This window comes from Aquimarina sp. MMG016 (assembly GCF_018100805.1).
Taxonomy (GTDB): Bacteria; Bacteroidota; Bacteroidia; order Flavobacteriales; family Flavobacteriaceae; genus Aquimarina.
Genome location: NZ_JAGJEA010000002.1, coordinates 576,715 through 692,057, shown reverse-complemented (window position 1 = coordinate 692,057; position 115,343 = coordinate 576,715). Strand labels below are relative to the sequence as shown.

The window sequence follows — 115,343 nt, the reverse complement described above, 5'->3', positions numbered from 1 at the left end:
TGGATTCGAAATCAAAGTGGTCAAAGTAACAGGGAAATCTAATGTAATTGACGTAAAAATGAGAGAAGACGCTTCAGCATTAGAAGAAGTGATCGTTATAGGATATGGCACAACAACTCGGAGAAGCATGACAGCTTCTGTATCTACCATTTCTACACAGTCTAATCTTCCTAAATCCAATTTGAATCAACAAGCAAATAGAAGGCTTCAAGGAAAAGTAGCAGGAGTTTCGATTACCAGTGCAAGTGGGAAGAAAGATATAAAAGTCAGAGGTGTTGGTACGATAAAAGCAGCTAAGAAACCATTATATATAGTGGATGGAGTTCCTATTGCTGAAAAAGATATCAAATTAATCCAGACAATAGATCCTGCTACAATCTCTAAATCAAAAGAGTATAAGGGATCAAAAGCACAGGCTATTTTTGGTGCCAAGGCAGCTAATGGTTGTATTGTTATCACTACGCACGCAGGTAATTATAGAGTACAGAATGATGAATCTTATAAGGAGATTATAGAAAATGATTTTAAAAGAGTACACGCATCTCCACTATCTACATTTTCGATTGATGTCGATAAGGCGTCGTATAGTAACATTCGTAGAATGATTAATAACGGAACTAAAGTTCCTGCGGATGCGGTAAAAGTAGAGGAGATGATCAATTACTTTGATTATGCCTATGCACAACCTACCGGGAAGCATCCTTTTGCGATCCATACCGAACATACCAAAACACCGTGGAATCCTGAGACGCAATTAGTCAAAATAGGAATTAAAGGTAAGGAGATTGCACAACAAAACATTCCGGCTTCTAATCTGGTATTCTTAATCGATGTTTCGGGTTCTATGGATAGTCCAAACAAGTTACATTTATTAAAGAAAGCATTTAAATTGTTAGTAAATCAGCTTCGCGAAAAAGATAAAGTATCGATCGTAGTATATGCCGGTGCAGCTGGGATGGTCTTAAACCCAACATCTGGAGCGTATAAAAACAAAATTATGCAAGCATTGGATAATCTACAAGCTGGAGGATCTACAGCTGGTGGAGCTGGTATTGAACTAGCGTATAAGATTGCTAAAGATAACTTTATCAAAAATGGAAATAACAGGGTAATCCTTGCTACTGATGGGGATTTTAACGTAGGAATGAGTAGTGATAAAGATATGAAAGATCTTATAGAAGAAAAGCGCAAATCTAGGGTGTTTCTTACTTGTCTTGGTTTTGGAATGGGTAACTATAAAGATAGTAAACTAGAAACTCTGGCAGATAAGGGTAATGGTAATCATGCCTACATAGATACCCTGCAGGAAGCACAACGAGTGTTAGGTACAGAATTTGGCGGAACTTTATATACGATTGCCAAGGATGTAAAGATTCAAGTAGAGTTTAATCCTGCAAAAGTACAGGCATATCGATTGATAGGGTATGAAAATAGATTATTGGCAGATGAGGATTTTGTTGATGACACCAAGGATGCCGGAGAATTAGGTAGTGGCCATACAGTAACTGCATTCTATGAGGTCATCCCAGTAGGTTTACGAAGCGAATATCTTAAAGAGGTTGCCACATTAAAATATACTCTGGCAGAGCCTAATAAAGATTATGGTGATGAATTACTTACCGTAAAATTTAGATATAAAAAACCACAGGAGGATACCAGTATAGAAATGATTCGAGTATTAAAGGAAAAAGATAATCCTATAGCTTCACCGGAATTAAAGTTTGCAGCTGCTGTAGCTTGGTTTGGTATGAAATTAAGAGGATCTAAATACTTAAAGAAGGATTCATTCTCTGATATTGTAAACCTATCAAAAGAAGGTAGAGGATATGACAAGCACGGGTATAGGGCAGAGTTTATAAGGCTGGTAAACAGCTATCAGGGGTTGTAGTTGAATATTGTGATAATTTTGGTGTTATGAGAAAAGGCATCTGCTTATAGACAGTAGATGCTTTTTTATATTAATCTGTTTTATTGTTTAGGTTTAAAAATATCCAAGTACCTCTTTTACAGTTTCTTTATATTTTCTACCTACCGGTATTTTATTTCCCTGTAATTCGATCTCTGTGGGAGAAAAGGTATCAATATGATCCATGGCGATAAGAAATGATCGGTGAACCCGTAGAAATTTATCAGTGGGGAGTATACTTATAATAGAAGATATAGGCCTGTGCGCAATAATCTCCTTGGTAGTGGTTTTTACCTTAATATAGCTTTTTAGGCTTTCTATATACAGAATATCATCGATGTATATTTTCTGCATCTTTTTTACGACTTTAAGATATATATACGGCTTGCTTTCTGTATTGTTATTATTGACCTCTACTATAGTATCATTATTTTGTTTTGACTGCCTAAAGACCTTGTTTACTGATTTTAAAAACCTGGAAAACTCAATAGGTTTTAATAGATAATCTATAGCATCCAGATTATAAGCATCTAGCGCATGATCCTTATACGCGGTGGTGAAAATAACCGTAGGAGCAGGAGATAGGTCTTTGAGAAACTCGATTCCCGTAATCTCCGGCATTTGTATATCCAGAAAAATAAGATCAACATTAGTTTTATGCAGTACATTAAATGCCTCGTGAGCACTACTGCATTTGGCAACTAATTCTAAATCATCGATACGAGCAACAAAATTTTCTATTACATCTCTTGCCAGTGGCTCGTCGTCTACAATAAGACATCTTATTTTTTGAGGTGTCATATATCAAATAAGATTTAAGGTTAGTTCCATTTTATAATGCGATTCGGTTTCGTTTCTAATCATTTCATAATTATCTTTATAAAGTAACTCCAGTCGCTTTTGCACATTCACTAAACCAACCCCGGTTTTTTCTCCGTTATCCTGATTTGCATTTATTTTTTTGGTGTTATAAACAGTCATCGTTAATAGATCTTTATTAGCAATGATACTGATTTCTATGGTGGATACTTTATCATTACTAATCCCATGTTTAAAAGCATTTTCTACAAATGGCATTAGAATAAAAGGAGCTATTTCCTGATCCTTATTCATACTGGATGTAAAATGAATGGTATTACTGGCATTAAGCCTCAATTTCTCCAGGTCAATATAATTTCTTAGGTATTCTATTTCTTTTGATAAAGGTACTTTTGGCACATTGGCCTCATATAACATATAGCGCATTAACCCTGATAATCGAATAAGGGCATCTTCTGCCTCATCAGATTTTTTTAGGATCAAGGAGTATAAATTGTTTAAAGTATTGAATAAAAAATGTGGGTGTATTTGATTTCGTAGTTGATTTAGTTCGGATTTGTATTGTTCTCGTTCTAATGTGAGGTATTTTTTTTGTTCGGCATTATAAAACTTTACAAACACAAAAACCAAAGGAAAAACTGCTGCGAGGTTCAGGTCAAATACATTTCCCATAATTTCAGTAACATTAAACATATCATAATTTTTCCAATCCGGGAAAAAGAAAGATCTGCTATATTGCCATACAGTTCGTTGTACAAAGATAGTAACCAGGAGTAACCAGATAATATAGCTAATACCAAATACGAATAAATTTCTTTTTAGAAAAAACTTAGGAATCAAAACATATAATGTACCATATACTACAAATATTCTTGCGGGCCACAATAAGGCTTGAACGGTAAGATGTATTTGATAACTCTCCCCGGTACTTCCCCATATAAATGCTAAAAACAAATTAAAACTCAGCCAGTATAGTAGGTGTCGGCTAATTCTATATCGTAATTGATTGCTGTAAAAAAAGTCTACCATTATTTATGTTCTGAGCGAAAAATAAGCATAAAATCCGATAAAGTTTACAGCTTTACCTCAGACAATATCAAACTACAGATACTTATGCATAAACAGCAGTTTATCGTGTACAAAAGTGATGATATGATAAAAAACAACCGGAAACCTTAAAAAGTAGGGAAAAACGGTTTTTTGGCGCTATAAGCTGTTGTTTGTTCATTCGGCTTTTTAGACCTATTCATTTTTGATAATATGTGCTCAAATTCAAACTATTAGCACAAAACATCTATGATTCTATTCCAGAAAAAAACATTGTTTAGAAAGCCTTGCCCCATTGTAATTACAAACCTACAGACACCAGTATTACGAAATTCCATGTAGCCTTTTATTTGTCCCGAATCGTGTATGAGATCCTTTTATGCCAACTAACTATTTATTTAAACTATCAGAATTAATACTATATGAGAACAAAACAAAAACTATTAATGTGTTTCATCACTATAGTTTCTTTAGGAATTAATGCCCAAAGTACTATAAGTGGTATCATTACAGAAAAATCTACCGGTAGTGCTATTCCGGGAGCTAACGTCATTGTAAGAGGCACCACCACCGGGGCAGTATCCGATTTTAATGGAGTGTATACCATACCGGCAAATACAGGAGATGTATTAGTCTTTTCTTATTTAGGGTTTAAAGACGCAGAAATAGTGGTGAATACAACTACGATTGATGTAGCCTTAGAAGAAGATGCGGATACATTAGATGAAGTAGTCGTTATAGGATACGGTACTACGACCGTTAAAGACGCAACCGGAGCAATAGAAAAGGTAGACGCAAAAGATTTTAATCAAGGTGCGATCTCCTCTCCGGAACAATTGATTACCGGTAAAACTGCCGGGGTGAATGTCATACCACCGGGAGGGCAACCCGGACAAGCAGGAACTATTAGTATCAGAGGAGGAAACTCTTCGTTATCTGCTAATAATAGTCCACTGGTTGTTATCGATGGAGTACCTATCGATCAGGGAACCACAGGGGGTAACGGAGTAGCTGCTCTAAACGCTATAAATCCTAATGATATAGAAAGTTTTGTAGTGTTAAAGGATGCATCATCTACTGCTATATATGGATCAAGGGCTTCTGCCGGTGTAATTCTTATTACTACTAAAAGCGGGAGTCTAAGTGCTCCTTTTAAAGTGCAGGTTAATACTACGGGTTCTATTGGTATGGTACAACGCAGAACAGATGTACTGAATGCCGATGAGTATAGACAGGTAGCAACCAATAGCCAGAATGCAGGATTAATTCTTCCTCTCTTAGGAAATAGTAATACAGATTGGCAGGATGAAATCTTTCAGGAAGCTATCGGTACGGATACCAATATAACCCTTACACAAGGTTTTGGCAGTACATCGTATAGAGTTTCTGCAGGGTACACTACTCAGGATGGATTAGTGAAGACATCAAGATTTGAACGTAGTTCAGCCGCTATTAGCCTTCGTCAAAACCTGTTTGACCGAAGCTTATCTATTGATCTAAATATTCGGGGAGCACTTACTCAGGATGATTTTGCTAATGGGGGAGCTTTAGGAGCCGCAGCACAGTTTGATCCTACACAATCTGTATTTAGTGGGTCTGATCAATTTGGTGGCTATTGGGAGTGGTTGCAATCTAATGGAAATCCAGAACCACTGGCACCAAGAAATCCAGTTGGATTGTTACAGCAACTTACTAATACAGCAGAAACAGAGAGAGCCCTGGGTAATATTAAACTGGACTATAATGCCCCTTTCTTAGAAGGACTGAATGCTAATATAAATTTAGGATTCGATTATAATGAGGTGAGTGGTGAAACCAATGTACCTGCAACCTCAGCTTCAGGTTTTCTTGCTCAGGGAACAATTGGAGATTATGGAAGCATCAGGAGAAGTACACTGGCGGATCTATTCCTGAACTATAAAAAAGATATCGAAAGTATAAAGAGTGCTATAGAATTAACTGCAGGACATACTTTTCAGAAATTCTATAGAAAAAATTATAATAGTACTACTCCTACCGTAGGAGCTCCTACAGAGAATAGTTTTGCAACGCAGAATGCTTTAGAATCTTATGTTACAAGACTACGATACTCTTATGATAGTCGATACCTATTAACATTAAGTTATAGATCAGATGGTTCTTCCAGGTTTAGCGAGGAAAATCGTTGGGGAAACTTTTTTGCAGCGGCGCTGGCCTGGAACATAGCAGAAGAAGGCTTTCTCCAAAACTCTGAAACTATCTCTAATCTAAAACTACGATTAGGATATGGACAAACCGGACAGCAAGAAATCGGAGTTGATTTCGGGTATTTGCCGGTATATGTAAACGGTGCTGATAATCAGCAATACCAGTTAGGAAATACATTTTATAATACCGTACGTCCACAAGGATATGATGAAAATATTAAATGGGAAGAATCCGAAACGTATAATATAGGACTGGATTATGGTTTTCTGGACAACCGAATCTCCGGAAGTATCGAATATTTTACCAGAGAAACCAGCGATGTATTAAACCTGATCCCTATACCATCCGGAACAAATCTCACCAATCAATTGACCACAAATATTGGAGATCTGGAGAATAGCGGTTTTGAGTTTACCATAGCATCTGATATAATCAGGAAGCGTAATTTTAATTGGAATGTAGCTTTCAACGCATCCTATCTCACCAATGAAATAGTAAAACTAAATATTGTCGATGATCCTTCATTTATAGGAGTCCCAACAGGTTTTATTTCTGGGGGTATCGGAAACACGGTGCAAATTCATAGGGTAGGTTCGCCGCAACGATCTTTCTTATTATATAAACAAGTCTATGATGCCGGGGGAAGACCGGTAGAAGGTGTCTATGAAGATATTAATGGAGACGGTATTGTAGATACGGGGGATTTATATATTAGCGAAAACCCGGCGGCGGACTACTTATTTGGTTTATCATCCAGTGCGAATTATAAGAACTGGGACTTGAATTTTACCATGAGAGCTAGTATTGGCAACTATGTCTATAATAATGTTGCTTCTTCTACAGGAAATGAGTTTGGGTTGCATTCTCTGGGAACCAATAGAAATGTACATGCATCGATATTAGAAACAGGGTTTAAAAACAATCAACTGTTATCTGATTATTATCTGGAAGATGCTTCTTTTCTAAAAATGGATAACATCACACTAGGATACAATTTTAAAGATCTTATCAATGATGATAAAATAGGTTTAAGGATGCAGCTCACGGTGCAAAATGTTTTTACCATCACAGGGTATGATGGGATTGATCCTGAAATTCCGGGTGGTATCGATAACAACTTCTTTCCCAGACCGAGAAATATTGTATTTGGAGCTAATATGAACTTTTAAAAAAAATGAAAATGAAAGCTATTAAAATATTGAATAAACTTATTAGCATCGCTACAGTTCTGATCGTATTGATGATGTTATGTTTGGTATCCTGTGCTGATGAGTTAGATTTAGAACCACTGAGTGCTCAGACCTCTGAAGTTACTTTTGCCAATCCTGATGCCTATAAACAATTTTTGGCTAAGATTTATGGAGGTATTTCATTAACCGGCCAGGACACTAGTGGGAGCCAGGATGATATTGCCGGAATCAATGGTAATTTTTCTAATTACCTGCGTCTGCTTTTTACCACACAGGAGTTAGCAACGGATGAATCTATTATCGCCTGGAATGATCAAACGATCCATGACATCCATAATCACGTATGGACCTCATCAGATATATTTATTACAGCCATGTATGCCAGAGTATATTTTCAGGTAGGTTTGGTGAATCAGTTTTTAAGGGAAACAGAGCCTGGGGTTTTGGATAGCAGAGGAAATGTTAGTGCAGCATTAAGAACCGAAATTGCAGGGTTTAGGGATGAAGCTCGTTTTATGAGAGCTTTTAGTTATTGGCACGGATTGGATATGTATGGTAATATTCCTTTGGTGAATGAGAACGATCCTGTAGGTGCTTTTTTTCCGCAACAGATTTCCAGAACAGATATGTTTGCCTATATAGAATCTGAATTGTTGGATATAGAAACAAGATTGCCAGATCCTCGGCAGAATGAATATGGTAGAGCCGATAAAGGGTTTGTGTGGATGTTATTGGCAAAACTATATCTCAATGCAGAAGTGTATACCGGAACAGCCAGATATACAGATGCACTCGAGTATACCAATAGAATTATAAATGCAGGGTATATACTTGCTCCTAATTATAACTATCTGTTTCTAGCAGATAATGATCGCAATGGAGCCGAGGATGAAATTATTTATCCGGTACTTTTTGATGGTATTGCTAATGGTTCTTTTGGAGGAACGACCTACTTGGTACATGCTGCAATTGGCGGTAATATGGATCCTGCATTATTTGGAGTAAATGCCGGATGGGGAGGACTTAGAAGTACAAGTGCCTTTGTGGATAAGTTCGATGATATCACAGGAAATACGGATACTAGAGCGATGTTTCATACGGATGGGCAGACTTTGGAGATTGCCAACCCATTTGATTTTACACAAGGATATGCAGTGACCAAATATCGTAATGTAGATGTTGATGGTAATATTGGTTCTGACGCTTCAGGGAATAATGTCGATGTTAATTTTCCGATGTTTAGACTAGCGGATGCGTATCTGATGTATGCCGAAATTTTTTTAAGAGGAGGTGGCGGTGATGCCAATACAGCAGTAGGGTATATTAATGACCTTAGAGAACGAGCGTATGGCGATACCAGCGGTAATATTAGAGCAGCAGATCTAAATTTAGATTTTATACTTGATGAAAGATCCAGAGAATTATACTGGGAGTGTCATCGTAGAACAGACCTTATTCGTTTCGGGCAATTTTCTGATCAAGGCGTATGGCCCTGGAAAGGAAATATCGCCGCAGGAAGAACGACTGAGAAATTTAGAGACCTATATCCAATGCCAAGTGCAGAGCTCAATGCCAATCCTAATCTTGTTCCAACTCCGGGATATTAATTTAAATAGTAGTTAACATTATGAAGAATATATATAACAACATAGTTATCGTACTGATAGCATCGATATTTATAGTATCCTGTGAGGATAATGATGACCTTATCACCCTTTCTCCAACAGCTTCTACCGGAGTGGCTAATTTTTCTGTAAACAGTATTGTTTTGGATAGAAATAATGAAGATGCAGAGGTGTTGACCATTACATTTCAGGAACCGGATTTGGGATATAGCGCAGGATCTATAGGATATCAATTATTATTTGATTTGGCTGATGGTGATTTTAGTGCTCCGCAGATACAAGCAGTGACCAGTGGTTTTTCTACAACATTTACTGCAGCAGAGTTAAATCAGATTTTGATTAACCTGGGTGCTAATCCCGGAGCAGCAATAGAGCTTTTGGTAAAAATAGAAACGGTACTGTCTAGTGATACCAGCTTATTTTCTGAACAGAGTTCGCTTCAAGTAACACCATATGCATCTACATTAGATTTATCATCAAGATGGGGATTAGTTGGAGATGCGACCATAAATGGATGGGATGGCCCGGATATGCCATTTTATCAATCTACGGATGGTAGCTTGCCGGCAGGTACTTTTGTGGCTTATGTGACACTCACGGATGGTTTTATTAAAGTAAGAGCAGATAATGATTGGACTATAAACTATGGAGATGTAGATGATGATGGGGTGCTGGAACCAGGAACCTTAAATAATAATATTGCCATATCCGCCGGAACTTATAAAATCCTGTTTAATGAAAACTCATTAAGCTATTCTGTAGCACCTTATTCCTGGGGATTGGTCGGAGATGCTACTATAAATGGATGGGATGGTCCGGATATGCCATTGACCTATGATCCTTTATTTGATAATTGGCAAGCTGATGTAACATTGGTGCAAGGAAATATGAAGATTAGATTTAATAATGATTGGGCCATAAACTACGGAGATGTTGATAATGATGGGGTACTGGAACCAGGAACTCTTAATAATAATATTGCAGTAAATCCGGGAACCTATATCATTACGTTTAATCCTATAACCCTGGAATATAGTATCAAATCGAGGTAGTAGGAGTTTTAATAGAATTGGATTTGTTTTTTAATTGTTTGATAGAAGCTATTTTATGTGTGTTGAATTAGTTTTTGTAGTTTCATTTTGACTTTAAAGGGGCTAAAACCACATAGCCCCTTTTTTAATATAGTATAGTTATATGATATGGATTTAAGAGATAACATATGGATTGCTATTGCCTTTATAGTTTTTTATAGCGGTATAGGTCAAAGTACCGGTTTTTCTGAAGAATTACAGTATTTAGATCAGAAAGGCCTTGATCCGATATCGTATGTGGTTAACAAAACCAAAGAATATGATATGGTGATTCTGGGAGAAGATCATGCGATTAAAAACAATCTCGATTTTGTGACACAACTAATTCCCCAACTATATGAAGCTGGTGTATACACCTTAGGAATGGAGTTTGGAGCTTATGAAAAACAAGCTACCCTGGATTCGTTAGTCACCGGTAAAACGTATGACGAGCAAGTAGCCAGAGATATGATGTATTTCTATAATGTTGGCTGGGCATATAGGGAGTATATGGATATTTATAAAACAGTATGGAAATTTAATACAAACCTTTCTCCAGATCAAAGGAAATTTAGAATACTAAATATTAGCTATCAATATGATTGGAGTGAATTCGAAGGTACACCCACACCTGAGAATATGTCTAACGTATTTTATAAAGGAACTCCCAATAAATTTAGGACAGAAGTCATAACTAAAGAAATAGTAAGCAAAGAAGACAAAATTGTGCTGTTAGTGGGAACTCCTCATGCGTATACCAAATACAAGCAGGCTTCATTAGCAGCTAATCAAGATGATTTTTGTCACTACGATGATGGAAGTCTGGGAAACAGGCTTTATCAACAATATCCTTCTAAAGTCTTTTCTATTTTCTTGCACGGACCATTTTATAACAAACCAAACAAAGCACCATTTCTGCTATCACCGGCCAATGGTAATATAGAAGCGCTTATTGAAAAAAGGGATAACATCCCGGTGGGATTTGATTTACAAGACACTCCGCTTGGCAAGTTGAGAGATGATAGTAATTATGCAACCTGCTATCCTGATTTTACATTAGACAAATTGTTTGATGGGTACATTTTCTTAGTACCATTTAAAAATATGGAGCCTTGTACGATAGACCAGGATTTCTTTAAAAATAAGGACTGGATCAATACTAAGTTACAGCTCCCGGATCCACATTGGCACGGAGAAGTGGATAACCTTGATGAATATTGGAAACAGATAAAAGGGTATGCAGATGTAAAATCTCGTTATCGTGTATTACTTAATAAACAATAATATAGAAACATGAAAAGAATTATAGCAGTTGTACAGGTGTTAATTTTTATGTCACTCTTTAGTGTCATTGCACAAGAATCTGAAAAACTCAGGATCGGAACTGAGTATACCATTACATCAACAATCTTAAAAGAAAAAAGAAGCTACATCGTCAGCCTTCCTGCATCGTATGCAGAAACGACAAAGCGTTATCCTGTTTTGGTACTATCAGATGGTGATTATCGGTTTATTTATACCTCTGGTTTAATAGAATATCTAAGTAAAACGCATAGAATTCCTGAAACTATAATTGTGGCTATACCTAATACGGATAGAAATAGAGATCTAACACCTACACAGACAGCGTATGCTAATTCGAGTGGAGGAGGAGAAGATTTTTTGAATTTTATCGAAAAAGAACTCTTATCAGAAGTGGATAAAAAGTTTAGAACCAATTCATATAGAATATTAACCGGACATTCTCTGGGAGGTCTTTTTGCAGGATATGCATATCTTTCTAATAGTACATTTAATGCCTACATCGCTACAGATCCAAGTTTTTGGTGGGATTCGCAGCTATTGACCAAAAGAATTAACTCGGATTTGGTTAAAAAAATCAAGCATAAAAGGATGTATATTTCTAGTGCTGACAATTATGAAAGAAATAAACAAGGAGTTACAGCTATGCGTAATGCTCACGAGCTTTTCTGCAGCACGCTTAAAAATTATGGAGTGCCCTATACTCATATAAAATTAGAATATTTTGAAGATGAAAACCATGGTACTTCCGCCTATAGAAGTTTATATGAAGGACTTCTATATGTTTATCAGAATTATGATACCTATATATCAGAGAATGATGTTCAGTTAGAAAGTGAAAAAGTCAAAGGTTTTAACCAGGAAGGTAAAGGAGTATATTTAAATACGATAAAACATACGTTATATTCAGAGTCATTAGGAGAAGAAAGAGAGTATACCATTAGTCTTCCTCCATCATACCAAAACAATACTGCGATAAATCATCCTGTCTTATTTCTTTTGGATGGTGATTATCATGTGTTTTCGACAAGTACTACAGTAGAGGTGATGAGCAAGGAAGGACAAATACCTGAAATGATTATTGTCGCAATTTCTACGCATCAAAGCAAGGTAAGAGACTTTTCTCCTACCAAATCATTAATTGGTTATGACGGAAAGGATCATAAGATTGCACAGAAAGATAGCGGAAACGGAAAGCAGTTTCTTAAGTTTCTGGAGAAAGAACTTCTTCCGGAAGTCAAAAAAAAATATAGAACCAAAAACTACAATGTATTAGTAGGTCATGCTCTGGGAGGCACCATAGTTACTGAAGCATACTTAGATAATACTGTGTTTAATGCATATCTGGCAATCGATCCAAACTATTGGTGGGATGACCAATATATCATTAGAAAGATCGATACTAGTTTAGCTCATGAAATACAGAAGAAACGTTTCTACCTTTCTGGGGCTAATAGTTATAAAAACACCAATGGCAAGATTGCAAAGATGAGAAATAGCCATGAGCACTTTTATGCAAGGCTAAAAAATCAGGGGATATCGCACTCCAATGTTAAATTTCAGATTTTCGAAAAAGAAGATCACAGAAGTGTTTCTTTGATTAGTTTATACCACGGATTGGAATTTATTTTTAAAGATTATGTATTGCCTTTATCAAGGACCATTACTAAGAACGATATCATAGATCATTATGATACCTTGTCAGAGAATTTAGGCGTTAGTTTTTTGCCTCCGGAGAATGTTGTCAATATGACTGCCTGGGCTAAATTTAATGGCAATGAACGAAAAGAGGCTTATGAGCTTTTTAAAATGAATATAAAAAATTACCCTAGTTCCCATACTGCTTATGAAATGCTCGGGTATGCATATCATAACGACGGTAATATCCAAGAAGCTATTATACACTTTGAAGAATGTATTAGAATAAATCCAGGTATTAATGAAAGGATTGTAGCATTAGTAAAGGATTTAAAACTTAAAAAATAACAAGGATACATCCATATCGGGCTTAGGTTACTTCTGAAGTGGGGGTGCTTCAGAGTTTCCTATACTCGATTCCATATATTTAGTTTTCTTTAGGCATATTCTATAAAAAGAGTTCTTTGACAAACAAAGAGTAGGATTTAATATTTTCTGAATATTGGTTTAACATTAATTATCTTCTTAGATTTGAGAAACAACTTATAACCAAAATTGTTACCAGATCTATGATACAATCCTATAAACAACGCCCACAATTAGAAGATACCTATGATGTGATTATTATTGGATCCGGAATGGGAAGCCTTACTGTTGGAGCTATATTAGCAAAAGAAAGTAAGAAAGTATTAGTTCTGGAACGTCATTATACAGCAGGAGGGTTTACCCATGTATTTAAACGTAAAGGATATGAGTGGGATGTAGGTATTCATTATATAGGTGGTGTACAACAAGAGCATAGTCCTATACGCAAGTTGTTTGATTACGTTTCTGATAATAAGTTAGAGTGGGCTGATATGGGCGAAGTATATGATCGAATTATTATTGGGGATAAATCCTATGATTTTGTAAAAGGAGTAGAGAACTTTAAAAATAAAATGCTAGAATATTTTCCTAATGAGGAAAAAGCTATTGAGCAATATATTAGTTTGGTTTTCAAAGCAAATAAGGTAATGAGTACGTTCTATAAAGAAAAGGCATTACCTGGTTTTTTGCGTTTTTTGATTGGTGGTTTTATGAGAAGGCCATATCTGAAATATGCTGATCAAACTACGTATGCAGTATTAAGCAAACTAACAGATAACCAAGAATTAATAAAGGTATTAACGGCGCAGTATGGGGATTATGGTTTACCTCCTAAGCAAAGTAGTTTTGCAATGCATGCTTCTGTAGCAAGGCATTATTTTTCTGGCGGTAACTTTCCTGTTGGTGGATCTTCTAGAATTGCGGATACGATTGATCCTGTTATTGCTGATGCTTCTGGTACGATATTGACTAACGCTGCTGTGGAGGAAGTGATCATAGAAGATAATAATGCCAAAGGTGTGCGTATGATTGATGGTAAGGAATTTTATGCCGATACTATTATTAGTGGAGCCGGTGTTTTTAATACTTTCGAAAAGTTGATTCCTAAACAAGCACGTATTCAGCATAAATTACAAGAGCAATTACAAAAAGTAACTCCATCTGTTTCACATGCATGTTTATATATGGGACTTAAGAGTTCTCCGGAAGCATTGCAGCTGCCTAAAACTAATTTTTGGATCTATCCTGATGATGGTGACCACGATACTTGTGTGGCGAGATACCTGAAAGATCAGGACGCACCTTTTCCTGTAGTATATGTATCTTTTCCATCTGCCAAAGACCCTGATTGGACCAATAGATACCCGGGTAGAAGTACTATAGATATTATTACCCTGGTTCCGTATGAAGCATGTGCGAACTGGGAAGGTACCCGATGGATGAAACGTGGAGAATCGTATGAGGAATGGAAAGAAAAAATTGCCCAACGATTAATGAAGGAGTTATTCAAACAATTACCACACCTGGAAGGACAAGTGGATTATTATGAACTTTCTACACCACTAAGTACAAAACATTTTGTGAACTACGAAAAAGGAGAGATCTATGGGATTGATCATACCCCTGATCGATTTCGCCAAAAGTTCTTACAACCCAGAACACCTATTAAGGGATTATACCTTACGGGACAAGATATTGTAACGGCTGGGGTGGGAGGAGCTTTGTTTGCAGGTGTTGTTACTGCTTCTGCTGCTACAGGAACCAATTTTGGAAGAAAGATTTTTAAATCCTAATTCAAACGCTCCAAAGTATAGTAAGATCTAAATAGTATTCACTAAAAACAGTAATATTTCCTTTTACGGAAGTAAGAACTATAGTATCAAAAAAACTCATAAAACCACAACTACCATGAAAATCATCGATCTCTCAAAACCTATTCAATACAATGCATCTGATCCTTGGTTTATGAAAGTAAAAATAAAGCATAAACCTCACCGCAAGGCAAAATGGCTAATTCGTGTATTAGGATTGCCTTTTAGATTATTTCCTAAAGGATTTACCGGTTGGGCAGACGATACCATAAAAAAGATGGGAGTCCATTCCACGACTCATATTGATGCTCCATGGCATTATGCTCCCACGGTTAATGGAGAAAAAGCCAAAACTATTGATGAGATACCATTAGAATGGTGTTATGGCCAGGGGTTAGTGATCGATATGAAACATAAACAAGATTTTGATCCGATTACGGTAACTGATCTAACATCATTTTTGGAGACTAACGATTTAGCAATAGCACCCGGTATGATAGTACTGATTAAAACCGGACGAGATAAATTTAATGGTACCAAAGATTTTCATAAAATAGGTACAGGGATGAGTGCGGAGGCGACTGAATGGTTGATCGATCAAGGAATCAAAGTGATGGGGATTGATGCCTGGGGATGGGATTTGCCATTACCTTATATGATGAAAAAGGCTAAGGAAACTAATAATCCCGAACTGTTTTGGGAAGCACACTTGGTAGGACAACGAAAAGAATATTGTCATATGGAGCAACTTGTAAACCTCGATGCATTGCCATACTCAGGTTTTAAGGTGGCAGTTTTTCCGTTAAAGATTGTAGGTGCTTCTGCCGCTCCTGCCAGAGTTGTGGCAATAATGGAGTAGAAAAGTGTCTGAATATTAAACTTCTGATTTCATCGAGCAGTAGTTGTCGTTGAGATAAAAAAATAGCATATTAATCATTATTTATAGATATTGTGGATTTATTTTTGATTTCATAATATTCTATGAATAATACCTCTTTATTTAATAACCGTATCTTGAAGCATGTAATCTTCTGGATTTTATATTGGTTACTTTGGGTATTGTTAGATGTTATGCGGGGGATTCCGTTTCTTAATGCATGTTCTCGCTATCTGGGATGCTTCATTGAGATTCCGTTCTATTATTTACATATGTATTATTTGTGGCCAAAGTACATTGACACAAAACGCTATGGATACTACTTTTTGATTTTTATTCCATTACTAATTTTTAATGCTTATCTGGTATTATTGGCAGAGTATTACATAATCTATCCAATATTATTAGAAGTGCCCAAACTACCAGAAGATTTCTTTTCATTTACCAGGGTACTTGGCCTCACCAGAGCCATACTATTATGGTTTGGTCCAGCAACAGCCATAAAAGTATTCAGGGATTATTATGCCAATAAGATCAATCTGGAGAAGGTAGAGAAAGAACAGAAGATCAGCGAGCTTAATTTTTTAAAGTCGCAGATGAATCCACACTTTTTGTTTAATACGCTAAACAATTTGTATTCACTAGCATTAAAAGGTTCTAAGAGGACTCCAGAGGCATTGCTGCAATTGTCTAACTTATTATCCTATATGCTATATGATGGGGTGGAAGATAAGATCTCATTAGAAAAAGAAATTCATCACCTCAATGATTATATAGAATTAGAAAAGCTAAGATTTGGAAACAGATTGAAGTTACAACTAGAGTTGATGGGAGATTTTAATGAAGTGATGATTCCACCATTGATTATCATTCCGTTGGCAGAAAATGCATTTAAGCATTGTGCACTAAATGAAAGGGGAGATGTAGAGATACAAATTTCTATTGCTATACAAAATAATGAATTACAGATCAGTACGATCAATCCTGTAAAGAATAAGATGGAAGAAGGAAAAAAGAATGGAATTGGTGTACAGAATTTATCCAAAAGACTACAGATTATGTATCCCAAAAAACATACTTTTAAATTAGAAGAACGGGAAAAGAAGTTTTATGCAGATGTATGTATACAGTTGAGTTAAATAAGTTAATGAATGGGTAAAATAACGTGTATTATAGTAGATGATGAGCCTTTGGCTCACGATGTGATTTCTGACTATATAGGAAGGCTTGATTTTTTATCAGAAGTCGGAACATTTCTGGATGCACTATCTGCTATAGAATATTTGCATAATAATACTGTAGACCTTATTTTTTTGGATATCCAGATGCCTATGCTGGATGGGATCAATTTTGTAAAAACATTATCCATTCCTCCAAAAATTATTTTTACCACAGCTCATCGGGATTATGCAGTAGATGGTTTTGAGCTTAATGCTGTAGATTATCTGATAAAACCAATTCCGTTTTACCGCTTTGTGCAAGCGGTAGAGAAGGTAAGAGGAAGAGTGACTCAAGATATTCCAGAAGTCTTAACTACAGATGCAATATTTTTTAAAGTTGATAAGCGAAAAATCAAAGTTCACTTTACAGACATTCTTTATATCGAAAGCTTAAAGGATTATATTAAAGTTATTCTCACTGATCGTTCTCTGGTGACCTATCAAACACTCACGGGAGTATTAGAAGTATTACCACCTACTCAGTTTGTGCAGGTTCATAAATCTTTTATAGTCAATTTTCATTATGTAACCGCTATGGAAGGGAATACGCTGGAGATCGAGGATCATAGTATTCCAGTAGGTAGAGGGTATCGTGATGAAGCCTTGAAAAAAATATACAACACCGGTAAAAAAGGTTGGAGATAAGTGAATATTTATGGTACTACATTTTAGCTTTAAAATGCTCCAGGTTTTTTTGGTATAACTCTATTTTCTCATCCTTTTGTCTTTTGGCAAGAAAAACAGCCTCTTGGTAATATTTTAGAGCTAATGTATTTTGATTATTTCTAACTAAAACTTCTGCATAACTATCCTGAGCATTTGGAGAATTGGGGAAGAGTATAGTACCAGCTCTTAGAATTGCTAATGCACCATTTATATTTCTTCTTCTAAGATAATTGTACCCCATATCATTAACCATAAAACTTTCCAGGTGCTCTCTTTTGACAATAATTTCCAGGAGTTGACAAACAATATCTTCATCTTCTTTTGTAATCTCATCTTTTTCTAGAAGATGCTCTAGTCTTCTAAATGGTTTTTCTCTATACTCCTTAGCTTGCGTTTTGGCTATTTTTTTGGCTTTTGCCAAAGCATCTTTTGCAGGTAACTTGATATCAGGGATTACTCCGACTCCTTCCCAGTTTGTGTTGGTTACCGGATTTATGGAACGCGCAATGGGAACAATAAGTCTGTATCCTTGGGGTAATCGCATAAAATTTACTGGATGAGCACCTCCGCCTGTAACTTCACCTATTATTGTAGCTCTATTTCTGGCTTGTAGATCATAGGCAAAAGCTTCAGCCGCAGAAAATGTTCTGTTATTGGTTAGTATAAATAAAGGTACATCCAGCTTTTGTTTTCCTTGTACATGTATTGTACTGTATTCTTCCATAGTGTCTGTTCTTCTGGTATAAACACTGGTTAGGGGTAAGTTTTCAGGAAGAAAATAACTACTTAAATTAATACCAACAGGGCCATTACCCCCTCCATTGTCTCTTAAATCAATTATAATGGCATCTGCTGTAGATACATATTTCATTAATGGATCTACTTTTATTGTATCTTCTACTCTAAACCCTTTTAGACGGATATAGGCTACATTACCTTCAAAAAAACTAACTTCTCCAAATCCGCCCTGACGAAATCTTTCAATATTTTGGAGATGCATTGGGATAAATTCTGGAGGACTGCTTGGTCGATTATTTTGTGGCTTGGGTGGAGCTATATTTAGGTGCTTATCATTTGTAATTTTTTGCACCTCTTTCGTTAATGCTTCTGCAAACTCTTTAGGTTTCTTATATCTATTAAAATATCTTTTATTGATTAGAGTATCTAGATGCTCGTTTACTTTTTCTGCTTTATCCAGAAAAATGTAATTTTCGGTCATTAGCTTCTGAACTGACTTAATGATATCAGTATTAGACTGTGCAGATAGAACTTTAGAAACTAATATGATGCTGCCAAGTAGCACTAATTTATTTTTCATAATTTGATGATAACGATGATTTATGATTTAATATCTGGGTATCTGGAAGTATCTTTATGTTGCCATAAGAGATTAATAATTTTCCATTCATTATTAGTTTGCACTAGCTGGAGGTATTCAACCCAATTATCAGAGATTAGCTTTACTGTCGCAATGCGATTATAGATATCTAAAATAATAGCCTGGTTATTGGGATTGGGCGGAAACTTATTCCCTACTTTATTCCATGATTTTGAAAATTCAATCATTTGCTCGTAAGTAGTCTCACGAATGATTTCTTTTTTTTCTTTTCTGTCATATCCTAAAGTTCTTTTAGCCAAATCAGGATGGAAGGCACTTTTCATTAGTGTGGAATCTAATTCCTGTAATGCTCTTAAATAAGCCAACGATTTTGTTCTTATCGCCACGGAGTCCTTTTGAGTAGCAGAGGTAGCAATCTTGATATTGATATTTGAAGGCTCTTCTCGACTATCGATCAATTTTTGATTTTTATCGTAAGCAGATTTGTTAATATGATTACCAAAAATGTCATATCCTTTTTTACCTATAGCAAATCCCCATTGATTGTTAGTGAATTGACCATTTTTATCGTGATAGGAGTATTGTATATGATTTCCATTAGTATCATATGTATCCTGATATGATGCAATACCGAATGAGTTTTCTGTTGTTTTTAGAGCAGTGTTTAAGTTATAATTGACTTTAGGAGTATCATCTTTATTGTATAATATTCCTGTAATTCCAAATTCAAAATATGGAGAGATATTTACTGCTTCATCTTTAAGGTTATATCTATGCTCAATCACTAATTCTTTATGTTTACTCCATTGATAATAAGCAACATTCCAGTTGGATTCCATGGGGTTGTCATCCAGGTCGTAAAAATGTAGAGACTTTTTAAACCCTTTTGTATCATAAGCGAATACTTCCTTGTATACTTCCCTTTCATTTTTCATTCTCTCGTTCTTCTTATCAAAATATATTCTTGTTTCCGTAGTATCCGTATAGCTAAAAACAGTTTTGTATGCGCCTAGGGTATGTAGAGGATGATTTCGCACATTGTGATAATGATTATTAATAATTTCAATTAACCGACCAGAGGTGTTATATGTGAATATATAATGAGATGCTTGTTTGGCCTGCTTCTGATTGATTTCATAAATACCTATAATAGGAATATGAGGTGATACATGGTTATATTGTAAATGTCTGAAGTGTTTTTTAGTAATTTCCTGCTGTGCTTGTGTGAAAGTAGTATACAGAATTAGTAGTATGAGTATTCTTTTCATATAGATGAATTTAGTCGATATTATATATTATAAAGCTGCTCGTTTCCTTGATAATAACTAAGATAGGTAAGGTAACCTTTGAGAATAAATTTTTTTGCTGAACAGCATTGACGTTCCCCTAAAATCTTAGTTTGTCTCGATATTCTGTTAGAAGAGAATAATGTTTATTTAAGAGAGTAAAATTTACCGTTGGTAGAAAAAAAATATTTTGTGAATAAAAATTAAAAGCAAACGATTATTACGACTCTAAACAGTAAAAGCAATATCATAACATAAAAATGTAGTAATTAATTACACCTTATCAATGGTATGAATATTTACCTCCTCTTGTTTTCCCTTCAATAAGACACTTCCTAAGAATTTAGAAGATAGATAATTACCAATTTTTAAATCTTGTAACAATCGTTCAGAAATAAGTAGTAATACTCTATGTTTGTTGCATTCTGCCTGGATACGTGCTGAGGTATTGATAACATCACCGTGATAAGCTATTTCTTTTTTGATAACACCAACTTCGGTAACCATTAAGGTTCCTCCATGAAGCCCAGCTTTGAATTCAGGAATGACACCATACTTCTCCTCATAATACTTGGTTTTGCTTTGTTTTTTCTGCTGAAAAGCAAAAAACAGATCTACACAGTTATTGTTGGCTAAGCCTTTTTTATAAGGCCAACTTAATACGGCTTCATCACCCACATATTGATAGATTTCTGCATCATATTTGGGCACTACCTCATTGAGGTCATAAAAGCAGTCTTGTATAAATTGACTGTATTTAAAATGTCCCAGGTTTTCAGCTATGGTAGTAGAGTCTTTAAGGTCCAGAAACATAAAAATACGTTTCTCTTCCTGGGGGTTTTTATATTTTCCTAAAAGCATTTTTATAAAAACGCCCTTGCCGAATTTTTCTGTGGCGATTTTGATGAAGGAAAAGACAAAAGAAACCATCACAATATATAAAATCGTTGCCCAAAATGATTTATTCTCCTTCCACCAGCCCTGATCTGTATTCAGGTTGATACCATAAAGCTCAGAGAATATATCCATGATTAATGTAAAAACTGCAATAGTAGTTATAAAATATAAGAATGTTCTGATGATAAGTCCATAAACCAGAGATTGCTTGATAGAAGCAAATTTGCTAAAAAGCACATCTATAGTTGAGTATAAAAAACCAATTAAAGCTCCGATGCTGGTAAACCCTATCAAAGCTCTTATGGTTCCTTGATGTCCGCTATACTCCTTAATTACAGTAAAGCCTTCTTCTTCATCAATACCGTAATACCTGAAAATAGAATATAACCCCATAACAATAGACCAAAAGAGTACCGATTGCCATAGAAGATGAAAATATTGTTTTAGATTGCGATTCATACAGCTATAATAATTATTTATAATCTATAAACTCATTGTTAATCCTTTTGATTTAGAAAAACCATAGGGTTTATAAAAACTTTCTAATTCCGGTTTAGTGGTTAAGAATATTTGTTCGACGTCTTTAAGTTGATCCAATAGTTTATTAACGATAAGTTTACCAATACCTTGTTTTCTATATTTTTCATGAACTATAATATCGTCTAGCAGAGCTCTGTAAATTCCATCCGTAAGTGCTCGTCCAAATCCGATAAGCTGGTCATTATCCCTGATTACAACATAGGTCTCTGTCTTGTTTAGCAACAATGCTATTCCTTCTGCTGATCTGTCTTTTGCCCAGGTAGTTTGCGAGAACAGAGGAAGCAGTTCAAATGCTTGAGGAAGTTTTTCTGTCGTGATACTATATTTCATTATAAGTAGTTGTGTAAATAATCCTAAAAATAACATATACAGATGTAATACAATAGATTTCTTTTTTGAGACCCTTAAGTTTTATGAATTTTAACAAAAATTGTTAAGAATATATATTCAATGTAGGATTAGTAGATAGATGGTGTATGATGATTAATAAAGCTAAAAATAATGGTATCTTTAAGGAAGTACAATAACATAGACATTTTATTACTAAAACATATCCATATGGCAACCAATGATATCAGAAAAGAATATACTAACGGAGAGCTTACAGTTGTTTGGAAACCGGGTAAATGTATTCATGCAGGTATATGTGTGAAAACCTTACCCGATGTATATGACCCATCTGCAAAACCGTGGATCACACCTGAAAATGCGACCACGGAAAATTTAAAACAACAAATAACCCAATGTCCGTCAGGAGCATTGAGTTATTATATGAATGCAGATAAAGGTTAGAAGTAATTTTGCGCTTGCAATATTAAAATTTGATTCTATTAATTGGTTTTCTAATACAATACATGTCATCTCATTTATCTATAGTATAAAAAAAGCGCCTGTAGAGGCGCTTGTTACTATCAAACAAGTATTGTTATGATCTTAAGAGCTCTTTATAATGATCTCTGTATATAAAGATCATAAGACCATTCATAGCTAGAAAAACAATTCCTATCACGATGTTTTTTGGATCTAACTTAAGATGGTAGAGTAATGCATTGATAGAAATACTCATCAAAACAATCATCATCAGTGGCGCATACTTATTAGCTAATAAAGAAATTCCGGCTGCAATTTCTACGATAGCTACTAGCATCATTGTTTTAGAAATAGTTAACATTCTTAAAAAACTTGCTGCTGTTTTAGTAGGTGGTTCCGGAGGATCCATAAAATAAAATAACTTATTAGCTCCGAAAAAAAGAATTGCCAAGCCAAATAGAATTCTAACGGCCATAATAACTTTTGGATTCATAGAGTGAAAAATTTGGTTAATTAGTACTATAAACGAAATAACCCTTTTTTAATTGTAATATGAATCTTACATCGCTTAATAGAAACTTAACGAATAGTAGATCATAATCACGAAAACGTTTTTGTTAATAAAAAAGATGAAACCTGTAAATATTTGGTTATCAATTATTTGTGCTTTGTTTGGCTATGAAGTGTATGTTTTTGACGTTAACAGAACATTACGAATTCTAAATAGGGTCAAAATCCCCATTGACTTATGTTGTAAGTTCTGATTGTAAATCTTAATTTCGCGCTGGCTAAGGGGTTAGCCATTGGGAAAAACAATTTGGGTAAAAATATAATTCATGAATAAAGATCAGTTGGAACTTCTTGGTTCCTCTAAGGTTTTAGTGACTGGGGCTGCAGGGTTCATAGGCTCTAATCTATGTGAAACACTTTTAGAAATAGGCGCAAAAGTAGTAGGGTTAGATAATTTTGCTACAGGTCACAAAAAAAATATTACACCTCTTGAGCAGCATAATTCCTTCTCTTTTATAGAAGGCGATATCAGAAATATAGAAGATTGCCATAAGGCGTGTAATGGTGTTGATTATGTGCTACATCAGGCAGCTTTGGGTTCTGTACCTAGGTCTATTAATGATCCTATTACTAGTAATGATGTTAATGTAGGAGGTTTTCTGAATATGTTAGTGGCTTCTAGAGATGCAGGTGTAAAACGTTTTATCTATGCAGCAAGTTCTTCTACATATGGAGATTCTAAAGCATTACCAAAAGTAGAAGATAAGATAGGGAAACCTTTATCTCCATACGCCATTACGAAATTTGTAAATGAGTTATATGCTGATAACTTTAAGAAGACATATGACTTGGATACCATTGGTTTACGATATTTTAATGTATTCGGTAGAAAACAAGATCCTAACGGAGCTTATGCAGCAGTGATTCCTAAATTTGTGATGCAATTTATGAAACATGAATCTCCAGTAATCAACGGGGATGGTTCTTTTTCCAGGGATTTTACATATATTGATAATGTAATCCAAATGAATATGAGAGCCATAGTTTCTGATAATCCTGAAGCATGGAATAATGTATATAATACTGCTTTTGGAGAAAGAACTACACTAAATGAGCTGGTTACCTTATTAAAAGAATATTTATCTGATTATGACTCCGCTATTGCTGATGTAGAGGTAAAATATGGACCAGAACGTAGAGGAGATGTACCACATTCTTTAGCGTCTATTGATAAAGCCAAAACACTACTGGAGTATGATCCTAAATTTGATATGAAATTGGGGTTAAAAGAAGCAGTAAAATGGTATTGGGAAAACCTAAAATAATATAAAAGCTAATAACTAAACAACCAACCATGCAAGATATAAAGATCGCCGTTATTGGATTAGGATATGTAGGATTACCTTTAGCAAGGCTTTTCGCAACAAAATACGACACCCTAGGATTTGACATTAATCAAAACAGAATAGATGAACTACGTTCTGGTACGGATACTACCTTAGAAGTAGAAGACGATGTTTTACAGGCTGTTTTAAAAGAGTCATCAAGTAAGGAAATTGGATTATACTGTTCCTCAGATTTAAATGATATTGCAGATTGCAATTACTTTGTAGTTACTGTTCCTACTCCTGTAGACAAAAATAACAGACCTGATCTTACACCGTTATATAAGTCTAGTGAAACCGTTGGGAAGGTTTTAAAGAAGGGTGATATAGTGATCTATGAATCTACAGTGTATCCTGGTGTTACAGAAGAAGAATGTGTACCGGTATTGGAACGAGTAAGTGGCCTTAAGTTTAATAAAGACTTTTATGCGGGTTATTCACCGGAGCGTATTAATCCGGGAGATAAACTACATACTGTAGAAAAAATCTTAAAAGTCACTGCAGGTTCTACTCCGGAGATCGGAGAAAAAGTAGATGCATTATATGCTTCTGTAATTACAGCAGGAACACATTTGGCACCTACTATCAAAGTAGCTGAATCGGCTAAGGTGATTGAGAATTCTCAGAGAGATATCAATATTGCTTTTGTCAATGAATTGGCTAAGATTTTTAATCTTATGGATATTGATACTAATGAAGTATTGAAAGCAGCAGGAACGAAGTGGAATTTCTTGCCTTTTAAACCTGGACTAGTAGGAGGACACTGTATAGGAGTGGATCCATATTACTTAGCGCAGCGAGCACAGGAGTTTGGTTATCACCCGGAAATTATTCTCGCCGGGAGACGATTAAATGATAGTATGGGACAATATGTTGCTTCTGAAGTAATCAAGCTCATGGTAAAACACGACATTAGAATAAAGGGAGCTAAAGTTTTGGTATTAGGAATCACATTTAAGGAAAACTGTCCTGATGTTCGTAATACACGAGCAGTTGATGTAATTAACCATCTTAAGGATTTTGGTACCGATGTTACTATATATGATCCATGGGCAAGTGCAGAAGAGGTACAACACGAATATAATCTGGATACTATAAACGAACTTCCTGACGCGATATATGATGCAGTGGTTTTAACTGTAGCTCATAAAGAATATTTAGACCTTGATCTTAAATCATTATTGGTGCCTAATGGTGTTTTATATGATGTGAAAGGAATAATAGAAGAAGAAGTACACGGAAGGTTATAAACAGATCTGGTTTTTCAATTTTTGAAACTAAACAACTAATACACCAATTAAATTGAGCCAACTAAAAAAAGGAGCGTTACTGACGTACTTAAAAATAGTGCTTACCAATGTTATAGGAATAATGATGACACCATTCATTGTTAGTAACATTGGAAAGGACGAGTACGGTATATTTAATGCTGTTGGAGCATTGATAGGTACGATTGCTCTGTTGGATTTTGGGTTAACAAACACCGTAGTCCGCTTTGTAGCAAAATACAGAGCAGAAAAAGACAGAGAAGGAGAAGAGAATTTTCTGGCTACAGTAAGGCTTATATATTTTGTAATTTCATTACTGGTTATATCATTAGGTATTGTTTTCTATTTTTTCCTGGATAGTTATTTTACCAAATTTAATGCCGAAGAAATTAGAATTACCAAGATCATGTTTGTGATCTTGATTCTAAATCTGGCAATATATCTTCCCGGTATGATTTTTACAGGAATATGTAAAGGTTATGAAGCTTTTGTTTTTCCTGAATCTGTAGGTATTATTAGGTACCTTCTTAGATCAGCTACTGTGGTAGCAGTACTTTTGTTTGGTGGTAAAGCGATATCATTGGTCATAGTAGATTCATTATTTAACTTATTTACTATTAGCGTTACCGGATATTATGTATTTAAGAAATTAAAAGTAAGGTTTAAACTTCATCAACTTTCTAAAAAATACATTCTTCAAATCTTTAAATATTCTGGTTGGATATTTGTGTTTTCATTGGTAGGAATGCTACAGTGGAAATCAGGAAGTTGGGTATTAGGTTCTATGAGTCTACCTAAGGTATTAGGTATCTACGGAATTGGAATTGCACTGGGAACCTATTATGGTACCTTCTCAACAGCTATATCTAGTGTTTTTCTTCCAAGAGCAACCCAGATGTCTGTAAATAATGCTTCTGGAGAAGAGTTGACGAGTATGATGATCAAATTAGGCAGGCTGTCGTTTATTATTTTGATGTATGTGCTTGGTGCTTTTATGTTATATGGAGAACAGTTTATCAATTTATGGGTTGGTGGCGGAGAATCCGGAAATTCAGGTAGATATACGCTAAGTGAGTGTAGAGAGATCTATTATATTGCGCTTGCTATTATGGTAGGGTACACATTACCTTTATTACAAGCTTTTGGAAACTCTATACTCGAAGCGAAGAACAAGTTGTCTTTTAAAGCAATATTATACCTTGTTTTTATGTTTTTGGGAGCCATTGCAGGCTGGTTATTAGCATATGAATATGGTGCTATCGGTATGATTGCAGGACTTGTAGGAGGCTGGTTGATCGTACAGAATGTGATGAATTTTTATTATCATAAAACGATAGGATTAAACATTTTTAGATTTTTCAAAGAGCTGCTGCACAAATCATCTTTGGTAGTATTGATTATGATTTTTATAGGTTATTTCATCAATTACATTCCAGGTGATGGGTGGTTGAATTTTTTGCTAAAAGGAATTACCTATACCGGGATATTTGCCATATTGATGTATTTTCTTGGAATGCTTGAATATGAAAAACAACTATTTACTAAACCCATAGCTTCTGTATTGAAGCGAAAATAATTGTAATGGAAAAACTAAAACTTCAACATATATCGTATGCAGACGAAGGCAAAAAAATAGCCTACGATTATACTGCTGATGCTCAGATTCAGAAGTTTTTTACTGATAATCAGTTGTATGCTAAGTATCAGATAGATGTTAGTAGCACACCTGATAGCATAGCAGTAATTCCTTTTCTGTCTAATATGCTTCCTATAGCATGGTTCGCAGGGTTTACGATTGAGGTAGATGAAGTCGATGAAGCATTTTATCATGCTCAGGAATTGATTAAGGAAGAGTTTGCAAAACGAGATACAACCCGAGAATTTACAGGTACATTGGTAGCTCGTAAATTAGTGAAGAATGACTTCAAAGGATCTAAAGCTTCAATGCTTTTTAGCGGTGGAGTAGATGCCTATGCTACATACATTAGAATCTATGATCAGAAACCTGACCTTATTACATTACGTGGGGCAGATATAGAAATTAAGGATCAGGAGCAATGGGGAGACTTTACTGGTTTTATTGATACCGAAGAACTTTTAAAAGAAAACCATAAAGAATATATCGAGACCAACCTCAGAGACTTCTATACCTACCAGGTAGAATTGTTATTAAAAGATATAGGTTGGTGGGGAAAAGTACAGCATGGGTTAGCATTGGTAGGTTCGATAGCTCCGTTATCTTATGTTTATAAATACGGTTCGGTATATATCGCTTCGTCATATACGGATCATATCGATATTGATTGGGGATCAACACCAGAGATTGATGAGAAGATTACTTGGGCAGGAGGAATAAAAGTAGTACACGATGGATATGAGCTTCAGAGGCAAGATAAAGTAGATCTGATCGCTGACTTTGCTTCCAAAACAGATACCAAGTTTAAACTTAGAGTATGTTATTCTGAGAAGCGAACAGAATTTAATTGTAGTATCTGCGAAAAGTGTTTTAGGACGATATTAGGTCTTATCCTTAATGGAAAGAATCCTAATGACTATGGTTTTAATGTAGATGGAAATATCTATAACGAGTTTTATCGAGTATTAGATATTGGAGGCGCCAGTAAAGGAGTTCGTTACTTTTGGTGGGAACTCATGGAGAAAGCTAAAAAGACAGATGATTTTTATGTTTTTAGTGATAAAGAAGCTGAAACCAAACAAATTGATCTGATACGAGAAGGTAAAATTGATCGTCTTTTAGAAGAAAAAATTAATAACCCTAATAAAGGTGTAGGAAGAGTTAAGTTTATCATAAGGAATAAATTTCCTTGGTTAATAAAGCTATATAAAAAAATAAAATAACAAATGAAGTACGGATTACTTACTTACGATGAAAACAAGAGGTTTTTTAATGTTGGAGACAATGTGCAAAGCCTTGCTGCAAAACAGTTTCTGCCTGAGGTTGATGTTTTTCTAAACAGAGAAAGACTTGGAGAGTATGATGGAGATCCTGTAAAATTAATCATGAATGGTTGGTTTACACATAACACTCATAATTGGGTGCCATCTGAAAAGATAAATCCAATATTCGTTTCCTTTCATATGAATAATACGGCAGCTTCCGCTATGCTTAGTGAAAAGGGAATTGCTTACCTAAAGAAACATGAACCTATTGGTTGTAGGGATCAATTTACTGCGGATACGCTAAAAGCAAAGGGAATCGATGCCTATTTCACCGGATGTTTAACACTAACCCTTGACTCTTATAAAGTAGATGATTCAGAAAGGGGAGATGATATCTATATCGTAGATCCATTATATAGCTACCCACGACCTGAAAAAGTATTTTACAATGCCAAACTAACTGTAAAGAATATTCTTAACGGGCAAGCTTTTCAACTGGGAAAAAAGAATAAACATTTGAAGAAGTTTATTAGTAAAGAGCTGCTGGAGACTGCACATTTTGTTAACCAGGAACCACCTTCTAATCAATATACTGATGAAGAAAAATTTGCCATGGCAGAGAAGCTTCTAAATAACTATGCAAAAGCAAAATTGGTGATCACTTCCAGAATTCATTGTGCACTGCCATGTTTGGCGATGGGAACGCCTGTGATTTTTGTAAATGGCTTTGATAGTTTTGTAGATTCTTGTCGATTCGATGGGATTTTGGAGCTTTTTAACCGTATTGATATCAATAGTAAAACTGGTGAGACTACCAATAATTTTGGTTTGGAAGGAAAAATAGATGCTAATACCATCGTAAAAAACCTTGAAAAGCATCACGAATTGGCAAATGCATTAAAAGAAAAAGTAAATAGTAAATTAAACTCATAAGTATTCTAAGTTATGAAACTTGTATACATTGTTAATCGTATAGATGGCCCGGGGGGGTTAGAAAGGGTACTTTCCATTAAGGCAAGTATGCTGGCGGATCATTATGATTATGATGTGCATATAGTTACATTAAATCAAAAAGAGAGTGATCTTTTTTATGAGTTTAGTCCTAAGCTAACCTATCATAATATCATAGCCAGAGGTAATCCATTGATCCACGCATATAAATATGCTTCAGGTTTACGTAAAACGATAAAAAAACTAAATCCTGATGTTATTGCGGTATGTGATGATGGTTTAAAAGGGTTTTTGGTACCGTTGATATTAGGGAAACCCTGTCCAATGGTCTATGAAAGGCATGTGTCTAGAAATGCTACGGTAAAAGATAATACATCAATAGCTGGTAAAATTAAACTGGGATTGATGAACTACGGAGGTAAATTCTATGATCATTTTATAGTATTGACTAAAGGAAACTTAAATGAGTGGACTTTTAAAAATCTAAAGGTAATTCCGAATCCTTTATCATTCTATCCTGAAGAACAAAGTTCTCTAAAGAACAAAAAAGTGTTGGCTGTGGGTAAGCAAAGCTTTCAGAAAGGGTATGACCGATTGCTGCAAAGCTGGAAACAGGTCATAGAAAAACACCCCGATTGGAGCCTGGATATTTATGGTACCATTAATAAAAGTGAAGGATTAGATGAGTTGGCTACTGATTTAGGAATATCAGAAACTGTACATTTTCATGCTCCGGTAAAAAATATAGCAGATAAATATAAAGAAGCATCTATCTATGCGATGTCCTCCAGATATGAAGGATTTGGTATGGTATTGACAGAAGCGATGGCTTATGGGGTGCCTTGTGTATCCTTTGATTGTCCCTATGGGCCATCTGATATTATTACAGATGGAACAGATGGTTATCTAGTTACGAATGGAGATACAAATGTATTAGGAGAAAGAATTATTAATCTTATTGAAGATGATCAAAAGCGAAGTAATATGGGGGGTAAGGCTCGCGAAAGTGTAAAATCATATTTACCAGAGGTCATTACAAAAACCTGGAACGAATTATTTGTGAGCTTAAAAACTAAAGGAGTACAACAAGTTTTAAAACAAACTAACTGATGAAGCGTATATTATTAATTATTCCTTATGGGGGCGTTGGAGGAATGGAGCGTTTGGCTTTTTCATTTTATAATTATTATAAAAGTCAAGGGCATTTTATCAAGGCAGTTAAGTTTATTAAACTAGATACGGATATCATTAATTTTGGCGAAGATGAGCTGTATTTTTCTGATAAAGATTATGTACATATGTCTAAGCCAAAACGTTTGGCTTTTAATATTATAGCACCATTACGATTACGTAAATTGATCAAAAAGCACAAGATTACACATTCTATTGCTTTTGGTGATCCACCAAATTTTTATAGCTCTGTAGCCTTCACTAATGAATTTAAAATTGGAAGTATGCATGCGCTTAAAAGTGTAGAGTTGAGTAATAATTCTATGCTTAGTAAACTTACTAGATTCGGTTTTAAAAATACCTATACTAAGTTTGATAAATTAGTATGTATCAGTAAAGCGATAAAGGAAGACCTACTCGAAAACTGTGGTTATCCCAATGATCGTAATCTGGAAGTGATTTATAATCCTCACGATGTACAGGAAATACAAAGACGATCAAAAGAATCATTGGATGAAGAGGAAGAGCAACTATTTGGGGATAAAACAATTCTTTTTTTAGGAAGATTATCTACCCAAAAATCTCCTTGGCATCTGATAAAGGCTTTTTCACTGGTGCTTAAAAAAGAACCTGAAGCAAAGCTGGCTATTATAGGAGATGGAGATCCATCTGTTGTAGATCATCTCAAAAAACTGATTTCAGACTTAGGTATAGAAAATAATATTGTCTTTTTAGGTAGAAAATCAAACCCTTATAAATATCTGGTTAGAGCAAGGGCATTAGCCCTGGCATCTCATTATGAAGGTACACCTAATGTGATTGTAGAAGCTATCTGTTTAGAAACTCCAATTGTATCATCAAACTGTACGGAAGGTATTGTGGAATTAATGAGTTTAAAACAACACCCGGAGGTAGAAGCTAATTTTACTGTAGAAAGCGGAATAATTACTCCTAATTTATTTAAAGGAAAACTGGGTATTCCTGATAATGATGATTTTATCCCTGAAGAAGAACTATTAGCTAAGGCACTTCAGAATATATTATCTTCTGATGAATATAAAAAACATCTTAAGAATAATAAGGAAGCTTTGTTAGCAAAATTTGATTTAGAAAAAGTTGCAAATCAATATCTGGAAAAAAGGGAAAATATAGATTTATGAAATTACTAGAGAAGTTCATATATAGCATATTATTGATTCCGCACGTGATCTTATATAAGCGCAGTGCTAATAAAGATTTGATTGATAAGGATATTGCCAGATGGGCCGAAGAAAAGAACCTAAAGGGAAGTAAAACAAAGTTATTGGTTTATTTTTTGACATATTCTACAGATTTTAGAACCATTTTTTACTTCAGAAATAGAGGTGTAATAGCAAGGTTGCTGAATATGTATTGTAGAAGAGAAAAGTATTTTAGAATAGATATAAGTACAAAACTGGGTGGAGGAATCTTGACAGGTCACCCATATAGTACTATACTTAACGCAGATTCGATCGGCGAAAACTTTTATGTAAATCATTTAGTTACGGTCGGAGAAGTTAACGGAAAAAGACCAACTATTGGAAATAATGTTTCTGTAAATACAGGATCGATTATTATAGGAGATATTACTATTGGGGATAATTGTGTAATTGGAGCAGGATCAGTTGTCGTTAAGGACGTTCCTGATAATTGTGTGGTAGTTGGTAATCCTGCCAGAATTATTAAAAAAGACGGAAAACGAGTATCATCTAAGTAAATAATTTGATGAATTTAATTGTAGACATACAGCAATCTATAGAAAAGCATCACGATCATAATGCATTTTATATTGGTCAGGAATATTATACTTATAAGGAATTTGGTCAGGTAGTATCAGATATTCGAAAAGCTATTCAGGTGTCTTCAAAAAAGGAAGAAATCACCTTTGGTTTAATTACCAATGATGACATACAAACCTATGCTTCTATCATTGCCTTATGGATGGAAGGTAGAGCTTATGTTCCTTTAAACCCTGAGTTTCCTGAAAGCAGAAACCAAATGGTAATCCAGCAAGCGGATATTATAACCATTTTAGATTCTTCAAAAGAACAAGTATTTGAAGAACATCACACCATATTAACTAAAAACCTGGAGAATTCTGAAATTGATTTAACGCCGGTTACTGTTTCAGAAGAAGGTTTAGTTTATATTTTCTTTACGTCAGGAACTACAGGAACACCAAAAGGAGTACCTATTAACTTTGGTAATTTATCAGGTTTTATGGATGCTTTTTGGGCTTTAGATTACCCAATTACAAGTGACGATAGATGTTTGCAGATGTTCGAACTCACATTTGATTTATCTGTGGTATCATATCTGGCACCAATGCTTAAAGGGGCTTGTATATATACTATACCTAAAGATGAAATTAAGTATAGTTATATCTTCGAACTTATGGAAGATCATAAGTTGACTTTCTCATTAATGGTGCCTTCGATTTTACATTATTTACGACCATATTTTGATGAGATCGATTGCCCGGCGATGAAATATAGTATGTTTTGTGGAGAAGCTTTGCCGTTGGATGTTACAGAGGAGTGGAGTAAATGTTTACCTAATGCCACAATTGCCAACGTATATGGCCCAACAGAGTGTACGATTTATTGTACTGACTATACCTATAATCGAGAAGGGGAAAACAAAACCCATAACGGTGTGCTTACAATAGGAAAGGACATGAAAAACACCACCACTATTATTGTGGATGAAGATAATAATGAAGTTGCCATAGGAGAAAGTGGAGAACTATGTTTAAGCGGAGCACAACTTACAACTGGGTATTGGAAGAATAAGGAAAAGAATAAAGCAGTTTTTTTTCATAAAGAATATCAGGGCAAGAATACCAGGTTTTATAGAACCGGAGATTTATGCAGTAGAGATGAAGAAGGAGATATTTTATATTTAGGAAGAGTAGATTTTCAGGCAAAGATTCAGGGTTTCCGCGTAGAATTATCCGAGATTGAGTTTCATGCGAAAGCAGCTTTGGATAAAATCAACGTAGTTGCTATTGCTTTTACCAATAGTATTCATAATACTGAAATAGGAGTGGTGATAGAGTCAGAAGATTTTAATACACAAGAACTTGTGGACTATATGAAAACAAAGCTTCCCGCGTATATGATACCGACACAGATGAAGTTTATACAGAGTTTTCCGTTGAATACCAACGGAAAAATAGATAGAAATAAGTTAACGGCAATGTTTAGTTAAAATTGAAGAAGAGTATGGAAATAGATACTATTAAAGAAAGAGTAGGTGAAGTTTTAGCTTCGATATTAGAGCATAACAATTTTGAAATTCACGATGAGCTTACGGCTAAAGATGTAGATGGCTGGGATTCTTTATCACATATGATGATTATCACCAAGATAGAAGAAGAATTTGGTATTCGTTTTAAACTTAGAGAACTGAATAAGTTAAAAAATATGGGGTCTTTGGTTTCTTTAATTCAAACTAAAGCTTAATCTGTAAGGCGTGGTTTTTAATTCTTTTGATTTTGTAGGTTTTATTATTCCGGTACTATTGCTGTATTGGTTAGTTTTTAGGAAATCTGGTGTATATCAAAACATATTGTTATTAGTAGCAAGTTTGTTTTTTTATGCTTGGGCAGACTGGAGATTCCTGGCATTGCTAATTGCCAGTACTGGTATCAATTATTACCTAGGATTAAAAATTTACCAATCAGAAGATGATGACAGAAAGCGCAATATTTTTCTATACATAGGTTTAGTCTTTAATGTTGGGCTATTATTATATTTTAAGTATTTCAATTTCTTCTACGAAGGTTTCTTTGACTTACTAAATATATTTGGTGCAGATCTGAGTTATAGTACACTACAGATATTATTACCGTTAGGAATTAGCTTCTTTACGTTTCAGACTTTGGGATATCTTATTGATGTGTATAATGAAGAGATAGAACCTAGTAAAGATATTTTAGAGTTTTCTGTATTTGTTACTTTTTTTCCTAAGATACTTTCAGGACCAATAGAAAGAGCAGCTAGTTTTATACCTCAAACTCAAATAAAGAGAACGCTCACCTATGAGGTTTTTGTAGATGGCTTACGACAGATTTTATGGGGATTATTTGCCAAAGTGGTAATTGCAGAAAATTGCGCTGCTATTGCTAACCCTATCTTTAATACTTATGAAGACCAATCAGGTAGTACATTATTATTAGGAACATTCTTTTATGCAATCCAACTATATGCGGATTTTTCAGGGTATTCTAATATGGCGATAGGAGTTTCTAAACTATTTGGAATACAGCTAATGCGTAATTTTTCTACTCCGTTTTTCTCCACCAATATTGCAGATTTTTGGAGAAAATGGCATATATCCCTAACTACTTGGATGATGGATTATGTATTTACACCATTGTCATTTACTTTAAGAAGACATCAGAAGCGAGGTTTAATGATTGCTATTGTGGCGACATTTGTACTTGTTGGGTTTTGGCATGGTGCAAATTGGACTTTTGTAGTGTATGGACTTTTACACGGTATTTATTTTATCCCATTAGTATATTCGGGTAAAATGAATACTTCAGAGATTGTAGCCAAAGGAAAGTGGTTTCCCTCTATAAAGGAAATTATTAAAATAGGGCTATTGTTTTTTCTTATTATGCTTACAGATGTATTCTTTAGAGCACCTAGTGTTACCGAAGCATTTGCTTATCTTATAAAGATATTTTCGTCTAGCATTATTGATTTTCCTTCTGTGTTAACAGGTACAGCAACGTTAACAACATTGATATTAACTGCTTTTTTTATCATTATAGAATGGATCAATCGAGAGAAGAAACACGATTTTGAGATTAGTAACTATCATGTTTTGCTAAGATGGAGTTCATATATTTTCATCTTTTTACTATTGATATTCTTCGGAAGAAGTGCAGAAACATTTATTTATTTTCAATTTTAGATCACAATGAAGAAATTATTTATAAAACTGGGACTTTTCTTCACCATTTGTTTGGGGATAGTCTCTTTTATATTAATGAATTATGGTGGTAACATTGATTATTTTTATGAAAAGTTTACTACTCCCAAAGCTAATTCACTAATTATTGGAGACTCCAGAAGTTTCCAGGGAATACAACCAGCAGTAATTGATGAATATTTTGAAGGAAAAGGAGTTGATGTACCCATACTGAATTATAGTTTTACAATTGCTCAGGCTATTATTGGCCCATTATATAATGAAAGTATTCTAAAGAAATTAGATACATCTGTTAGTAACGGAATTTTTATCATTTCTGTTACTCCTGAAATGTTAACAGAGCATGAAGGATATAATAATGCTGGTGGAGAGTATAGAGAAGTAGGTCAACCTCCTCATAATATGAAATATGTGAGTATGAATCCTAATTATGAGTATTTGATCAAGAATCTTTCTTTCTTTCACTTTAGAGCAATGTTTAGAAAGAAATCTACAGTTCATAAAAATGGATGGTTAGAAGAAACTAATTTACCGACAAGTAAAAAGGTTTTTGAAGATTGGAAGAAGAACCAGATTGATTTATTTCTCAAAGATGCTGTGATATCCAAGTTTTCTGAAGTAAGAATTCAAAGCTTAAGTGATCTGATCACAGAATTAGATAAATATGGTCATGTATATTTGGTCAGAATGCCTATCGATAAAGATTTCTTAAATTATGAAGAAAAGTATTTTCCAGAATTTGATAGGATAGTAAGTTCAGTAGCTGATAAGAATCAAATACCTTATTTTGACTTTAATAAACATAACAAGTCTTATGAAACCTATGATGGTCATCACCTAAATAAGTTTTCGGGGAAGGAGTTTACAAGAACCCTTTGTGAATCAATATATCAAACCTTAAAAGATAATTGATACCATGAATACGTTTGTTCCATTAGAATTTTATTATCCATTGTACATTAATCTGTGCCTGTTTTTGGTACTTTTTACTTTGTTGCATACGGTAGTTCTAAAAATGGAAGAAACGAAGAATGTTGTATTTATAAATTTCTCGGGTTATCTATTACTTACGTTTTTAATTCTGTATATAGGACAAAGACCAATTAGTGGGATCTTTGGAGATACAGTAAACTACATAGTTACATTTGACCATTATCGATATGGTGGTGAAATACCTGAAGTGAATGATTATGGGTGGCACTTTTTTATGAAAACACTGGCTACCCTGGTTCCATATCATATCTTTTTTACAATTTGTGCTTTTATATACATTTTTCCGATGTATAAAATTTCAAAAGAGTTTTTTGGAAAATATTGGTACTATGCTTTTGTTATGTTTGTGGTATCCTTTTCTTTTTGGACCTATGGAGTGAATGGAATGCGTAATGGTGCTGCAACATCTTTATTTCTTTGGGGATTAAGCTTTCATAGAAATAAGATTATAATGGGGCTATTCTTTTTATGGGCAACGCTGTTTCATAAAACCTTATTCCTTCCAATTTTTGCATTCATTATCACCTTTTTTTATAATAATCCTAAAGTATTTTTTAAGGGGTGGTTGGCCTGTATACCTATTTCATTAGTACTGGGGAGTGTATTCATCTCATTATTTGCTAGTCTAGGTTTTGGTGATGACAGACTAACCGGATATCTAACATCTCAAGCAGATGCCGGTACTTTTGCCAGTACAGGGTTTCGATGGGATTTTTTGTTCCATAGTGCCTTTGCAGTGTTTGCAGGCTGGTATTTTGTGTTTAAGAGAAAATTTGAAGATAAATTCTATTTTCAATTGTTAAATACATATTTGATTTGCAATGGATTTTGGGTATTAGTGATCCGGGCAAATTTTTCTAACAGGTTTGCATATTTGTCTTGGTTTATGATGGCAATTGTTATCATTTATCCGTTTCTAAAGCAACAATTTTTTAAAAATCAACATTTTATGATAGGTAAAGTGATGCTTATTTATTTTTCATTCACTTATGCTATGTACTATTTATATTGGGGATAACATTAACTATTAACTAACTATGAAAACCATAACAGTATTTACACCAACATATAATCGAGCATATTGCTTGCATAAGTGTTACGAAAGCTTGGTAAAGCAACCTAATCAGGATTTTGTATGGCTGATCATCGATGATGGTTCTACTGACAATACAGAAGAATTAGTAGCTTCTTGGATTAAAGATGGTAAAATTGATATTGTATATCATTATCAGGAAAACCAAGGAATGCATGGTGGTCATAATGCAGCATACAGACTAACGGAGACGACTCTTAATGTATGTATTGATAGTGATGATAATATGGGAGAAAATGCAATTCAGAAGATATTGGATGCGTGGGAGCATATTAAAGATAAACCTGAGTTTGCAGGAATAGTTGGATTAGATGCAGATCCTGATGGTAAAATAATAGGAACTACTATACCCGAAAGCATAAAAGAGACTACTTTATATGATTTATATAATGTACATAAAGTTTTAGGGGATAAGAAATTAGTGTATAGAACAGAAGTAGTAAAAAAGTATCCTGCATACCCAATTTTTGAAGGAGAGCGGTTTGTGCCACTTGGATATCTATATCAACTTATTGATCAGGATTATAAATTATTACCCCTTAATGAAGTATTGTGTGATGTAGAATATATGCCTGATGGATCAAGTCTTAATATTCTTAAACAATATAGAAGACATCCAAAGGGATTTGCGTTTTCAAGAAAAAGCAGAATGAAATTGGCTAAAAATTTTAAGGACAGATTCAAAAACGCTATTCACTATGTGTCCAGCGCTATGTTTACCAAGAATGGCTCCTTTTTAAAAGAGTCTCCGCGAAAGTTTATAACATTTTTGGCAATTCCGTTTGGGATATTATTGAATTTATACATCAGATTTAAAACTAAAGGTGAATTTTAATGGGCGCGATACGAGTTTTACAAGTTTTTACGATAATGAATCGAGGAGGAGCAGAATCCATGATCATGAATTATTACAGACAGATTGATCGGGATAAAATTCAGTTTGACTTTTTGGTGCATAGAAAAGAAAAAGCAGCTTTTGATGATGAAATAGAGAACCTGGGAGGTAAGATCTATAGAATGGATCCGATTAATCCTTTATTTCCTGGTAAATATTATGGTGAGCTAAGAGCTTTTTTTAAGAAACATAATGAATATGCTATTGTACATTCTCATCTAAATACATTTAGTTGTTTTCCATTAAAAATTGCTAAAGAATTTAATATTCCTTGTCGTATAGCTCATGCACATATAGCTATTGATGATGTTGGTATTTCATCTCTTTTCTCTCAAAAGGAAAGTGTTAAAGAAACTTTTAAGAAGTTGATTAAACTTCAATTAAAAAAGAAAGTCAAGAAAGATGCAAGCCATCTTTTTTCTTGCGGTGAAAAAGCAGGAAACTGGTTGTTTGGAGAGAAAGCCTCTTTTACAATGATGAATAATGCAATTGATACAAGGAAATTTAAATATAATGAATCTGTATCCGAAGTATATAAGGATAGATTTGAGCTTAAGGACCAGTTAATTATTGGGCACGTTGGTCGTTTTGCAAGTCAAAAGAACCACTCTTTTTTGATACAAATTTTTGCAGCTTTGCTAAGAGAAAAACAAGATTGTGCTTTAGTTATGGTGGGTGATGGTCCATTACGGAAAAATATGGAGAATGAGGTAAAAACATTAGGTATCGAGGATAAAGTACATTTCTTGGGAGTTCGGGCAGATATTCCTGAATTGTTTCAGATGTTTGACATGTTTGTTTTTCCTTCTTTTTATGAAGGACTTCCGGTAACCTTAATCGAAGCTCAAGCAGCTGGTGTTAAAATCCTGGCTTCAGATACTATAACTAGTGAAGTTCACCTAACTGATGATATTGAGTTTCTTTCGATAGAACAACCTGCAGAACTTTGGGCAAAAAAAATACAAGAGATAGACGCTTCAAAAAAGGGTGATAATACGCATAAAATAGTCAAAGGAAACTACGATATTGTATCCAATACAAAAATGATAGAAGAGTTTTATAGAGAACAAACTTCAGTGTAATTATGGGGAAGTTACAAGAGAAAATATACAATAGCCTGCCTTATCCGTTTAAATTTTTATTATTAAATGTAAAGGCATATCAAAATACTAAACAACGATATACCAAAGAGTTTGATAAATATCTAAAAGAGTATATTGATTTATGGGATGCAGATATTGATGTGATTCTTCTGTATCAAAAGGAGAAGTTAACTCAACTCCTTTCTGAGGCATATGAATATTCAGATTGGTATAGTAAAATTATGAAGGAATTAGGCATAACATCTGATGATATTTCTTTGGATCCTTATGCTGCCTTGGCCAAAATGTCTATTCTTCAGAAGGCAGAACGAAAATCACATCCGGATCAAATTGTAAATAAACAACGAAACACGGATGGAGTAGGGTATACAAGTGGAACCTCTGGAGCACCAACTATTAATTATCTAGATTCAGAATCAATACACCGTTCTTTTGCTTTATGGAGAAGGTTTCATAAGGCGATAGGGTTAAATACCAAAAAGGTACGACAAGTTCGTTTTTCTGGTCGATTAATCGTTCGTCCGGATGCCAAAAAAGCTCGTTTTTGGGTATACAACTATTTTGAGCGTCAATTACTTATGTCAACTTATCACTTGACAGAAAATAATCTACCTCATTATATCAAAAAACTTAATCGTTTTAAACCTAAGTTATTAGATGGTTATCCATCCGCAATTTATATCATTAGCCGATTTATTAATGAAAACAATATAACACTTGATTTTACTCCAAAGGCAATTGCTGTGACTGCTGAGACATTATATGATTATCAACGATTAGAAATTGAGAAGGCTTTTGGTTGTCAGGTGTTTAATCAATATGCATCAAGTGAAGGAAGTCCTTTTATTACAGAATGTGTACAAGGTAATTTACATTTAAATTTAGATTCGGGAGTTTTTGAATTTATTAATACTAAAGGAGAAACGGCTAACCCGGGAGATGTAGCCCAGTTAGTGGTGACCAGCTTTACAAATCTAAAAACTCCTTTAATAAGATATAGTATTGGAGATACCGTATTACTTGCTGAAGAAGGAAAAACTTGCAATTGTAGATGTTCTATGCCAATTATTGAAAAATTAACTGGTAGAGAAGATGATATCCTTTGGACCGAAGAAAAAGGATATGTAGGTAGAATGGATACCGCATATAAAGGATTGAAGGGTATTATTAAGAGTCAAATCATACAAGAAAGCCCAAAAGAAATTGTAGTGAATTTGATTGCAAATGAAGAGTATAATGCTGCTATGCAAGAACTTTTGTTACACAATCTGCAAGATAGGTTAGGTCAAAATGTAGAATACCAGATAAATACGGTGAATGATATTCCTCTAGGTCCTAATGGTAAATTTGATGCTGTAAAACGTAATTTTGAGATAGAATTATAATAAAAAATTCAAGACAATATGTTATTTAACTCGTTTGAATTTTTTGCATTCCTACCCATTGTACTATTGTTGTACTGGTTTATCGTTTATAAACATATTAAATTACAAAACATCCTATTATTGATTGCCAGCTATGTATTTTATGGTTGGTGGGATTGGCGGTTTCTATCCTTAATAGCGTTGAGTACAGTAATGGATTATTTTGTTGGTTTCAGGATATACGAGTCAACAAATAAAGAACATCGAAAGAGATGGCTTTGGTTAAGTATGGTATTTAACCTGGGATTACTTGGTTTTTTTAAGTACTATAATTTTTTTATTGATTCCTGGATAGATATGTTATCTTCTTTCGGATATCAATCAGAAAGCACCTGGACCCTACAAGTTATTTTACCTGTTGGAATTTCTTTTTATACATTCCAGACTATGTCATATTCGATTGACATTTATAGAGAAAAGCTAAAGCCTACAAGAGATTTCATTGCATTTGCTGCTTTTGTTTCCTTTTTTCCACAATTAGTAGCCGGTCCAATAGAAAGGGCTACCAACCTATTACCACAATTTTTGCAAAAAAGAAGCTTTAGCTATAAAACATTTTCATATGGTGCTAAGTTAATGATATGGGGTTTCTTTTTAAAGCTTGTTGTAGCCGATCGAGCTGCTATTTATGTAAATGCTGTATATAACAATGTCGAAAACCACGAAGGGTTAAGTTTTATAGCCGCTACTATATTATTTGCTTTTCAGATTTATGGAGATTTTGCAGGATATTCTTTAATTGCTATTGGCACAGCTAAGCTTTTTGGTTTTGATTTGATGACCAATTTCAGAAGACCTTATTTTTCAGCTTCGGTGAGTGAGTTCTGGACAAGATGGCATATATCTTTATCAACTTGGTTTAGAGATTATCTATATATCCCACTTGGGGGAAATAGAGTTGTTAAGCCTAGATGGTTATTTAATTTATTCATTACATTTTTAATAAGTGGTTTATGGCATGGTGCTAACTGGACTTTTGTATTCTGGGGAGCTTTGAACGGAATATATTTAATTGCGGAAGTATTGCTTTTTAAAAAAGATAGGAAAGGAATATTTAATGTCTTAATCACATTTATATTAATCAATTTTGCCTGGATATTTTTTAGAGCTAATAGTATAGAACAAGCGTTATATATTGTAAAAACTATTATTACTTCTCCCGGAAGATTATATATTGGAAGTGGAGATGATATAGCTGCATCAATTTATGCAGTTTTGGCAATAACCATTCTCTTTCTTGTAGAAACCAAAAAAGAATATTTTGATAATCTATTTTCAGTTTCAAGAAGTAGGATAGAAATTTTAAGATTGGGAGGGTATGCAGCAGTGATCTTTATGATTCTGTATTTTGGAGTATTTGGGAAAAGTCAGTTTATATATTTTCAATTTTAGGTTATGAATATTAAAGAATACAGAGTATCATTTCTTAAAATCATAAAATTTGTGATCATTATTTTGGTTGCAGATTTTGTGTTGGGGAGTGTTTCTCAAAAAATATTCTTTAGCCAAAAAACTGGAAAGTATGCAAGGGCTACTTACGCCGTTGAAAAAAGTAATGCTGAAGTTCTAATTTTTGGAAGCTCTCATGCTCACCGACATTATGTGCCAGAGGTTTTTGAAAAAGAACTTAATAAAACTTGCTATAATGCTGGTGCAGAGGGGCAACAATTACTTTTTCATACAGCACTTCAGGAAATGATTATTAAAAGAAAAAAGCCAGATCTAATGATCTTAAATATAGACGATAGCTTTCTATATTTATCAGATATAGCTTATGATCGATTAAGTGATTTACATCCATATTATGACGATCATAGCGAAGCACTTAGGCCGATTCTTGGTTTGAAATCAAATCTTATAGATTTTAAACTTTTTTTTAAGTCTTATCAGACCAACTCTACTATCATTCATGCACTACGATATTATGTATCGCCACAGGTGGATTATAAAGGGTATAGACCACTATATGGTAAAGTAAACTCTAATACCAAAAAACACGATCAGCAGGAAGTTAAAGAGTATATAGAAGTTATAGAAAAAGACTTTGTAAATGCTTTAAAAACATTTATCAATAATGCCAAAGAAAACAATATTAATTTGGTATTTGCGACATCACCAACTTACAATAAGGTTAATTATTCAGAAAATAAATCTTTTAGCTTGATTAAGGAGATTGCAGGAAAAGAAAACGTTCCATTTATTGATTTATTTAACGATACACAATTTTTGAATAAAGGAGAATTATTTCACGACCCTTCGCATCTTAATGATGATGGAGCTAAGTTATTTACAAAACTATTAGCAGATAAGATTTTGGAAAAAAATCTTATTATAAAGTAAAAAGCCAGAACATTTGTTCTGGCTTTCTATCAAATTTATATTGAAAATCAAATATCCTAATTACAAGTATTGTTTGCTAAAGTAATAGCTCCCGGAGTATTAGAATCATTATTAATACATTGAAATCTAGCTTCTCCAGTTGGTTCTGCAATAATATTATTAGCAATAGAAATTGCAGTATGAGAACCATAGATACGAATACCATCGCTATTAGAAGGTGTAATTTTATTAGTCGCAGAGATTTCTATATTAGAAGTTGCATCTCCGATCTCTAGTCCACCATTAACTTCGTTGTTTTTAAAGATTACACCATTAGTATTAAAGAAGTTTACTCTTTTATTATTTAAAAACTTGTTACCTTCTAATGTAACTCTGTAGTTTTCTTGACCAGCATTTTTATTTAGTAAAGAAAACTTAGCATGAAATCCTCCTGCAGTAATTTGGTTATTAACAAATGCTACATTATTTGCATAAGTACTTGTAGCGCTAATACCGTTGTTAGATACATTGATAGTGTTATCGTGGAATTGTGAGTCAATAGTGTTATTCACCTGTATTCCTATATCACTATTAGTAATAGTATTATGATGTACTTCTACATCTTTAGTTTTAGCTGCAATTCCTAAACCATAGCCACTGATTTCATTATATCCAACCTCGTTGTTATATACTGTCTCACCTGAACCTGCGGCAAAAATTGCAAAATCTTCATTACTGCTACTTGCTTTAAATCTGTTTCGTAAGATTTTTGTTCCATTAGTAAGAGAAAATACTACACGTGTTCCTACATCATTATCTTCTACTGTTACTGTCTGGCCTATATGTACAGATACGAATCCAACTCGGCTATTAGTCTCTGTATTTTTTCTAATATCAATATCAAAAGCTCTTTCATTTTCTCTAAGATTGCCTTGAGCATCTCTAGTTCTATATGCTTCAACATTAATTGCATAACCCACTTCACCACCGTCAGAACCTGGCATCGATTGACCTACATTAGTAAAAGTATTGCCTTCTATCAAGATATTACGACCATCTGTGAGGGCTATCCCCATTCTTCTAATATCCTTAAAAGTACAATTAATAATATCTACACCTGTAGTTGGTTTGTAATCAGGGTTAAAAGAAAAACCAAATGAATATATGGCAATAGCTCCTTTTGACCCCTCAATGAAATTAACGCCATCTATAGTGATGTTTCTTCCTGAATGTACATGGAATAGGTGAGTTCCTTCTAAACCAACATCATTTGCAGAATAAGGACGCTCATTTCTATCTCCAACTAAATTTCCACCAATTACTTTCACATTACTTACATCACGTACAGCTAGAATAGTACCATTCTCAATTCCTGCTACTGCTGGAAACTGACGTAAATATGTATTATTGGACATTTGAAGAGTAAAATCCGAAGGGATATTCACGGCTTCCAACGAAGCGTAGAAGTTTTGATTTGTAGTAGTACTGGTTACTTTTGTAGTTTCAAAATATGCATCAAATTGATCAATTTCAAAAGTTGTAGCACCTAGTTCTTTAGTGAAGAACATTAATTCTTCTAAGTTTGCAGTGTTTTCTAAAGCAATTGCAGAACTAGTTTGGCCTTGTACAATATTTTTCCATTTTGCAGGGATAAACTTAAAAGTAGTTTCTTTTAATCTAGCATCACCCTGAATTCCTAATTCAGAATTTAATAGAGGACCAGCGATATAACCCCCTGAGAATTTTAGCGTACCATTAATTATGGCACCTCCTTGGTAGTCAAAATTTACATTTGCTGGTAAATCAATAGTTTTTCCTTCTAAGTCTAATACACAATCCATAACAACTGTACTATTAGCTGCTAAACCGCTTAAGTCAAAATCACATGGATCTGTAGATTGGTCTGGATCAGGGTCTGGTTCTGGATTTGGGTCAACAATTTCTTCGTTAATGATTTCTTCAATACTCTCATTACTACAAGAAACAAAAAATAAGGTTAAAAAAACAACTAGATAATAGGGTATCCTCTTCATGGCTTTCTAAAAATTTGGTTATAAAATTTAGTCTGAAGTAGTGTTATGCCATACGTTGTTTTTATATTTGGTTACAAATAAACTGAATTTCATCGATATTATTGTGTATTACATCGATAAAATTATGTTAAATATATGTTAATTGTAAAGTTTTATGCTTTAGTTGTTAGTGAATTACGGGATTACCATAAAAATTCATATTCTGTTTAACGATTTTTATTCTTATGATTCGTTTTTCTTTAAAAGAATGTCTAAAAATAGATAATTAAAAAGTATTATGTGTAAGAAAAACATGAATAAAACATTAAAAGAGGATGTTATATATATATTTGTACTCGGAAAAAAAGAAAGAAAACACACATCTTTTATTATAGCTTAAGCATGGGTAAAATCATTAGAGTTACAACAGTACCTAGATCATTAGGAGGATTACTACAAGGGCAGTTGAAGTTTATGTCTCAACATTATCAAGTTATAGGAGTTTCTAGTACTGGAGAAGGACGTCTTGAAGAAGTAGGAAAAAAAGAAGGGATTGAAGTTATTCCAATAGAAATGACCCGAAAAATTACTCCGGTACAAGATTTAAAGGCAGTTTATAAACTTTATAAACTTTTTAAAAAAGAAAAACCGGATATTGTTCATAGTCATACACCTAAAGCTGGAACACTTTCTATGATGGCAGCAAAATTAGCCGGAGTGCCACATCGTTTGCATACCATTGCTGGTTTACCTTTACTTGTAGCTAAAGGGTCTAAAAGAAAATTATTAGATGCGGTAGAAAAACTAACCTATGGCTGTGCTACCATGATTTATCCAAATTCATTTGGGCTGAATGATATCATAATTCAAAATAAATACACAAAACCAAGTAAACTCAAGGTTCTTGCAAATGGTAGCTCTAATGGTATAGACACATCATTTTTTGATCCTGCATTATATTCAGAGGAGGATAATCTAAAGCTTCGTAATGAATTAGAGATAACTCCTAATGACAAGGTTATTGTTTTTGTAGGTCGATTGGTAAAAGACAAAGGAATTAATGAATTAATTCTTGCCTTTAAGCGATTAAGTAAAGAACATACGGATTGTAAACTTTTATTAGTGGGGACTTATGAAAAAGATCTGGATCCTTTATTACCTGAGACTGAAGATGAAATAAATACAAATCCTAGTATTATATTTGTAGGTTGGCAGAATGATGTTCGACCTTATTTTGCTATATCAGATATTTTAGCCTTTCCGAGCTATAGAGAAGGGTTTCCTAATGTAGTAATGCAGTCTGCAGCTATGGGGCTGGCCAGTGTTGTTACAGATATTAATGGCTGTAATGAAATTATAACCGAAGGTAATAATGGTTTGATCATCCCGGTGGAAGATGCTGAAGCTCTATATATTAGTGTGAAAAAGTTAGTTGCAGATGATAAACTAAGAAACGATATTTCCAATAATGCCAGAGAATCTATTACCACTAGATATGAAAGAGTATATGTTTGGGAGCAAATATTGAAAGAATATAAATCACTGCTTAATTAAAAATATATAAAATTCTGTTTTTACCCCCTTATACTATGAAGCAGAAACTAGTTTTATTAAGAAAAAGACTTTTAGTTCTTCTGAAGGATAAAGAACGAAAAGGGCTCCTTATCATACTTTGGGAAGCAATAATGTTTTGGATAGTTAAAAAAGAACTTCCATATTTTTATTTTGGAAAGTTTCTATACCGCAAAGATGTTAGAAACTATAAAGATTATTTAAGTAGTGCTGAAGTGGATAAAATTACTCTTTCTAAGAATTTACATCATTATCAATATAGCTCCTTATTAAGAAACAAACTGGCTTTTGCATTATTTATGGAAAAGAATAATATGCCGGTTCCGTCTATGATAGGTTATAATCTTGGAAATAACTTTTTCTTAAAGAATAAAAATTATTCAATTTCTGATAAAAATGAACTTTACAAATACTTCAATGATCTTTTTACGATAAACAATAGCACAGAGGTTTTTATAAAAGCTATTGCCGAGATGGGAGGTACGGGATGTTATCTTATTACTCATCAAACACTAAAGAGTGATATCGATTCATATGGCGATAGTATTCTAACCGGTGATTATATCTTTCAAGAAGTTGTAAAGCAGCATGATCTTATAAATACAATTTATGCGGATAGTATTAATACCATACGTTTTGATACCTATATAGATAAAAATAAAAATATACATATCTTATCGGCATTTATGAGGTTTGGACAAGGCGGAAGTTTTATTGATAATGGCAGTGCAGGAGGATTCTATCTTTCCGTAAATATGGAAAAAGGAACTCTAATAGGATGTAGCCATCAACTTATGAAATACGGAGGAGAACGTTTAGACGCTCACCCGGATACAGGAATAGTTTTTGAAGGTTATAAAATACCATACTTTACAGAATCTTGTGAATTGATTAGAAAAGCAGTATCCTTAATTCCTGACCGTATAATTGGTTGGGATATTGCTATAAGTAAGGATGGGCCGTTAATTATAGAAGGAAATGATAATAATTCTTTTGTAACACCTGATATTGCTTATGGAGGTTATCTAAAACATCCTATGTTTAAAGAGATAATGCAGGAAGCTTAATGTTGAACAATTATGAGACTAACAGAGTTAATACGAAATAAAGCATTTTGGTGTATAGATCTATTGAAGGGAGGAAAGAAAAGGAGTCACTATAATAATATTAAATCTATAATTGAGAATCCTAATTCTCCTGAATCAATTCATAGCAAAAAGCAACATCTTCAAAATATCTTAGAACATGCTATAAATTCTACAGAATTTTATAAGCAATATTCCGAATACAATTCTTTAGAGGATTTTCCTGTAATTAATAAGAATGTTATTAGAAGTCATTTTGATGGTTTTCAATCAAAAGATTTTATTGAGTTACCTAAGTTTACTGTCAGCACTAGTGGCTCCACCGGCACACCATTTAAAATATACCAAAATGGTGGTAAACGAATTAGAAATATGGTTGATACTATATATTTTTCAGAGAAAGCAGGATTTCGGATAGGGTATAGATTAACTTTTTTTAGACTTTGGAATGCTTTTGAGCAAAAAGGAAAGATAACTCGTTTACTTCAGAATATAGTTCCTGTGGATGTTTTTGAGTTAAAAGCCAAAGGTAAAATTGAAAGTATAATTCAAGATCTTTCTAGTAGCAAGTATTCTAATAGCTGGCTAGGGTATGCCTCTGCTTACGAAGATATTTGTACCTATTTAGATCAAAAAGAATCTTCTACTATACCTAATAACCTAAAATCTGTTATTGCAATTTCCGAAAGTCTTAATACCTATACAAAGGAGAGTATATATAAATATTTTAATACCGAAGTAGTTTCTAGATATTCTAATGTAGAAAATGGTATTATTGCTCAGCAACCTTTGGGTAATAAAAAATATTTTATCATCAACGATGCTAGTTATGTGGTGGAGATTTTAGAAGTGGATTCTGATAACCAGGTAGAAGATGGTAAACCGGGAAGAATAGTAATTACAGATTTATTTAATTATAGCATGCCAATGATTAGATATGATACAGGTGATATAGGAATCAAAGGAGTTGTTGATTCCAAAGCAGTGTTGCTGGAAGTAAGAGGTAGAAAAATTGATCAGATCTATAATACTAAAGGGGAGGTGGTCAATATAAATATAGTGTTATTGGTTAATAAGTATCCAGAGTTAAGACAATGCCAACTTATTCAAGAATCACAGGGAAAATATCTGGTAAAACTAAATTCTGAACGGGAATTTTATAAGGAAGATGAGCTGCTTAACGAATTTAAAGTGTATTTGGGCGAAGATGCTATAATTACTGTAGAATATGTGGATGAAATTCCGTTACTTGCGTCCGGAAAACGAAGGGTTATGGTTAACCAAATGATAAACTCATAATTAGTAATTTTACGAGTTGTGTATAAATTTTTTATCAAGAGGAGCTTAGATATTGTGGTTTCATTTGTGGTGTTGATTTTAGTTTCGCCACTATTACTATTTCTGATTGTTTTTCTGGCAATTGCTAATGTAGGAAAACCTTTCTTTATTCAAAGACGGCCAGGTAAGAATGAAAAGATTTTTAGTATTGTAAAATTCAAGACCATGAACGATAAAAAAGACGAGCATGGAAACTTGTTACCAGATAACGAAAGATTTACAAAAATTGGAAATATTATAAGAAAAACATCTTTAGATGAAATTCCCCAATTGATTAATGTTCTCAAAGGTGAAATGTCATTGATTGGACCAAGACCATTGATCATAGAATACCTCCCCATTTATAATAACACCCAAAAAAAACGTCATAATGTAAGACCGGGAATAACCGGTTGGGCTCAGGTTAATGGTAGAAATTCTATTAGCTGGAAAAAGAAGTTCGAATATGATGTTTGGTATGTAGAAAATTATAATTTTTTGTTAGACCTAAAAATAATTGGTTTAACTCTTAAAAAAGTTGTGAAAAAGGATGATGTTAATCTTTCAGAAGACCAAACTTCTGAATATTTTAACGGTAATAATTAGTTTGTGTAGTAATAAATGGGCAAAAATCTACAAGTAATTGGCTTAACAAAGAAGATGTTAAGCGAAGCTATTGAGAATAATACTTATTGGAAAGATGAATTATCACCTATGCCAAAAGGTAAGGCATTGTGGTTAGTTTCTAACACTAGAATACAGGATGATGATTATTGTGGCGTTTTAGGTTTTGAAGACGATAAGATGATTTCTTTCATTTTTATGTTTCCAGACTTCGCTAACGCTAAAGATAATATGCCAAAGAAAGTATATTGGATGATATCCTGGTGGGTTCATAAAAGTTATAAAAATACGGTCTTAAGTACTTATATTTATAATGAAGCGGTTAATCTTTCTGCCAAACAGGTATTAATTAAATCATATGCAGAAAATGTTACTACATTTTATGAAAAACAACCTTTTAAGGTAGTTGCTTCCAGATTACGGCACACTATATTTTTTAGTTTAGACTCTTCTATGCTAATTGGTAGATTTAAGTTTTTGAAGTCGTTCAAATTTATTTTAGATAGAATAGATGCAGTTGTATATTCAATGGTAAGATGGATGAATATTGCTAGATTTAAGAAAAACACAAAAGAACTTTCGTACGATTATATTAATCAAATCGATAATGAAACCTGGGATTTTATTGAACCCTTATGTAAAAATGACTTGATTCATAAAACCAAAGAATATGTAAACTGGCAGATTGATAATAGTCAATATACACAAACTCCAATCGCAACGAAACACCCTTATAAAGCTTTACAAACAGGAATAAGTAATAATATTCATATCCATAATCTGAATGTTATTAAAGAAAATAAAATTATCGGATTTATATCTTATATTATTAATTTTAATGAATTGAATGTAAAATACTTTCTAGTAAAGGATCAGAATGATTATGATCTTTGTGTGGATGCCTTAATGGAGAATTTTGCTAAAGTGGGTACCAAGTTTATATTTACTGATGATACTAAGCTATCGGATAATATTACGAAGAGATATAAAACAATCTTTACACATAAAGTAGAGAAAAAAGGACTAGCGCATAACGAAACTATATTAGATTTTGATAGTTTGGAGATGCTAAATAGAGATGGCCATTTTTACTAAAAAACTATTCAACTAATCAAAGAATGAAATTTGTAAAAAGACTACAAGAATCCATAGAAAAACACGCTGATCATAATGTATTGTGTATCAATGGAGTTTTTTATACCTATGCAGATTTTGCTATAGAAATTTCTAAAATAAGGTCAGCAATCGTCAATACTATTGATGATTCCGAAAAATTAATCGGTTTGGTAACAAATGACGATATTCAGACATATGCCAGTATTATAGCACTTTGGTTAGAAGGAAAAGCATATGTGCCGGTTAATCCTATAGCTCCTATAGAACGTAATACAAAAGTTTTTGAGTTAACAGAAACCAAATATGTAATTGATTCTTCAGAAACATCTATTTATAAAGATCACATAGTTATAGCATCCAAGTCTTTGCCTGAAGCAGAGATCAATTTAAAGCCTAAGGAATTTTCTGGAGATCAATTAGCTTATATTTTATTTACTTCAGGAACTACTGGGTTGCCAAAAGGTGTCCCAATTACATTTGATAATGTAGAAGGACTAATCTATGCTATTGATGAAGAACCTGATTTTAATTTAGTACCTTCAGATAGATGCTTGCAAATGTTTGAACTTACATTTGACTTTTCTGTAGTAACCTATTTATTTCCGTTGTTGGCGGGTTCTTGTATTTATACAATTCCGAAAGGAGCGATTAAGTATTTCTATATTTTTAAGTTAATCAAAGAACAAAAGCTTACGGTGCTTACAATGGTGCCATCAATTATAAACTATTTACGACCGTATTTCCCAGAAATAAATGCTCCGGATGTAAGATATTGTAGTTTTGGAGGAGGAGCGTTGCATAGTGATATTGCAAAGGAGTGGAGTGATTGTTTACCGAATTGTAAAATCTTTAATTATTACGGACCTACTGAATTTACTGTATACAGTGGTTTTTATCCATATCATAAAGAGACAGATACCAAAAATCATAATGGCATTATCGCCATTGGTACTCCACAGGCGGGAACATCATATCTTGTAGTAGATGAAAATAACAAGGAGGTTCCGGTTGGTGTAACAGGCGAATTATGTTTAGGAGGAGCACAGATTACACCGGGATACTGGAGAAATCCTGAAAAAAACGCTCAGAGTTTTTTTACTCGAGTAGAAGAAAGCAAAAGTATAAGGTATTATAAAACCGGAGATCTTTGTCTAAAAGATGAAGAAGGAGATTATTTATATGTTGGAAGAGCAGATTTTCAGGTAAAGATACGGGGCTATCGAGTAGAATTAGCAGAAATAGAGTTTCATGCCAAAGCTAAATCAGAAAAGAAAGTCAATATGGTAGCTTTGGATATAACCAATAATCTTGGTAACGCTGAGTTAGGCTTGGCTATCGAGTCTGATGAGTTTGATACTTCAGAAATCTTTGAGCATATGAAATCTAAAATGCCGGATTATATGATCCCAATGCACGTGAGATTTGTAAAAGAGTTTCCACATAGTATTAATGGTAAGATCAATAGAAAAGAATTAAAAACATATTTTGATATTAACTAAACAACCAAAATGAATAAAGAAGAAATACTATCTAAAGTAACTGAAGCATTTGTATCGGTTTTAGAACATAATAATTTTCAGCTTACGGACGAAACTACAGCTGATGATGTGGACGGATGGGAGTCTGTTACGCATATGATGATTATTACAGAAGTAGAAAAGACATTTAATATTAAATTCAAGTTGATGGATTTAATGAACATGAACAATGTAGGAGATTTGATTAAAACTATAACTTCTGAATTAGGACAATAGGATTAGATAGTTAGAATTGTAATTTTGCGAATGATTTTTATCATAGTATACTGATTAATGTATTCATTTCTTTATCTGTCAATCAATGTACAGAATATCAGAAAGAATGGATAAAATTATCATTATCGGAGCCTCGGGTCATGCCAAGGTAATTATTGAAAGTATAGAAATAGGTGCAGAATACCAGATTTATGGACTTGTTGATTCATTTAAACCTAAAGGTCAGAAAATCCTAGGATATGAAATCCTAGGCACTGAAGATCTAATAAAGGATTTGGTAAAAAAAGATGTTCGTAAAGGAGTTGTTGCAATTGGGGATAATTGGACAAGATGTTTGATGCAAGCTAAGATCAAAGAAATAGCACCTGATTTTGAATTTATAACTGTGATACATCCATCGGCTATTATAAGCCCTAGTGCTAAAATTGGAAAAGGAACAGTAGTATTGGCTTCAGTAAAAATAAATACATTGGCAGAAATTGGAGAAGGATGTATCCTGAATACTAATTCCAGTTTTGGACATGATGGAACGCTAAGTGATTTTTCTAGTATTGCTCCTGGTGTAACTGTAGGAGGAAATGTGAAAATTAATTTTTGCTCGGCAATATCCCTCGGAGCTAATATCATTCAGGGTATTACCATTGGCAAACATAGTATTATAGGTGCTGGTTCACTGATATTGAATGATGTTGATGATTTTAAGCTAGTTTATGGAGTTCCGGGTAAAGAAATAAGGACTATTAAGAAAGGTGAAAAATATATATCTAAATCTTAAAACCTTTTTGTGATAGTTTAAAATAAATTAAATGATTGAATTTAGATTTTTTAAAAAATAATATATGTATAACCCATACATAAAACGTTTATTTGATTTTACAGCTTCCTTCGTGGGGATTTTGTTATTATCACCAATTATTTTAGTCTTAATAGTATTATTAAGCATAGCTAATAAAGGTAAGGCTTTTTTCCTACAACCTCGCCCCGGCAAGAATGAAAGTATATTCAAAATTATCAAGTTCAAAAGTATGAATGATAATAAGGATGAAAATGGAGAGTTGTTACCCTTTGAGCAAAGAATAACTAAAACAGGAGCATTTATAAGAAAGTACTCTTTAGATGAAATTCCACAATTATTTAATGTTTTAAAAGGAGATATGAGTCTAATTGGCCCGAGGCCACTTTTAGTAAAGTATTTACCTTTGTACAATGATTTCCAGAAAAAAAGACATGATGTCAGGCCTGGTATTACTGGTTGGGCACAGATAAATGGAAGAAATGCTATTTCCTGGGATCAAAAATTTAAACTAGATGTTTGGTATACAGAGCATATAAGTCTGAAAACAGATATAAAAATTTTGTTATTAACCATTAAAAAAGTATTTTTTAAAGAAGATATTAATAGCGGAAAAAACGTGAATATGCCTACTTTTACGGGCAATAATTAACCATAAGAAATTAAACCACTAAAAACTTAACTACAAACAAGTGAAAAACTCAGTAATCATTGGGGCAGGAACACAGGGGCAAGTATATGCTTCTTACCTAAAGGAGGCTGGAATTAATATCATCGGCTTTATAGATGATAACCCAGATCTAGAAGGACAGGAGGTAATAGGTATTCCTGTGCTAGGCAAATACGAGGATTTATTTTTAGACGAATTTAAATCTAAAATTCAGGACGTGTATTGTCCAATAGGAGTAAATGCAGTAAGAGTAGAATATCTATCAACTTTAAAAAAAGAAGGGTACGGAATTCCTAGTTTTTTGCATCATACAGTATCAATAGCACCTGATGTTACTATAGGTGAGGCGGTATATATGCTGGCAGGTAATATAGTAATGCCACATACCAATATTGGTAATTATATTATGATCAATATGGATAGTACTATTGCACATCATGTAACGTTAGAAGACGGAGTTTTTATGTCTTCTGGAGTAAATATTGGAGCTTTAATAAATGTTAGGGAAAATGCATATGTAGGAATGGGGGTTACCGCTATGACAGGAGTTAAGGAAATTGGAAGAGATACGTTAATTGGAGCAGGAACAGTAATAATAAAAGATGTTCCGGAGTATACTACCGTAGTCGGTAATCCAGCGAGAGTAATTAAAACCAAACAACCATAGTACATGCAGTCTGAGAATAACACAAATATATCTAACATCACTTTTATTGGTTCGGGAATTTCATCGTCATTTACGATTTTACATCTTTTAGATAGTATTGAAGATGGCGCTGACAACAATAAGATTCGTATTAATATTATAGATAAGTATAATGAGTTTCATACAGGGATACCTTATGGCTCCAGATCAGGGTTTTCTGTACATTTGATCACTTCATTAAAGAATTTTTTGCCGGAGCCGGAATTAAGTAAATTTATCATTTGGCTTAATGATAATAAAGAATGGTTACTAGAGGAGCTAAAAAAAGATGGAGGAGCCCTATCTACAGAATGGATCTCAAAACATGCAGAAAAAATAAAAAATAATGATTGGGAGGATTTGTTTATCCCCAGACGTTTTTTTGGCAGCTATATTGATCAGAAAGTTAAAAATAGACTAGCGGATTTCAGGCAATCTGTAGAAGTTACTTATATTAACGGAGAGGTAGTAGATGTGGATAAGCAGGATAACAAATATTTGTTGTCTCTTGAAAATGGGGAAATCATTCTTTCTGAGAAAGTTGTAGTGTCTATAGGTTCTCTTCCGGTTAATCATCTTTGGAAAAAAGAAGATCTAATAGAAGAAGATCATCTACTTTTTGCTAACGATCCATATAAACCCGAATTAAAAGAAACTTTATATAAGATCGATAAGTTTTCAGAAAGATTATCTGACAAAAAACTTAATGTGCTAGTCGTTGGAGCTAATGCCAGTGGTTTGGAGATCATGTATAAATTGAACGACCTTGAGAACATCAAATCTCGGATTAACAAGTTTATGTTTCTCTCTACCCAAGGATTATTGCCTGATGCAGTAGTTGATAGAGAGAGAAAAAAGAGCTTTGTTCCTTTTAATTTACAAGCTTTAGCTGAAGAGAATGATCTAACCGCAAAAATCATAGCAGATGCAGCATATAAAGATTTAGATCATGCAGATGAGATTCATCTTGGTGCAGCATCCACTGTAGAGGTTGTGTCAAAAGCATTTGGAGGGTTGCTGGGTAAACTTAATGAGGAAGAACTAAAGAAATTTGCTTGCATTTATGGTAATGATATTGGTAGAAGGCAGCGATGTGCAGGGTTTCATTATTCTAAAACCATTGATGATTTAAAAGATGAAGGTCGTTTTGATCATATTGCCGGTAGATTTAGCAATATCATTGAAAATGATAATGGAGAATATAAATTAGAATATTTAGATACAGCATCTGGAGAAAATAAAATGTATAAAGAACCTGTACATATTATAGTTAACTGTATCGGAAGCACAAATTTAACTAAGAAAGATGTTCCATCATTGTTGAAAAATATGATTGATAAAGGATATTGCAAACCAAATGATTCTAAAATTGGTCTCGAAGTAAATGATGCGTTAGAAACAGTTGAGAATTTGCATATAATGGGGCCATTATTAGCAGGTAATATTTTTGAAGGCAAAGCTGTATGGCATTTAGAACATTGTGGTAGAATAATATGGTTATCCCAAGTGTTGTCTCAGAAACTAAATGAATATTTTTATAAAAAAGTAAACTAAAGTAACCCCCGAATAAATAGATATCTAACTAATACCTATAATAATTTGAAGCAAAACTACAGACTACTTACTAAAAACCTTGATGACAGTTCGGATGTATTGGAATACAAAGCACTTCTTCAAAATGGATGGGGTAATAATGTATATTACTCAGCAGAGCATTTACAGTATTTTGCACAAAATTCTGATAAACTAAAATATTTTGTTTTAGAAAAATCAGATGTACCTATAGTTTTAATGCCTTTGGTTTTCAGAACAATTACGATAAAAGGTAAGGAGTCTTCATATTTTGATGTCATAAGCCCTTATGGATATAATGGCCCGCTATTTAATGATAACATCTCAGAACTTGATGTTATTCATTTTTGGGAACTTATAGATCAATGGTATAAGAAAAATAATGTAGTCGCAGAATTTATACGTTTTAGTCTAAATCAGAACTATAAAGGATATTCGGGTAATTTAATCCATACATTGTCTAATGTAAGAGGGCGTTTTTTAGAAAATTTTGATGATCAATGGACAGCTTTTAATTCTAAGGTTAGAAATAATTTCAGAAAGGCTATAAATTATAACTTAGAATTTAGGTTCTATCATAAAAATGAAATAACTAAAGATATCATCAAGATCTTTAATGATATCTATGTAGATACAATGAAGCGAAATAATGCGGATAGTATTTATTTTTTCTCAATTGAATATTTTGAAAACTTGATATTATCCAATAGCAACAATTTTTCTATAGCTATTGCTTATGTTGAAGAAAAACCTATTTCTGTAGAACTTATAATTAGCTATAAAGACACGATTTTTGCATTTCTTGGAGGAACTAACGCAGAATATTTTAGTCATAGACCAAATGATTTTCTTAGAGTTAAAATTATAGAATGGGCTATTGCTAATAACAAAAAACACTATGTGTTAGGTGGTGGAATGAGAGATGGAGATGGTTTGTATAAAAGTAAAAAAGCTCTTTTCCCGAAAGATGAAGATGTTGTTTTTTGTACTGGTAGAAAGATAGTTAATCAAAAAATTTATGATGAGTTATCTCTATCATCAGATCCTGAGTATGCTAATATCCCAAAAGAGGATTTGAATAATCATTTTTTTCCATATTATAGATCTATTAATAGATGAAAAAACAGCATATAGATTATTTTTTTGAAGTTTTTGAGAAAAGTACTATACCAGAACTATTCTCTGGGATTCAAGAGTTTAATAGTGATGAAATATTGAAAAATTTTGATCATAAAAAAAGTAGTCTTGATCAGTTTTATTCTGTTTTCTTTATTCCTGATTATTTACAACCAATTCTTAATGATGATCGATTTATTACCAAAAAGGTTAGCCAATTTTTTAAGGGTTATGCTATTTTTTTGGATGGTTTCTCTGATGTAAATGCTTATCTAAAACATCGTTTTAGAAGTAACGCTAAAGGAATTAGAAGAAGAGTTAATCGATTAGAAACTTGTTTTGATATTTCCTGTAAAATGTATTATGGCAAAATACAAAAGGATGAGTATGATCATTACATGAACAGTTTAGAGCAAATGCTGATAAGAAGGTTCGAACAACGTAATGATGTAAGTCAAAGCCTTTTGCGATGGGATCATTATAAGGAAATGTATTTTTCTTTGATTAATGAAAAGAGAGCCTCTTTGTTTGTGATCATGAATGGTAATAATCCAATTGTAGTATCACTAAGTCATCATTTCGACAATAGATTATTTAGTGCTATTTCTTCATATGATATTGATTATGGAAAATTTAGTTTAGGAAGTGTAGAAATCTACAAAAAGTTGGAGTGGTGTATTGCTAATGATCACAAATCGTATGAAATGGGGATGGGTGACTTAAGTTATAAACGTGAATGGTGTAATCATATTTATAATTTCGAACATCAGATTATTTATCCAAAAGCTTCGTTCGTTTCCAGAATTAAAGGAAACATTGAATATCTAAAAGTTAGCCTGAAAGAATATATTTTTAAAATAGCTTATGTACGGTATAAAAGTTATAAAGCAAAGCGAAAGAAAAGCGAGCCAAATCAAGAAATTAAATATTCGGTTTCTAAGATTGAAGCTGTACAGTTTAGTGAAGAATATCCGGTAGTAGACTATAACAATGAAAAATACGCTTTTCTCAGAAAAATGGTTTTTGATTTTTTATATTCTGCCATTGAAAACGTTTCTGATGTCAAGGTATTTCAGATTCCGGAGGAACAAAAATCTTTTATGATTATTGGTAAATCAAAAATGCAAAAAATTACGTTAGAATAGATTCAGTAAGGTAATAAGGGTTATTTGGTAACATCAATTTGTTTCAGATAATCGATGATTACTTTTGCAACTAATTCTCTTCCATGATTATTCCAATGTCTATCATAAATTAAAGTAGTTGATCTGTCGGTCTTTTCGAAAGAATTCGAAAAATCGATATAGCTAAAACCATTTTCTTTTAGATAAGATAAAAACATAGGACTCGTTATTCTAGAATCTAGTAATAGTGTAAACCTCTTTTTGTCATATCCGTAGGTAGTAACTAAACTTTCGAAATTAGCTAAATACACCTTATCTTTTTCTTCTTTTAGTCGTTCAGCTTCTTCATCACTTAGCTGTTTAACTTTTTGTGCTGGTCTAAGCATACTTTTAACCCTGTAAATCAATTTTTGAGGAGGATCTAAGATTCCTATACTTTTGCAATACACCAGTAATTTACTTTTTTTCAATAAACGGTTTAGAGGTGATTCTAAGTTCAAACGACCCGTTACTACTTTATATTCTCCTCGGGTTAGATCATTAGAGAATTTGATACCTAAAATTACATGATCTATAAGATTAAACTGATTTTTGTAGGATTGCACTAAATGTAATTGATCTGCAAAATCATAACCCGCATAGCCATATTCATAAACTTCGATTGTTGGTATGGCATTTTCTACTTTTTTTCCTATTGAATTATAATAGTTTTGATGAAAACCTTCTATAAATGAATCTCCAACTAGTGCAATTTCAACTTTATTATTTGTAGGATTGAATTCTCGATAAGAGTTGTAGCCAGAGTTATTAATCTTATATTCTGAAAAGTTTTGCCTTCGGTTTCCGGTAACAGAAAAACCATTCTGATTAGGAACCCATTTTTCTACTTTGTGTTCATCCAAAAATCGAGTAGGGGTGTCTTTCCCTAAATGAAATATACGCACTAATATTTCTAATCCAATTAATATTAGAAAAAAGTATAATGCACTTTTGAATATAAGTTTCTTCATTATTATTTAGAATTGGAAATAGATAAAAGATCTATCAATATTATCATCAAAGAATAATAACATTCCTAAAATTACTAAAGTATAGGCAACAAATCGTACAATTTTGGATTTGAATTTGAATGGAGAGCGCTCGTCTCTTCTGATTCTGAATTCATATAACACAAATATTATTAACAGGATAAAATAATCTATCATTCGATACCCCAGCGGATGATGATATGTTTCAAAACTAAAATTAGTCCAGATTTGGTTTAGAAAACCAAAAGCATCAGTAATAGATGCTGATCTAAAGAATACTCTGGAGAAGGTTACTAACGAAAATGTAAGTATAATTTGCCCAATTTCTATTAATGAAGGAAACCAACGATTTTCTGCAACCACATTACCCATATAAATTCTATTTCTTCCCATCAGAAAAACTGGAATATATAAAAGAGCATGAAAAGCTCCCCAGGCGATAAAAGTCCAATTAGCTCCATGCCAGAAACCACTAACCAGAAAAATAATAATAATATTTCTTACTGACTTTAATTTACTCACTCGGCTTCCACCCAAAGGAATATAAACATAATGTCTAAACCAGGTCGATAATGAAACATGCCATCTTTGCCAATATTCCGCTACGTTTCTTGAAAAGATCGGGAATTTAAAGTTAGACATTAACTCTATACCAAAAAGCTTGGCGGTTCCGATAGCGATGTCAGAATAACCGCTGAAATCACCATATACCTGAAAACTAAATAGAGAAACTCCGAGAATCAATGTAGATGCAGGGTAATCAGCATAATTAGCAAATATATCATCAACAATTGGTGCAATCGAGTCTGCAATAACAACTTTTTTAAACAATCCCCATAAAATTAGTTTTAACCCTTCAGTACACTGTGTATAATTAAAAGCTCTTTTAGTAGTGATCTGCGATAATAGGTTAGAGGCTCTTTCTATTGGTCCTGCTACGAGTTGCGGAAAAAAACTTACAAATGTTGCAAAGGATATAAAATCTTTTGTGGGGGTAAGTCTTTTATAATAGATATCCAAAGAATAAGACATGGTCTGGAATGTATAAAAAGATATACCTACCGGTAGTATGATCTGCAGTGTCCAGGTGCTTTTTAATTCGTATCCTAAAATAGATACAAAATCTACCCAAGAATCAACAAAAAAATTATAGTACTTAAAGAATCCTAGGAGTCCGACATTAAACAAAACACTAACCCATAACCAAGATTTTCTTTTACGATTGGAATTGTGAGAATAAATAACTTGCCCAACAAAAAAGTCGACAACAGTACTTGCTAATATTAGAAACAGAAATCTCCAATCCCATAAGCCATAAAAAATATAACTCGCTGATAGAAGAAATACATTTTGGATTTTGAGTTTTTTATAAAAAAGAAACCAATATAGTGCAAAAACTATTGGAAGAAATATAAAAAAGTCTATAGAATTGAATAACATCTATTACATTATAATTATAAATAAAAGTTGGGGGAAAGTTATACAAGCTTATATTAAAAATCTAATACTCTTGAAGGATGTAAATTTTATGTATTTAATTATATAAATCAAATTTTAATTGAGTTATTTTTTCTTTTACCTATAATAGAGAGTTTTACATAAAAATGATAAACAAATAATAGGGTAAATAACCCTTTAATATTTAGGTTTTACACTTGTAAAATTATTTAATGAATACGGTATTATTGTACTGTGTTATAAAAAGATAGTGTGAATATTTATTTCAAGTTTAATATTTAAGAAAATGAAGAATTTTCTGATTAAATGATGTTAAAAAATCTTAATACGAGTTAAAAAAGTGTAAAAACATCGTTTAAAGTTCTTAAGGCCATTGATTTTAACACGATTATTATAATATTTTTCTTACGGTATTTCCGTAATTTTGATTAATTATATGCTTTTCGTGAGTCATTGAACGCACTTTTTAAGTATTCTGTCTAAAAAATAACATTTTGAATTGTTAATTGGCCTAACTAAGCTATTTTAGCAATCGGAAAAGTTATTAAAGTTTGATTTAAAAATTGGAAGTTTCTACCCCCCTTCTTCCTTATATTTTTTAGAATGTTGATGTAGGATTAATGAGTTGTGTTTATACATGATTTTTTAGTCACTAATAATTATTGTTCATTTTAATGGGGAAATTATGAATATAATTGATTCAAAAAGAATCTGGCTGTCGTCTCCGCATATGGGCGGAACTGAGCAAAATTTTGTTAAAGAAGCATTTGATACTAATTGGGTAGCACCCTTAGGTCCTAATGTAAATGGTTTCGAAAAAGATATTGAAACCTATTTAGAAAGAGACGTACACGTTGCTGCTCTAAGTTCAGGTACAGCTTCACTTCACTTGGGATTACAATTACTTGGTGTATCTAAAGGAGACGAAGTCTTATGTCAGAGTATGACATTTGCAGCTTCGGCAAATCCAATTGTGTACTTAGGAGCTAAACCAATCTTTATTGATAGTGAAAGAAATACCTGGAATATTTGTCCAGAACAATTAGAAATTGCAATAAAAGACAGAATTGCTAAAGGAAATAAACCTAAGGCTATTATTGCTGTCCATCTATATGGTATGCCATATGATGTAGAAGCTGTGCATAAAGTGGCTTCAGAATATAAGATACCTGTTTTAGAAGATAGTGCGGAAGCCTTCGGAAGTTCTTATCACGGAGTAAAGTGTGGAACTTTTGGCGATTTAGCTATTCTTTCATTCAATGGTAACAAAATCATTACCACTTCTGGAGGAGGTGCTTTGGTTTCTAAATCTGAGTATCATAAGGAAAAAGCAATTTATTTGGCTACTCAGGCTAGAGATAATGCACCACATTATCAACATACTGAGGTTGGTTATAACTACAGGATGAGCAATATTATTGCTGGCATAGGTAGAGGGCAAATGGAAGTTTTAGATAAACACGTAAACTATAGAAGAAATAATTTTGAATTTTATAAAAAGAATTTAAGTGGCTCTTCAGACATTAAATTCTTAGAAGAACCAAATGGTTTTTATTCTAACAGATGGCTCTCTTGTATCGAAACTAGTTCTTATGAATTAAGGGAAGGGATACGATTAGCTCTGGCAGATGAAAACATCGAATCACGACCACTATGGAAACCCATGCATCGTCAACCTGTATTTGCAGATTGTGATGCTTACCTCAATGGAATTTCTGATGATTTATTTGATCGCGGACTTTGCTTACCCAGCGGGTCTAATCTTGAAGAAGAAGATTTATATAGAGTAGTATCGGTAATTAAAAACATATTGAGATGATAAAGAATTTCTTAATAAATAATTCTCATAAGCACGCATCAAAATGGTTAGTATTGTCTATCGACATTGCTATAACTATGTTTAATTTCTTTTTGGCTTATGTAGTTAGATTCGGAATTACCCTAGATTTTGATACTAATAACATGATTTACCAAATGCCGGTAATGATTGTGTTAACTGCTGCCAGCTTTCTAATGGTTGGTTCATATAAAGGCGTGGTTAGACATACGGGTATGCGAGATGCTTACAATCTATTTCTTGCAGTTACTGTCCTGATATCGCTAAGCGGTGCATTGATGGTTTCAAGCAGGCTGTCTATTATACCGGAGCTTCTTAACATACCGGTATCAATTATTTGTGTTCATTATTTATTGAATATAATTACGCTAACGACTAGTCGTCTAGTATTCAAGTATTGTTACTATTTTATTAAGTCTAAACTAGGTGAAAACTCTAGAGTCTTGATATATGGAGCAGGAGATTCTGGTTTAATAACACTTGCTGCTATTTCCAATGACTCTACTAGATCTATAACAGTAGTAGGTTTTGTAGATGATAATGCTCAGAAAGTAGGTAAAACTATTAACGGAATTAAAGTATATAGTTCTCGTACTGTTAATCACAATTTCGTTGTTAAGAATAATATCAAGGAGATTGTAGTATCAATACCGCATATAAGTAAAAAGAGATTATCTGAGATCTCTGATAATCTATTAAAATTACCTGTACAGGTAAAGATTATTCCTGCAGTTAATGATTGGATTGATGGAAAGCTAAAAGTTTCTCAAATTAAACAGATTCAAATTGAGGACTTATTAGAAAGAGCTCCAATTTCAATGGATAATCAAAATATTAAAAAAGAGCTCCATGATAAAGTAATTTTAATTACCGGTGCTGCAGGTTCAATTGGTAGTGAAATAGTGCGCCAGGCATCTTATTACAGTTATAAGCATCTGGTATTAGTTGATCAGGCTGAATCACCATTGTATGATTTACAACAAGAACTTTTAAGTAAAGGAGTAAAAAACTTCACACCTATAGTTGCTGATATAAGAGATCATCAGAGAATTGAAACTATATTCGAAAAATTTAGACCTAACATGGTATTTCATGCCGCTGCTTATAAGCATGTACCATTAATGGAAAATAATCCGTGTGAAGCTATTAAGATTAACGTTTTGGGTACTAGAAAATTGGCTGATCTTTCTTCTGCATATGAAGTAGATAAATTTGTTTTTGTTTCTACTGATAAAGCTGTTAATCCTACGAATGTAATGGGTGCTACTAAAAGAGTAGCAGAAATGTATATTAAATGTTTGCATAGGACCAGTAAGACCAAATTTATTACTACTAGATTTGGAAATGTACTTGGCTCTAATGGTTCTGTAATTCCTTTATTTAAAAAACAAATTGAAAAAGGAGGACCATTAACTGTTACTCATCAAGATGTAACAAGATTCTTTATGACAATACCTGAAGCTTCTCAACTAGTAATAGAAGCAGGTACTATGGGTAATGGGGGTGAGATTTTTATTTTTGATATGGGTGAATCTGTAAAGATCTTTGACTTGGCTAAGAAAATGATTAGGCTATCCGGACTTAACTACCCTAATGATATTAACATAGAGATTACTGGTTTAAGACCTGGAGAAAAATTATACGAAGAGCTTCTGGCAGATACAGAAAATACATTACCTACATATCATAAAAAGATTATGATTAGTAAGTTTGATGATGCCGATTGTCCTTTGGTAAAGGATAAAATAGATGATTTGTGTATTATGAATTTGTTTAATCATGATGATCAAATCGTTGGAAAACTTAAAGAAATTGTACCAGAATATATTTCTAAAAACTCTACCTTCGAGAGTATTGATAAAAAGAATGAAGAGAAGCTAGAAAAACCAGAGGGAGTATTAGTTTAATCTTCCATAAAATTGTTGCGACAAACTTGATTATTATTATATTTTTGTCGCATATTTAGAATATATTTAAAAGCATATCATATGCAGCCGTACAAATTTTTATTTGTTTTACTGATTTCAATATCTATTTTTTCGTGTAAAACTCCTACAGACGTTGTTTATTTTCAGAATTCTAACAATTTAGAGAAAATACCAGCTAAAAACTCATTTACACCTGTTTTTAAGGTGGATGATGTATTAAGTATACTAGTTTCAGCATCTGATATGGATGCGGCGAGGCCATTTAATCTTCAGGGCACCTCATTGCCTATTGCCGGAGATACAGCTACCGGTGCGGCTCCTGGAAATGGAGCAGGAGAACCCACATATCTGATTGATGAAGATGGAAATATTGATTTTCCGGTTCTTGGTAAATTAAAGGTATCCGGCCTAACAAGAGTACAAGTAAAAGCACTGATAAAAGAAAAGCTAGAAATCTATATTAAGGATCCTATCGTAAACGTTAGACTTAAAAACTTTAAAATTACCGTAATTGGTGAGGTGAATAGGCCTGGTTCTTTTACTATACCTAACGAAAGAATAACTATAATTGAAGCCATAGGTTTAGCAGGAGATTTGACAATAACAGGTAAAAGAGGTAATATTATGGTAATTAGAGAGAATGAAGGTGTAAATACTTATCACAGAGTCGACCTTACTTCTAAATCAATATTTGATTCACCCGCTTATTATCTTGCACAGAATGATGTCTTGTATGTGGAGCCCAATACTGCCAAAGTAAGAAGTTCTGAAGGAAATAGAAATACAGTTGCCTTAGTATTAAGTATAATTACGGTTGTATTATCAGTTGTAACCTTAATAGTGAGATAAGATAGAAAGCCCTATGATGTTGGATAATTCTTCTCCGGAAAACTCGTTGAATACTATAAAATCAGGATCTGGTTTTGATATTAGAGAAATGGTTCTCAAATACCTTAAAAAATGGTATTGGTTTGCACTTTGTATCACCGTTTTTGGAACATTGGCATTTTTAAAGATTAGATATACTATTCCTGAGTATAATGTTTCAGGTACTATTCTAATCTCTCAGGAGGAAAGTATAAGCGAGTCAGAACTGGCGGCTTTTAAAGATCTTGGTTTGCTAAATGAATCTAATAATAAGATCGAAAACGAAATCCAGATTATACGATCTAGAACATTAATAACCAATGTAGTAAATAACCTGAAGCTGAATGTTCGGTATTTTACAAAAGGTAGAATATTAGAAGTCGAAAATTATCCTAAATCCTGGGTGGAAATTAATTTTTTATCACCTGATTCAGTAGTACATAATAAGTCTAAGGTTTTTCGTGTCTTAATTAATTCGGGAACTTCTTTTTCTTTAGTTGATGAAGAAGGAAACAAACAATCCGATCATTCTTTCGGAAAAACTTTCACAACTAGTGTTGGGGATGTTGTTATTACACCAAGTGTGGAAGATATCGAAGCTAATACAGGGAAAATTGTAAATATTAAAATTAGTCCAGTAAAAAATGTTGCTCAGCATTATAGAAATAAATTATCTGTAGCTACCATAGGAAAAGGATCATCTATTGTTAGATTGTCATTAAATGACCCTGTAAAAGAAAAGGCTAAGGATATTATAAATAATCTTGTCGAGGAGTATAATAAATCTACAATTGAGAATAAAAAACAAACTTCTGCCAGAACGGCAGGTTTTATCAATGAACGTTTGGATTTGATATCAGGTGATTTGTCAGAAGTAGATGATGAAGCTGCAGGTTATAAATCTAAATTTGGTTTAACTAATGATGTAGCAGCTCAGACACAACGTGTTGCTGATATTGATTCTAGAAATGTTCAGGAAATTAGTAGGTTAGAAGTTCAATTGCGAAAGATCGAATCTACAAGAAGATTTGTATTAAGTCAGGATGGTAAATACAACATTTTACCAACTACTCTTGGTTTTGATGATCCTTCTATAAATGCAACCGTTGTACGTTATAATGGACTTATTAGTCAACGAAAAAGATTACTAAAATCTTCTAGTGAGCAAAACCCTGTAGTAGTTAATATTGACGAGCAGATTGATGTTTTGCGCCAAAGTTTAATAGGAAGTCTGAACAGCGTAAAAAGCTCAATTAATATTAGCCTTAATAGTCTAAGAACTCAGGACAGATATTTTAGCGGAAAACTATACACTGCCCCGTTGCGCCAAAAAGAATTAACTGCTATAGGAAGAGAGCAAGGGATAAAAGAGCAATTATATTTATATTTATTACAGAAAAGAGAAGAAGCTGAAATCACTAGCCACATTACATTATCTAATGCGCGAGTAATTGATAAGGCTTCAACATTAGGAGCTTTTCCTGTATCTCCAAATAAAAAAATGATTTATCTGGCAGCTATCTTTTTTGGATTTGCATTACCATTTATGACGATATATTTATTGGATTTATTTAATACTAAAATCAATACCAGAGAAGATCTGGAAAGAACTTTATCGATGCCTATTTTAGGTTCAATTCCTAAAACAAAATCCAAAAAGAGCAAAATTGTAGTTTCACAAAATAGTAGATCTTCTGTAGCAGAGGCATTTAGAATCCTTAGAACAAACCTTGGATTCTTGATGGCGGGAGTTAATAAAACCACAGGAAAGGTAATATTTGTTACCTCTACTGTTTCTGGAGAAGGTAAGACCTTAATATCTTCTAATTTAGCCAAAACATTAGCTATTTCCGGAAAAAAGGTGGTTTTGGTTGGTACAGATTTTAGAGATCCAAAATTTCATAATTTTTTAGACCTTCCTAATGGAAAAGATACTAAAGGATTCACTAATTATATTATGAATCCTGATCTGGAACCCAAAAATGTTATTCATAAACAAGCCGAAGAAGATCCAATACACATACTACCATCAGGAGCTATTCCTCCTAATCCTGCTGAATTGTTGATGCAAGAAAGAGTAAAAGATATGTTCCAATATCTAGAGAGTAACTATGATTTTATTGTTGTGGATACTGCTCCTGTTAGTTTGGTGACAGATACACTTTTAATTGGACATCTAGCAGATCTTTGTATTTATATTGTGAGAGAAAACTATACTGATAGAAGAGTTCTTCAGGTTCCTGAGAATTTCTATAAAGATAAACGATTGCCAAATATGGCCGTTTTGCTTAATGCTGCTTCTGATAATGCCGGATATGGTTATGGGTATGGATACGGTAGTAAAAATTAAAGAAACTGCATATTCATTTCCATTAAAGGATTTAGTTTTTGAGCATATTTAGGAAGAAAACCAGCTTTTAATACTTTTAACTGGTGATAATTATGTACATCAGTCCCTGTAAAATCTATATAACCTTCCGTTATTAATTTCATTCCAATTTGCTGGGCTTTTTCTCCGTAGAACCCTGATAGGGATAACAGATTAAGTTGGAACAGAAAACCGGATTCTTTTAACTCTTCGTATTTTTTAAAGTCGTTGTGATAAAAAGAATACCGTTCAGGATGGGCTAGGATAGGAGTATACCCAGATACTTTGACTTCAAATAATATTTCATTAAGATTCATTGGAGCGCTAAATGTAGACATCTCTACCAGAATGTAGTTTTTATGTAACGTGATGATATCTTTTTCTGCAATACGTTTTTCGAATAAATCATCCATCATATATTCAGCACTAGCACTAAAGATGATGTCAGAAAGCCCTAATATTTTAAGTGCATCTTGTACATCGGATACTTTGCTTTTTATAGTATTAGAAGAATTAGGCCAAACCTCCTGCATCACATGAGGTGTAGTAATAATTTTCTTAAAACCAAGTTTCTGAAATTGTTCTATGATGTACGCAGATTGATATACAGTTTTTACCCCATCATCTATACCAGGCAGTAGATGTGAATGTATATCTACATAGCCTTTGGGGATAATCTCCTCGAAAGGAATTTCTTTTTTTGTCAAAAACAACAATGTCTACGTTATTGGGGGTGATCTAAAAATTAACTGTTGGTTAATATACATAAAAAAACTGTCTGATAATTAAGAATCACCAGACAGTTAGATGTTTTATATGTTTAGAGTCATTTTATCTCCTTGTAATGTCACCTGATCCGCTAACGCTTTTATCTTCTTTTTGCGGATTACCTTTGTAATCAATATCTCCTGACCCTGATACTCTTGCTTTAATAGAATTAGTGGCGGTTACCTCTACATCTCCTGATCCTGCTACCGCAGCGGTCACATCTTTAGCTTTTAGATCAAAAGCCATTACATCACCTGATCCCGAAACTTTTGTTTCAAAACTGTTAGAAGAGCCACTTAAAACTAAATCTCCACTTCCTGATACTTGACCAATAGTATTTTGTGTATCAACAACTAATTTTACATCTCCTGATCCCGAAACACCTGTTTTAAAATTTGTGGCTTTGATCACATCATTACTAGAAATATCTCCTGAACCTGATAACATTACTTTAGAAATGTCTTTAAAAGGAACCGTGATAATTAGATCCTTTCCGTTTGTTGGCTTTAGGTAGTATCCTTTTTTTACATAAATTTTTAGTTCTTCGCCTTCTACCTCTGTAACTATGTAATCGATAAGGTTGCTTTCTCCTTCAATTTTTATATTTCCTTCATTTCCTGCTATTAAAGATACATCCAGACTCCCTTTTACTTTGATTTCGTCATAGTCAGAAGTACTTCTGTTTTTGGTAACCACATTACCATTTCCTTTTACTTTTTCTGAATTTCCCCACCATTGCGCATGTAATGAAGTGATGCTGCATAATGCAATACTTAAAATTATTGTTGCTGTTTTCATGATTGATATGTGTATTAGTTTTGAATTAATTTTATACCTCCATAGCTAGAACTAATATTTATAGTGTTTCCACTATTAGGTTGCCCGTTATACCCTTCGTAGTCTTTATTAGAGTTGTTTTTATATTTTTTTTGGATTGTAATGTTTTGGTCCAGTTTGATACCGCCATAAGAGGTTTTTATTTTAAAATCAAAGTTAAAACCACCTTCATACATAAGGTCTACTCCAGTATAATCTGTTTTGATATTAACACTTCTGGTGGAAGATTTTAGGTTTTTTACATTAAGAGATCCATAATCTGATGAGACATCTAGTTTGTTAGATACCGAACCTACCTTGATACCAACATAATCACCAATACCAACCATACTTCCTACATTTTCTACTCGTATATCTCCATAATCACAATTGTAATTTAGATCTTTTACAGAACCTATTTTGGATTGCGTATAATCCGCATTAAGATCTATATTTTCTGATTCTGTAAGTTCAAAATCGCAATAGTCAGCATTGATTTTTCCACTTTTCATGTACTTAATTGTACTATTATTGGTATAATCAATATTAATATAATTGTTACTGGCCATAAGTTCACCAAGAATAATCTGGCCATAATCACAATTTATTTTAGCATTTCCTTCAATCTTATCTAGTGTAATACTTCCGTAATCGTTGTTTAGATCTATGCTATTAGTTATTGGAACCTTTACGGTATAATTGATCTTTAAACTCATATTATTGTTCCAGCCACTAGTAAATTTGTCCCACCACGACTTACTGTCTTTATCAAAAACCGTTTTAGCGCTTACCATACTTTTTGAAGAATCGAATTCTACATCGATACTTTCTAGCTTTTTAATTACCTTTTCTTCATCATTGCCGCTTACTTTTATATGGATTTCCATTACTACTCTGTTTTCATTCCAGGAGGTAATATCCAAGTTTCCATAATCATTACTTATCTTTAGTAAAGCATCGCTATTTACCGAGAATTCCTTTTTTAGAGATTTTTCTTTGGTATACTTACCTCCTTTGAGGTCTCCATTATTTGCTAGAACCATAGCAGGAACCAGCAATAATATAATTATTTTATAGTAAAGAGTTTTCATTTTTTGATAATTTAAAATCGTTTATATTGTTCATTTTTTGGAGTACATCTTCTAATAAGTTTGCACGTTTTTGAAAATTTTTGATCATAGCACTAATTACAGCTTTATCACTTTCACTATGTACAAGATCTTTTTTTAATGTATCATAATCAGATTCTAGTTTTTCTAATTGAATCATAGCGTCTGAAACTAGTTTTTTGGTTTCAGTCGAAGAAATCTTATTAATCTCCTCGAGTTGTACTTGTATAGCTGCGGTAAAAAAACTTTGAGTTTCCTGCATCTGAGGTGATACGCTGGCTAGATCAGCCTCTTCTTCAGGTTTGAATATAAAAGTACTAGTAGCTAATCCAATTAATATTGAGATAGAAGCTGCAATCGCCAATGCTTTATACCAATTTCGTTTCTTAGGGTGTAGCTGTACAACTTTATTTTGCTGTTGCAGTTTTTCTAAAAATCGAGTTTGATGATTAGCAGATGGTTCATATATATCCAGTTGACCACTCATACGTTCAAATAACTCATCTATTTTATCCTTTTTCATACCGGTTGTAATTTTTTTCGTAAGCTTTCTTTAGCGCGCGACATAAGCGTACGACAATTGGAATATGAAATATTCATGATTTGACATATTTCTTCATAATCATAACCTTCTATAAGGTATAATGATAATGCAGTGCTATAGCTGTCTTTTAATTGTTTTAGTGTACTTAATATTGTACTAACTTTTATAGAAGCCATGTCATCATTAGAAATTCCTTCGTTATCACTAAGAGTGTATTCTATAGACTCCAATGCTACTTCACGATGAATATCTTTTTTGCGAGAAGCAGTCAAGCTAGAATTGACCACAATCTTTTTTAACCAAGCACCAAACATTCTATCATCTTCCAGCATTGAAAGCTTTGTGAAAGCTGTCAAAAATGATTCTTGCATGATGTCTTCAGCTTCTGCAGAATTTTTTAAAATTCTTAATGCTGCATTATACATTGCCTTATAATAACGATTATAAATCTCCAGTTGAGCATTTTGATCTTGATGACGACATCTCGCTATTAACTGCTCTGTATTTAGTTGGGTTAGTGACAAAAAAATCAATTTACTTTTACCTAAAGATATATATAGATATGTTTTGTTACAGTTTTTTAATATTTTTTTTAAAGTTTATGGCATAACAATTGAAATATATATAATGAATACGTTATAAATCCCTTGATTTAATGGGTTTTATAAGGTTTTTTAATTTGTTTAGACTAATTTTAAAAGCGTGTTGTTTTGTTCTTATGACAAAATGACTTTTATATACACTTATGGCGAAAACCAAATTTACAACACTTGACAACTTGTCATTTCAGGGAATAGATGAAGATGCAGAATTAATACCATTGCTGACACCTGAAGATGAAGAAGAAATAGATAAAGAGGAATTACCTGATGTACTATCCATATTACCACTAAGAAATACAGTATTATTTCCAGGAGTGGTAATACCTATTACAGCGGGGAGGGATAAATCTATCAAGCTTCTTAATGAAGCAAATAATGGAAATAAAACAATTGGAGTTGTATCACAAAAAGAAGAAGATGTAGAAAACCCTTCTTTAAAAGATATCAATAAGGTAGGTGTAGTAGCACGTATCCTTAGAGTATTAAAAATGCCTGATGGTAATACTACCGTTATTTTACAAGGTAAGAAGCGATTCAAAATTGATAGTATTGTAGAAGAAGATCCTTATATCAAGGCTAAAGTAATTGATGTTCCTGAAGCAAGACCGGCAAAAGAAAATAAAGAATTCAGTGCGATTATCGATTCTATTAAAGATTTAGCTCTGGAAATTATTAAAGAAAGTCCTAACATTCCTACAGAAGCTTCATTTGCTATCAAAAATATTGAGAGCAACTCTTTTTTAATCAACTTCGTATCTTCTAACCTTAATCTTCCGGTTGAAGAAAAACAAAGATTGCTGGAGATTAATGTGTTAAAAGATAGGGCATTAGCTACTTTGAAATTTATGAATGTAGAATTTCAGAAGTTAGAGCTTAAGAATGATATCCAGAGTAAGGTTCAGCATGATATGAGTCAGCAGCAGAGAGAATACTTTTTGCATCAGCAGATGAAAACAATCCAAGAGGAACTTGGAGGGGTTTCTCATGAAGACGAGCTTGAAGAAATGCGAGTGAGAAGTAAGGACAAAAAGTGGGATGAAAAAGTTCAAAAGCATTTCGATAAAGAGCTTGCTAAGATGCAACGGATGAATCCTCAGGTAGCGGAATATTCTATTCAGCGTAATTATCTGGATTTGTTTTTAGACTTACCTTGGAATGAATATAGTACAGATAAATTTGACTTAAAACGTGCGAAGAAAATTTTAGATAGAGATCATTATGGACTTGATGAAGTAAAACGTCGAATTATTGAGTATTTGGCAGTTCTGAAACTTCGTAATGATATGAAATCTCCAATCTTATGTTTGTATGGACCTCCTGGAGTAGGTAAAACTTCTTTAGGAAAGTCTGTAGCAGAAGCATTAGGAAGAGAATATGTTAGAATTTCTTTAGGTGGATTACGAGATGAGGCTGAAATTAGAGGTCATAGAAAGACATACATTGGCGCAATGCCAGGTCGAATTATTCAAAGCTTAAAAAAGGCAGGTACTAGTAATCCTGTATTTGTTTTGGATGAGATCGATAAGTTATCAGTGGGTAATCAAGGAGATCCTTCTTCTGCTTTGTTAGAAGTGTTAGATCCGGAGCAAAATTCAGAATTTCATGATAACTTCCTTGAGATGGGGTTTGATTTATCTAAGGTAATGTTTATAGCTACCTCTAATAGTTTGGGTACCATTCAACCAGCACTTCGTGATCGTATGGAGATTATTAATGTTACCGGATATACTATTGAGGAAAAAATTGAGATTGCCAAACAACATTTATTACCAAAACAATTAGAAGAACACGGTTTAGACAAATCTCATTTAAAGATTGGCAAGGCACAATTAGAAAAAATAATCGAGGGGTATACCAGAGAATCTGGGGTTCGTGGATTAGAAAAGCAAATAGCAAAAATGGTTCGTTATGCTGCTAAAAATATCGCAATGGAAGAAGATTATAATATCAAAGTTAATAATGAAGATATTATAGAAGTATTAGGGGCGCCAAAATTAGAACGTGATAAATATGAAAATAATGATGTAGCAGGAGTAGTTACCGGTCTTGCTTGGACTAGTGTAGGAGGAGATATCTTATTTATAGAATCTATTCTTTCTAAAGGAAAAGGTACACTTACAATTACCGGAAACTTAGGAAAGGTGATGAAAGAATCTGCTACTATAGCAATGGAGTATATTAAAGCTAATGCTAATGAATTAGGTATTAACCCTGATATTTTCGATAAATATAATGTACATATCCATGTACCGGAAGGAGCAACACCAAAAGACGGACCTAGCGCCGGGATAACAATGTTAACTTCTTTAGTATCATTATTTACTCAGCGAAAAGTGAAGAAAAGCCTGGCAATGACAGGAGAGATTACTTTAAGAGGAAAAGTGTTACCAGTAGGAGGTATTAAAGAAAAGATTCTTGCTGCCAAAAGAGCTCATATTAAAGAGATATTGCTTTGTGAGGATAACAGAAGAGATATCAAAGAGATCAAAGAAGAATATCTAAAAGGTCTTACTTTTCATTATGTGAAAGATATGGAAGATGTACTGAAATTGGCAATTACAAAGACTAAAGTTAAAAATGCAAAGAAGCTATAAAAGCAACTTTTTTCAGAATATAAAAAAGCCGATCGTCAAGATCGGCTTTTCTTTTTTATGTATAACCTAGATTTAATTTAGAGTTTTCTGCACTAGAACATTGGTATAGCGATTTAAGTTTTTAAGAACTATTTCACTACCTTTTACCACTGTTTCCAACGGATAATCACCTGTTCTAACTGGTAGTTCTGTTGCTTTGGATAAACGATCATCTAATCCTCTTAACATTGACCCACCACCAGTTAAGTATATTCCTGAATTATAAATATCCGCTGATATTTCTGGCGGAATCTCAGATAACGTTTCAATAATACTATTTTCGATCTGTGATAAAGACTTATCAAGGCTTTTAGCAATCTGCTTATGTGTAATATTGATTTCTTTAGGTTTCCCTGTTAGTAAATCTCTTCCCTGGACTTGCATAGCCCTAGGAGCTGATTCTAATGTATTTGTAGCAGATCCTACCTGTATTTTGATTTTTTCTGCCATAGATTCCCCTATATGAAGATTATATTCATCACGTATATAAGCAATGATATTATCATTAAAAACATTTCCAGCAATTTTTACAGATTGCCCACTAATAATTCTTCCTAGAGAGATCACAGCAATTTCGGTTGTTCCACCACCAATATCAACAACCATATTACCTATAGGTGCCATAACATCAATACCACCACCTATGGCGGCTGCAACAGGTTCGTGGATTAAAAATACTTTTTTTGCATTAAGACGTTTGGCAGACTCTTTTACTGCTCGCATTTCTACTTCTGTACTTCCACAAGGAATAGAAATGATCATATTGTAAGAAGTCGAAAAGGTTGATGTCTTTTTGACAAAGGTTTTAAGCATTTTTTCTGCGGCATCAAAATTTGCAATCACTCCATCCCTAAAAGGGTAGAGCGTTTTAATATTATGATGAATTTTTCCTCGCATCATACTCGCTTCTTTTCCCACAGCTATTATTTTTCCAGTAATATGATTAATAGCAACTATTGAAGGGTTGTTAACAGCTATTTTTCCGTTTTGGGTAATAAGAGTATTAGAGGTGCCGAGATCAATTGCAATTTTTTCGGTTAAAAAATCGAAAAGGCCCATAGAGATGTGTGTTAGTTAGTGTTTATTGTTAGATTTGGTTTTTCATTAATAAAAAATACTAGTATCAATTATTAATGTAGGGTACAGTTGATAATAACTCTAATAGTGTATTATTATTGTATCATAATTTTAAACTGTTGTTTTACAGTCATTTATGTTTTTGTGTGATTTTGATTAAAAAATTGAGATATAGAGCATAAATGTGTAATTGAACCATTGTTTCCAATCATGGGTAATAGATTTTTGTATTCATTTTGAAGGGCATAAAATTTTTATACTTAACTATCGTTTTCCAGATAGTTTCTTTTATTTTTGTTGCCAATGATTCGTATTTTCATATTCTTGATATTGATTTCTTTTTCTTCTTTAACCTATTCACAAATAGGAGGAAGGTATACTTACCAATTCTTGAATCTGGTTTCTTCACCAAGACAAGCTGCGTTAGGTGGTAAATATGTTACTGGTTATAATATGGATCCTACCTCTGCTATGCTAAATCCTGCTTCTATCAATACCGAAATGAATAATCAATTAGCTGTCAATTATGTGAATTATATAGCTGATGTTAATTATGGATCTGTTGCATATGCTAAAGCTTTTGGCAAAAATCAAAGAATGTTTCATGCAGGGGTGACCTATATTAATTATGGTAAATTCGATGGTTTTGATGAATTTGGAAATGCTACCGGAGATTTTGGCGCTGGAGAAGTAGCTGTATCTATAGGGTATGCTCAAAATATCCCTAATTCTAAATTTCATGTCGGAGCCAATGCTAAGATTATTTCCTCTAAGTTAGAAGAATACACTTCTACAGGAGGAGCATTAGATTTGGGAATTATATATCATAATCCAGAGACTACTTTTGATTTTGGTTTTGCTATTCGTAATTTAGGAACTCAGTTTTCAACATATGCCGGTACTAGAGAAGACCTTCCTTTGTCAATTGATGCAGGATTTGCACAAACATTGAAAGGAGTTCCTATACGATGGAATTTTACTTTAGAAAATTTACAGACTTGGGACATTGCATTTAGTAATCCTGCCAGAGATATTACAGATCTGGAGGGAAATGTAGAGGCGGATGATCCTAGTTTTTTTAATAATGCTCTACGACATATAGTTTTGGGAGTAGAGCTTTTTCCGGATAGTGGTTTTAATATTCGTTTAGGATATAATTTTAGAAGATCAGAAGAGCTTAGGGTTGTAGATCAACGTTCATTTGCAGGATTAAGCGGTGGTTTATCATTAAAATTAGGAAAATTTAGATTTGCATATTCTTATGCGAGATATAATTCTGCCGCATCCTCAAGTACTTTTGGTATTAATGTCAATCTTCAATAGTGAACAATAAAAAAATAATTATAGCAATAGACGGTCATTCTTCTACAGGAAAAAGTACCGTTGCCAAGCAACTTGCAAAAAGCTTAGGGTATATTTATGTGGATACCGGTGCGATGTATCGCTCTGTAGCTTTATTTGCAATGAGAAAATCCTTAATTGATCTAGATCACTTTGATAAAGAGGGGTTAGAAAATATACTAATTGATATTAATATTAGATTCGAGGTTAATCCTGAAACTGGTTTGGCAGAAACTCTTCTTAATGGAGAAAATGTAGAAAGAGAAATCAGAACACTATCAGTTTCCAAGCATGTTAGCAAAGTAGCAGCAGTATCCAAAGTTCGAAAAAAGTTAGTGGAGCAACAACAACAGATGGGTAAAGATAAAGGTATTGTTATGGATGGACGAGATATTGGTACTGTTGTATTTCCAGATGCAGAACTAAAATTATTTATGACCGCCACTGCAAAAGATAGAGCAGAGCGCAGGTATAAAGAATTATTGGAAAGGGGAGAAGAAGTTTCTTATGAAGATGTACTAAAAAACGTTGTGAATCGTGATCATATAGACAGTACTAGAAAAGATTCACCACTTCGTAAAGCCGAAGATGCAATACAAATAGATAATTCTAACTTAACATTAGATGAACAGTTTAAGCAAATATTGCAATTGGCTAACAAGACTATAGAAAAAAATTAGTCGTTTCCTCCTTCTAATGTCGTAATATGATCTTCACTAAAATTTCCTTTATTCAAATCTCGTATTAAATAGAATTTCATTTTATCCTTAACCCATTCAATCAATTCTCTATAATCATTTTTGCCTCTGAGTATTAAAACTCTGTTTAGCCTAAAGATATGATCATCAATTTGCTTGTACTGTTCAATAGATTGATCAGTAACTTCGTAAAAAGGAACTTCGTTTACGGTTATATATTTCTTGCCATTATTCATTACAATCTGATCTTTGTATTCATAGATCGGTTTTGTTTTGGATAGAGTTTGACCATACTGAGAGTAGGTAACTAAAAAAAGTAGTAGGAATAGGACTTTTTGCATTCTGTTGAGTTTCTAAATTTAAGGCGTACAAAAATACGGTAAAACCGTAAATTAATAATGATTTTTTTATTTTTTTACACTTTAAAAAGATGAAATGTAAATTAAATTTATAAAAATAAAACGGAAAAAAGAAAAGCTGCACAAATTAGTGTGCAGCTTTTATAATACTAAAAAGGATGACTAATCATCCTTTTTTATTTAAATAATGTTATTTCTTTGCAACTTTAGTAGTGAAAGATTTTCCTTTCAAATCTATTGTTACCATATATAAACCAGTTCCTAGCGTAGAAAAATCAATAGTATTATTATTCACTTTTCCATAAGAAACTGTTCTACCAGTTATATCTCTAACCATATAATTTGAAACAGTTTTTGAAGAAGATATATTAAGAACATTTTCTACAAGAGTTGGATATACGGAAATCTTCAAAGTTTCAGTTGTTTTGAAATCAACTACTTCTGGACCTCTAGAAGTTCCGCCAACTGTAAATGTAGTAGATTCAGAACCTCCAAATGATCCTCCTGAAGCTAGAGTAGTGCTTCCTGCTGTTAAAGAATAAGATCCGTTTCCATATGTACAACATATACCATCGCCGTAAGAATCACTAATAGTAAATGTGTATGTTCCAGCATCTAAACACTCAGTGACAGTAATTGTAGATCCATCAGGTTGTGAACCATAAGTTCCTCCTGAAGCAACCACTTGATTACTACTGTTAGTAATTTGCCAGCTTGTTTCCTCTGGATAATTATCTAAAGTTATAGATAAGTTAACATCAGTACAAGTAGGGTTAGGATCTACAGTTCCTGTAGTCAGTTTGATATCATCAATAGTCATATCACCAGCCCAAGAAGTACTTGTAACACCATTAAATCTAAGTTGAACTCCTGCACCAGTTAGTGATGTTAGATCAACACTTGCAGATAGCCAAGAATTACCCTGATTACCAGATTCAGTCCAAACTGAAGACCATGTGTTTCCATTATCATTACTAGCTTCTAAAGTTAATGTTCCCATACTACTACCATACATATGATATTGGAAAGTAAATGTTGCTTGAGATGCAGCAGATAAATCAAAACAAGGAGAGTTTAAAATTGCTCTTTTGTTTGGATACCCTGTACCATTACCAGATGCTTCAATATACATATAGAAAGACCCTTCTGTAGCACTCGATGGTCCTGTATTACGAGAAGGAGTTCCATTAGAATCTCTTGTCCAGTTGATATCATCTCCGTTAGCTTGTGACCAGTTACCTAAACCACTTTCAAAACCTTCACTATATGGAAAAGAAGAAATTCCTGCTGTACATCCCGTGTTTGGAGGCGTAGCTATCGTAGTAACGTTTACCGTGTTACTAAAACCTGATTCGTTTCCTGCACCATCTTTAGCTTTTACTCTAAAAGAGTATGCTGTCTCAGGAGACAATCCTGTAGCAGTATAAGATGTTCCTGCTACCGTAGCAACTACTGTACTTCCTCTATACACATCGTATCCAGTTACTCCTACATTATCAGTAGAAGCATTCCAAGAAAGATCAGTAGCGTTAGAAGTCGTGTTAGAGGCAGCTAAGCTTGATGGAGTAGAAGGGGCTTCAGTATCTGGAGTTACAACACCAGAAATTTCGAAATTAGCATTAGAAATATCAAAGAATACATTTCCTGATCCTTTTACCATAATTCTGTTCTGATTACCCTGTGCATTTGGTACAGTTATATCATGAGAACCATCATTTGGTACTCCTGTAGCCAAAGCAATTGAATATGTATCTCCACCATCCGTTGATAAGTAAATATCTACGTTAGCGGCGTTAATTCCATTTCCTGTAGTTCCTGCAACATCCCATGTTACGGTTTGTACAGAGTTTGCAGACCAGCTTACATTAGTGTTTGGAGAGTTTACTACAAATGGCCCAGCATTAGCAGTTACATTTACTCTCATATCATCACTATTGTTTCCGGCACCTCCAGCTTTATTATCCCTAACAGTCAATCTAAAGTTTAGTGTTCTTGTTACATCAGGAACAGCTTCCCATTGCCAAGAAGTAGCACCAGTTTTAATAGTTGATAATCTTGGGAAATATCTTTTATTAGATGTTGAAGGGTTAAAAGATCTAAAAGCCACACCAGAAGTAGCAGTCACACTTGGGTAAGTCGTTGCAGCGTTATTTTCATCTCTTTGTTCCCAGCAATATGTAAGTGCATCACCTGAGTTAGCATCTGATGCCTGTCCTTCAAGAACAAAAGGAGTTCCTTTTGGCACAGTATAATCAGCTCCTGCGCTAACAGTAGGGATTGCGTTACCAGTATTTGTATTTGTTTGACAGCTAGTAGACTTTACATAATTAGTAACTTGCTGAATAGAAAAGAAGTGAAAATAGGGATCACTGTTCTGTTGTACATCAGTAGCACCGGTAATACCAGCATATCCCATAATTGTAGTTCCACTTCCAGGCTCAAAATGAGCATTAGTACTTTCATTTCTGAAAGAGAATGTATGGTTAGCTCCAAACTGATGTCCAATTTCGTGAGCTACATAATCTACATCAAAAGGATCACCTACAGGAGTACTTCTAGAAGTAAATGCACTTCCTTTACTTCCATTTACACATACACAACCAATACATCCAGCATTTCCATTATCACTTGCTCTAGCAAATAAATGACCGATATCGTAGTTAGCCTCTCCAATAACATTAGTTAATGTATTCTGAACTTGACTATTAAAGCCTCCATTAGAATATGGGTCAGTACTAGAGTTAGTGTAAATTACATCATCATTATTAGCAATAACTATCATAGTTACAGCAAAATCATTTTCAAAAATTCCATTAACACGGGTCATAGTGGTATTAATTGCTGCCAAAGCTCCTGCTTTAGTTCCCCCATGAAATTGTGTATACTCTCCAGTAGTGGAAACTGCAATTCGATAGGTACGTAAAGTGCTATCATCAGCATTTTTCATATCAACTGATCCAGACTTGTTGGAAAAAGCAGAATCATCAACTAAACATTCAAATTTCCCAGTGGATGGAAGTTTTTCAGCTTTAGAATACACAGTATAAGTACCACTTTGATTATCTGTAAGTGGTTCAATAAATACTGCGCCATTTTCACCTAAACGCATACTTTGCAATCCAAGAGGTGAAATACTGAATCTAATAATAGCAGTAGGATTATCAATTCCTTGACCTGCATAAGATTTAATTCCAGGATACCTTGCAGCTAAATCAGGATGTAGAACCGGAGCTTCAAATATTCTGAAGTTCTCTAATGCTCCATTTTCACCAGGAAATGCCATAATTACACTAGAGTTAATTGATTTCCCTCTTTTAGGTGAAGCTTGTAGAGCTTGTGTAAAACCATCGAAATCGAGGGTGAATAAATGTTGGGTTGGTAAGTCTTTTTTAGTTTCTAGAACTGTTTGACTTTTTAATTGAGTGGTTCCCGTCCAAAAGGTTTTTTGAGAGAACCCAAAGCTTATTACAAATAAGCCCACGAATAAGGATAATCGTGTTTTCATAATAACATATAATTTGAGTTAGCGATGGCAAATGTAAAAAGATTATTAATATAATTGTGAATTATTTAACAATAAAATTATATTGTGTTAATAATTATACGTTTTTGCTAATCAAAAGGAGGGTGTGTTATTAATAATTTAATTTAGTTAAGGATTTAGCTTGTGTTATTAAAAAGTTGTTAATTTTTTCTGTGTTAAAAATTGGAATTGGCACTATTTTACCGGTACATTATGGAATAAAAAAAAGCCACAGAGTTGCAGCTTTTAGTACTATATTAGATTAAATATTTCTTTCTAAATATTAGGAATAATAAGTTCCTGATCTGGGTGAATGATATCCGGGTTTTTAAGAATATTTGTATTAGCTTCAAATATCGCTTTGTATTTCATGGGATCGCCATAATAATGCTTTGCTATCTTGCTTAGAGATTCACCACTTTTTACAGTATGCTTATGATATATAGAAGTATCAGCTACATCAATATCAGCAACTATATCAGAAGGAGACTCACCACCAATTTCTTTGATTTTATCCCAAAGTTGATTTTTTTCGTATTGAGTCTGAGCCGTTCCTTTTATTTTTAAAGTACCGTTATCTTCAGATACATCTCCGTTTTGGATGTTTAATTTTTGTCCTAAATCAAGAACGTCTTGATATTTAGCTTTTACCATAACTAAGTTGATTTTAAATTATTAATTAGCTTTACTCAAATATAAGAATTTATAACCCTGTTTTTATATATTTTTTGGATTAAAAAAATGTCAATTATCGTCCAAATGCATAATTTATCTATATTCGACAATTAATACTAGTATATTATATGTTTAGAAAACGTTTCTATTATCTTATTCAATTGCAATATTTAGGTTTTAGGTATCACGGCTGGCAAAAACAGCCAAAGGTGAATACACTCCAGCGCATGGTAGAAAGAACCATTAATTATGTTTTGGATCATAATGATTTTAAAATATTAGCTGCTGGTAGAACAGATGCCAAAGTTTCTGCTAACGAAGCATATGTAGAATTATTTGTTGATCATCAGTCATTGAACCTGCAAGAGTTTTATCCTTTATTTAATAAAAATCTTCCACAAGATATTAGAGCTTTGAGTATTGAGGAGACAGATGAGCATTTTAATATCATCCAATCACCCAAAATAAAAGAGTATTTGTATTTATTTTCTTTTGGAGAAAAGTTTCATCCGTTTTGTGCGCCTTTTATGTATAATATATTAGATAAACTTGATATTGCTGCAATGCAGAAAGCGGCAAAACTTTTTGAAGGAAAACATAATTTTAGATCCTACTGTCATCGTCCGTCAGCAAACACAATCCTTGAAGGTGAAATTACTTATTGCGAAATCAAAAAAAATGATACCTACACAGCCAATTTTTTTCCAGAAGAGAGTTATCTTTTACGGGTAAAAGGAGAGGGATTTAAAAGAAATCAAATTAGACTGATGATGGGAGCTTTAATCGACTTAGGTAAAGGTAAAATTGATCTAAACTTTATAAAACAAACATTGGATCCTGAAGCAGAGGAAATTACTTTAGAACATATAGTTCCAGGTTCAGGGCTGATCTTAAATTCTGTTGAATTTAAATAATATGTATGAAAGTTATATCTACAAATATTGGCGAGACTAAAATCATATCCTGGCGAGGTAAGGATGTAAAGACTGGTATCTATAAATATCCGGTAGAAGAACCAATATATCTTGAAAAAGAAGATGTAAAAGGGGATCACGTTGTAGACAGAAGAGTTCATGGCGGAGTTGACAAAGCCTGCTATCTATATTCGGCAGATCATTATCCTTATTGGAAAGAAAGATATCCTGACTTAGACTGGAATTATGGAATGTTTGGAGAAAATATAACGATTGAAGGTCTTGATGAAAGTGTAATTAAAATAGGGGCTACCTATTTTTTAGGAAAGGCTTTGGTTCAAGTTTCTCAGCCAAGACAACCATGTTTTAAACTTGGAGTACGTTTTGAAACGCAAACGATTTTAAAAGAATTTATAAGTGCTATGTTTCCCGGAGTATATCTTAGAGTATTAAAACCTGGAGTAGTAAAGGTAGGAGATACTTTAGAATTACACGAGGCATACGATGGAATATCTATAAAAGAAATGTATCAATTGACATATCACGATGTCGATTCTGAAGAATTAATTAGGAAAGCTATTAATGACCCTTTAGTTACTGTTAATAACAAAGCTAATATATTAAGACGTTTTGGAAGCTCTCACGCAGAATGAGTATGGAGAATTTAATACAGAATCTTATCATTGGAGCTGGTCCGGCAGGATTATCAATAGCAGGCAGGTTACGAAAAAAGAATATTTCTTTTGAAATACTTGAACAAACAGATAAAATAGCTTGGAGTTGGCATAATCATTATGATCGTTTATTATTGCATACAGTAAAAGAGTTATCCCATTTACCACATTTGGAGTTTCCTAAGGATTATCCTCGATATGTTCCCAAAGCTAAATTGGCAGAATACTATAAAAATTATGCAAAGCATTTTAATATAAAACCTCATTTTGGAACGTCAGTAAAGCAAATAAAAAAGAAAGATAATTATTGGGAAGTTTTAACCAATGCTAAATCTTTTATTGCAGAAAATGTAATTGTTGCTACAGGGGTCAATAGAGTTCCATATATACCAACTTGGGAAAATCAAGATAGGTATAAGGGCGATATTATTCATAGTAGAAAGTATAAAAACACTTTACCCTTTATGGGAAAGAGAGTGTTAATTATAGGAATGGGTAATACAGGAGCAGAATTGGCTTTGGATCTCAGTGAGCAGGATATTGATGTTACCGTTTCTGTGAGAAGCCCATTATTGATTGTCCCTAGAGATATCAACGGTCGACCGGTACAAACGACGGCTAAAAAACTAGAAAAATTACCTTTTGGGTTAGGCAGATGGATTGGTAAGCAAGTTAGAAAAGTGGTAATAGGCGATTTATCTAAATATGGAATCACCATTTCTAAAGATGATCCTATTGATCATTTAAAACAGACCGGAAAAACTCCTGTAATTGATTTGGGTACGGTAAGGCAAATCAAATCAAGAAAGATTAAAGTGGTTAGTGATATCGATTGTTTCTTCGAAAACGGGGTTGTGTTAAAAGATAGAACTCTATTAGAAACTGATGCAGTGATACTGGCCACGGGATATAAAGCAAAAGTAGAAGAGTTTTTAGAATATACAGATGGGCTATTAGACCAATACAGTATTCCCAATACTCCAATTGGAGAAGGAGAGTATGAAGGTTTGTATTTTATAGGGTTTGATAATTATAAACTAGGCGGGATTTTAGGAACAATATATAATGACTCAAAAACTATTGTGGATCATATTTCTAAGCTGCATACAATGAAAAAAACTGTAAAATGAAACATAAATTAATAATTACATTTAGTGTATTTCTTTATGCTATTGTAGTACCATACTTAGAAATAAATAATACTCATGTTTTTAACCCGGACTGGACACCACATGTTCGAATTCACGAAGTATGGCAGCTTATCACAAATTCATGTATTGGGATCTTATGTCTTTTTTTGGTTTGGAAGAAAGGGAAAATAACGATAAGTTCAGTACTCAGTATGATAATTACAGGTAGTTTTTTAATTGCATTTACATTACAAGATTTTTATGGTGGATCAATGAAATATTTAGATGGAAGCGAAAAAACTTTATTAGGAATTAATATTGGTATTATCGGTTTTGGTTTAGCATTTATACTTTTGGTTGTGTCCACACTTATTCATATTAAAGAAGTTAAAGCGAATAACAACACATAAGCTAGTAAAACTAAACTCAACGGTAAATTGATTGCTTAATCTACTTCAATCAAATAAGCTTCATCATTCTCAGGAAATTCTATATCGTAAAATTCGCCGGCTTTATTGAGGATACTTCGTACATTCATACGTATTTTCCATTCTCCTTTTCCGAATCGATTTTTACTAAGTTGTATTTCTCTGGCTTCTCCATTTTTAAACTTATAGCGAAGCCTGTCAGCAGTTTTATCCATTCCATTTATCCAAACAGGATTTGCCGTCCAACCGTTGGTTTTCCACCATAGGTCGCTTTCAGGATTTTTGGGTTTTAAGTCCTTATTATTCAATGGCCATTCCCCCATTTGAGCAGAAACGTGTAAATTCAAGGGATCGGATATAGTATTAGTTTCAATTTCTAGATCTACCGTACCATAACTTCCCTCAGGATAACAATAACTTATCCATACATAATAATCATCCTGAAAAATATACAAATTCACATCCTCAGAAATTGATATGGAGTTAGCACCTAGTTTTATATATTCATTACAATTTCCATCCACCAAAGGAGGCGCAATCAGGTTAGTCATGTTTTTATGAGAACTACAAGAGCACATCATCACGAAGATGATGAAAAGTTTCAAAATGTTTCTATACATAATAAAAATATTGATCAGTTTTGTATGCACAGAAGAATGTAAGACTAGGATTTCTTCTTTAAGTTCAAAATAGCCAGCTACTAATCTAAATGATTTTATACTTTAAATCATAAAATTTTAACAATGTTTATGCAAATCTTAACTTTTACAAGTAAATTTTTAAGTTCTTAATAGATGAAGTGCATAAAAGTTATTAAGATCGAGGTCTTAGTATTCTAGCTTATTCATTTTCCAAAATGGTCAAGCACATTTTAATAGTGTTGTAATCTATAGCTTCTTCAAAATATTCAAAATATGGTTTTAATCCCTCTGGTTTTTCTAAAGTGTCTTTCGCCTTTTTTATTGATTCTAGATCTTCTTTGTTTACAAATTGTATCAGGTCTATATCTTCACCCTCGGCATGTAATTTCATAATATGAGAAAAGATTGTAGATACGGCTAACTTTCTTTCTACCGAAATCTCTTCAATAGATAATCCTGTTTTATAAAGTGCAAGTGTTTCTTTTAGAGTGTTTCCTTTATTGGCACTTTTTTTTCTTTTTGGTTTTTCTGCAGAAAAATCAATAATAGTTTTAATAAATTGGTATCCATAATTCTGCATCTTTTGTCTTCCGACTCCGCTGATTTGTATAAACTCTTCATCACTCATCGGACGTTGCTTTTCCATCTCTTTAAGAGAAGCATCACTAAAAATTTGATATGCAGGAATACCAGCTTCCTGAGCTAAATGTAAACGAAGTTCTCTTAACTTTTCGAATAAAGTATTTGGTTTGGCCTTTTTTATTTGTTCTTGTGCAATTTCTTTTGCTTTTTCAAACGCTGCAAGATTAGCTAGACTTACAGTTTCTTTGTCAAACAATACTTTTTTAGAAAGTTCAGTAAGTTTTAATCTATTGTTTAGGTGAAAAGCAATTTCCAGATATCCTTGATTAATTAGCTGAATAATATATTGTTGCCAGTCTTGCCAGGAAATATCGTTGGCAATTCCATATGTTTTTATGCTTTGGTATCCTTTATCATAAACAGTTGCGTTTTGTGCACCTCGTAATACATCGATTATTGTCCCAATCGGTTCTTCTTCTTTAACTCTGGCTACGCAAGACAATGCTTTTTGAGCAATGATAGTACCATCAATAAAACTTGGAGGGTTTTTGCATACGTCACAATTACCACAATCCTCAGTGATCAATTCTCCAAAATAGCTAAGTAATATTTTACGTCTACAACTCAATGAATCAGCATATTGCTTCATACGATCCAGTTTAGCGAGTTGTACTTCTTTATTACCCGACATATCTGCAAATTTCTGTAATTGCACAACATCGGCGTAGCTATGAAATAGTAACGTAGAAGAAGGTAATCCATCTCTTCCTGCACGTCCAATTTCTTGATAATATCCTTCGATATTTTTAGGTAAATTATAATGGATTACCCATCGAACATTGGATTTGTCAATTCCCATCCCAAAAGCAATGGTAGCACAAACAATTTGTACAGTATCATTGATGAAACCTTCTTGTACTTCAGATCTTTTTTGGTGATCTATACCTGCATGGTATGCTTCTGCCAGGAAACCTTGATTTTGTAACTTTTCTGCAAGCATTTCTGTGGTTTTTCTGCTTAAGCAATAAACAATACCACTATCATTAGGTTTATCCGATAAAAAGGCAAGAATTTGTTCCACACGTTTAATTCCGGGTCTTACCTCAAGACTAAGGTTTTTTCGATCAAAAGATGCTAAATGCTGAGTTGCATTCGGAATATTTAATTGATTACAAATATCTTGTCGGGTAGCTTTGTCTGCAGTGGCGGTTAATGCTATAACCGGAGTGTCTGAAAATTTATCCTTAAGATAACCTAGTTGTGTATATGCAGGCCTGAAATCATGCCCCCAAGCTGAAATACAGTGAGCTTCATCAATAGCAATCAAACTAATTTTTATTTGAGATAAAATGGTATCCAGAAAACTTAGGCTCTCTGGAGCTAGATAAAGAAGTTTAATCTCTTTGTCCAATAGTTTTTGATAAATATCTTGTTGTTCATTCTCTGTTTGACTACTGTTTACAAAAGCAGCAGAAATACCATTAGCTTTTAATCCATCAACTTGATCTTTCATCAAAGCTATTAATGGTGAGATGACTAAAGTAATGCCAGGTAGGAGTAAAGCAGGTAATTGGTAACAGATAGATTTACCACCGCCAGTCGGCATAATTACTAAATTATCTTTGCTATCAAAGATCGAATCAATGATTTCTTGCTGTAATGGTCTAAAGGAATCATACCCAAAATATTCTTTAAGGGTATGTAATATTTGTTGTTGGTCAGGCATAACTACAAAGAAAAGAAAATACCTATTAAAATTACGGTTTATGAATAAAATGTCTGTGCATATTCTGAAGGTGATTTTTGGTAATATTTTTTAAAACATTTTGAAAAATATTTAGGGTCTTTAAAACCAACTTTATAGCCTACTTCAGCAACACTTAGTTCTCCAAGCTCTAGTAGTTCAGTGGCTTTTTTCATTCTTATAGAATTGATAAACTCTTTTGGAGTAAGATTGGTCCACGCTTTTACCTTAACAAATAGCATAGTTCTGCTTAACCCTAATTCTGAACTAAAATACGGTATGTCAAAAGAAGGGTTGTCTATATTATTTTCAATAATCTTTACTGCTTTTCTTTGTAAATTTTCATCAATTGAGTCTATGGTATTGTTTACATTTTCAGAGTTGGTCTCAGCAAACTTGTTTTTTACTTTTTCCGTAGTACTGAGAAGATTCTTAATAATCAGAAGCAGTTCTTTAATATTAAAAGGTTTATCTATGTATGCATCAGCTCCGGATTCTAAACCATCAAATTTGTGAGGCATAGATGAACGTGATGTGAGTAATATAATAGGAATATGACTCGTGCGATGATCATTTTTTATTTTTGAACAAAATTCTGTCCCCTCCATCTTTGGCATAATAACATCACTTATAATCAAGTCAGGAAAAACTCTTAATGTTTTTTTGAATCCTTCTTCTCCATTTTCGGCTTGTTCTACTGTATAATGCTTTTTTAGAATGTCTACAATAAACTTTCTAAATTCATCATTATCTTCAACTACTAAAATTTTTGGTTTGTTACTATCTATATTTGGAATTATTTTGTCTAGTTCGATAATTCTAAGGGCTTCATTAAGATACTCTTGTTTATTATCGTCAAAGTTTTCTGCTTTAGTAGTATCGGTAAACAGTATTTCATGGTCTTTTAGATGATTACGTCCAGTTTTTAAGGTTATTGTAAAGGTAGTTCCATTTCCTTCATCACTTTTTACCTCGATAGCGCCTTTATGTAGATCAATTACTTTTTTTGCAATATGTAAGCCAATACCACTTCCTTGATTAAATTGTTTTTGGTATTCGACATCACTAGCTATTTCATAATACCTATCAAAAATTTTATCAATGAATTCCTTTTTAATTCCACGACCATTATCAGAGATTTCTATAATCGCATGATCATTTTTGCGATAAAGCTTAACTTTTACTGTTCCTCCTCTGGGTGTATATTTAAAAGCGTTAGACAAAATATTATAAAATACCTTTTCTAGTTTGCTTTGATCATAAAATATTGGAATTTCTTTTGAATCATATGTAATAGAATATTGATAATTACCAATAGAAGCATATTCCTCAAATGATTTATAGATTTCCTCTAAAAATGAAACTAAATTCTCTTCTCTGGCTTGAAGTTTAGAATGTTTATTTTCGAATGCTCTAAAATCTAGCACCTGATTAGTAAGTTTTAGAAGTTGATCAGAATTACGCTTTATGGTTAGTAATTTCATATATGTAGCCTTATTTCCACTATAGTTTTCTATAAGCTGCTGAAGTGGTGCTATAATAAGCGTTAAGGGTGTTCTAAAATCGTGTGAAATATTAGTAAAGAATTCTAACTTAGACTTGTTAATTTCCTCTTGTCTTATATTTTCTAATCGTTCAGATTTAAGTTTTTGACCAAGTATTATCTTTGCTCTCATATTTCTATAGATCTGATAAAGTACAAAAACGATGATCAAGATGTAAATCACAAAAGCTAATGGTGTTTTCCAAAGTGCTGCTTTTACCTTAATTTTTAAAGAAGTAGGCTCTTCATTCCAGGCATCCGGATTATTTGCATCTTTTACCTGAAAAATATAATTTCCTGGTTTTTGGATAGTATAACTGGCTTCATGACTATTCGTAAATTTCCAGTCAGCGTTAAGTCCTACTAATCGGTATGCATATCGATTATTCGCAGCATTGATATAATTTGGAATAGCAAAATTGAGTGTAAAAGAAGCTTCATCATGTTCTAGGACTAATTGATCCATGAATGAAATACTTTTATCAAGCTCTTTGCCATTAAGTTGTAGACTGGTTAAAACAACTTTAGAAATATAATCACTTCTTTTTAATTCTTTGGGATTAAAAAAATAGGCTCCTTTTACTCCACCAAAATATAAATTACCATTACTTCCCTTTAAATAAGAGTTATTAATGAATTCGTTACCTAAAAAACCTTCGGTTTGAGTATAAATCGTAGTATTTTTGGTCTTTGGTTGATACTTCACTAATCCCAGATTACTACTGATCCAAAGATTATCTTGATTATCTTCTACAATACTGTAGGCTGCAGTTACTCTGGTGTTCAATAATTCTAAGTCAAGTTGTTCAAAGGAACCATTCACTAATTTAAAGACACCTCGTTCTTTTGTGCCTACAAAAATTTCACCTACATGATTTTCGTATATGCATATAATATTATGTCCATAAGACTTTTCATTCTCGAAAAGAAACCTTTCTATGACTTTATCTTCAGAACTTAATTGATCAAAAGAAATTTTATTTATGCCTTTATCGGTTCCAATCCATAAATTACTTTGTAGATCAGAGATCATACATCGTATTCTATCATTGGTTAGAGAATTAAAGTCTGATATGTGATGCTGAATAGAACTTATTTCTTTAGTAGTAAGGTTATATACTATTGCACCTGCTCCAAATGTCCCAAAAACAAGCTGGTTTTTTATTTTTTTAATAGTATATACTCTTTTATCTGATAATAAATTTTTAAGCTCTGGATTATTGATTTCCAGAAAACTTTTGGTGGTGATATCAAAGCATTTAACGCCATCTTTTAATGTTCCAATCCATAATTTTTGATCATCTATTAATAAAGATTTTACATTGGCATTTGATAATTTTTTGTTTAGTGCTTCTGTAAGTTCATTACAGGTTTTTCCATTATTGTGAATTACGGTAACACCACTGCCTTCTGTCCCTAAATATATAATACCTTTAGAGTCTTCTGCAATAGAACTTACAACTCCAAGATGATATGCTTGATCTCGTTTAGTTCTGTATAGGGTATGAAAATTATTATTATGAATGTCCCATAGATTTGCTCCTCCATAATAAGTACCAATCCAAACAGAACCATTACGATCGGTAAAGATTTCTTTGATACTATTTTTACTTATACTTTTAGGGTTACCTGGTTGATTAACAATTTTAATAATCTCATTATTCACCTTTTTTATAAAAAGTCCATCATAGGTGCCTATCCACAGATTAGAGTTATAATCATATACTAACCTCCTTATATCAGAGCTTGATATTTTATTTTTACCAACTTCATTATATTTAATAAAGGTCTCATTTTTTTTGTTGAATAGAAATAATCCGTTTCCCCTTGTTCCAATCCATATATTTCCATCAGAATCTTCATTTAGGGATTGTATAAATAGTTTAGGCAATGTCTCATGATCTAATCCGTACCTTTTAAATTTTAAGTTATAGATATCATCATTAGTAACTTGATGAAGACCTGAAGAGGTCCCGATCCATACCTTTTTTTCTTTGTCTTGAAAAATTTCTATAATAAAATCACTAGATAAACTTGTAATATCGTTTTCATCTTTACCATAACGAATCAAATCCTCTTCTTTCTTATCATAAATAAATAGTCCGTCAGAAGTAGCAAACCAAAGCGTACCGTCAGCCATTTCTCTAATGGTTCTTATGGAGCGATGTGAATTAGTATTTTTTTTTGAGGAATATAAAAAACGAGTAAATGTTTCTGTTCTGGGATTAAACTTGTTGAGCCCGTTATAAGTCCCAACCCATACAAAACCATCTTTATCTTCTTTTATAGACAAAATATCGTTATTACTTATAGACGTGGAATCGGCAGGATTACTTCTATATATTGTGATTTCTTCACCATCATGTTTATTAATACCATCACGGGTGCCAATCCACATCCTATCGAACTGATCTTGTTCTATAGCTACTACGGTACTTTGTGATAACCCTTCGGATACTGAGAAGTGAATGAAGTTGTTAAAATTAGATTCTTGGGAAAAAGCAAAAAGATGTATTAAAAATACAAATCGTGTAATTGCTCTTTTCATATTTTGGGTTTAAGTATGATTGGTTTAGTTATAAATATAACGCTAATTTGTCAGATTATTATGACTTAAAACAGCTCAATTGTATTCTTTTTTGTTTAAAAACTCCTCTTGTTAAATAAACAAATCTGTTAAAAACAAGTTGTAAAATAATTGATAATCAGATAGTTGAACAAAAACACTCCCTGAATCGGACTTTTGTTACCCCTTTAATTCTTAAAATTGTGATGAAATTAATTGCTTCTACCCTAGTAGTTAAGATTTAATTTATAGTACTGAACAGAACAGTTGGGAGAAATAAATAATAACGTGAAAACACAAAATTTATGAAAACTATGAAAACCCCAAAGTCTGTAAAAATTTATTTATAGCGCAATTTTATTTGCTGCACACCTAGAAGATCCAGTTTCCTCTTTCATGATCTAAGGTGATTGCTTTATTTTTTATGTATTGCATATTGGTTTTGCACTTTTGCATTGCTAATATTTAAAAGGATATTTTGGTCTATACAAAAGATATTCCATCAATTAGATGATATTATTTGTTATGGATTATAAACCATATTTTATAACTAATCACAAACTCACTACATCATGAAAATTAAAGGAAAATACCTTTATGCCTTAAAACCTATTGCTAAACATTTAGTCTTCGTTTTTTTATTATCATATTCTACTATTTTTGCTCAGTCACCAGTAGAAAATCATGGTAGATTAAGGGTCAATGGCAACAAAATTGTTGATAAAAACAATGTCCCTACAAGTCTTGCCGGAAACAGTCTCTTTTGGAGTAATGCCGGGGATACTTCTGATTTTTATGATGCCGAAACTGTAAAACATCTTGCAAGCGATTGGAATAGTTCGATTATTCGTGTTGCCATGGGAGTAAAAGAAAGCTGGGATGGCGGTACAGGTTATATAGACAGTCCAAGTTTTCAAAAAAATAAAATTCGAAAGGTAATTGATGCAGCTATAGCCGAAGGAATTTATGTTATTATTGATTGGCATACCCATGAGGCCGAAAACTACACTTCTGAAGCTGCCGATTTCTTTAAAGAAATGGCATCCCTCTATGGCAATCAGCCAAATGTAATTTATGAGGTTTACAATGAGCCTATCAATCAGTCTTGGTCTCAGGTAAAAAGTTATGCCGAAACAGTTATTGCAGCTATTAGATCCGAGGATCCGGATAATTTAATTATCGTAGGATCTCCAACTTGGTCTCAGGATGTAGACGTTGCGTCAAATAACCCAATAAATGATTCTAATACTGCTTATACATTGCATTTTTATTCTGGTACACATACTCAGTTTTTGAGAAATAAAGCACAGACCGCACTTAATAATGGAGTAGCCATTTTTGCAACCGAGTGGGGAGCAGTTAACGCTAATGGAGATGGTAGCGCGGATGTAGCAGAAACAGAAAAATGGATGCAGTTTTTTAAAGACAACGGCATTAGCCACGTAAATTGGGCTGTAAGTGATAAATCAGAAGGATCATCTATTGTACAACCTGGTCAAGGGATCAATGGATTAAAAAATAATCAATTGACATCGACCGGTACTTTTATTAAAGATATTATCGAGAACTGGTCAGAGGATGGAGGAGATCCTGATCCAAGTGGAACTATCAATTGTAATACAGTAAATTGTATTAGAAATGCTATGCAAAACGCACAGCCGGGAGATGAAATCATAATAGCTCCAGGAACCTATGAAGCTCCTGATAAAATAAATATCGGAGGAAGAGCTGCCAGATTTGCCTCAAACAAAAATGGTACATCTGCCAATCCTATTATTATGAGAGCTCTAAACCCTTCAAATCCACCAATATTAAAAGGTGAAGATGGGAAATATGATGGCTATGTATTGCATATGTTAGGGGATCATTGGCAAATAAAAAATATAATTTTTGAAGAAGGTTCTAAAGGAATTGTATTCGATAATGCCAATCGTGGACTTTTAGAAAATGTAACTGTCAGAGAACTGGGAGAAGAAGGAATTCACCTAAGAGATGGATCTAGTTTTAATCTGGTTAAAGATTGTAGGGTATATAATGTTGGTATTAAAAAACCAGGAATTGGTGAAGGATTGTATGTAGGGTCTGATAAAGGACAGCACGATGATTATGAAAGAGAATGTAATAATAATACCATTGATGGTTGTATTGTTGGGCCTAATGTAACTGCTGAAGGTGTTGACGTAAAAGAAGGAACCAAAAATACAATTATTCGTAATTGTACTTTCTCTGCTCAAGGAATATCTGGAGAAAACAGTGCCGATGCTTTTATTGATCTAAAAGGATCTTACGCGTTTGTATATAATAATACTTTTAATCGAGATGGATCTAACATTCTTAATGCTGGGGTTGATTTCTTAGACAGAGGAACTGGATTTAATACAGGGTATCGAAATGCTATTTTTGATAATACGTTTAATTTAGGTAGTAGAGCAAACGAAATCCCAACAGCCAGAAAAAAACAAGGTGATCCATCTGAAATTCACGTGTGGAATAATACACGTAATCCTAACTCACCTGATTTTCCTATCAGTGATGGAACGACAAATTTTGTAACAGAATCTTGTCCTAGCTGGAACATAGTTCCTTGTTCAGGAGGCGGAAATCAAAGCCCTAACGTAAATATTACCTCTCCTTCTAACGGAGCAGATTTTGATACAGGTGCAAATATCCAGATCAATGCCAATGCCAATGATCCTGACGGATCAGTAACTAAAGTAGAGTTTTTTAAAGGAAGTACAAGACTTGGAGAAGATACAACTGCACCATATTCTTATACAATTAATAGTGCTTCGGAAGGAAATTATGCACTAACAGCAAGAGCTACCGACAATGATGGAGCAGTAACGACTTCTAGTATCATAAATGTTACAGTCTCTGGTGATACAGGAGGAAATCAAGCACCAGTAGTTTCGTTTGATTCACCTTCAGGGAATATAGCAGTAGATGAAGGATATAGCCTTTATGTTAAGGTAAATGCATCTGATAGTGACGGAACTATTGCTAATGTAAAACTTTATATAGATAATAATTTTGTAAGACAAGAAAATTTTGATCCTTACGAGTGGGGACATGCTGCATCCCCAAATCCAAATGAAGTAAACAATTTACCAGTTGGAACTCACATTTTTAAAGCAGAAGCAACGGACAACGAAGGAACGACTTCCGAAACAACCTTTACACTAACTGTAAAAAGTGAAGATACCGGTGGAGGCAATGCTTGTGATTTTGGAACACCATTATCCAGCAGTTTACCTGCTTTTGATAAAGGTTCTTATAATAATGTTCATGTTTTAGGAACAAATGGACCGGACCTAAGTAATTTTAGAAGATTTAGAATCAATTGGAATCCTTCTCAAAATGGATTGTATCAATTTGCAATGAATACCAATAATGGAGTTCCGGATTATTATGTGGACTTAAGAAATGTTATGAGCTATAGTTTCAACACTAACAATCCCGATGTCTCCATTTCTAATTCCGGATTTACCGGTTTAGATGGAGATTATTGGGTGGCTAAAGATGGTAATAACTTCGTAATGGTTTCTAAAACAGGTGACTTTACTTTGTATTTTAATAATTCAGGAACCGCACCAAATTGTTCCAATAGAATTGCGGTTTTAGCACCAGGAGGTAAATCAGGAGCTATTAAAGCGTTTCCTAACCCAGTTGAAGGGGACATCATTACGATTTCTAATTTAGAACAGTCAAAAACTACTCTTGAGATTTTAGATATCCAAGGACGAACTATAATTAATGAGTTCGTTCCTGAGAAAGAAATTTCTGTCGATGTTTCTTCTCTAGAAGCAGGATTGTATTTAATTGTCATTAAAGGTCGTAAATACAAAAAGATGACACGTCTCCTAAAGGAATAATATCAGTTAATAATTTTTAAAAAACCGGGTAAATTTATTTTACCCGGTACCTATAACCAAACACCCAAAATATGACTCTTTTCACACAAAGAAACCTAATTTTGATGGTTTCACTATTCGTAACAATTACTTTTTCTGCTCAACAGGATAGGGTATATCAAAATAACTTTGATCATTTGCCTACAGGGCAATATAATGAAGAAGAAATAAAAGAAGCACTAGGGGCTCACTTCTGTAAAGGTGCAGATGAAGGTAGAGTATTTATTTCCGAATTTCAGAATAAAGGAAATGTTTTAAAAGTTAAATATCCTAAAGGAAAAGTAAAAACAAATGATAGTGGTATGCATACCAAAGTCTATTGGGATAGTTACACATCTTTAGACGAATTATATTTCAGTTACCAAGTGTATATACCTGAAGATTTTGAGTTTAGAGCGGGAGCCAAATTACCAGGTTTGGCGTATCAAACTAGTGAAAAAAATATGTCATTACGCCTAATGTGGCGATACGATGGACTTTTAGAATTTTATAATCACTTTAACACAAGACCTTCTTGGGATGGATGGAGAGCTTCTGTAAATTGGAGTTTGATAGAACCATATGAAGAACCCGGAGGACCACAACCAGATCAGGTTAAACTCAAGAAAGGTGCCTGGAACCATATCGAAGTATATCATAAGTTGAACACTCCGGGTCAAAATGATGGTATTATGCGTGGTTGGCTTAATGGAGAATTAGCCATTGATATTATAGATAATAGTGATTATCGTCAAAACGGAGAAGGTGATATAGGAATGAATAACATCTATTTATCCACTTTTTTTGGAGGAAGTAGTGACGATTATAAACCTACCAAAGATCTCTATGCCTATTTTGATAATTTCATAGTATCAAAAACAAGAATTGGATATGATGGAGGTGTAAATAATCCAGGAGGAAGTAATCAATTGCCATCGGTGTCTTTTAAAACACCATCGACTAATTCTACCATACAGGAAGGATATTCAAGTTTTCCGGTAGAAGTCAATGCTTTTGATAACGATGGGAGTATAAGTAATGTGAAATTATATATTGATGACGAATTAATCCGCCAGGAAAATATAGCACCATATACTTGGGGTAATGACAGAAATGCAAATGAATTACTTGGTCTAACGGTTGGTAACCATACTTTCAAGGCAGTAGCGACAGATGATAAAGGAGCGACATCTGAAACTACTTTTATTCTAAAGGTAGAAAGGGAAGTTTCTTCATCAGTTCCAGATATATCTTTTATTACTCCAACTGGAAATCTTACAGTAACTCAAGGATATGATCTGGAAGTGGATGTCGATGCAAAAGATAGAGATGGATCAATAGCTGATGTGAAATTATATATTAATAATAATTTTATAAGAAAAGAAAGAAAAGCTCCTTATACCTGGGGGCATTCCGGCTCTCCTGACCCCGAAGAATTAAATGGTCTAGAAGCAGGAGTATATACGATCAAAGCTGTTGCTACTGATAATGAAGGAAAAACAAATCAAGCTACTTTAACACTTACAGTCGAAAATAGTACTGCCTGTTCCTTTTTACTACCAGATTCAAAAGGGCTTAAGGCTTTGGATAACGTACACTATAACTATGCTCATATTATGGGAGGAAAAAGTTCTACGTTTTTAAGCAATTTTGTTAGCATTTCGATTAAATGGAACCCTAAATATAACGGACTATACAAGCTTGCTTTTCAGACCAACAACGGATCACCAGATTGGTATATAGATTATAGTAAGACAGCCGATTTTCAACTGAGGGATGCGAATCCAGAGATAACATTAAAAAATACAGGTTTTGAGGGGCTTGATGATGATTATTGGGTAACCATGGACAATGGAGAATTAGTATTAAAGTCTAAAAATAGCCAAACACTAATTTGTTTTAGCAATTCTGCTCAACCACCAGTGTGTATGAGCGGGAAAAGCCAAAAAGTAATTTCAATTGATAATACCAAAAATTCATTAGTATACCCCAATCCAGTTATAGACATTTTATCTATTGATGATTTGCCTAGGTCGGCATATCAGATAGAGATATATGATTTTAATGGTAAAAAGGTTTTTTCTAAACCAATTTCATCAAATCAATCCAAACTAAAACTAGATCTTAATGAACTTCTCTCTGGTTTTTATTTTGTAAAAATTCTATCAAGTCAGCAAGATGTTATTAAAACAAAATTTGCAAAGAACTAAACCCTAAAAATTTTTATAAAAAAGCAGTTACATAATCGATAAAACTGCCTAGGCCACACAAACTATTATATAACTTAACAATTTAGAAATGAAAAAACTCAAATCTCGTATGCTACTCATATCAATTTTGTATGAGGTAAATGCATGGGGTCAGTCTTTAGTGACTCAGCCATTGCATATTCTATCAGATAATGACTCTTCATTCCAACTGGGAGAAACTTAGAAATAAGATTCATTCAGGAAGAGTAAATATCAAAAACACAAACTAACATAAACTCATGATGAAAATAACACATATTTATATCAATAGATTAAAAATTATGATAGGATTGCTGCTATTCATAATTTCAGGAGCTAAGGCGCAGAACTGTAATACTATGATTGATGTCGATTTTAATAATTGGAATAACAGACGATACTCTATTGCAGATTTAAAAAGTGACTTTAATAATGTAAAGCCGTGGACTGCATCTACCTACAGAGGAGTAGAAGGTCCAGGTGCTGCAAATAATTTGATAGAAAACACACCACAGGAGACTAGAATTGTTAATGGAACTTTAAGAGCACAGTATTTAAAGAATGACGCTTCAGGTAGGTCAGGGGGGTTTCTTTTTGACCCTTATTTTGATGCTGTAGATGAAGCGTATTTAGAATATAAAGTAAAATTTGATGATAATTTCTTTTGGGCTACAGGAGGTAAATTACCTGGTTTGGGAGGTTCTACTAGAGGAGTAAATAGCGAAACCACTGGTAGAGGAGCCATTCCATCGGGATGTAAATACAATACAGATGGATGGTCCGCGCGCTTAATGTGGAGAAGAAATAGAGCGCAGACTAATGCACCTTACCTTATTCTTTATAGCTATTTCGCCGACAAACAAAATGGAGAACCTAGAAAGGATGGAGATTGCGGGGATGGAAAAAGAATTTTTTCAAATCTGAAAGACAACAAGTGGTATACAATCCGTCAATATATCAAAATGAACACGCCTGGACAAAGGAACGGTACTGTGATCATGTGGATTGATGGACAAGAAACCTATCGTGATAATAATGCCAAAATTCGTAATTCGGGGAAAAGCAATTTAAAAATCAATGCCTTAATTATGAATACTTATCGAGGGGGAAGCAGAACAGATCCTGTTTGGCATTCACCTAGGACAGAATATACTTTTTTCGACGATTTCAAAGTTTGGACAGGATGTGGCAATCCCCCTGGAGGAGATAATAAACCGCCAACAGTTTCGATTACAAGTCCTAATCAGGCAAACTATAATGCAGGCAGTGATGTTTCGGTAGAGATTAATGCCAATGACCCTGACGGTAGTATCTCAAAACATGAAGTATTTGTAAATGGAACGTTAGTGGATACAGATGGAGCAAGTTATACACCACATCCAATAGTTAATCTTCAACCAGGAAATTACACAGTCAAGGTTGTGGTAACAGATAATAATGGAGCTAAAGGTGAAGCTACAAAAAGTTTTACCGTGAGTAATTCTGATGGTGGAGGTAATGGCGGTGGCGGTAATTGTGATGCTGCATACGAAGAAAAAAATGGTTTGGTGATTATAGAAGCAGAAAATCTATCGGCTTCAGGGAATTGGCAAAAAAAGAGTGCCATTTCTGGTTTTACTGGTGGAGGTTATATAGAATGGACAGGTCCTGATCATTTCAATGACCCAGGTAATGGAGTTATAAATACTAAGATTAAGATTAACTCTGCAGGTAAATATAAAGTTTTGTGGAGATCAAAAGTTGGAGAAGGAAATAGTCCAACAGAAGCAAATGATACTTGGTTAAAATTTCCCGACGCAGATGATTTTTATGGGCAAAAAGGTAGCGAAAGAGTGTATCCTAAAGGATCAGGAAAAACACCACACCCAGAAGGTGCAAGCGGAGAAGGATATCTTAAAGTGTATTCTACAGGAACCACAAATTGGACCTGGGCGACAAAAACAAACGATAACGATCCGCACGATGTTTTTGTAGAGTTTGATTCGCCAGGTGTATACACAATGCTAATATCTGGTCGTTCTAAACACCATATAGTGGATAGAGTAACTTTAAACCGAACAAGTACCAATGCCACAAACTTATCTTTAGAAGAAACTACTTGTGATGGTGATGGTGGCGGAGGTAATAATAGCAGCGCTACTATTACAGGTGAGCGAAAAAAATGGCACAAAGTAACACTAACCTTCAATGGGCCAAATACTTCTGAAACAGCAGGCGATAATCCGTTTTTGAATTATAGATTAAATGTAACTTTTACACACCAAAGCGGTTCTCCGTCTTATGTTGTACCAGGGTATTATGCTGCCGATGGAAATGCTGCACAGACATCTGCATCCAGCGGTAATAAATGGAGAGCTCATTTTGCTCCTGATAAAACAGGAACTTGGAATTACTCAGTGTCTTTTAGAAAAGGAAGCAATGTAGCAGTAAATGATGGTGTTAATGCCGGAACTGCTGCAGGATTTATGAATGGAGAAACTGGGTCATTCAATGTAAGCGCATCTAATAAATCGGGTAGAGATTTTAGAGGAAAAGGACGTTTACAGTATGTAGGAGAACATTATCTGCGTTTTGCCGAAACAGGCGAATATATGATCAAACAAGGACCAGACTCTCCAGAGAATTTATTCGCATATGATGATTTTGATAATACACCTAATGCAGGCAATAGAAGAAAAAACTTCAACCCTCATAAAGGAGATTGGAACAGTGGAGATCCTACTTGGAAAAGTGGTAAAGGAAAAGGATTGATTGGTGCTGTAAACTATATCGCTAGTGAAGGATTAAATTCTATGTCTTTCCTTACGATGAATATTAACGGAGACGATGAGAATGTGTATCCGTATATCGGTGGTAATCAACGTACCCGAATGGATGTTTCTAAAATGGCACAATGGGCAATTGTGATAGAACATATGCAGCAAAATGGAATTTTTGCTCATTTTAAAACTCAGGAAACTGAGAATGAAACACTTTTGGATAATGGTAACACAGGAACACAACGTAAACTATATTATCGTGAATTAATTGCGAGATTTGGCCACAATTTGGCATTAAATTGGAACTTAGGAGAAGAAAATGGTGGTGGACCGCAAGCAGTAGATCAATCACCTGCGCAGGAAAGAGCAATGGCAGATTATTTTTATAAGAATGATCCGTATCGTCACCATGTGGTTATTCATAAACATCCAAATGATTTTCCGGAATATTTGCTCGGAAATCAATCGAGACTTACTGGATTTTCGTTACAAACAAACAAGTCTGATTTTACAAATGTTTTTAGTAGAGTAAAAGAAGGAATCGATAAATCCAGAAATGAAGGAAAAAAATGGGCAATCGCTTGTGATGAACCAGGTGATGCACAGCATGCAATACGACCAGATAATAATGCAGCGAATTCTCATACAGATGGTAGAAAAAATGCAATGTGGGCAACCCTTCTCGCTGGTGGATGGGGAAATGAATGGTATTTCGGGTATCAGAATGCACATTCAGATCTTTCATTGCAAGATTTTAGAAGTAGAGATAAATGGTGGGACTATGGTCGTCACGCCATACGATTTTTTGAAATTACAGACCTTCCTCTGACACAAATGAGAAATAACAATGGGTTGTCTTCTAATAATAATGACTATTGCTATGCAAAACAAGGAGAAGCTTATGTGGTATATCTAAAAAATGGGGGATCAACAAATCTGAACTTAAACGGTCAAAGTGGGCAATTTAATGTAAAGTGGTATAACCCTCGAAATGGTGGAAACTTAGTAAATGGTTCTGTGACCACTGTCAATGGAGGAGGAAACAGATCGCTTGGTAATGCTCCAAATAGCACAGGTAGCGATTGGGTAATTGTAATCACTAAAAATGATTCGAACCCGACGGAGAATGAACCTCCATCTGTTTCTTTTGCTACACCAACAGGAAATACTTCTGTACAAGTCGGATATACTAGTTTTGAAGTTACTGTAAATGCTACAGATAGTGATGGTTCAGTAAGTAATGTAAAATTATTTGTAGATGGAAATCTAATTCGTGAGGAACTTTTTGCACCATACGACTGGGGAATGGGTGATAACGTATCAGAACTTTTAGGTCTACCAGTGGGTGAGCACACAATCAGAGCTGAGGCGACAGATGATGATGGAGCAACAACGAGTAAAAGCTTTACATTGACAGTAGACGGGGCTTCTGGTAATCAAGCTCCACAGGTTTCTTTGACAAACCCATCTCAGGAGAATCAGGAATATATACTTGGAGAAACTATTTCATTAAGTGCCAATGCATCAGATGCTGAAGGAAGTATTGAAAAAGTAAACTTCAAAATTAGTGGTTCATATTTCAAACAAGATCAAACTGCTCCTTATAGCGTGTCCTGGACACCAACAGCTGCAGGAACTTATACGGTTGGAGCAAGAGCTTTTGAAGCTGGCCAGGAAGGACTTTCTACAGAAGTATCCAGAACAGTCATCATTAAGGAAGAAACTGGTAATCAATTACCAAGCGTTTCTTTTGCTACACCTTCAGGTAATCTTACTGTGGATGAAGGGTATGATTTAACAGTACTAGTAAATGCCAATGACACGGATGGAACTATATCTAATGTAAAACTATACATTAACAATGCTCTTGTGCGACAAGAAAACTTTGCTCCGTACGAATGGGGTCACGATGGTTCGCCTAATCCTGAAGAAGTTAATGGTCTTTCCGTTGGGACATATACTTTTAAAGCGATAGCAACAGATAATGATGGTAATACAGCTCAGGACACTTTCACTTTAACTATACAAAGTAATGATGGAGGTGGGAATAATGGAAGTTGTTCCTTCGGAACACCAATTTCTAGTGGTATTCCGGCAATGGATAATATTTCATATTCATATGTTCATGTTCTGGGACAAGGAGGTCCTGACCTTAGTAATTTTAGAGAGTTCTCAATCAATTGGAACCCTACTTATAATGGACTTTATAAGTTTGCTATTAATACTAATAACGGAGTTCCAAACTGGTATGTGAATTTCTCTGATACCATGACTTATCAGCTAAATAGTACTAGCCCTGAAGTAACTCTGTCTAACACTGGTTTTGCAGGATTAGATGGTGCTTATTGGGTGGTAAAAGATGGTGACAACTTTGTGATGGTATCTAAAAATAGTGAATTCACACTTTATTTTAGTAATTCTACTCAAGCTCCATCTTGTGCTGTTAGACTAAGTAAAATTTCAATATCTCAAAAAAGTTCTAAAAGTATAAAGCTACACCCTAATCCTGTTAAAAGCGATATGCTATCTATTGAAGGGTTAGAACAACAAGAAGTCTTAATACAAGTATTTAATATTGTTGGCCGTAGACTAATAGATAAAAAGGTAGTTAATACCGATGATTATCAATTATTTGTGGCTCCTCTTGAAGCCGGTAGCTATATTCTAAATATAAAGGGTAATGGTATTAATAAATCATTGCATTTCATAAAAGAATAGTAAGAGAAATTATTCAAAAAAGTATGCCTGGCCCCAATTTCTATGAAGAAGGGGCTGGGTTTAACTTCATAAATGTTCTATATAATAATATTTAGTGTCTATTAGCTAAATAAAATTAGAATTTAAAAAGGATATAACTAACAATGATATTGTTTGCCTGGACGAAGAGTTTTACATACGTAGGCAAAGGGAATAAAAGTATATCAGTTGTCTATAGAAACATTAGAAACAGGTGGTTATATCTTAAATATAAAAGGGAATGGTATTAATAAATCATTGTACTTTCTAAAAGAATGAGCTATAAGGTATCTTGGCCTTTAAACACTAAAGGCTAAGATTTCTTAGAAAGTTTACAAAATCTAGCGGTTAATTTAATTCAAAACAGATGAGCTACAATTACACCTGTTAATTTCATTGAGTTGTTAAGAAAACATCATTGATTTATATGGTGAAATATTTTCTGAAAATGAATGCTAATCCTCAAAACCGAAACGAATAAAAACCCAAAAATCATGAAACAGAAAAAGATTCTTTTACTCATAATGTTGGTCTTTTCTATAGGAACAGTACTAGCACAATGGAACCCAAGACCTAGTTGGAAAGATAGTTACAAAGCTAATGGTTATTGCTTTTGTGATAGTAATTTCGATCATGGAATCAGTAATAAAAAAGTAACTATAAATGGTAATAAATATAGTGTAAGAGATATTTGCAATGAACTAGAGAAACATCCAAGATATCGAAAATTTAGAAGTAGTGATATTCCTTATAATGATATTCAATGTGGTAATGGTCCTGCCAATGATGCAGGAGATGAAGATCCTGACGCCTGTCCCGGTCGTGTTGATCAGGGACCATCTGGGTGTCAAACAATAGGTCCTAAATGGGATATGAATTGGTTAAGAAGTAGACCCCGGTTTGGAGGCGGAAATAGTAGACCTTCAGTTTCTTTTAAGACACCTTCTGGCAATGCAACAGTCCAGGAAGGATACACTAGTTTTGATATTGAGGTGAATGCTTCAGATGTTGATGGATCCATCAGTAATGTAAAATTATTTGTAAATGGAAATCTCATTCGCCAGGAAAATATAGCTCCATATACCTGGGGTAATGGAAGTAATGCAAATGAGTTATTAGGTTTGTCAATAGGCAATCATTCGATTAGAGCAGTAGCAACTGACAATGATGGTGCCACAGCTGAAGCTACCATTACCTTAAAGGTAGAAGGTGAGGTTTCCACAATGAATCCTGTTGTTTCTTTTGTGAAACCTTCAGGGGATTTAAATGTTCAGGAAGGATATGATATGGAGGTCGAAGTCAATGCCACCGATCAGGATGGAACCATAAATAATGTCAGATTGTATATTAATAATAACTTAGTGAGACAAGAAAATGTCTTTCCATATACTTGGGGGCATGCTACTTCTCCTAATCCCGAAGAAGTTAATGGACTTTCTCCTGGCACCTATACGATAAAGGCAGTGGCCACAGATAATGAAGGCAACACAGGAGAAGATAGTTATAGATTAATTGTTCAAAACAATCAACCAGTGACAACAGTCTTAACTCCTATACATGATGCATATCTACAGGGAAATACACGATTTAACAATGCAGATCTTAGGGTAGAATCAGGAAAAAGGATCAGTTATCTGATGTTCGATTTAAACTCAATTGCTGGTACAGTAAGCAGTGCAGAACTTAGGCTCACCGTTGGTTCTGATCCAGGTAATGGTCAAATCAATATATATCTTGGTAATGGTATCGATTGGACAGAAAATAATCTTTCTAATAGTAATAAATCTGGTAGAGGTGCTCTACTAGCTTCCAAAAACACCTCTTTTAACACAAATGGCACTTATGTCTGGGATTTTAATGACTTTACTGCCGGTGACAAAGTAAGTTTAATTGTGGAGCATACTTCAGGAAATGATGTAAGTTTCTGGTCAAAGGAAGGAAATAAAAAACCGCAACTTGTAGTTACAACAAATGGTAGTAGACGAGTGGAGGTATTATCGAGCAAAGAAACTGATAAAATTAAAATTTCTATGCATCCCAACCCATCGAAAGATGTCGTCTTTTTACGTGACTTTCCATCTTCAACCTATCAAGTAAATGTTTATGATTTTCAAGGAAAAGAAATTTCAACCAAAAAAATAAATAAAGATCAGTCTCAGATTAGGTTAGATGTGCAAGACCTTGAGTCAGGTTTGTATTTCGTAAAAGTGTTCTCTAGTAATAAAAAAGCTTTAAAAACAAGATTTCTCAAACTATAAACTTGGAGTATTATTCAAAAAAATAGAAGTAGTAAACGTTTACCAATTACTTATAGAAATATCAGAAGCGGGTAGTTGTATCTTAAATATTATGGAGAATAGTATTAATAAATCATTGCATTTTATAAAACAGCAACTATGATTTTAGTTCATAATCCATCAGGAAATCTTAAGATTTCCTGATGGATTTATCCAAACCTTTAAAAGCATAAATAATTTATAAAATCAATGAATTATACTAAAAAAAACCTGCATTCAAAGATCAAAAAAAAACATATAAAAATCATGAAAGGACTCTCAAAAAATCGAATTGATTTTAAAAGTAAAATCGAGATAAAATAAACTTAACATATTTACTAACACACAACGTATAATACATTAACTAACACATCATGAATGCTATCACCACAAATCGATTAACCCCTAAAAAAGAATTTTCTTTTCGAAGACAACTACTAGTTTTAACGCTATTAAGTTGTGCTATATTTTATGCTAATACTATTTTTAGAACTGATTCATTTTCCACAAACACTCCGCCAAAGGTCACATCTTCCATTGATTGCGCACCACCTGCTAATTTAGCAGCTATACAACCCGTAGCTGATGGGTTGTGGTCTGAACCGAGTATATGGCCAGGAAATAAATTGCCAACCGAAAATGATGATGTAACAATACCAGTCGGTAGAAAAGTAACACTAGTAGGAACATGCCGTGCAAAAACTATTAGGGTTAATGGTATATTAAATGCTGTTAACTGGCAGAATGAAGGAGCATGGATTAATTTAGAAACTCAAAGTATTATGGTTTCCGGAAAAATGGAAATCGGTACAGCAGCCCAACCGTATGCCGCCACGGAAAAATGTGTAATAACTTTAACAGGCGGTAAACAGAATAATGCACCAGCATCCTATAAAGCCATTATGGTTATGGGCGGGGGTCGATTAGAGCTACACGGAAAGAAAAGAATGAGCTGGACCAACCTTTCTACTACTGCAAATGCAGGAGCTACCCAAATCACCTTAAAAGAAGCTGTTGATTGGGAAGTAGGGGATCAAATTGCACTGACTGCTACCGGTTTGGCTACTAATAGCGGAAAAGCCTGGAACGATGTTGATGAAGCTGAAATTATTGCCATTAGTGGCAATAGAAGAACACTTACATTAAAAGATCCGTTACAATATAAGCATATAGGAGGATCAAAATCATACACCAGAGCAAGAGATGGAAAAACCTGGGATGTGAATATCCAGGGTGAAGTAGGCTTATTATCCCATTATATCAAAATCCAGGGTAAAATGGATGGGAATAATGAAGAAACAGGATTTGGAGGTCATATTATGTTGATGAAGAATTCTACGGCTCATGCAGAAAATATAGAGCTGTATAAAATGGGACAGAAAGCAGTTTTAGGAAGATACCCATTTCACTGGCATTTAAATGAAGATAAAGCACAAGGCAGTTATTTAAGAAATAGTAGTGTGCATAAATCATTTAATAGAGCGGTAACGATTCACGGTACAGATTATGTGACGGTTGATGGTGTTTTTGCCTATGATCAAATAGGCCATGGTATTTTTTTAGAAGATGGAGCTGAACGCTTTAATACCATTAAGAATAATGTTGTATTTGTAACAAGAAGACCTAGACCGGGAGAAGAGCTAACGCCTTCTGACAATTCACACAATCAGCCTCAAAATAGGACACCAGCTTCTTATTGGATCACGAACCCTAATAATTATTTTGAAAATAATGTGGCTGCAGGAACCGAAGGAACAGGATTTTGGTTTGCTTTTCCAGAAAAGCCGATGTTTGATTCAGGGAATTTACCGTATTACCAAGGCTTGAACCCATCAAAGGAACCTCTAGGAAGTTTTAAAGGTTTTGTAGCGCATACGTGTATGACAGGATGGGATGTTTTTGACAGGCTAAACCCTGATCATTCTCTTAAAGCAAACTGGGGTTGGGATGTAAATAGCAGACAATTGATAAAAGATGGATTGTTCTATGGAAACGACCAGGCACTGTATTGTGGATTAGGTGTAGGAGGTACTAATAGAAACACCGTTTTTTATAATTGTGCTTTCAGTGATAATAAAACAGGCTCTATGTTGGCCGGTGATCTTACCATAGAAAATAGTCTCTTCAATGCAGATTCTGATTTAGGGGTTTTTAACGGTACTAGAGAATTCTTCAGGTTTTATGATGGTCCTGGTAGACACCACGACTGTCATTTTGAAGGATGGGATCGCTCAAATTCAGAAATGATCAAGCAAATTACAGGAGGAGGAGCAACAGAAAATTTCAATCCTACTTTTAGAGGAACTACCAAAGGATTTTCAGAACCTTTTCCATTCAGATTTTTCCCGTTACCTAACACAGATGCTACACGTGCAAGGAAAGTTGGTCAATTTTTTAAAGATTATGATGGTGGGTTGACTGGTAAAGCACATACTACGCTGATAAGGGATATTCCATTTTTAACTGATGGACATGAGTACAGACATCCTTCCTGGAGGAATGCGGCTCGATCCGATTATTATTTCGCCGGATTGTGGTTTGCTAGAATTAATGCAAGCGGAGTGCGCATGTCAATAGTACGTTCTAAACCAGGAACAGAAGACGTGTGTTTTTATGAATCTGGAAGTCAGTCATCCGGAACATATAAGTTCCCAATGATTGTGAATGAAGGATTTTTATATACATATTATTTTGATAAGGCTCCGGCAAATAGAAGTATACATGTTATTTGGAATAGAGGAGACGCAGGAGATTTAGGATATGCACGTTTTAAAGGTTTAGGAAAACTGGGTAATTTTAGAGTAAATGGTATTCCACGTTTGAATTCTGTTTCGGCGGTAGAGAATGCTACAAATAATGCATACTATATTGCAGGAAATGGCGATGTATACGTAAAATTTAGAGCTGCTGAAGGTGATAACCGGGTAAACATTTTCTTTGATTGGGATAATAATGGAAGCTTTCAGCCTGCTGCTCTACCTTGTACGACCAATGACCTTGATGGTGCCACTGCCGATGATGATGATGGAGATGGGAGACCAAATATTGTAGAAACCGATAACTGTGGTAATCCAAATAATGCCTCAGATCTTAATTTTGGGTTTAATAGAACTTCAGAAAGTTTTCAACGATTTAATACTGCTGCGGCAAATACAAGTAGTGAAGAACATTGGTTAATCAGAGCAGATAATTCTAATGATCCATATGTTGTAAGAAACGGTTTAAAATTCCAAGGGAATCAAGTACCACAATTAAGGATAAGAACTAAATCTGAAACTGCTGGTGCTTTCCAGTTATTCTGGACAACCACAGATCAACCTGGTTTCTCCGCAAGTCGATCGGTTACAGTCTCGCCTCAGACTACAAACGTATTCGAAGAGCTCGTGTTTGATATGAGTAATTTAAATACATGGATGGGAAGAACAATTACTCAAATTCGACTGGATTTTCCACCTGATCCTTCGGCTAATAGACATACTTGGATTGATTACATTCACGGTCCGAATGCATCAGATGAACCATGTAACAATACACCTGAAATTGTATTCACTAGTCCTACCAATACCCAGTTGCAGCAAGGCGATGATTTGGGTGTTGTTGTTGCTGTTACCGAAGGAAGCGTTTCGAATATCAGATTATATCTAAATGATGCGTTTGTTCGACAAGAAGGAGGCGCACCTTACGAATGGGGTACCGCAAACCCCGGTCAAGATGATACTGCTTTAGTAAACCTTGCTTCAGGAAGCTATGTGCTAAAAGCAATTGCAACAAATGATCAAGGAGCATCTACTACAATAACAAAAACAATTACTGTAGTTGGAAGTGGACCAGTATCACCTTCTGTTAGTTTCCAAAGTCCAACTAATAACGAATTTATCGAAGGAGATGATTTGGGTGTTGTTGTTGATGCAAAAGATAGCGATGGAACTATAGCTAACGTTAAACTATATATAAATGATGTATTGATAAGACAAGAAGGATTTGCGCCATACGAATGGGGTACTGCAAACCCTGGCCAAAATGATACTGAATTATTAAACGTTACTGCAGGAACGCAAACTTTAAAGGCTGTAGCAACAGATAATGAAGGCAATACCTCAGAGGCCTCTTTTGTGTTAACAGTTCAAAGCAAACAACCGGTAACAACAATATTAACTCCTATACACGATGCATATCTACAAGGTAATACAAGATTTAACAATGCAGATCTTAGGGTAGAATCAGGAAAAAGGTTCAGTTATCTTATGTTTGATTTAAGTTCAATTGGTGGAACAATAAGCAGTGCAGAACTTAAGCTCACCGTTGGTTCTGATCCGGGTCAGGGTCAAATCAATATATATCATGGTAATGGTATTGAATGGACAGAAAATAATCTTTCTAATAGTAATAAATCTAGTAGAGGTACTCTACTAGCTTCCAAAAATACCTCTTATAATACAAATGGTACTTATATCTGGAATCTTAATAACGTTACTGGTGGTGGCAAAGTAAGTTTAATTGTGGAGCATACTTCAGGAAATGATGTGAGTTTTTGGTCAAAGGAAGGGAATAAAAAGCCAAAACTTGTAGTGACAACAAATGCTAGTAGACAAGCAGATATACTATCAAGTAATGAGGCTGAGAAAACTAAAATTTCTATGCATCCAAACCCGGCAAGAGATGTCGTCTTTTTACGTGATCTGCCTTCTTCGACTTATAAAGTGAGTATATATAGCTTTAATGGAGGAGAAGTTATTTCCCAAAGAATTGATCAAAAAGCATATACTACAGAAGTAAATATAAATGCACTACCTACAGGAATCTATTTTGTAAAGGTGTATGCAAAAAAAGATGCTACAATTGTCACGCGATTATTAAAAGAATAAAATGATTATTTGATAATATAAGATATCCCAGTCTTTTATTGCTAAAGGCTGGGAATTTTATACCAAAAACCTGAATACAGTAATCGTAGCGTTTAAGGTTTTAAAATTCTTAAATATGTTGACCAAGGACCGACTTCAGTAGTATATTGTTTGGCTATAACTCTAGATATTTGAGCAATATGATTGAGATCATGGACTACCCAGGTAGCTAAGAGTTGTGATAAAGTTACTGATCCAAAATCAGGATGTATTCCGGTTTTTTGCAAATCTTCATCAGTTAAATTTGTAGAGATCAATTTTTCAATATTACTTTTTCGTAATTTCTGAAACTCATCTAATAATTGTTTTAGAGTTTTACCCTTACTATTTTCGAATTGAGCAAACCTATCAAACGGTATAAATGTTTTGTCTGGATTGTCAGAAAGAATGATTTCCATTCTTGGAATCCAATCTGTTTTTTCTCCGTGAATGAAGTGACCAATAATATCATAAACACTCCAGGTTTTTTCGCCTTCATTGTTGAAGACCCATTCTTTATCCATGTTTTGTAACATTGTAATAAGAACATTTGGTGTACGCTGGAGAATTTCAATAGATTTATTTAGGTTAAATTTCATTTACTTCATTTTTTTGGTAATCATTACGGTATTAATTTCATTGTCATTATCCTTATTTGAACTATTTAATTTGTTATGAACTCATTTAATTACGCCATTTATTCATTTTATATCTCTTCTAAAATAGAATGACCCTTTGATTTATCTCCACTAGTCCATTGCCATTCTTCTAGTAATCGAATTTTTCCGTTATCCATTACTTCTGGTTTAGAATTGCATATTCCCGTCATTAATTCTCCTTTTTGATTAATTTGATGATAGGTCATTTTAATATTTCCGTATTTATCAACCAATCCTATAAGATGACCTTTTAGAATGTTTGTTCCTTGATATTCACAAGTTAATATATTTGCTGACTGCTTATAATGAAATATCATATCATCAGATACTTCACCATTATCTGAAATTAAAAGAGGTTTGAACTTTTTACCGTTATAATTCATTGCTTTTAGCCAGTTATTTGTTCTTTTTTATATTATAACAAGCTTGTTTATGTTTACCCTATCAAAGCATTAATGTTTTTTATTTCTGAAACAAAACCATCATGGATATGGGTGGTATGGTAACAGCATCAGTAATGGTCTTGGTACCTTCTTGATCAAAATTATCTCCTAAAACTGCTAATTGCCATATACCATCAGGTTTGTATACTGTAGCTTCCGGGTTGTTGTTATACACTACTTGTATTTCTTTCCAGATATCACCATTAGCGTTATTACTAATTTGATAACTGATTAAACCCTTTTCGGTTTCCTGGAATTTTAAATTAGCTCTTACATCATTTGCATTAGTCATCCTGAAAGCCGGATGCGCTTTTCGTAAAGAAATAAGATTTTTATAATACGCTACCACGCTGGCATGAGTTGTTTTTCTTTTCCAATAAATTTGATTGATACTGTCAGGTAAATTATAGGAGTTATGTTCGCCATCTTTAGTACGTAACATTTCTGCTCCTGCATGCATAAAAGCAATTCCTTGTGAAGTCATTACAATAGCATTCGCTAATTTATCCATGGCAATAATTTGTTCTTCTGTAGCATCTTTTCGGGATATCTTTAACTTGTCATATAAGGTATGATTATCATGACAAGAAACATAAGAAACAGATTGCCAAGGCTCATTGGCCCAATACGTATCAGAATAATTAACGGCCTTATAATCAACTTGTGGATGTTCTATTGATCCTACGACTCCCATTTTTACTGAAGCTGAAGTATTTTCAGCACCACTAACAAAACCAGTACTTTTTTCATCAAAAACAGATCCTTTTATCCCATCACGAATATCATCACTAAATGCTGAGGTTTGGGGCATTTTTAGGGTATTCTTTTTTAAGGCTCTTCTTTCTATTGGAAGTGGAGAATCTCCGGCGGTCCAACCTTCACCATATACAAAAATATTAGGATTGACTTCTTTTACTTTCTTAGTAACTTCATTCATAGTTGTGATATCGTGAATGCCCATTAGATCAAATCTAAAGCCGTCTAAATGATATTCTTTTGCCCAATAAGCAACGGATTCTACAATATACTTTCTCATCATAGCTCTATCAGAAGCAGTCTCATTTCCACAAGCAGAAGCATCTGAGGGTTTGCCATCTTCCCATTGTCTATAGTAATATCCCGGAGCTTCCAGATTGAAGTTAGAGTTTTCAGTTCTTCCTGTATGGTTATAAACTACATCTAGGATAACTCCAATTCCATGATCGTGAAAGGTTTTGACCATTTGTTTAAATTCTTTTATCCTTACTTCTGCTTTATATGGATCTGAAGAAAATGAACCTTCAGGAACATTATAGTTTTGTGGATCATAGCCCCAGTTGAATTGAGGTTCATCTAATTTGGTTTCATCGATAGAGTAGTGATCATAGGTTGGAAGTAGGTGAACATGGGTAATTCCTAACTCTTTTATATGATCTATACCAGTCGATATACTATCTAGTACTTTTGTTCCTTGTTCTACCAATCCTAAATATTTCCCAGGCATACTTGAACCGGATTCTGGATGAATGGTCATATCTCTAATATGCAATTCATAAATTATCGCTTCATTTGGGTACGTTAATTTTGGACCTTTATCCTGTTCCCAAGCTTTAGGGTTAGTAGTTTCAAAATCCAAAACCATAGCTCTTTTGCCATTAACTCCAACAGCTTTGGCATAAATACCAGGAGTTTCTTCTAACCATTTGCCATCGATCATGGTTTGATATGTATAATATATACCTTGCTTATCTCCTTCAACTTTTATGACCCAAACCCCATTTTCTGATGGACTCATTTTAAGTGTTTCTATAGGTGTTCCACCATTGCCTTGTTTATATAGATGTAGCTGTACATTTTCTGCCGTAGGTGACCACATTTTAAAAATTGTAGCCTCTTTACTATAATCTAGCCAAAGATCTTTTTCAATAGCAGTTGGATATTCATCATAAGTATTATAAACGATTTTCTTTTCTGAACAGGAACTTAATAAAGTTGATATAAAAAGAATCATAAGAATACGTTTCATATGTATATTTATTTGGTTGGTATTGGTTGGTTAGGAATAATATATTTATAAAAAAGTCATTCAAATAAATCTGAACTCAAGTATCGATCTCCACGATCACAAATAATTGCCACTAAAACACCTTTGTCTAGAGTTTTAGCCAATTTCAAAGCAGCAGTTACGGATCCACCGCTACTCATCCCGGAGAACACACCTTCTTCTTTTGCTAATCTTTTTGCCATTGAGGTTGCTTCTTCCTGACTAACTTCAATGACTTGATCTACTTTATCCGGATTAAAAATTTTAGGCAGATATTCCTTAGGCCATTTGCGAATACCCGGAATTCTGGATTCATCGGTTGGTTGTACACCAACAATTTGTATATCCTTTGATTGTTCTTTTAGATATGTTGATGTCCCCATAATGGTTCCTGTAGTGCCCATTGATGATACAAAATGTGTGATTTCACCTTCGGTATCTTTCCATATTTCAGGTCCTGTGGTTTTATAATGCGCTTTCCAATTATCATCATTGGCAAATTGGTTAAGCATTGTATACCCTTCATTGTTTACTTTGGCTTCTGCATAATCACGAGCTCCTTCAATACCAACATCCGATGAAG

The 115,343-nt window shown here is 33.6% G+C and carries 85 protein-coding genes (2 of these 85 only partly in view); 59 read left to right on the top strand and 26 right to left on the bottom strand.

What is annotated here, in order from left to right; genetic code table 11:
* Positions 1 to 1,888 carry the 3' portion of a VWA domain-containing protein gene (locus tag J8M14_RS05940; RefSeq protein WP_211073662.1) on the top strand. 218 nt of this gene lie to the left of the window's left edge, so only the last 1,888 of its 2,106 coding nucleotides appear in the window; the start codon falls outside the window, past its left edge; its stop codon occupies positions 1,886 to 1,888.
* Positions 1,889 to 1,981: 93 nt separating this feature from the next.
* Here J8M14_RS05940 and J8M14_RS05935 read toward each other — a convergent pair whose 3' ends face one another.
* Both J8M14_RS05935 and J8M14_RS05930 read right to left on the bottom strand, forming a co-directional pair.
* Positions 1,982 to 2,707, bottom strand: coding sequence for a response regulator (locus J8M14_RS05935; RefSeq protein WP_211073661.1), 726 nt, complete (start codon positions 2,705 to 2,707; stop codon positions 1,982 to 1,984).
* 3 nt (positions 2,708 to 2,710) lie between these two features.
* On the bottom strand, positions 2,711 to 3,754 hold the full coding sequence (locus J8M14_RS05930) for a histidine kinase (protein ID WP_211073660.1): 1,044 nt from the start codon (positions 3,752 to 3,754) through the stop codon (positions 2,711 to 2,713).
* Positions 3,755 to 4,194: 440 nt separating this feature from the next.
* Between J8M14_RS05930 and J8M14_RS05925 the strand changes: the two genes are divergently transcribed.
* The 9 genes from J8M14_RS05925 (at position 4,195) to J8M14_RS05885 (ending at position 17,703) form a co-directional block, all read left to right on the top strand.
* Complete coding sequence (locus J8M14_RS05925; RefSeq protein WP_211073659.1) at positions 4,195 to 7,128, top strand: SusC/RagA family TonB-linked outer membrane protein; 2,934 nt, start codon at positions 4,195 to 4,197, stop codon at positions 7,126 to 7,128.
* Between the two features lie 11 nt (positions 7,129 to 7,139).
* Complete coding sequence (locus J8M14_RS05920) at positions 7,140 to 8,756, top strand: RagB/SusD family nutrient uptake outer membrane protein (RefSeq protein ID WP_211073658.1); 1,617 nt, start codon at positions 7,140 to 7,142, stop codon at positions 8,754 to 8,756.
* Positions 8,757 to 8,776: 20 nt separating this feature from the next.
* On the top strand, positions 8,777 to 9,826 hold the full coding sequence (locus tag J8M14_RS05915; RefSeq protein WP_211073657.1) for a SusE domain-containing protein: 1,050 nt from the start codon (positions 8,777 to 8,779) through the stop codon (positions 9,824 to 9,826).
* A 147-nt stretch (positions 9,827 to 9,973) separates the two neighbouring features.
* Positions 9,974 to 11,128, top strand: a complete 1,155-nt coding sequence (locus tag J8M14_RS05910; protein ID WP_211073656.1) for a ChaN family lipoprotein — start codon at positions 9,974 to 9,976, stop codon at positions 11,126 to 11,128.
* Between the two features lie 9 nt (positions 11,129 to 11,137).
* Positions 11,138 to 13,132, top strand: coding sequence for an alpha/beta hydrolase-fold protein (locus J8M14_RS05905; RefSeq protein WP_211073655.1), 1,995 nt, complete (start codon positions 11,138 to 11,140; stop codon positions 13,130 to 13,132).
* A 221-nt stretch (positions 13,133 to 13,353) separates the two neighbouring features.
* On the top strand, positions 13,354 to 14,943 hold the full coding sequence (locus J8M14_RS05900) for an NAD(P)/FAD-dependent oxidoreductase (RefSeq protein ID WP_211073654.1): 1,590 nt from the start codon (positions 13,354 to 13,356) through the stop codon (positions 14,941 to 14,943).
* A gap of 115 nt (positions 14,944 to 15,058) precedes the next feature.
* A complete protein-coding gene (locus J8M14_RS05895) occupies positions 15,059 to 15,820 on the top strand; it encodes a cyclase family protein (protein ID WP_211073653.1) in 762 nt (253 codons plus the stop codon).
* Positions 15,821 to 15,975: 155 nt separating this feature from the next.
* Complete coding sequence (locus J8M14_RS05890; protein ID WP_211073652.1) at positions 15,976 to 16,977, top strand: histidine kinase; 1,002 nt, start codon at positions 15,976 to 15,978, stop codon at positions 16,975 to 16,977.
* 12 nt (positions 16,978 to 16,989) lie between these two features.
* Positions 16,990 to 17,703: a LytTR family DNA-binding domain-containing protein gene (locus J8M14_RS05885; protein ID WP_211073651.1), complete on the top strand. Its 714-nt coding sequence runs from the start codon at positions 16,990 to 16,992 to the stop codon at positions 17,701 to 17,703.
* 16 nt (positions 17,704 to 17,719) lie between these two features.
* On the opposite strand, the gene J8M14_RS05880 is transcribed toward J8M14_RS05885, so the two are convergent.
* The 4 genes from J8M14_RS05880 to J8M14_RS05865 all read right to left on the bottom strand — a co-directional run bounded on the left by J8M14_RS05880 (position 17,720) and on the right by J8M14_RS05865 (position 22,116).
* Positions 17,720 to 19,042 carry a S41 family peptidase gene (locus J8M14_RS05880; protein ID WP_211073650.1) on the bottom strand — a complete coding sequence of 441 codons (1,323 nt, stop codon included), beginning with the start codon at positions 19,040 to 19,042 and terminating at the stop codon, positions 17,720 to 17,722.
* Between the two features lie 20 nt (positions 19,043 to 19,062).
* A complete protein-coding gene (locus J8M14_RS05875; protein WP_211073649.1) occupies positions 19,063 to 20,331 on the bottom strand; it encodes a nuclear transport factor 2 family protein in 1,269 nt (422 codons plus the stop codon).
* 291 nt (positions 20,332 to 20,622) lie between these two features.
* Positions 20,623 to 21,705: an adenylate/guanylate cyclase domain-containing protein gene (locus J8M14_RS05870; RefSeq protein WP_211073648.1), complete on the bottom strand. Its 1,083-nt coding sequence runs from the start codon at positions 21,703 to 21,705 to the stop codon at positions 20,623 to 20,625.
* Positions 21,706 to 21,729: 24 nt separating this feature from the next.
* Entirely contained in the window at positions 21,730 to 22,116 is a 387-nt protein-coding gene (locus tag J8M14_RS05865) for a GNAT family N-acetyltransferase (RefSeq protein ID WP_211073647.1), read from the bottom strand.
* Between the two features lie 228 nt (positions 22,117 to 22,344).
* Between J8M14_RS05865 and J8M14_RS05860 the strand changes: the two genes are divergently transcribed.
* On the top strand, positions 22,345 to 22,578 hold the full coding sequence (locus J8M14_RS05860; RefSeq protein ID WP_211073646.1) for a (4Fe-4S)-binding protein: 234 nt from the start codon (positions 22,345 to 22,347) through the stop codon (positions 22,576 to 22,578).
* Positions 22,579 to 22,711: 133 nt separating this feature from the next.
* On the opposite strand, the gene J8M14_RS05855 is transcribed toward J8M14_RS05860, so the two are convergent.
* Complete coding sequence (locus J8M14_RS05855; RefSeq protein WP_211073645.1) at positions 22,712 to 23,089, bottom strand: DoxX family membrane protein; 378 nt, start codon at positions 23,087 to 23,089, stop codon at positions 22,712 to 22,714.
* Positions 23,090 to 23,432: 343 nt separating this feature from the next.
* Between J8M14_RS05855 and J8M14_RS05850 the strand changes: the two genes are divergently transcribed.
* The 18 genes from J8M14_RS05850 (at position 23,433) to J8M14_RS05765 (ending at position 43,591) form a co-directional block, all read left to right on the top strand.
* Entirely contained in the window at positions 23,433 to 24,431 is a 999-nt protein-coding gene (locus J8M14_RS05850) for an SDR family oxidoreductase (RefSeq protein ID WP_211073644.1), read from the top strand.
* A gap of 29 nt (positions 24,432 to 24,460) precedes the next feature.
* A complete protein-coding gene (locus J8M14_RS05845) occupies positions 24,461 to 25,741 on the top strand; it encodes a nucleotide sugar dehydrogenase (protein WP_211073643.1) in 1,281 nt (426 codons plus the stop codon).
* Between the two features lie 52 nt (positions 25,742 to 25,793).
* Positions 25,794 to 27,335 (top strand): oligosaccharide flippase family protein, encoded by a 1,542-nt coding sequence (locus J8M14_RS05840; protein ID WP_211073642.1) that lies wholly within the window; start codon positions 25,794 to 25,796, stop codon positions 27,333 to 27,335.
* 5 nt (positions 27,336 to 27,340) lie between these two features.
* The gene (locus J8M14_RS05835; RefSeq protein ID WP_211073641.1) at positions 27,341 to 28,618 is read left to right on the top strand and encodes a hypothetical protein; all 1,278 of its coding nucleotides are present in this window, start codon (positions 27,341 to 27,343) and stop codon (positions 28,616 to 28,618) included.
* A 3-nt stretch (positions 28,619 to 28,621) separates the two neighbouring features.
* Entirely contained in the window at positions 28,622 to 29,593 is a 972-nt protein-coding gene (locus tag J8M14_RS05830) for a polysaccharide pyruvyl transferase family protein (RefSeq protein WP_211073640.1), read from the top strand.
* 12 nt (positions 29,594 to 29,605) lie between these two features.
* A complete protein-coding gene (locus J8M14_RS05825; RefSeq protein WP_211073639.1) occupies positions 29,606 to 30,721 on the top strand; it encodes a glycosyltransferase family 4 protein in 1,116 nt (371 codons plus the stop codon).
* Positions 30,721 to 31,941 (top strand): glycosyltransferase, encoded by a 1,221-nt coding sequence (locus tag J8M14_RS05820; RefSeq protein ID WP_211073638.1) that lies wholly within the window; start codon positions 30,721 to 30,723, stop codon positions 31,939 to 31,941. Before J8M14_RS05825 ends, J8M14_RS05820 begins: the two co-directional genes overlap by 1 nt.
* Positions 31,938 to 32,519, top strand: coding sequence for a hypothetical protein (locus tag J8M14_RS23270; RefSeq protein WP_211073637.1), 582 nt, complete (start codon positions 31,938 to 31,940; stop codon positions 32,517 to 32,519). Before J8M14_RS05820 ends, J8M14_RS23270 begins: the two co-directional genes overlap by 4 nt.
* Positions 32,520 to 32,527: 8 nt before the next feature.
* Entirely contained in the window at positions 32,528 to 34,012 is a 1,485-nt protein-coding gene (locus tag J8M14_RS05810; protein ID WP_211073636.1) for an AMP-binding protein, read from the top strand.
* A 14-nt stretch (positions 34,013 to 34,026) separates the two neighbouring features.
* Positions 34,027 to 34,266 carry an acyl carrier protein gene (locus tag J8M14_RS05805; protein ID WP_211073635.1) on the top strand — a complete coding sequence of 80 codons (240 nt, stop codon included), beginning with the start codon at positions 34,027 to 34,029 and terminating at the stop codon, positions 34,264 to 34,266.
* Positions 34,267 to 34,276: 10 nt separating this feature from the next.
* Positions 34,277 to 35,725, top strand: a complete 1,449-nt coding sequence (locus J8M14_RS05800; RefSeq protein ID WP_211073634.1) for an MBOAT family protein — start codon at positions 34,277 to 34,279, stop codon at positions 35,723 to 35,725.
* Between the two features lie 6 nt (positions 35,726 to 35,731).
* The gene (locus J8M14_RS05795; protein WP_211073633.1) at positions 35,732 to 36,655 is read left to right on the top strand and encodes a hypothetical protein; all 924 of its coding nucleotides are present in this window, start codon (positions 35,732 to 35,734) and stop codon (positions 36,653 to 36,655) included.
* Positions 36,656 to 36,758: 103 nt separating this feature from the next.
* Positions 36,759 to 37,754 (top strand): EpsG family protein, encoded by a 996-nt coding sequence (locus J8M14_RS05790; RefSeq protein ID WP_247672556.1) that lies wholly within the window; start codon positions 36,759 to 36,761, stop codon positions 37,752 to 37,754.
* Between the two features lie 19 nt (positions 37,755 to 37,773).
* Positions 37,774 to 38,664: a glycosyltransferase gene (locus J8M14_RS05785; RefSeq protein ID WP_211073631.1), complete on the top strand. Its 891-nt coding sequence runs from the start codon at positions 37,774 to 37,776 to the stop codon at positions 38,662 to 38,664.
* Entirely contained in the window at positions 38,664 to 39,806 is a 1,143-nt protein-coding gene (locus tag J8M14_RS05780) for a glycosyltransferase family 1 protein (RefSeq protein WP_211073630.1), read from the top strand. Before J8M14_RS05785 ends, J8M14_RS05780 begins: the two co-directional genes overlap by 1 nt.
* A 2-nt stretch (positions 39,807 to 39,808) precedes the next feature.
* The gene (locus tag J8M14_RS05775) at positions 39,809 to 41,212 is read left to right on the top strand and encodes a phenylacetate--CoA ligase family protein (protein ID WP_211073629.1); all 1,404 of its coding nucleotides are present in this window, start codon (positions 39,809 to 39,811) and stop codon (positions 41,210 to 41,212) included.
* A gap of 120 nt (positions 41,213 to 41,332) precedes the next feature.
* On the top strand, positions 41,333 to 42,643 hold the full coding sequence (locus J8M14_RS05770) for an MBOAT family O-acyltransferase (RefSeq protein ID WP_348772825.1): 1,311 nt from the start codon (positions 41,333 to 41,335) through the stop codon (positions 42,641 to 42,643).
* A 3-nt stretch (positions 42,644 to 42,646) separates the two neighbouring features.
* Complete coding sequence (locus tag J8M14_RS05765) at positions 42,647 to 43,591, top strand: hypothetical protein (RefSeq protein WP_211073627.1); 945 nt, start codon at positions 42,647 to 42,649, stop codon at positions 43,589 to 43,591.
* Between the two features lie 56 nt (positions 43,592 to 43,647).
* Here J8M14_RS05765 and J8M14_RS05760 read toward each other — a convergent pair whose 3' ends face one another.
* A complete protein-coding gene (locus J8M14_RS05760) occupies positions 43,648 to 45,603 on the bottom strand; it encodes a hypothetical protein (protein ID WP_211073626.1) in 1,956 nt (651 codons plus the stop codon).
* Positions 45,604 to 45,984: 381 nt separating this feature from the next.
* On the opposite strand from J8M14_RS05760, the gene J8M14_RS05755 reads away from it, so the two are divergent.
* The 13 genes from J8M14_RS05755 to J8M14_RS05695 all read left to right on the top strand — a co-directional run bounded on the left by J8M14_RS05755 (position 45,985) and on the right by J8M14_RS05695 (position 59,031).
* Positions 45,985 to 47,136, top strand: a complete 1,152-nt coding sequence (locus J8M14_RS05755; RefSeq protein ID WP_211073625.1) for a glycosyltransferase family 4 protein — start codon at positions 45,985 to 45,987, stop codon at positions 47,134 to 47,136.
* Between the two features lie 35 nt (positions 47,137 to 47,171).
* Positions 47,172 to 48,221: a sugar-transfer associated ATP-grasp domain-containing protein gene (locus tag J8M14_RS05750; RefSeq protein ID WP_211073624.1), complete on the top strand. Its 1,050-nt coding sequence runs from the start codon at positions 47,172 to 47,174 to the stop codon at positions 48,219 to 48,221.
* A 12-nt stretch (positions 48,222 to 48,233) separates the two neighbouring features.
* Positions 48,234 to 49,538, top strand: coding sequence for a CoF synthetase (locus tag J8M14_RS05745; protein WP_211073623.1), 1,305 nt, complete (start codon positions 48,234 to 48,236; stop codon positions 49,536 to 49,538).
* A gap of 18 nt (positions 49,539 to 49,556) precedes the next feature.
* Positions 49,557 to 50,162 (top strand): sugar transferase, encoded by a 606-nt coding sequence (locus tag J8M14_RS05740; protein ID WP_211073622.1) that lies wholly within the window; start codon positions 49,557 to 49,559, stop codon positions 50,160 to 50,162.
* A 15-nt stretch (positions 50,163 to 50,177) separates the two neighbouring features.
* Complete coding sequence (locus tag J8M14_RS05735) at positions 50,178 to 51,275, top strand: hypothetical protein (RefSeq protein WP_211073621.1); 1,098 nt, start codon at positions 50,178 to 50,180, stop codon at positions 51,273 to 51,275.
* Positions 51,276 to 51,298: 23 nt separating this feature from the next.
* On the top strand, positions 51,299 to 52,795 hold the full coding sequence (locus tag J8M14_RS05730; RefSeq protein ID WP_211073620.1) for an AMP-binding protein: 1,497 nt from the start codon (positions 51,299 to 51,301) through the stop codon (positions 52,793 to 52,795).
* 9 nt (positions 52,796 to 52,804) lie between these two features.
* Positions 52,805 to 53,050, top strand: coding sequence for an acyl carrier protein (locus tag J8M14_RS05725; RefSeq protein ID WP_211073619.1), 246 nt, complete (start codon positions 52,805 to 52,807; stop codon positions 53,048 to 53,050).
* 85 nt (positions 53,051 to 53,135) lie between these two features.
* Positions 53,136 to 53,825: an acetyltransferase gene (locus J8M14_RS05720; RefSeq protein ID WP_247672555.1), complete on the top strand. Its 690-nt coding sequence runs from the start codon at positions 53,136 to 53,138 to the stop codon at positions 53,823 to 53,825.
* A 64-nt stretch (positions 53,826 to 53,889) separates the two neighbouring features.
* Positions 53,890 to 54,495, top strand: coding sequence for a sugar transferase (locus tag J8M14_RS05715; protein WP_211073618.1), 606 nt, complete (start codon positions 53,890 to 53,892; stop codon positions 54,493 to 54,495).
* Between the two features lie 40 nt (positions 54,496 to 54,535).
* Entirely contained in the window at positions 54,536 to 55,180 is a 645-nt protein-coding gene (locus J8M14_RS05710) for a NeuD/PglB/VioB family sugar acetyltransferase (protein ID WP_211073617.1), read from the top strand.
* Between the two features lie 3 nt (positions 55,181 to 55,183).
* Entirely contained in the window at positions 55,184 to 56,752 is a 1,569-nt protein-coding gene (locus tag J8M14_RS05705) for an FAD/NAD(P)-binding protein (RefSeq protein WP_211073616.1), read from the top strand.
* Between the two features lie 45 nt (positions 56,753 to 56,797).
* Entirely contained in the window at positions 56,798 to 57,889 is a 1,092-nt protein-coding gene (locus J8M14_RS05700) for a GNAT family N-acetyltransferase (protein ID WP_211073615.1), read from the top strand.
* Complete coding sequence (locus J8M14_RS05695) at positions 57,886 to 59,031, top strand: GNAT family N-acetyltransferase (protein WP_211073614.1); 1,146 nt, start codon at positions 57,886 to 57,888, stop codon at positions 59,029 to 59,031. Before J8M14_RS05700 ends, J8M14_RS05695 begins: the two co-directional genes overlap by 4 nt.
* A gap of 20 nt (positions 59,032 to 59,051) precedes the next feature.
* Here the strand turns inward: J8M14_RS05695 and J8M14_RS05690 are convergent, their stop codons facing one another.
* Positions 59,052 to 60,020 (bottom strand): hypothetical protein, encoded by a 969-nt coding sequence (locus J8M14_RS05690; protein ID WP_211073613.1) that lies wholly within the window; start codon positions 60,018 to 60,020, stop codon positions 59,052 to 59,054.
* Positions 60,021 to 60,026: 6 nt separating this feature from the next.
* Positions 60,027 to 61,478, bottom strand: a complete 1,452-nt coding sequence (locus J8M14_RS05685) for an MBOAT family protein (RefSeq protein WP_211073612.1) — start codon at positions 61,476 to 61,478, stop codon at positions 60,027 to 60,029.
* 703 nt (positions 61,479 to 62,181) lie between these two features.
* Here J8M14_RS05685 and J8M14_RS05680 point away from each other — a divergent pair.
* The 4 genes from J8M14_RS05680 to J8M14_RS05665 all read left to right on the top strand — a co-directional run bounded on the left by J8M14_RS05680 (position 62,182) and on the right by J8M14_RS05665 (position 68,478).
* Positions 62,182 to 63,315: an aminotransferase class I/II-fold pyridoxal phosphate-dependent enzyme gene (locus tag J8M14_RS05680; RefSeq protein WP_211073611.1), complete on the top strand. Its 1,134-nt coding sequence runs from the start codon at positions 62,182 to 62,184 to the stop codon at positions 63,313 to 63,315.
* On the top strand, positions 63,312 to 65,240 hold the full coding sequence (locus J8M14_RS05675) for a nucleoside-diphosphate sugar epimerase/dehydratase (protein ID WP_211073610.1): 1,929 nt from the start codon (positions 63,312 to 63,314) through the stop codon (positions 65,238 to 65,240). The genes J8M14_RS05680 and J8M14_RS05675 overlap by 4 nt, the downstream gene beginning before the upstream one ends.
* An 81-nt stretch (positions 65,241 to 65,321) precedes the next feature.
* A complete protein-coding gene (locus tag J8M14_RS05670; RefSeq protein WP_211073609.1) occupies positions 65,322 to 66,110 on the top strand; it encodes a polysaccharide biosynthesis/export family protein in 789 nt (262 codons plus the stop codon).
* 13 nt (positions 66,111 to 66,123) lie between these two features.
* Positions 66,124 to 68,478, top strand: coding sequence for a tyrosine-protein kinase (locus J8M14_RS05665; protein ID WP_247672554.1), 2,355 nt, complete (start codon positions 66,124 to 66,126; stop codon positions 68,476 to 68,478).
* Here the strand turns inward: J8M14_RS05665 and J8M14_RS05660 are convergent.
* The 5 genes from J8M14_RS05660 to J8M14_RS05640 all read right to left on the bottom strand — a co-directional run bounded on the left by J8M14_RS05660 (position 68,475) and on the right by J8M14_RS05640 (position 72,257).
* The gene (locus tag J8M14_RS05660; protein ID WP_211073608.1) at positions 68,475 to 69,203 is read right to left on the bottom strand and encodes a CpsB/CapC family capsule biosynthesis tyrosine phosphatase; all 729 of its coding nucleotides are present in this window, start codon (positions 69,201 to 69,203) and stop codon (positions 68,475 to 68,477) included. The genes J8M14_RS05665 and J8M14_RS05660 overlap by 4 nt on opposite strands.
* Positions 69,204 to 69,327: 124 nt before the next feature.
* Positions 69,328 to 70,062: a head GIN domain-containing protein gene (locus J8M14_RS05655; protein ID WP_211073607.1), complete on the bottom strand. Its 735-nt coding sequence runs from the start codon at positions 70,060 to 70,062 to the stop codon at positions 69,328 to 69,330.
* Positions 70,063 to 70,076: 14 nt separating this feature from the next.
* Positions 70,077 to 71,171, bottom strand: coding sequence for a hypothetical protein (locus J8M14_RS05650; protein ID WP_211073606.1), 1,095 nt, complete (start codon positions 71,169 to 71,171; stop codon positions 70,077 to 70,079).
* Positions 71,152 to 71,712 carry a hypothetical protein gene (locus J8M14_RS05645; RefSeq protein WP_211073605.1) on the bottom strand — a complete coding sequence of 187 codons (561 nt, stop codon included), beginning with the start codon at positions 71,710 to 71,712 and terminating at the stop codon, positions 71,152 to 71,154. The genes J8M14_RS05650 and J8M14_RS05645 overlap by 20 nt, the downstream gene beginning before the upstream one ends.
* Complete coding sequence (locus J8M14_RS05640; RefSeq protein WP_211073604.1) at positions 71,709 to 72,257, bottom strand: RNA polymerase sigma factor; 549 nt, start codon at positions 72,255 to 72,257, stop codon at positions 71,709 to 71,711. Before J8M14_RS05640 ends, J8M14_RS05645 begins: the two co-directional genes overlap by 4 nt.
* Before the next feature lie 221 nt (positions 72,258 to 72,478).
* Here J8M14_RS05640 and lon point away from each other — a divergent pair, with 221 nt between their 5' ends.
* Positions 72,479 to 74,929, top strand: a complete 2,451-nt coding sequence (lon, locus tag J8M14_RS05635) for an endopeptidase La (RefSeq protein ID WP_211073603.1) — start codon at positions 72,479 to 72,481, stop codon at positions 74,927 to 74,929.
* 72 nt (positions 74,930 to 75,001) lie between these two features.
* Here the strand turns inward: lon and J8M14_RS05630 are convergent, their stop codons facing one another.
* Positions 75,002 to 76,027 carry a rod shape-determining protein gene (locus J8M14_RS05630; protein ID WP_211073602.1) on the bottom strand — a complete coding sequence of 342 codons (1,026 nt, stop codon included), beginning with the start codon at positions 76,025 to 76,027 and terminating at the stop codon, positions 75,002 to 75,004.
* A gap of 321 nt (positions 76,028 to 76,348) precedes the next feature.
* Between J8M14_RS05630 and porQ the strand changes: the two genes are divergently transcribed.
* On the top strand, positions 76,349 to 77,368 hold the full coding sequence (porQ, locus tag J8M14_RS05625) for a type IX secretion system protein PorQ (protein ID WP_211073601.1): 1,020 nt from the start codon (positions 76,349 to 76,351) through the stop codon (positions 77,366 to 77,368).
* Positions 77,368 to 78,066, top strand: coding sequence for a (d)CMP kinase (cmk, locus tag J8M14_RS05620; RefSeq protein WP_211073600.1), 699 nt, complete (start codon positions 77,368 to 77,370; stop codon positions 78,064 to 78,066). The genes porQ and cmk overlap by 1 nt, the downstream gene beginning before the upstream one ends.
* Here cmk and J8M14_RS05615 read toward each other — a convergent pair.
* The 3 genes from J8M14_RS05615 to J8M14_RS05605 form a co-directional block, all read right to left on the bottom strand.
* Positions 78,063 to 78,425, bottom strand: coding sequence for a hypothetical protein (locus tag J8M14_RS05615; protein ID WP_211073599.1), 363 nt, complete (start codon positions 78,423 to 78,425; stop codon positions 78,063 to 78,065). The two genes, cmk and J8M14_RS05615, sit on opposite strands and share 4 nt — an antisense overlap.
* A gap of 208 nt (positions 78,426 to 78,633) precedes the next feature.
* The gene (locus tag J8M14_RS05610) at positions 78,634 to 81,948 is read right to left on the bottom strand and encodes a reprolysin-like metallopeptidase (RefSeq protein WP_211073598.1); all 3,315 of its coding nucleotides are present in this window, start codon (positions 81,946 to 81,948) and stop codon (positions 78,634 to 78,636) included.
* A gap of 294 nt (positions 81,949 to 82,242) precedes the next feature.
* Positions 82,243 to 82,620 (bottom strand): LysM peptidoglycan-binding domain-containing protein, encoded by a 378-nt coding sequence (locus J8M14_RS05605; protein ID WP_211073597.1) that lies wholly within the window; start codon positions 82,618 to 82,620, stop codon positions 82,243 to 82,245.
* Positions 82,621 to 82,769: 149 nt separating this feature from the next.
* On the opposite strand from J8M14_RS05605, the gene J8M14_RS05600 reads away from it, so the two are divergent.
* Genes J8M14_RS05600 through J8M14_RS05585 form a run of 4 tightly spaced genes read left to right on the top strand, consistent with a single transcriptional unit; the run spans position 82,770 to position 85,769 of the window.
* Complete coding sequence (locus tag J8M14_RS05600; RefSeq protein ID WP_211073596.1) at positions 82,770 to 83,555, top strand: tRNA pseudouridine(38-40) synthase TruA; 786 nt, start codon at positions 82,770 to 82,772, stop codon at positions 83,553 to 83,555.
* 5 nt (positions 83,556 to 83,560) lie between these two features.
* On the top strand, positions 83,561 to 84,208 hold the full coding sequence (locus J8M14_RS05595; RefSeq protein WP_211073595.1) for an MOSC domain-containing protein: 648 nt from the start codon (positions 83,561 to 83,563) through the stop codon (positions 84,206 to 84,208).
* A 2-nt stretch (positions 84,209 to 84,210) separates the two neighbouring features.
* Positions 84,211 to 85,359 carry an NAD(P)/FAD-dependent oxidoreductase gene (locus tag J8M14_RS05590; RefSeq protein WP_211073594.1) on the top strand — a complete coding sequence of 383 codons (1,149 nt, stop codon included), beginning with the start codon at positions 84,211 to 84,213 and terminating at the stop codon, positions 85,357 to 85,359.
* Positions 85,356 to 85,769 (top strand): hypothetical protein, encoded by a 414-nt coding sequence (locus J8M14_RS05585; protein WP_211073593.1) that lies wholly within the window; start codon positions 85,356 to 85,358, stop codon positions 85,767 to 85,769. The genes J8M14_RS05590 and J8M14_RS05585 overlap by 4 nt, the downstream gene beginning before the upstream one ends.
* Before the next feature lie 35 nt (positions 85,770 to 85,804).
* Here J8M14_RS05585 and J8M14_RS05580 read toward each other — a convergent pair whose 3' ends face one another.
* The 3 genes from J8M14_RS05580 to J8M14_RS05570 all read right to left on the bottom strand — a co-directional run bounded on the left by J8M14_RS05580 (position 85,805) and on the right by J8M14_RS05570 (position 92,845).
* Positions 85,805 to 86,338: a hypothetical protein gene (locus J8M14_RS05580; protein WP_211073592.1), complete on the bottom strand. Its 534-nt coding sequence runs from the start codon at positions 86,336 to 86,338 to the stop codon at positions 85,805 to 85,807.
* A gap of 289 nt (positions 86,339 to 86,627) precedes the next feature.
* Complete coding sequence (gene recQ, locus J8M14_RS05575) at positions 86,628 to 88,736, bottom strand: DNA helicase RecQ (protein WP_211073591.1); 2,109 nt, start codon at positions 88,734 to 88,736, stop codon at positions 86,628 to 86,630.
* 38 nt (positions 88,737 to 88,774) lie between these two features.
* Complete coding sequence (locus J8M14_RS05570; RefSeq protein WP_211073590.1) at positions 88,775 to 92,845, bottom strand: two-component regulator propeller domain-containing protein; 4,071 nt, start codon at positions 92,843 to 92,845, stop codon at positions 88,775 to 88,777.
* Between the two features lie 590 nt (positions 92,846 to 93,435).
* On the opposite strand from J8M14_RS05570, the gene J8M14_RS05565 reads away from it, so the two are divergent.
* From J8M14_RS05565 to J8M14_RS05545, 6 genes are all read left to right on the top strand, one after another.
* Positions 93,436 to 96,735 carry a cellulase family glycosylhydrolase gene (locus J8M14_RS05565; protein WP_211073589.1) on the top strand — a complete coding sequence of 1,100 codons (3,300 nt, stop codon included), beginning with the start codon at positions 93,436 to 93,438 and terminating at the stop codon, positions 96,733 to 96,735.
* 71 nt (positions 96,736 to 96,806) lie between these two features.
* Positions 96,807 to 98,963 carry a polysaccharide lyase gene (locus tag J8M14_RS05560; RefSeq protein ID WP_211073588.1) on the top strand — a complete coding sequence of 719 codons (2,157 nt, stop codon included), beginning with the start codon at positions 96,807 to 96,809 and terminating at the stop codon, positions 98,961 to 98,963.
* Between the two features lie 88 nt (positions 98,964 to 99,051).
* Entirely contained in the window at positions 99,052 to 99,186 is a 135-nt protein-coding gene (locus tag J8M14_RS23265) for a hypothetical protein (protein ID WP_282100235.1), read from the top strand.
* A 55-nt stretch (positions 99,187 to 99,241) separates the two neighbouring features.
* The gene (locus tag J8M14_RS05555; protein ID WP_211073587.1) at positions 99,242 to 104,458 is read left to right on the top strand and encodes an Ig-like domain-containing protein; all 5,217 of its coding nucleotides are present in this window, start codon (positions 99,242 to 99,244) and stop codon (positions 104,456 to 104,458) included.
* A gap of 512 nt (positions 104,459 to 104,970) precedes the next feature.
* Entirely contained in the window at positions 104,971 to 106,734 is a 1,764-nt protein-coding gene (locus tag J8M14_RS05550; RefSeq protein WP_211073586.1) for an Ig-like domain-containing protein, read from the top strand.
* A gap of 392 nt (positions 106,735 to 107,126) precedes the next feature.
* A complete protein-coding gene (locus J8M14_RS05545) occupies positions 107,127 to 111,617 on the top strand; it encodes a G8 domain-containing protein (protein ID WP_211073585.1) in 4,491 nt (1,496 codons plus the stop codon).
* Positions 111,618 to 111,709: 92 nt separating this feature from the next.
* Here the strand turns inward: J8M14_RS05545 and J8M14_RS05540 are convergent, their stop codons facing one another.
* From J8M14_RS05540 to cysM, 4 genes are all read right to left on the bottom strand, one after another.
* The gene (locus J8M14_RS05540; protein WP_211073584.1) at positions 111,710 to 112,234 is read right to left on the bottom strand and encodes a DinB family protein; all 525 of its coding nucleotides are present in this window, start codon (positions 112,232 to 112,234) and stop codon (positions 111,710 to 111,712) included.
* Between the two features lie 107 nt (positions 112,235 to 112,341).
* A complete protein-coding gene (locus J8M14_RS05535; RefSeq protein ID WP_211073583.1) occupies positions 112,342 to 112,677 on the bottom strand; it encodes a n-acetylglutamate synthase in 336 nt (111 codons plus the stop codon).
* Between the two features lie 79 nt (positions 112,678 to 112,756).
* Positions 112,757 to 114,742: a type I pullulanase gene (pulA, locus tag J8M14_RS05530; RefSeq protein ID WP_211073582.1), complete on the bottom strand. Its 1,986-nt coding sequence runs from the start codon at positions 114,740 to 114,742 to the stop codon at positions 112,757 to 112,759.
* A 56-nt stretch (positions 114,743 to 114,798) separates the two neighbouring features.
* A protein-coding gene (cysM, locus tag J8M14_RS05525) for a cysteine synthase CysM (protein WP_211073581.1) crosses the window boundary here: on the bottom strand, positions 114,799 to 115,343 show its 3' portion. It continues 340 nt past the right edge of the window; the window shows 545 of its 885 coding nt (coding positions 341–885); its start codon lies beyond the right edge, outside the window; it ends in the stop codon at positions 114,799 to 114,801.

Bases quoted from the DNA above. Each gene is read 5' to 3' on its own strand.
- J8M14_RS05935 (WP_211073661.1), bottom strand. From the start codon at position 2,707: ATGACACCTCAAAAAATAAGATGTCTTATTGTAGACGACGAGCCACTG.
- J8M14_RS05850 (WP_211073644.1), top strand. From the start codon at position 23,433: ATGAATAAAGATCAGTTGGAACTTCTTGGTTCCTCTAAGGTTTTAGTG.
- J8M14_RS05535 (WP_211073583.1), bottom strand. From the start codon at position 112,677: ATGAATTATAACGGTAAAAAGTTCAAACCTCTTTTAATTTCAGATAAT.
- J8M14_RS05680 (WP_211073611.1), top strand. From the start codon at position 62,182: ATGAATATAATTGATTCAAAAAGAATCTGGCTGTCGTCTCCGCATATG.
- J8M14_RS05775 (WP_211073629.1), top strand. From the start codon at position 39,809: ATGGGGAAGTTACAAGAGAAAATATACAATAGCCTGCCTTATCCGTTT.
- J8M14_RS05795 (WP_211073633.1), top strand. From the start codon at position 35,732: ATGAAGAAATTATTTATAAAACTGGGACTTTTCTTCACCATTTGTTTG.
- J8M14_RS05780 (WP_211073630.1), top strand. From the start codon at position 38,664: ATGGGCGCGATACGAGTTTTACAAGTTTTTACGATAATGAATCGAGGA.
- J8M14_RS05845 (WP_211073643.1), top strand. From the start codon at position 24,461: ATGCAAGATATAAAGATCGCCGTTATTGGATTAGGATATGTAGGATTA.
- J8M14_RS05690 (WP_211073613.1), bottom strand. From the start codon at position 60,020: ATGAAGAAACTTATATTCAAAAGTGCATTATACTTTTTTCTAATATTA.
- J8M14_RS05715 (WP_211073618.1), top strand. From the start codon at position 53,890: ATGTATAACCCATACATAAAACGTTTATTTGATTTTACAGCTTCCTTC.
- J8M14_RS05875 (WP_211073649.1), bottom strand. From the start codon at position 20,331: ATGAAAAGAATACTCATACTACTAATTCTGTATACTACTTTCACACAA.
- J8M14_RS23265 (WP_282100235.1), top strand. From the start codon at position 99,052: ATGAAAAAACTCAAATCTCGTATGCTACTCATATCAATTTTGTATGAG.
- J8M14_RS05910 (WP_211073656.1), top strand. From the start codon at position 9,974: ATGGATTTAAGAGATAACATATGGATTGCTATTGCCTTTATAGTTTTT.
- J8M14_RS05650 (WP_211073606.1), bottom strand. From the start codon at position 71,171: ATGAAAACTCTTTACTATAAAATAATTATATTATTGCTGGTTCCTGCT.
- J8M14_RS05670 (WP_211073609.1), top strand. From the start codon at position 65,322: ATGCAGCCGTACAAATTTTTATTTGTTTTACTGATTTCAATATCTATT.
- J8M14_RS05880 (WP_211073650.1), bottom strand. From the start codon at position 19,042: ATGAAAAATAAATTAGTGCTACTTGGCAGCATCATATTAGTTTCTAAA.
- J8M14_RS05565 (WP_211073589.1), top strand. From the start codon at position 93,436: ATGAAAATTAAAGGAAAATACCTTTATGCCTTAAAACCTATTGCTAAA.
- J8M14_RS05630 (WP_211073602.1), bottom strand. From the start codon at position 76,027: ATGGGCCTTTTCGATTTTTTAACCGAAAAAATTGCAATTGATCTCGGC.
- J8M14_RS05765 (WP_211073627.1), top strand. From the start codon at position 42,647: ATGAATATTAAAGAATACAGAGTATCATTTCTTAAAATCATAAAATTT.
- J8M14_RS05600 (WP_211073596.1), top strand. From the start codon at position 82,770: ATGTTTAGAAAACGTTTCTATTATCTTATTCAATTGCAATATTTAGGT.
- J8M14_RS05900 (WP_211073654.1), top strand. From the start codon at position 13,354: ATGATACAATCCTATAAACAACGCCCACAATTAGAAGATACCTATGAT.
- J8M14_RS05540 (WP_211073584.1), bottom strand. From the start codon at position 112,234: ATGAAATTTAACCTAAATAAATCTATTGAAATTCTCCAGCGTACACCA.
- J8M14_RS05860 (WP_211073646.1), top strand. From the start codon at position 22,345: ATGGCAACCAATGATATCAGAAAAGAATATACTAACGGAGAGCTTACA.
- J8M14_RS05580 (WP_211073592.1), bottom strand. From the start codon at position 86,338: ATGACTAACCTGATTGCGCCTCCTTTGGTGGATGGAAATTGTAATGAA.
- J8M14_RS05885 (WP_211073651.1), top strand. From the start codon at position 16,990: ATGGGTAAAATAACGTGTATTATAGTAGATGATGAGCCTTTGGCTCAC.
- J8M14_RS05675 (WP_211073610.1), top strand. From the start codon at position 63,312: ATGATAAAGAATTTCTTAATAAATAATTCTCATAAGCACGCATCAAAA.
- J8M14_RS05745 (WP_211073623.1), top strand. From the start codon at position 48,234: ATGAGACTAACAGAGTTAATACGAAATAAAGCATTTTGGTGTATAGAT.
- J8M14_RS05550 (WP_211073586.1), top strand. From the start codon at position 104,971: ATGAAACAGAAAAAGATTCTTTTACTCATAATGTTGGTCTTTTCTATA.
- J8M14_RS05920 (WP_211073658.1), top strand. From the start codon at position 7,140: ATGAAAGCTATTAAAATATTGAATAAACTTATTAGCATCGCTACAGTT.
- J8M14_RS05865 (WP_211073647.1), bottom strand. From the start codon at position 22,116: ATGAAATATAGTATCACGACAGAAAAACTTCCTCAAGCATTTGAACTG.
- J8M14_RS05695 (WP_211073614.1), top strand. From the start codon at position 57,886: ATGAAAAAACAGCATATAGATTATTTTTTTGAAGTTTTTGAGAAAAGT.
- J8M14_RS05705 (WP_211073616.1), top strand. From the start codon at position 55,184: ATGCAGTCTGAGAATAACACAAATATATCTAACATCACTTTTATTGGT.
- J8M14_RS05645 (WP_211073605.1), bottom strand. From the start codon at position 71,712: ATGAAAAAGGATAAAATAGATGAGTTATTTGAACGTATGAGTGGTCAA.
- J8M14_RS05570 (WP_211073590.1), bottom strand. From the start codon at position 92,845: ATGAAAAGAGCAATTACACGATTTGTATTTTTAATACATCTTTTTGCT.
- J8M14_RS05735 (WP_211073621.1), top strand. From the start codon at position 50,178: ATGGGCAAAAATCTACAAGTAATTGGCTTAACAAAGAAGATGTTAAGC.
- J8M14_RS23270 (WP_211073637.1), top strand. From the start codon at position 31,938: ATGAAATTACTAGAGAAGTTCATATATAGCATATTATTGATTCCGCAC.
- J8M14_RS05585 (WP_211073593.1), top strand. From the start codon at position 85,356: ATGAAACATAAATTAATAATTACATTTAGTGTATTTCTTTATGCTATT.
- J8M14_RS05685 (WP_211073612.1), bottom strand. From the start codon at position 61,478: ATGTTATTCAATTCTATAGACTTTTTTATATTTCTTCCAATAGTTTTT.
- J8M14_RS05610 (WP_211073598.1), bottom strand. From the start codon at position 81,948: ATGAAAACACGATTATCCTTATTCGTGGGCTTATTTGTAATAAGCTTT.
- J8M14_RS05560 (WP_211073588.1), top strand. From the start codon at position 96,807: ATGACTCTTTTCACACAAAGAAACCTAATTTTGATGGTTTCACTATTC.
- J8M14_RS05785 (WP_211073631.1), top strand. From the start codon at position 37,774: ATGAAAACCATAACAGTATTTACACCAACATATAATCGAGCATATTGC.
- J8M14_RS05805 (WP_211073635.1), top strand. From the start codon at position 34,027: ATGGAAATAGATACTATTAAAGAAAGAGTAGGTGAAGTTTTAGCTTCG.
- J8M14_RS05905 (WP_211073655.1), top strand. From the start codon at position 11,138: ATGAAAAGAATTATAGCAGTTGTACAGGTGTTAATTTTTATGTCACTC.
- J8M14_RS05655 (WP_211073607.1), bottom strand. From the start codon at position 70,062: ATGAAAACAGCAACAATAATTTTAAGTATTGCATTATGCAGCATCACT.
- J8M14_RS05605 (WP_211073597.1), bottom strand. From the start codon at position 82,620: ATGGTAAAAGCTAAATATCAAGACGTTCTTGATTTAGGACAAAAATTA.
- J8M14_RS05665 (WP_247672554.1), top strand. From the start codon at position 66,124: ATGATGTTGGATAATTCTTCTCCGGAAAACTCGTTGAATACTATAAAA.
- J8M14_RS05760 (WP_211073626.1), bottom strand. From the start codon at position 45,603: ATGAAGAGGATACCCTATTATCTAGTTGTTTTTTTAACCTTATTTTTT.
- J8M14_RS05545 (WP_211073585.1), top strand. From the start codon at position 107,127: ATGAATGCTATCACCACAAATCGATTAACCCCTAAAAAAGAATTTTCT.
- J8M14_RS05750 (WP_211073624.1), top strand. From the start codon at position 47,172: ATGAAGCAGAAACTAGTTTTATTAAGAAAAAGACTTTTAGTTCTTCTG.
- recQ (WP_211073591.1), bottom strand. From the start codon at position 88,736: ATGCCTGACCAACAACAAATATTACATACCCTTAAAGAATATTTTGGG.
- J8M14_RS05895 (WP_211073653.1), top strand. From the start codon at position 15,059: ATGAAAATCATCGATCTCTCAAAACCTATTCAATACAATGCATCTGAT.
- J8M14_RS05915 (WP_211073657.1), top strand. From the start codon at position 8,777: ATGAAGAATATATATAACAACATAGTTATCGTACTGATAGCATCGATA.
- pulA (WP_211073582.1), bottom strand. From the start codon at position 114,742: ATGAAACGTATTCTTATGATTCTTTTTATATCAACTTTATTAAGTTCC.
- J8M14_RS05730 (WP_211073620.1), top strand. From the start codon at position 51,299: ATGAAATTTGTAAAAAGACTACAAGAATCCATAGAAAAACACGCTGAT.
- J8M14_RS05930 (WP_211073660.1), bottom strand. From the start codon at position 3,754: ATGGTAGACTTTTTTTACAGCAATCAATTACGATATAGAATTAGCCGA.
- J8M14_RS05835 (WP_211073641.1), top strand. From the start codon at position 27,341: ATGGAAAAACTAAAACTTCAACATATATCGTATGCAGACGAAGGCAAA.
- J8M14_RS05615 (WP_211073599.1), bottom strand. From the start codon at position 78,425: ATGCAAAAAGTCCTATTCCTACTACTTTTTTTAGTTACCTACTCTCAG.
- J8M14_RS05820 (WP_211073638.1), top strand. From the start codon at position 30,721: ATGAAGCGTATATTATTAATTATTCCTTATGGGGGCGTTGGAGGAATG.
- lon (WP_211073603.1), top strand. From the start codon at position 72,479: ATGGCGAAAACCAAATTTACAACACTTGACAACTTGTCATTTCAGGGA.
- J8M14_RS05590 (WP_211073594.1), top strand. From the start codon at position 84,211: ATGGAGAATTTAATACAGAATCTTATCATTGGAGCTGGTCCGGCAGGA.
- J8M14_RS05925 (WP_211073659.1), top strand. From the start codon at position 4,195: ATGAGAACAAAACAAAAACTATTAATGTGTTTCATCACTATAGTTTCT.
- porQ (WP_211073601.1), top strand. From the start codon at position 76,349: ATGATTCGTATTTTCATATTCTTGATATTGATTTCTTTTTCTTCTTTA.
- J8M14_RS05790 (WP_247672556.1), top strand. From the start codon at position 36,759: ATGGAAGAAACGAAGAATGTTGTATTTATAAATTTCTCGGGTTATCTA.
- J8M14_RS05870 (WP_211073648.1), bottom strand. From the start codon at position 21,705: ATGAATCGCAATCTAAAACAATATTTTCATCTTCTATGGCAATCGGTA.
- J8M14_RS05810 (WP_211073636.1), top strand. From the start codon at position 32,528: ATGAATTTAATTGTAGACATACAGCAATCTATAGAAAAGCATCACGAT.
- J8M14_RS05725 (WP_211073619.1), top strand. From the start codon at position 52,805: ATGAATAAAGAAGAAATACTATCTAAAGTAACTGAAGCATTTGTATCG.
- J8M14_RS05555 (WP_211073587.1), top strand. From the start codon at position 99,242: ATGATGAAAATAACACATATTTATATCAATAGATTAAAAATTATGATA.
- J8M14_RS05855 (WP_211073645.1), bottom strand. From the start codon at position 23,089: ATGAATCCAAAAGTTATTATGGCCGTTAGAATTCTATTTGGCTTGGCA.
- J8M14_RS05595 (WP_211073595.1), top strand. From the start codon at position 83,561: ATGAAAGTTATATCTACAAATATTGGCGAGACTAAAATCATATCCTGG.
- J8M14_RS05720 (WP_247672555.1), top strand. From the start codon at position 53,136: ATGTACAGAATATCAGAAAGAATGGATAAAATTATCATTATCGGAGCC.
- J8M14_RS05755 (WP_211073625.1), top strand. From the start codon at position 45,985: ATGGGTAAAATCATTAGAGTTACAACAGTACCTAGATCATTAGGAGGA.
- J8M14_RS05825 (WP_211073639.1), top strand. From the start codon at position 29,606: ATGAAACTTGTATACATTGTTAATCGTATAGATGGCCCGGGGGGGTTA.
- J8M14_RS05830 (WP_211073640.1), top strand. From the start codon at position 28,622: ATGAAGTACGGATTACTTACTTACGATGAAAACAAGAGGTTTTTTAAT.